This window comes from Pseudomonas sp. R1-18, from assembly GCF_051132095.1.
Classification (GTDB): domain Bacteria; phylum Pseudomonadota; class Gammaproteobacteria; order Pseudomonadales; family Pseudomonadaceae; genus Aquipseudomonas.
Window position 1 is genome coordinate 57672 of the sequence record NZ_CP071658.1, and the last position, 115343, is coordinate 173014.

93 protein-coding genes, 2 tRNA genes and 4 rRNA genes (2 of these 99 cut by a window edge) are annotated in these 115343 nt (G+C 60.0%); 48 read left to right on the forward strand and 51 right to left on the reverse strand.

What is annotated here, in order from left to right; all coding sequences use genetic code 11:
* Positions 1–750 carry the 5' portion of a LysR family transcriptional regulator gene (locus tag J3P77_RS00280; protein ID WP_434678851.1) on the reverse strand. 225 nt of this gene lie to the left of the window's left edge, so the window shows 750 of its 975 coding nt (coding positions 1–750); the start codon lies at positions 748–750; its stop codon lies off the left edge, out of view.
* Positions 751–964: 214 nt separating this feature from the next.
* On the opposite strand from J3P77_RS00280, the gene J3P77_RS00285 reads away from it, so the two are divergent.
* Both J3P77_RS00285 and oadA read left to right on the forward strand, forming a co-directional pair.
* Complete coding sequence (locus J3P77_RS00285; RefSeq protein ID WP_434678852.1) at positions 965–2380, forward strand: acetyl-CoA carboxylase biotin carboxylase subunit; 1416 nt, start codon at positions 965–967, stop codon at positions 2378–2380.
* Positions 2381–2391: 11 nt separating this feature from the next.
* Positions 2392–4215, forward strand: coding sequence for a sodium-extruding oxaloacetate decarboxylase subunit alpha (gene oadA / locus J3P77_RS00290; RefSeq protein WP_434678854.1), 1824 nt, complete (start codon positions 2392–2394; stop codon positions 4213–4215).
* A gap of 130 nt (positions 4216–4345) precedes the next feature.
* Here the strand turns inward: oadA and J3P77_RS00295 are convergent, their stop codons facing one another.
* The 3 genes from J3P77_RS00295 to J3P77_RS00305 are packed head-to-tail and all read right to left on the reverse strand — an operon-like array spanning position 4346 to position 6139.
* The gene (locus J3P77_RS00295) at positions 4346–5029 is read right to left on the reverse strand and encodes a GNAT family N-acetyltransferase (protein WP_434678855.1); all 684 of its coding nucleotides are present in this window, start codon (positions 5027–5029) and stop codon (positions 4346–4348) included.
* Between the two features lie 28 nt (positions 5030–5057).
* Positions 5058–5504: a GNAT family N-acetyltransferase gene (locus J3P77_RS00300; RefSeq protein ID WP_434678856.1), complete on the reverse strand. Its 447-nt coding sequence runs from the start codon at positions 5502–5504 to the stop codon at positions 5058–5060.
* Positions 5501–6139 carry an FMN-binding negative transcriptional regulator gene (locus tag J3P77_RS00305; RefSeq protein ID WP_434678858.1) on the reverse strand — a complete coding sequence of 213 codons (639 nt, stop codon included), beginning with the start codon at positions 6137–6139 and terminating at the stop codon, positions 5501–5503. Before J3P77_RS00305 ends, J3P77_RS00300 begins: the two co-directional genes overlap by 4 nt.
* An 88-nt stretch (positions 6140–6227) precedes the next feature.
* On the opposite strand from J3P77_RS00305, the gene J3P77_RS00310 reads away from it, so the two are divergent.
* The 3 genes from J3P77_RS00310 (at position 6228) to J3P77_RS00320 (ending at position 10087) form a co-directional block, all read left to right on the forward strand.
* A complete protein-coding gene (locus J3P77_RS00310; RefSeq protein ID WP_434678860.1) occupies positions 6228–7814 on the forward strand; it encodes a PLP-dependent aminotransferase family protein in 1587 nt (528 codons plus the stop codon).
* Positions 7815–7860: 46 nt separating this feature from the next.
* Entirely contained in the window at positions 7861–9072 is a 1212-nt protein-coding gene (locus J3P77_RS00315) for a YeeE/YedE family protein (protein WP_434678861.1), read from the forward strand.
* A 130-nt stretch (positions 9073–9202) separates the two neighbouring features.
* Complete coding sequence (locus J3P77_RS00320) at positions 9203–10087, forward strand: bestrophin family protein (protein WP_434678862.1); 885 nt, start codon at positions 9203–9205, stop codon at positions 10085–10087.
* 92 nt (positions 10088–10179) lie between these two features.
* On the opposite strand, the gene J3P77_RS00325 is transcribed toward J3P77_RS00320, so the two are convergent.
* From J3P77_RS00325 to aspA, 3 genes are all read right to left on the reverse strand, one after another.
* Complete coding sequence (locus tag J3P77_RS00325; protein WP_434678863.1) at positions 10180–11184, reverse strand: asparaginase; 1005 nt, start codon at positions 11182–11184, stop codon at positions 10180–10182.
* Positions 11185–11213: 29 nt separating this feature from the next.
* Positions 11214–12662 carry an alanine/glycine:cation symporter family protein gene (locus tag J3P77_RS00330; RefSeq protein ID WP_434678864.1) on the reverse strand — a complete coding sequence of 483 codons (1449 nt, stop codon included), beginning with the start codon at positions 12660–12662 and terminating at the stop codon, positions 11214–11216.
* A gap of 282 nt (positions 12663–12944) precedes the next feature.
* Positions 12945–14369 carry an aspartate ammonia-lyase gene (gene aspA / locus J3P77_RS00335; protein ID WP_434678865.1) on the reverse strand — a complete coding sequence of 475 codons (1425 nt, stop codon included), beginning with the start codon at positions 14367–14369 and terminating at the stop codon, positions 12945–12947.
* A 220-nt stretch (positions 14370–14589) separates the two neighbouring features.
* Between aspA and J3P77_RS00340 the strand changes: the two genes are divergently transcribed.
* From J3P77_RS00340 to J3P77_RS00360, 5 genes are all read left to right on the forward strand, one after another.
* Complete coding sequence (locus J3P77_RS00340) at positions 14590–15501, forward strand: LysR substrate-binding domain-containing protein (RefSeq protein ID WP_434678866.1); 912 nt, start codon at positions 14590–14592, stop codon at positions 15499–15501.
* Positions 15502–15686: 185 nt separating this feature from the next.
* The gene (purE, locus tag J3P77_RS00345; RefSeq protein WP_434678867.1) at positions 15687–16178 is read left to right on the forward strand and encodes a 5-(carboxyamino)imidazole ribonucleotide mutase; all 492 of its coding nucleotides are present in this window, start codon (positions 15687–15689) and stop codon (positions 16176–16178) included.
* Positions 16179–16185: 7 nt separating this feature from the next.
* Positions 16186–17268, forward strand: a complete 1083-nt coding sequence (locus J3P77_RS00350) for a 5-(carboxyamino)imidazole ribonucleotide synthase (protein ID WP_434678868.1) — start codon at positions 16186–16188, stop codon at positions 17266–17268.
* 149 nt (positions 17269–17417) lie between these two features.
* Positions 17418–17666 carry a GlsB/YeaQ/YmgE family stress response membrane protein gene (locus J3P77_RS00355; protein WP_434678869.1) on the forward strand — a complete coding sequence of 83 codons (249 nt, stop codon included), beginning with the start codon at positions 17418–17420 and terminating at the stop codon, positions 17664–17666.
* A gap of 105 nt (positions 17667–17771) precedes the next feature.
* On the forward strand, positions 17772–18305 hold the full coding sequence (locus J3P77_RS00360) for a DUF3299 domain-containing protein (protein ID WP_434678870.1): 534 nt from the start codon (positions 17772–17774) through the stop codon (positions 18303–18305).
* Between the two features lie 21 nt (positions 18306–18326).
* Here the strand turns inward: J3P77_RS00360 and J3P77_RS00365 are convergent, their stop codons facing one another.
* Both J3P77_RS00365 and J3P77_RS00370 read right to left on the reverse strand, forming a co-directional pair.
* Positions 18327–19238, reverse strand: a complete 912-nt coding sequence (locus J3P77_RS00365; RefSeq protein ID WP_434678872.1) for a D-hexose-6-phosphate mutarotase — start codon at positions 19236–19238, stop codon at positions 18327–18329.
* A 90-nt stretch (positions 19239–19328) separates the two neighbouring features.
* Positions 19329–19730 (reverse strand): acyl-CoA thioesterase, encoded by a 402-nt coding sequence (locus J3P77_RS00370; protein ID WP_125829486.1) that lies wholly within the window; start codon positions 19728–19730, stop codon positions 19329–19331.
* A 440-nt stretch (positions 19731–20170) separates the two neighbouring features.
* Here J3P77_RS00370 and J3P77_RS00375 point away from each other — a divergent pair, with 440 nt between their 5' ends.
* The 8 genes from J3P77_RS00375 (at position 20171) to J3P77_RS00410 (ending at position 30623) form a co-directional block, all read left to right on the forward strand.
* Positions 20171–21460, forward strand: a complete 1290-nt coding sequence (locus tag J3P77_RS00375; RefSeq protein WP_434678873.1) for an MFS transporter — start codon at positions 20171–20173, stop codon at positions 21458–21460.
* Positions 21461–21617: 157 nt separating this feature from the next.
* Positions 21618–22616: a phosphate ABC transporter substrate-binding protein PstS family protein gene (locus J3P77_RS00380; RefSeq protein ID WP_434678874.1), complete on the forward strand. Its 999-nt coding sequence runs from the start codon at positions 21618–21620 to the stop codon at positions 22614–22616.
* A 136-nt stretch (positions 22617–22752) separates the two neighbouring features.
* Complete coding sequence (locus J3P77_RS00385) at positions 22753–25038, forward strand: ABC transporter permease subunit (RefSeq protein WP_434678875.1); 2286 nt, start codon at positions 22753–22755, stop codon at positions 25036–25038.
* A 69-nt stretch (positions 25039–25107) separates the two neighbouring features.
* Complete coding sequence (gene pstA / locus J3P77_RS00390; protein ID WP_434682105.1) at positions 25108–26724, forward strand: phosphate ABC transporter permease PstA; 1617 nt, start codon at positions 25108–25110, stop codon at positions 26722–26724.
* A 70-nt stretch (positions 26725–26794) separates the two neighbouring features.
* Complete coding sequence (gene pstB, locus J3P77_RS00395) at positions 26795–27628, forward strand: phosphate ABC transporter ATP-binding protein PstB (RefSeq protein WP_434678877.1); 834 nt, start codon at positions 26795–26797, stop codon at positions 27626–27628.
* Between the two features lie 70 nt (positions 27629–27698).
* Positions 27699–28460 carry a phosphate signaling complex protein PhoU gene (gene phoU, locus J3P77_RS00400; RefSeq protein ID WP_434678878.1) on the forward strand — a complete coding sequence of 254 codons (762 nt, stop codon included), beginning with the start codon at positions 27699–27701 and terminating at the stop codon, positions 28458–28460.
* A 204-nt stretch (positions 28461–28664) separates the two neighbouring features.
* Positions 28665–29561 carry a response regulator gene (locus tag J3P77_RS00405; protein WP_434678879.1) on the forward strand — a complete coding sequence of 299 codons (897 nt, stop codon included), beginning with the start codon at positions 28665–28667 and terminating at the stop codon, positions 29559–29561.
* A 159-nt stretch (positions 29562–29720) separates the two neighbouring features.
* Positions 29721–30623, forward strand: a complete 903-nt coding sequence (locus tag J3P77_RS00410; protein WP_434678880.1) for a peptidoglycan DD-metalloendopeptidase family protein — start codon at positions 29721–29723, stop codon at positions 30621–30623.
* 73 nt (positions 30624–30696) lie between these two features.
* Here the strand turns inward: J3P77_RS00410 and J3P77_RS00415 are convergent, their stop codons facing one another.
* The 3 genes from J3P77_RS00415 to phoB all read right to left on the reverse strand — a co-directional run bounded on the left by J3P77_RS00415 (position 30697) and on the right by phoB (position 34207).
* Complete coding sequence (locus J3P77_RS00415) at positions 30697–32037, reverse strand: hemolysin family protein (RefSeq protein WP_434678882.1); 1341 nt, start codon at positions 32035–32037, stop codon at positions 30697–30699.
* A gap of 98 nt (positions 32038–32135) precedes the next feature.
* The gene (phoR, locus tag J3P77_RS00420; protein ID WP_434682106.1) at positions 32136–33422 is read right to left on the reverse strand and encodes a phosphate regulon sensor histidine kinase PhoR; all 1287 of its coding nucleotides are present in this window, start codon (positions 33420–33422) and stop codon (positions 32136–32138) included.
* A gap of 95 nt (positions 33423–33517) precedes the next feature.
* A complete protein-coding gene (phoB, locus tag J3P77_RS00425) occupies positions 33518–34207 on the reverse strand; it encodes a phosphate regulon transcriptional regulator PhoB (protein WP_002555882.1) in 690 nt (229 codons plus the stop codon).
* Between the two features lie 162 nt (positions 34208–34369).
* Here phoB and J3P77_RS00430 point away from each other — a divergent pair, with 162 nt between their 5' ends.
* Positions 34370–34747, forward strand: coding sequence for a COG4315 family predicted lipoprotein (locus J3P77_RS00430; protein WP_434678884.1), 378 nt, complete (start codon positions 34370–34372; stop codon positions 34745–34747).
* 21 nt (positions 34748–34768) lie between these two features.
* On the opposite strand, the gene ubiA is transcribed toward J3P77_RS00430, so the two are convergent.
* Entirely contained in the window at positions 34769–35659 is an 891-nt protein-coding gene (gene ubiA, locus J3P77_RS00435; protein WP_434678885.1) for a 4-hydroxybenzoate octaprenyltransferase, read from the reverse strand.
* Positions 35659–36219 carry a chorismate--pyruvate lyase family protein gene (locus tag J3P77_RS00440; protein ID WP_434678886.1) on the reverse strand — a complete coding sequence of 187 codons (561 nt, stop codon included), beginning with the start codon at positions 36217–36219 and terminating at the stop codon, positions 35659–35661. Before J3P77_RS00440 ends, ubiA begins: the two co-directional genes overlap by 1 nt.
* Before the next feature lie 193 nt (positions 36220–36412).
* Here J3P77_RS00440 and J3P77_RS00445 point away from each other — a divergent pair, with 193 nt between their 5' ends.
* The 5 genes from J3P77_RS00445 (at position 36413) to J3P77_RS00465 (ending at position 39456) form a co-directional block, all read left to right on the forward strand.
* The gene (locus J3P77_RS00445) at positions 36413–36580 is read left to right on the forward strand and encodes a rubredoxin (RefSeq protein ID WP_434678887.1); all 168 of its coding nucleotides are present in this window, start codon (positions 36413–36415) and stop codon (positions 36578–36580) included.
* Positions 36581–36604: 24 nt separating this feature from the next.
* The gene (locus tag J3P77_RS00450; protein WP_434678888.1) at positions 36605–37753 is read left to right on the forward strand and encodes an NAD(P)/FAD-dependent oxidoreductase; all 1149 of its coding nucleotides are present in this window, start codon (positions 36605–36607) and stop codon (positions 37751–37753) included.
* Positions 37754–37939: 186 nt separating this feature from the next.
* Positions 37940–38215, forward strand: coding sequence for an HU family DNA-binding protein (locus J3P77_RS00455; protein ID WP_434678890.1), 276 nt, complete (start codon positions 37940–37942; stop codon positions 38213–38215).
* Positions 38216–38475: 260 nt separating this feature from the next.
* Complete coding sequence (locus J3P77_RS00460) at positions 38476–38919, forward strand: hypothetical protein (protein ID WP_434678891.1); 444 nt, start codon at positions 38476–38478, stop codon at positions 38917–38919.
* A gap of 159 nt (positions 38920–39078) precedes the next feature.
* On the forward strand, positions 39079–39456 hold the full coding sequence (locus tag J3P77_RS00465; RefSeq protein ID WP_434678892.1) for a helicase: 378 nt from the start codon (positions 39079–39081) through the stop codon (positions 39454–39456).
* On the opposite strand, the gene J3P77_RS00470 is transcribed toward J3P77_RS00465, so the two are convergent.
* The 10 genes from J3P77_RS00470 to J3P77_RS00515 all read right to left on the reverse strand — a co-directional run bounded on the left by J3P77_RS00470 (position 39457) and on the right by J3P77_RS00515 (position 49272).
* Positions 39457–41418 (reverse strand): DUF4105 domain-containing protein, encoded by a 1962-nt coding sequence (locus J3P77_RS00470; protein ID WP_434678893.1) that lies wholly within the window; start codon positions 41416–41418, stop codon positions 39457–39459. It abuts the gene before it with no gap.
* Positions 41415–41735 (reverse strand): DUF2388 domain-containing protein, encoded by a 321-nt coding sequence (locus tag J3P77_RS00475; protein ID WP_434678895.1) that lies wholly within the window; start codon positions 41733–41735, stop codon positions 41415–41417. Before J3P77_RS00475 ends, J3P77_RS00470 begins: the two co-directional genes overlap by 4 nt.
* A gap of 39 nt (positions 41736–41774) precedes the next feature.
* Positions 41775–42080: a DUF2388 domain-containing protein gene (locus tag J3P77_RS00480; protein WP_434678896.1), complete on the reverse strand. Its 306-nt coding sequence runs from the start codon at positions 42078–42080 to the stop codon at positions 41775–41777.
* A gap of 90 nt (positions 42081–42170) precedes the next feature.
* Entirely contained in the window at positions 42171–42488 is a 318-nt protein-coding gene (locus tag J3P77_RS00485; RefSeq protein WP_434678897.1) for a DUF2388 domain-containing protein, read from the reverse strand.
* Between the two features lie 335 nt (positions 42489–42823).
* Complete coding sequence (locus J3P77_RS00490; RefSeq protein WP_434678898.1) at positions 42824–43039, reverse strand: DUF1127 domain-containing protein; 216 nt, start codon at positions 43037–43039, stop codon at positions 42824–42826.
* Between the two features lie 319 nt (positions 43040–43358).
* A complete protein-coding gene (locus J3P77_RS00495) occupies positions 43359–44852 on the reverse strand; it encodes an acetyl-CoA hydrolase/transferase family protein (RefSeq protein WP_434678899.1) in 1494 nt (497 codons plus the stop codon).
* A 181-nt stretch (positions 44853–45033) separates the two neighbouring features.
* Positions 45034–46488, reverse strand: coding sequence for an NAD(P)(+) transhydrogenase (Re/Si-specific) subunit beta (locus tag J3P77_RS00500; protein WP_434678901.1), 1455 nt, complete (start codon positions 46486–46488; stop codon positions 45034–45036).
* Positions 46488–46808 (reverse strand): NAD(P) transhydrogenase subunit alpha, encoded by a 321-nt coding sequence (locus tag J3P77_RS00505; RefSeq protein WP_125829460.1) that lies wholly within the window; start codon positions 46806–46808, stop codon positions 46488–46490. The genes J3P77_RS00500 and J3P77_RS00505 overlap by 1 nt, the downstream gene beginning before the upstream one ends.
* A 12-nt stretch (positions 46809–46820) precedes the next feature.
* Positions 46821–47942, reverse strand: a complete 1122-nt coding sequence (locus tag J3P77_RS00510) for a Re/Si-specific NAD(P)(+) transhydrogenase subunit alpha (RefSeq protein WP_434678903.1) — start codon at positions 47940–47942, stop codon at positions 46821–46823.
* A 424-nt stretch (positions 47943–48366) separates the two neighbouring features.
* On the reverse strand, positions 48367–49272 hold the full coding sequence (locus J3P77_RS00515) for a LysR family transcriptional regulator (RefSeq protein WP_434678905.1): 906 nt from the start codon (positions 49270–49272) through the stop codon (positions 48367–48369).
* Positions 49273–49428: 156 nt separating this feature from the next.
* Between J3P77_RS00515 and J3P77_RS00520 the strand changes: the two genes are divergently transcribed.
* The 8 genes from J3P77_RS00520 to rrf (J3P77_RS00555) all read left to right on the forward strand — a co-directional run bounded on the left by J3P77_RS00520 (position 49429) and on the right by rrf (J3P77_RS00555) (position 57824).
* Positions 49429–50607: an acyl-CoA dehydrogenase gene (locus J3P77_RS00520; RefSeq protein ID WP_434678906.1), complete on the forward strand. Its 1179-nt coding sequence runs from the start codon at positions 49429–49431 to the stop codon at positions 50605–50607.
* A gap of 12 nt (positions 50608–50619) precedes the next feature.
* Entirely contained in the window at positions 50620–51840 is a 1221-nt protein-coding gene (locus J3P77_RS00525) for a CaiB/BaiF CoA transferase family protein (RefSeq protein ID WP_434678908.1), read from the forward strand.
* 575 nt (positions 51841–52415) lie between these two features.
* Positions 52416–53952: ribosomal RNA gene (locus tag J3P77_RS00530) — 16S ribosomal RNA — on the forward strand.
* A gap of 64 nt (positions 53953–54016) precedes the next feature.
* A tRNA-Ile gene (locus J3P77_RS00535) sits at positions 54017–54093 on the forward strand.
* Between the two features lie 28 nt (positions 54094–54121).
* A tRNA-Ala gene (locus J3P77_RS00540) sits at positions 54122–54197 on the forward strand.
* A gap of 252 nt (positions 54198–54449) precedes the next feature.
* Positions 54450–57342, forward strand: a 23S ribosomal RNA gene (locus tag J3P77_RS00545).
* Positions 57343–57489: 147 nt separating this feature from the next.
* A 5S ribosomal RNA gene (gene rrf, locus J3P77_RS00550) occupies positions 57490–57605 on the forward strand.
* 103 nt (positions 57606–57708) lie between these two features.
* Positions 57709–57824, forward strand: a 5S ribosomal RNA gene (rrf, locus tag J3P77_RS00555).
* Together the 16S, 23S and 5S rRNA genes with 2 tRNA genes alongside form the textbook arrangement of a ribosomal RNA operon.
* Positions 57825–57950: 126 nt before the next feature.
* Here rrf (J3P77_RS00555) and J3P77_RS00560 read toward each other — a convergent pair.
* From J3P77_RS00560 to J3P77_RS00590, 7 genes are all read right to left on the reverse strand, one after another.
* Positions 57951–58430: an SRPBCC family protein gene (locus tag J3P77_RS00560; RefSeq protein ID WP_434678910.1), complete on the reverse strand. Its 480-nt coding sequence runs from the start codon at positions 58428–58430 to the stop codon at positions 57951–57953.
* 35 nt (positions 58431–58465) lie between these two features.
* Complete coding sequence (locus J3P77_RS00565) at positions 58466–61915, reverse strand: amino acid adenylation domain-containing protein (protein WP_434678911.1); 3450 nt, start codon at positions 61913–61915, stop codon at positions 58466–58468.
* Positions 61912–62859 carry a diiron oxygenase gene (locus J3P77_RS00570; protein WP_434678913.1) on the reverse strand — a complete coding sequence of 316 codons (948 nt, stop codon included), beginning with the start codon at positions 62857–62859 and terminating at the stop codon, positions 61912–61914. The genes J3P77_RS00565 and J3P77_RS00570 overlap by 4 nt, the downstream gene beginning before the upstream one ends.
* A 35-nt stretch (positions 62860–62894) precedes the next feature.
* Positions 62895–63665, reverse strand: a complete 771-nt coding sequence (locus J3P77_RS00575) for a DUF3050 domain-containing protein (RefSeq protein WP_434681817.1) — start codon at positions 63663–63665, stop codon at positions 62895–62897.
* A 795-nt stretch (positions 63666–64460) separates the two neighbouring features.
* Complete coding sequence (locus J3P77_RS00580) at positions 64461–65198, reverse strand: GntR family transcriptional regulator (RefSeq protein ID WP_434678915.1); 738 nt, start codon at positions 65196–65198, stop codon at positions 64461–64463.
* 309 nt (positions 65199–65507) lie between these two features.
* Positions 65508–66515, reverse strand: a complete 1008-nt coding sequence (locus tag J3P77_RS00585; protein WP_434678916.1) for an aldo/keto reductase — start codon at positions 66513–66515, stop codon at positions 65508–65510.
* Positions 66516–66690: 175 nt separating this feature from the next.
* On the reverse strand, positions 66691–67386 hold the full coding sequence (locus J3P77_RS00590) for an HAD-IA family hydrolase (protein WP_434678917.1): 696 nt from the start codon (positions 67384–67386) through the stop codon (positions 66691–66693).
* A gap of 296 nt (positions 67387–67682) precedes the next feature.
* On the opposite strand from J3P77_RS00590, the gene J3P77_RS00595 reads away from it, so the two are divergent.
* Positions 67683–69164: a YdgA family protein gene (locus tag J3P77_RS00595; protein WP_434678919.1), complete on the forward strand. Its 1482-nt coding sequence runs from the start codon at positions 67683–67685 to the stop codon at positions 69162–69164.
* Positions 69165–69442: 278 nt separating this feature from the next.
* Here J3P77_RS00595 and J3P77_RS00600 read toward each other — a convergent pair whose 3' ends face one another.
* The 14 genes from J3P77_RS00600 to tssA all read right to left on the reverse strand — a co-directional run bounded on the left by J3P77_RS00600 (position 69443) and on the right by tssA (position 88071).
* Positions 69443–70042, reverse strand: a complete 600-nt coding sequence (locus J3P77_RS00600; RefSeq protein WP_434678920.1) for a hypothetical protein — start codon at positions 70040–70042, stop codon at positions 69443–69445.
* Between the two features lie 13 nt (positions 70043–70055).
* Positions 70056–74543, reverse strand: coding sequence for an RHS repeat-associated core domain-containing protein (locus tag J3P77_RS00605; protein ID WP_434678921.1), 4488 nt, complete (start codon positions 74541–74543; stop codon positions 70056–70058).
* 12 nt (positions 74544–74555) lie between these two features.
* Positions 74556–74981: a DcrB-related protein gene (locus J3P77_RS00610; protein WP_434678923.1), complete on the reverse strand. Its 426-nt coding sequence runs from the start codon at positions 74979–74981 to the stop codon at positions 74556–74558.
* 14 nt (positions 74982–74995) lie between these two features.
* Positions 74996–76930: a type VI secretion system tip protein VgrG gene (locus J3P77_RS00615; RefSeq protein WP_434678924.1), complete on the reverse strand. Its 1935-nt coding sequence runs from the start codon at positions 76928–76930 to the stop codon at positions 74996–74998.
* Positions 76931–77202: 272 nt separating this feature from the next.
* On the reverse strand, positions 77203–79881 hold the full coding sequence (tssH, locus tag J3P77_RS00620; protein ID WP_434678926.1) for a type VI secretion system ATPase TssH: 2679 nt from the start codon (positions 79879–79881) through the stop codon (positions 77203–77205).
* Positions 79874–80926, reverse strand: coding sequence for a type VI secretion system baseplate subunit TssG (gene tssG / locus J3P77_RS00625; RefSeq protein WP_434678927.1), 1053 nt, complete (start codon positions 80924–80926; stop codon positions 79874–79876). The genes tssH and tssG overlap by 8 nt, the downstream gene beginning before the upstream one ends.
* Positions 80890–82749 (reverse strand): type VI secretion system baseplate subunit TssF, encoded by a 1860-nt coding sequence (gene tssF, locus J3P77_RS00630; RefSeq protein WP_434678929.1) that lies wholly within the window; start codon positions 82747–82749, stop codon positions 80890–80892. The genes tssG and tssF overlap by 37 nt, the downstream gene beginning before the upstream one ends.
* Positions 82746–83258 (reverse strand): type VI secretion system baseplate subunit TssE, encoded by a 513-nt coding sequence (tssE, locus tag J3P77_RS00635; protein WP_434678930.1) that lies wholly within the window; start codon positions 83256–83258, stop codon positions 82746–82748. The genes tssF and tssE overlap by 4 nt, the downstream gene beginning before the upstream one ends.
* Complete coding sequence (locus J3P77_RS00640) at positions 83255–83713, reverse strand: hypothetical protein (RefSeq protein ID WP_434678932.1); 459 nt, start codon at positions 83711–83713, stop codon at positions 83255–83257. Before J3P77_RS00640 ends, tssE begins: the two co-directional genes overlap by 4 nt.
* Positions 83710–84165, reverse strand: a complete 456-nt coding sequence (locus J3P77_RS00645; RefSeq protein ID WP_434678933.1) for a type VI secretion system amidase effector protein Tae4 — start codon at positions 84163–84165, stop codon at positions 83710–83712. The genes J3P77_RS00640 and J3P77_RS00645 overlap by 4 nt, the downstream gene beginning before the upstream one ends.
* A gap of 87 nt (positions 84166–84252) precedes the next feature.
* Positions 84253–84741, reverse strand: coding sequence for an Hcp family type VI secretion system effector (locus J3P77_RS00650; protein WP_434678935.1), 489 nt, complete (start codon positions 84739–84741; stop codon positions 84253–84255).
* A 188-nt stretch (positions 84742–84929) separates the two neighbouring features.
* Complete coding sequence (gene tssC / locus J3P77_RS00655; RefSeq protein WP_434678937.1) at positions 84930–86423, reverse strand: type VI secretion system contractile sheath large subunit; 1494 nt, start codon at positions 86421–86423, stop codon at positions 84930–84932.
* A 15-nt stretch (positions 86424–86438) separates the two neighbouring features.
* A complete protein-coding gene (tssB, locus tag J3P77_RS00660; protein WP_434678939.1) occupies positions 86439–86954 on the reverse strand; it encodes a type VI secretion system contractile sheath small subunit in 516 nt (171 codons plus the stop codon).
* A 94-nt stretch (positions 86955–87048) separates the two neighbouring features.
* Positions 87049–88071, reverse strand: coding sequence for a type VI secretion system protein TssA (gene tssA / locus J3P77_RS00665; protein WP_434681819.1), 1023 nt, complete (start codon positions 88069–88071; stop codon positions 87049–87051).
* A 390-nt stretch (positions 88072–88461) separates the two neighbouring features.
* On the opposite strand from tssA, the gene tagH reads away from it, so the two are divergent.
* The 13 genes from tagH (at position 88462) to J3P77_RS00730 (ending at position 107732) form a co-directional block, all read left to right on the forward strand.
* Positions 88462–89853 (forward strand): type VI secretion system-associated FHA domain protein TagH, encoded by a 1392-nt coding sequence (gene tagH / locus J3P77_RS00670; RefSeq protein WP_434678940.1) that lies wholly within the window; start codon positions 88462–88464, stop codon positions 89851–89853.
* 44 nt (positions 89854–89897) lie between these two features.
* Complete coding sequence (gene tssJ, locus J3P77_RS00675) at positions 89898–90404, forward strand: type VI secretion system lipoprotein TssJ (RefSeq protein WP_434678942.1); 507 nt, start codon at positions 89898–89900, stop codon at positions 90402–90404.
* 15 nt (positions 90405–90419) lie between these two features.
* A complete protein-coding gene (gene tssK / locus J3P77_RS00680) occupies positions 90420–91754 on the forward strand; it encodes a type VI secretion system baseplate subunit TssK (protein ID WP_434678943.1) in 1335 nt (444 codons plus the stop codon).
* A gap of 6 nt (positions 91755–91760) precedes the next feature.
* Complete coding sequence (locus tag J3P77_RS00685) at positions 91761–93080, forward strand: DotU family type VI secretion system protein (RefSeq protein WP_434678944.1); 1320 nt, start codon at positions 91761–91763, stop codon at positions 93078–93080.
* On the forward strand, positions 93077–96580 hold the full coding sequence (gene tssM / locus J3P77_RS00690; protein ID WP_434678945.1) for a type VI secretion system membrane subunit TssM: 3504 nt from the start codon (positions 93077–93079) through the stop codon (positions 96578–96580). Before J3P77_RS00685 ends, tssM begins: the two co-directional genes overlap by 4 nt.
* Positions 96577–97230, forward strand: a complete 654-nt coding sequence (tagF, locus tag J3P77_RS00695; RefSeq protein ID WP_434678946.1) for a type VI secretion system-associated protein TagF — start codon at positions 96577–96579, stop codon at positions 97228–97230. Before tssM ends, tagF begins: the two co-directional genes overlap by 4 nt.
* Positions 97230–97946, forward strand: a complete 717-nt coding sequence (locus tag J3P77_RS00700) for a PP2C family protein-serine/threonine phosphatase (RefSeq protein WP_434678947.1) — start codon at positions 97230–97232, stop codon at positions 97944–97946. Before tagF ends, J3P77_RS00700 begins: the two co-directional genes overlap by 1 nt.
* An 11-nt stretch (positions 97947–97957) precedes the next feature.
* Positions 97958–101002 (forward strand): protein kinase domain-containing protein, encoded by a 3045-nt coding sequence (locus J3P77_RS00705; protein ID WP_434678948.1) that lies wholly within the window; start codon positions 97958–97960, stop codon positions 101000–101002.
* A complete protein-coding gene (locus tag J3P77_RS00710) occupies positions 101002–101715 on the forward strand; it encodes an ABC transporter ATP-binding protein (protein ID WP_434678950.1) in 714 nt (237 codons plus the stop codon). Before J3P77_RS00705 ends, J3P77_RS00710 begins: the two co-directional genes overlap by 1 nt.
* Positions 101715–102911 carry an ABC transporter permease gene (locus tag J3P77_RS00715; RefSeq protein WP_434678951.1) on the forward strand — a complete coding sequence of 399 codons (1197 nt, stop codon included), beginning with the start codon at positions 101715–101717 and terminating at the stop codon, positions 102909–102911. The genes J3P77_RS00710 and J3P77_RS00715 overlap by 1 nt, the downstream gene beginning before the upstream one ends.
* A complete protein-coding gene (locus tag J3P77_RS00720; RefSeq protein WP_434678953.1) occupies positions 102904–104628 on the forward strand; it encodes a formylglycine-generating enzyme family protein in 1725 nt (574 codons plus the stop codon). The genes J3P77_RS00715 and J3P77_RS00720 overlap by 8 nt, the downstream gene beginning before the upstream one ends.
* Positions 104629–104715: 87 nt before the next feature.
* Entirely contained in the window at positions 104716–105657 is a 942-nt protein-coding gene (gene tagQ, locus J3P77_RS00725) for a type VI secretion system-associated lipoprotein TagQ (RefSeq protein WP_434678954.1), read from the forward strand.
* A gap of 425 nt (positions 105658–106082) precedes the next feature.
* Entirely contained in the window at positions 106083–107732 is a 1650-nt protein-coding gene (locus tag J3P77_RS00730; RefSeq protein ID WP_434678955.1) for an acyl-CoA synthetase, read from the forward strand.
* Here J3P77_RS00730 and J3P77_RS00735 read toward each other — a convergent pair.
* The 5 genes from J3P77_RS00735 to J3P77_RS00755 all read right to left on the reverse strand — a co-directional run bounded on the left by J3P77_RS00735 (position 107722) and on the right by J3P77_RS00755 (position 113670).
* Complete coding sequence (locus J3P77_RS00735) at positions 107722–108549, reverse strand: hypothetical protein (RefSeq protein ID WP_434678956.1); 828 nt, start codon at positions 108547–108549, stop codon at positions 107722–107724. The genes J3P77_RS00730 and J3P77_RS00735 overlap by 11 nt on opposite strands.
* Before the next feature lie 263 nt (positions 108550–108812).
* Positions 108813–109292, reverse strand: coding sequence for a glycine zipper domain-containing protein (locus tag J3P77_RS00740; protein WP_434678957.1), 480 nt, complete (start codon positions 109290–109292; stop codon positions 108813–108815).
* Between the two features lie 212 nt (positions 109293–109504).
* Positions 109505–111835, reverse strand: coding sequence for an FdhF/YdeP family oxidoreductase (locus J3P77_RS00745; protein WP_434681821.1), 2331 nt, complete (start codon positions 111833–111835; stop codon positions 109505–109507).
* A 2-nt stretch (positions 111836–111837) separates the two neighbouring features.
* Complete coding sequence (gene fdhD / locus J3P77_RS00750) at positions 111838–112686, reverse strand: formate dehydrogenase accessory sulfurtransferase FdhD (RefSeq protein ID WP_434678958.1); 849 nt, start codon at positions 112684–112686, stop codon at positions 111838–111840.
* Positions 112687–112788: 102 nt separating this feature from the next.
* The gene (locus J3P77_RS00755; RefSeq protein WP_434678959.1) at positions 112789–113670 is read right to left on the reverse strand and encodes a LysR family transcriptional regulator; all 882 of its coding nucleotides are present in this window, start codon (positions 113668–113670) and stop codon (positions 112789–112791) included.
* A 154-nt stretch (positions 113671–113824) separates the two neighbouring features.
* Between J3P77_RS00755 and lysM the strand changes: the two genes are divergently transcribed.
* Complete coding sequence (gene lysM / locus J3P77_RS00760) at positions 113825–114271, forward strand: peptidoglycan-binding protein LysM (RefSeq protein ID WP_434678960.1); 447 nt, start codon at positions 113825–113827, stop codon at positions 114269–114271.
* Positions 114272–114376: 105 nt separating this feature from the next.
* On the opposite strand, the gene yrfG is transcribed toward lysM, so the two are convergent.
* The gene (yrfG, locus tag J3P77_RS00765; RefSeq protein ID WP_434678961.1) at positions 114377–115039 is read right to left on the reverse strand and encodes a GMP/IMP nucleotidase; all 663 of its coding nucleotides are present in this window, start codon (positions 115037–115039) and stop codon (positions 114377–114379) included.
* 99 nt (positions 115040–115138) lie between these two features.
* Between yrfG and nudE the strand changes: the two genes are divergently transcribed.
* On the forward strand, positions 115139–115343 hold the 5' portion of the coding sequence (nudE, locus tag J3P77_RS00770; RefSeq protein WP_434678962.1) for an ADP compounds hydrolase NudE. 362 nt of this gene lie beyond the right edge of the window; 205 of the gene's 567 nt are visible here — the first part of the coding sequence; the start codon lies at positions 115139–115141; the stop codon falls past the right edge of the window.

The window sequence follows — 115343 nt, forward strand, 5'->3', positions numbered from 1 at the left end:
GGCATGCCGCGTCAACATGGCCAGCCCCAGGCCGGCGATCACGCATTCACGCTGCGCTTCGCTGGATGACACTTCCAGTGTCTGGGTGAAATGCACCCGTTTTTCCTTGAAGTATTCCTCGCACGCCCGTCGCGTTCCCGAGCCGGACTCGCGAATCAGCAGCGGCCAGGGCTCCAGGTCCTGAAGGCTCAGCTGTTCCGCTGTGCAAAGCGGATGATCCGGTGGCGCGACGGCCACGATCGGATTGTTGAGGAACGGCAGAAACTCCAGGCCCATGTCCTGCGGCACCATCGACATCACCACCAGATCGTCGCGATTGTCCGAAAGACGCCTGATGACCTGAGCACGATTGACTACGGTCAGGTTCAGACTCACTTCCGGATGCTGGCGCTTGAATGCCGCAAACAGGTGCGGGACGAAATATTTGCAGCTCGATTCGATAGCCAGCTTCAGCTGCCCTTGCAGTGAACCCTGCATGTCCGACAGCTGCATATCGAGATTTTCCAGACGCCCGAAAATGTCGCGACTAGCCTGCTGCAAGGCTTCGGCCGCTTCGGTCAGGTAGAGTTTTTTGCCGACGTATTCGAACAGCGGCTGGCCGATCAGCTCTTCAAGCTGACGGATCTGCAGGCTCACAGCTGGCTGAGTAAGCGCCATTTCCTCCGCAGCACGGCTATAGGAGCGCAGGTCGCAGACCTCATTGAAAATCCGCAACTGACGCAATGTCATTCGCATCAATGACTTACGCATAAGTGCCGCTCCGGCCAATAGCTGAAGTGCTGACTATAAGCTTTTACTTATGCTCCTCCCAATTTTTATTCATTTTTGTTAATCACCGTTCCGGCTTAGGGTGGTCCTGCGTCATTGAGCCACATGCGCGGTTACAAGAGCCGGGTGCGCGATGCCGCCCCTGTGCCGACCGGCCCTTGATGGGCCGTTTGTCCTTATGGTTGAGGAAAAGCCAGTGATAACAAAAATCTTGATTGCCAACCGTGGAGAGATTGCCGTTCGCATCGTGCGCGCCTGCGCCGAGATGGGCATTCGCTCGGTGGCTATCTTTTCGGACGCGGACCGTCATGCCTTGCATGTCAAACGCGCGGACGAAGCCTATAGCATTGGCGCCGAACCTCTCGCGGGCTACCTGAACCCACGCAAGCTGGTGAATCTGGCCGTGGAAACCGGTTGCGATGCCTTGCACCCGGGCTACGGTTTCCTGTCAGAGAACGCGGAACTGGCGGAAATCTGTGCCGAACGAGGGGTCAAGTTCATTGGTCCCTCCGCTGAAGTGATTCGCCGGATGGGCGACAAGACCGAAGCGCGACGCAGCATGATCAAAGCGGGCGTGCCGGTGACGCCCGGCACCGAGGGCAATGTTGCCGATATCCACGAAGCGCTGCTCGAAGGCGACCGGATCGGTTATCCCGTCATGCTCAAGGCCACGTCCGGTGGCGGCGGGCGTGGCATTCGGCGCTGCAACAGTCGCGATGAGCTGGAACAGGCTTTCCCGCGGGTGATATCCGAAGCCACCAAGGCTTTTGGCTCTGCGGAAGTCTTTCTGGAAAAGTGCATCGTCAACCCCAAGCACATCGAAGCCCAGATACTGGGTGACAGCTTCGGTAATGTGGTGCATCTGTTCGAGCGTGACTGCTCGATCCAGCGCCGCAACCAGAAACTGATCGAGATTGCCCCCAGCCCGCAGCTGACCCCCGAGCAGCGCGCCTACATCGGCGACCTGTCGGTGCGTGCGGCCAAGGCGGTGGGCTACGAGAACGCCGGTACCGTGGAGTTTCTGCTCGCCGAGGGCGAGGTGTACTTCATGGAGATGAACACTCGCGTGCAGGTGGAACACACTATTACCGAGGAAATCACCGGCATCGACATCGTTCGCGAGCAGATCCGTATTGCCTCCGGCCTGCCGCTGTCGGTCAAGCAGGAAGACATCATCCACCGCGGCTTTGCACTGCAATTCCGGATCAACGCAGAAGATCCGAAGAACAACTTCTTGCCCAGCTTCGGCAAGATCACCCGTTACTACGCGCCTGGCGGCCCCGGCGTGCGAACCGATACGGCGATTTATACCGGTTACACCATCCCGCCGTTCTATGACTCGATGTGCCTCAAGCTGATCGTCTGGGCGTTGACCTGGGAAGAAGCCATGGACCGCGGCCTGCGCGCCCTGGATGACATGCGCGTGCAGGGTGTGAAAACCACAGCCGCCTATTACCAGGAAATCCTGCGCAATCCGGAATTCCGTAGCGGCCGGTTCAATACCAGCTTCGTGGAAAGTCATCCTGAACTGACCAACTACTCGATCAAGCGCAAACCCGAAGAGCTGGCCCTGGCCATCGCCGCCGCTATCGCCGCCCATGCGGGCCTGTGAGGATTAGAACAATGAGCAACTCTCAGACCACTAAACGTATCACCGTCACCGACACTGTCTTGCGTGACGCCCACCAGTCGTTGCTGGCAACCCGCATGCGCACCGAAGACATGCTGCCCATCTGCGACAAGCTCGACAGGGTCGGCTATTGGTCACTGGAAGTATGGGGCGGCGCAACCTTCGATGCGTGTGTGCGCTTTCTCAAGGAAGACCCATGGGAGCGCCTGCGCCAACTGCGTGCCGCGTTGCCCAACACCCGTTTGCAGATGCTGCTGCGTGGCCAGAACCTGCTCGGCTATCGCCATTACAGTGATGACGTGGTCAGGGCATTCGTGGCCAAGGCTGCTGACAATGGTATCGACGTGTTCCGCATCTTTGACGCCATGAACGACGTCCGGAACCTGCGGGTCGCCATCGAGGCAGTCAAAGCGGCGGGCAAGCATGCCCAGGGTACGCTCGCTTACACCACCAGCCCCGTCCACACCATCGATGCATTCGTTGCCCAGGCTCGGCAGATGGAAGCGATGGGCTGTGACTCGGTGGCGATCAAGGACATGGCCGGTCTGCTCACGCCTTATGCCACCGGCCAGCTGGTGACAGCGCTGAAAGCCGAACAATCGCTGCCGGTGTTCGTGCATTCCCACGACACAGCGGGTCTGGCGGCGATGTGTCAGCTCAAGGCCATCGAATGTGGCGCAGACCATATCGATACGGCCATTTCCAGCTTCGCCTGGGGCACCAGCCATCCAGGGACCGAATCGATGGTCGCTGCACTCAAGGACACCCAGTTCGACACGGGCCTGGATCTGGAGCTGTTGCAGGAAATCGGGCTGTACTTCTACGCGGTACGCAAGAAATACCACCAGTTCGAAAGCGAATTCACAGCGGTCGATACCCGGGTGCAGGTCAATCAGGTACCGGGGGGGATGATTTCCAACCTGGCGAATCAGCTCAAGGAGCAGGGCGCGCTGAACCGCATGAACGAGGTGCTGGCCGAGATTCCGCGTGTGCGCAAGGACCTTGGCTACCCGCCGCTGGTAACGCCGACTTCGCAGATCGTCGGCACCCAGGCGTTCTTCAACGTGCTGGCGGGTGAGCGCTACAAGACCATCACCAACGAGGTGAAGTTGTACCTTCAAGGCCGGTATGGCAAGGCGCCGGGGCAGGTCGACGAAAAGCTGCGTCGCCAGGCGATCGGCAACGAAGAATTGATCGACGTGCGACCGGCCGACCTGATCAAGCCGGAAATGGACAAGCTGCGCACCGAAATCGGCGCGCTGGCGCAGTCGGAAGAAGACGTGCTGACCTACGCGATGTTCCCCGATATCGGGCGCAAGTTCCTCGAAGAGCGCGCGGCCGGAACGCTGACGCCTGAAGCGTTGCTGCCGATCCCGGAAGCAGGCGCGGTTGCGCGGGCTGGCGGCGAGGGCGTGCCGACCGAGTTCGTCATCGACGTGCATGGCGAAACCTACCGCGTCGATATCACGGGTGTGGGCGTCAAGGCCGAAGGCAAGCGGCATTTCTACCTGTCCATCGATGGCATGCCCGAAGAAGTGGTGTTCGAACCGCTGAACGAGTTCGTCGGAGGCGGGGCCAGCAAGCGCAAACAGGCGCATGCGCCAGGTCACGTCAGCACCACCATGCCCGGCAATATCGTCGACGTGCTGGTCAAGGAAGGCGATCTGGTCAAGGCGGGTCAGGCGGTGCTGATCACCGAGGCGATGAAGATGGAAACCGAGGTTCAGGCATCCGTCGCCGGCAAGGTCGTGGCCATTCACGTTGCCAAGGGCGATCGCGTCAATCCTGGCGAAATACTGGTCGAGATCGAAAGCTGATACGTTTTACCTCTGGGGAGCCTTCATGGCTCCCTTTTTTTGCATTTGAGGCTCCCACATTCCTCGGACTTGTAGGAGCGGACTTGTCCGCGAATGGCCAGTGCAGGCGCAGCAGATGTATCGCTTGCAACTAACCCTTCGAATACGAGCGCTGCGCCTCCAGCCCCTCAATCTGCTGGCCATCCCTGAAGTTATCCACAGCCAGCCACGCTTCGAACCCTTTCTGCAACTCGGGCCATTCGCTGTCCAGCATCGAATACCAGGCAGTATCGCGATTCACGCCCTTGACTACCATGTGTTGGCGAAACGTACCTTCGTAACTGAAACCAAAGCGTTCTGCCGCACGCTTGGAGCGGGCGTTGTTGGCGTTGCACTTCCATTCCAGGCGGCGGTTGCCCAGCGCGAAAGCCTCTTTGGCCAGCAGATAGACCGCTTCGGTTCCTTTCGGCGTGCGCTGCATGGCGGCACCGAAGGTGACGTGACCGATCTCGATTCGACCGTGAGCGGGGAAAATCGACAGAAAGCTGATGATGCCTTCCGCTACGCCACTGTGTTGGTCGACCACTGCATAGAACCACGGGTCGGTTTGGCCGGCGTTGGTTTGCAGCCAGCTGTCGAACGCCCCACGTGTATGGAACGGGCCGTAAGGCAGATAATCCCACAGCAGCGGGTCAGCATTCGGCCCTTGCAGGGCTTGCCACAAGTCATCGGCATGGCAGGCAGCTTCGATTTTTTCAAGACGAATGAAGCGGCCTTCCAGGGTTCTGGTTTCGGGAAGCTTTGCGGGTTGCCAGTGCAGTTCGGTCTCGGACATGTGCAGGTTCCAGATATGAAAGCGATCGTCACAGCGCTTTGCGAAATTGAATGAAGCCACCGCGCTCGGCGATGCGTTCGTAAAGCTGAATGGCCGTCGCGTTTGTCTCGTGGGTCAGCCAGTGCACCTTATCGCAGCCGTCGGCCTTCGCGCTGGCGTAGACATGTTCGATAAGCAGCCTGCCCAATCCGGTGCCGCGCAGCTCTGGAATAACGAACAGGTCCTGAAGATAACACGCGTTATTCGTGCTCCAGTTGGAGCGATGGTAGATGAAGTTGACCATGCCCACGGCTCGCCCGTTTTGCCAGGCCAACGAGGCATGGGTCGGCTCGTTCGGGTCCAGCATGCGTTGCCAGGTCATCTGGCTCACGCTCTGATCGAGTTCTGTCTTGTAGAACGCCAGATAAGCGTGCCATAGCGGCAGCCATGCGGCGTGGTCTTCGGCAGTGACAGGGCGGATCTGCACGTCGTTCATGGCAGGGCTCCTGAGTTCATCGATCGCGCGATATCGCGATCTTGCGGATCGGCACTTGCAGCCAGACGATCATGTACGCCTGCATAGTCCTGCGCGCTGCGGTTCTGGCCGAGTTTGCGCTTGCCCTCAAGCCGTTCCACAGGCAACGCAAAACCAACGATGGCGCCAAGCATTTTGGCGATGTAATCGGCGGGCGCGTCGTCTACCGACCACGGCGGGTTGCGACCCGATTCATGCTTGTCCGTCAGCTCGCCAACCAACTGGCGCAGACGCTCAGCATCGGTGAACACCTCGGCCCGCCCATACGCGTGCACTGCCAGATAATTCCAGGTCGGCACGACCTTCTCGTGCTCGGCCTTGCTGGGGTAGTACGACGGGCTGATGTAGGCGTCTGCGCCGGAGAAGACCACCAGCGCCTCGCCACCTGCCGCCAGATCCCGCCATTGCGGGTTGGCCCTGGCCAGGTGGCCGTAAAGCGTACCGCACGCATCTGGCCCACGCCGCAGCAGCAAAGGCAGGTGCGATGCCTGTAAACCCTGCTCGCCATTGGTAATCAGCACAGCAAGCCGGGTCTGATCGATTTGATGCTGCATCGTGGGAATATCGGTTTCTTCAAAGGCTTTCGGTATGTACATGGACGTCTCCCGGACCGTTGAACAAATCCTAGGATGGGAATTGGCTCGGTGTAAGATCCATTCTTCACCGTTTTCATAGAGCCATTACATGCCGACATTGTCCCAAGCGTTCCCTTCAAGTCTGGCCGGCATCGAACTGGATCGAGCTCGCGGGTTGGGCCAGCAGCTTTATCAGGCACTGCGTCAGCGAATTCTTGATGGGGAGTTGGCTGGCGGCACTCGTTTGCCCGCGAGCAGAGACCTGGCAGTTACCTTGGCCATCTCTCGCAACAGTGTTCTGCGTGCTTACGATCAGCTGCTCGCTGAAGGCTTCATTGAAGCGCGGGTAGGGGACGGTACCTATGTCGCGATATTGCGGCGCGGGTCTGTGCGTGCTTCAGGCAGGCGTTCGGAAAAACTATCCACCGAAGTATCCACAGACTTATCAACAAGGTTACCCACAGCTTTATCCACAAAAACCGCCAAAGATGCTGTATTTCCCGACAGTGAAGTTATCCACAGTGCTGCGCTCAACCGTCTTGATCAACACCACCTCAACGCTCCACCCAAAGGCGAACCTAGCGCCTTCAGAGTAGGCGTGCCGGCCTTCGATCTGTTTCCGTTTTCACTGTGGGGCAGGCTCCATACGGCTTTCTGGCGTAAACCGGGTCTGCATCAGCTGGGGTATGGCGAGGCCGCTGGTGAGTGGCAGCTGCGTGAACTGATTGCCACCTATCTGCGGGCATCCCGCGGACTGCAATGCAGCGCTGAACAAATTGTGATCACCAGCGGCGCGCAGCATGCCATCAGCCTTTGTGCACAGTTGCTGTTGGAGCCGGGCGACGCCGTGGCTGTGGAAAACCCCGGGTACCGAGCCGCCGGTCACGCATTTGCAGTCGCTGGCGCTCGGCTACATGGGATTGCCGTCGATGCTGACGGCATGCGATGCGCGGATCTGAATGCGACTGCATGCCGCCTGGCCTATGTGACGCCATCGCATCAATACCCCACGGGCGTCGTCATGAGTCTGGCGCGACGTCTTGAGCTGCTGGCCTGGGCTGAGAAGAACGCGGCCTGGATCGTCGAAGACGACTATGACGGGGAGTACCGATACAGCGGCGCGCCCTTGGCTCCGCTGGCGGCGCTGGATCAGAGTCGACGGGTCTTGTACGTTGGCACCTTTGGCAAAGTGGCGTTTCCGGCGCTGCGCCTTGGATACCTGGTTCTGCCGCCAGCCCTGGTCAAGCCGTTCAGCCAACGCAAAGCGCTGGATATGCGTCACTCCGAGGTGAGCACCCAGATGGTTATGGCGCAGTTCATTGCCCTGGGGCATTTCCAGCGGCATATCCGGCGCATGCGTCGCGCCGCGCTAAGCCGGCGCGATGCATTGCTGGCAGGCTGGCCGCAAGATCTGCCCGGTTGTCAGCCGATGCCCAAAGTCGTGGCTGGTCTGCACGTCATGGTTCGGGTGGACAGTCTGGCCCGTGAGCAGGAATTGATTTCCGAGGCAGCGAGTGTCGATGTGGAAATCAATGCTTTGAGCGACTACTGGCTGCCGGATTCCACCGAGCCTGTGGATAACCGGGCAGGGCTGGTGCTCGGCTTTGCCGCCGTTTCCGAACACGCCGCAAGTGACGCGCTGCGACGGCTACAGCGCGTGTGGTGCGTCAATCCTGACGGTTCGACGCAGCCGTGAGCGGGCGTATACTCGCCGCCATTGTCATTCCGTCACAGAGCGATTTATGAGCATTACTCAAATTTCAACGTCCGGGCGCAAGCTCGGCGCCCCTTTGGCCGCGCTGTTTCTGTTGCTACTGGGCGCGCAGTTTCTGCTGCTGAGTGTCGGCGCGCATCAAGTGCTGTTGTGGGTCGTCGGCGCCGCGCTCGGCATCACGCTTTACCACGCCGCTTTCGGTTTCACGTCGGCCTGGCGGGTGTTCATCCGTGAGCGCCGTGGCGCCGGCCTGCGAGCACAAATGGTGATGCTGGCAGTCGCCGTGGTGCTGTTTTTCCCGGCGCTTGGGGCCGGGACGCTGTTCGGTCAGCCGGTAACGGGTCTGGTTGCGCCCGCTGGTGTCTCGGTCATCGTCGGTGCATTCATCTTCGGCATCGGCATGCAACTGGGCGGCGGCTGTGCGTCCGGCACACTGTTCACCGCCGGTGGTGGTAATGCGCGAATGCTGGTAACGCTGCTGTTCTTCATCATCGGTTCGCTGATCGCCACGCACCATGTGCATTGGTGGTTCGCGCTGCCATCGTTTCCGGCCACCTCGGTGGTCAAAACCTTTGGCGTAATCCCGGCGCTGCTGGTCAATCTGGCGATCTTCGCCTTGATCGCGTTTGTCACCGTGAAACTGGAAACGCGTCGTCACGGTCAGCTCGAAGCTCCGGTAACCAGCGAGCACACTGGCCTGCGCCGCGTACTGCGTGGCCCGTGGATTCTGGTGTGGGGCGCGGTGGCGTTGGCGCTTCTCAACTACGCCACCCTGGCATTGGCTGGTCGGCCATGGGGGATTACCTCGGCGTTCGCGCTGTGGGGCGCGAAAGTAGCCGGCGGCCTGGGCGTCGACGTCGGCAGCTGGCCGTTCTGGCAAATGGCGAGCAACGCCAAGGCGCTGGCTGCACCGGTATGGGAAGACGTCACCAGCGTGATGGACGTGGCCATTATGCTCGGCGCCTTGCTGGCTGCCGGTCTGGCCGGACGTTTTGCACCCAGTCTCGATATCCCCACCCGTTCGCTGGTCGCGGCCGTGGTAGGCGGATTGCTGTTGGGCTATGGCTCGCGACTGGCCTACGGCTGCAACATCGGCGCTTATTTCAGCGGCATTGCTTCGGGCAGCCTGCACGGATGGCTGTGGCTGGTCGCGGCGTATGTAGGGAACGTGGTCGGCGTCCGGCTGCGCCCGATCTTCTTTACAGGCGAGCGCCCAAAAGTGGTGCTCACGGGCTGTTGAAACCTTTTTGCAATGGCCTGCCCTAAAAGCGGGTCGCTCGCGAACCAACTGCCGATAAGGCATTCAAACCCCTTGCAGTAGCGAGGCTGGTTCTCGAGCGACCTCGCTTATTCAACGACGGGGTAAGCCTTTGCAGAAGACGATCATTGGGAAAATCCGGTTTCTCGGCAAGACCATCGGATATGTAGGCTGGTCGCTGTTCTGGCTGCTGATCTGGGATGTGATCGTTACCGTGGACTTCATGCTCTTCCTGGATCGGAAGGTCACGTTGCCGTCGATGCCGTTGACACTGCTGGGCTCGGCGCTGGTCGTGCTGACCAGTTTTCGCAACTCCAGCGCTTACAACCGCTGGTGGGAAGCGCGCACCTTATGGGGTGCGCTGGTCAACAGCTCGCGCAGTTTCGCCCGCCAGGTGCTCACGCTGGTGGAAGACGACGATGGCATCAACCCGGTCAAGGCCGTGCTGCTGCGCCGCCACGTCGCCTACGTCAAATGCCTCTCCGCGCATTTGAAAGGCACCAATTGTGGTGAAGAAGTACGCTCGTTGATTCCTCGTGGCGAATACGAGCGTCGTCATGACACCAACAACTTTCCCAATGACCTTCTGAACGCCTCGGCCGCCCTGTTGGCCAAGGAGTACGCAGCGGGGCGTCTGGACAGTATCCGCTTCGCGCGCCTGGAATCCACGATGGTGGATATCTCCAACTGTCAGGGCGGCATGGAGCGCATCGCCAACACGCCGCTGCCTTATCCCTACGTCGCGTTCCCGCGGCTGTTCATCACCCTGTTCTGCGTGATTGTGCCCATCGGGCTAGTAGAAACCCTCGGCTGGTTCACGCCTCTGGCATCCACCGTGGTGGGCTTCATGCTGCTGGCGATCGAGAAAATCGGCACCGACCTGCAAAGCCCCTTCAGCGCCAGCGAACATGAGATCCAGATGGTTGCGCTGTGCAACAACATCGAGCGCAACCTGGATTCGATGCTGCGCGATGCGAAAGAGGAGTGTCTGGCTTAGAGCCTGAGACCGCTGGGCATAAAAAGCCCGGACGGTATCAGAGATACGGCCCGGGCTTTGAGGGTATGAAGTCAGCGCTGTTTGATAACGCGTCAGCGCAACTCGCCGCACAGATCCAGTTCGACCAGCCGGCGTACTTCAACAGGGCCAAGCCCCGACCCCAGCAGCGCATGAAGTTTGCCCAGCGCCGCTTCGCGGGTCATGCCGCCGCCGGACAGCACGCCGGCTTCACGCAGGCGGCTGCCGGCCTCGTAAATGTCCAGTTCCACGCCGCCTTCATGGCACTGCGTAATCGCGACCACACAGATACCGCGCTCACTGGCGCGTTTGAGGCTGGCGAGAAACTGCGGGTTGTCGCTTGGGCCGGTGCCGCTGCCGAAGCATTCCAGAACCAGAGCCTGGATGCCGCTGTCGACGATGGCGTCCAGTTGAGGTGCTCCGATGCCAGGAAACAGCGGCAGCGTCGCAACCTCGGCAAGCGTTCTGGGCCGTCGATAGCTCAAGGCCTCGGGCAGCGCGCCCAGTGTTTTACCGCCACGCGAGCGTTCAAGGGCAGCGAACGGATGCCGCCCGAAGCTGCGCACTTTGGCGCAGCGGGTCGGAGCCAGCAGCTGGCCGTGGAAATAGAGGTGGACGCCCGAAGCCAGCCCGCCGCCCAAGGCAAGCAAGGCACCGTTGACGTTTTCCCAGGCGTCGCTGTCCGGCACGCCGGCCGGCAGCATTGAGCCTGTGAATACGACCGGCGCCTTGAGGCTCAGCAACTGGAAACTCATCGCCGCCGCGCTGTAAGCCAGTGTGTCGGTGCCATGCAGCACCAGCACAGCATCGCAGCCTTCGTCCTCTACGGCCTCGACCACCGCCTCGCGCAATCGCAGCCAGTAAGCCGGTGTCATGTTGGCGCTGTCGATCAGAGGCGACATCTCACGAAAACGCCACTGCGGCACGATCAGATCCGGCAGTTCGGCCAGCTGGGCCGCCATCCGCGCCTCAAACCCGGAAGCAGGAGCAAGACCGCCCGCGCTGGCCTGCATGCCGATGGTGCCGCCGGTATAAAGAACCATCACTCGCTGTGCGGGTTGGGTTACGTCATGAGTCATGGCTTTTCTCCTGCGCGGCGCTTCGGTGGTTACTGTGCTTGTACGGGTTTGGCGTCGACCTCGGCCGCGTTTACCGGCTGCCCGGTCGGGTTGGCCGGCCATGCGGTGCGGTCCAGATCCAGGTCCGGGAACTTGCTGGAGTCAAAGACCGGTGTCTTAATTCCGGCTTTGCGCTGCGCATCGTAGTCCACCAGGATGCGGCGGGCGACCTTGAACAGCATGGCCAGCGCGATCAGGTTCACGAACGCCAACATGGTCATGGTGATGTCAGCGAAAGCGAACACCGTGTTGAGGTCCACGACTGCGCCCCACAGAATCAGCGCCAGTACCAGAATGCGATAGCCCACCAGCGCGCCGAGCTTGTCACCGACCAGAAAGCGCAGGCTGTTTTCGCCCAGATAGTAGTTGTAGAGAATCGAGGTGAATACGAACAATGCCAGGGCGACACTGATGAAGATCCGGCCCCAGTCGCCCACTACAGCAGCGAGCGAGTTCTGTGCCAGCACGATGCCATTGCCGCTGTAGCCTACATCGTAGATACCGGACAGCAGGATCAGCAGCGCGGTGCAGGTGCAGATCACGAAGGTATCGAGGAAAACACTGAATGCCTGGACCACGCCCTGTGCAATCGGGTGTTCCACCTGAGCTACAGCCGCCACGTTGGGTGCGCTGCCCAGGCCGGCTTCGTTGGCAAAGACGCCGCGTTTGACGCCCATTACGATCGCGCTGCCGATCAGACCGCCGAAAACGGGGTCGAGGCCGAACGCGCTTCTGACGATGGTCATCAGCATGCCGGGGACGTGTTCGAACTGGATGGCGATGACGTAAAGAGTAACGGCGATGTAGATCAGTGTCTTGACCGGAACCAGCAGGTCGGAAATCGCGGCGATGCGCTTGATGCCGCCGATGAACGCAAGGCCCAGCAGAACGACAAGGCACAGACCGGTGGTCCAGGTATCGACGCCGAATGCGCTTTTCAGAGAGTCGGTAACCGCGTGGGATTGCAGACCGTTGAACGAGAAGCCGAACGTCACCAGCAGCAATACCGCCATGACCATGCCCAGCCAGCGCTTGCCCAGGCCATGTTGAATGTAATACGACGGACCGCCGCGGAACTGACCTTCGGAATCCTTGCGCTTGTACAGCTGAGCGAGCGCACATTCGATGAAGCTGCTGGACATACCGACCAGCGCGGTCACCCACATCCAGAATACGGCGCCAGGACCGCCGAGCGTAACGGCGATGCCGACACCTGCGATATTGCCCGCGCCAACGCGGCCTGCAAGGCTGAGCATCAGGGCCTGGAATGAACTCAACTGGCCGGAGCTGCTGCGCAGGCTGTCACGAAAAACCGCGAACATATGAAAGAAATGGCGAAACTGAACGAAACGAGAACGGATCGTGAAATAACCGCCCAGGCCGACAATTAGTACGATCAGCACTTTACCCGAGAGGAAGTCGTTAATCATTTCCAGCATTTTTGTTATTCCTCGTTACATTTGAGGGGGCGCACTATACCGGTGCGAAGTTTTTACGTCTGTAGCCGTTTTCTTGTGTGACTGATTATTCATTTACGGCGCTAAATGAATGTTTTCCCCGGCGATGGCCGGAAAAAGGCTCGTCTGACGCAGGAAACCCACACGCTGGTTTCCAACGGTCAGGCAAAAAAAAGGGCCTGGAGAATCACTCCAGACCCTCGAAAAGCTGAGGGGTGTCTAGGCCCTCAACCTGGTGAGCGTGTTGCGTGCAGCAGGAACCGGTCAGGCCTTCAATGGCGCCAGACGCGGAGCGATCATGTTTTCCGGACGCAGAATGTCGTCGAGCATGGCGTCATCCAGCAGCCGCTCTTCGCGTACCAGTTCCAGTACGCCGCGGCCGGTTTCCAGCGCGGTGCGAGCGATGCGGGTGGAGTTTTCGTAACCGATATACGGGTTCAGCGCGGTGACCAGGCCAATCGAGTGCTCGACCAGCTCACGGCAGCGCTGCTCGTTTGCGGTGATGCCGACGATGCAGTGTTCGCGCAGCATGTCCATGGCGCGTTGCAGCAGGCGGATCGAATCGAAGATCTTGTAGGCGATCAGCGGCTCCATCACGTTGAGCTGCAGCTGACCGCCTTCGGCGGCCATGGTCAGTGCCAGATCGTTGCCGATGATCTCGAAGGCCACCTGGTTGACGGCCTCCGGAATGACCGGGTTGACCTTGCCGGGCATGATCGAGCTGCCCGGCTGACGCGCCGGCAGGTTGATTTCGTTGATGCCGGTGCGTGGGCCACTGGATAGCAGGCGCAGGTCGTTGCAGATTTTCGACAGCTTGACCGCGGTGCGCTTGAGCATGCCGGAGAACAGCACGAAAGCACCCATGTCGGAGGTCGCCTCGATCAGATCGGCAGCCGGTACGAGAGGCTGGCCGCTGATCGTCGCAAGGCGCTCGACGGCGAGCTGCTGATAACGAGGATCGGCGTTGATGCCTGTGCCGATAGCGGTGCCGCCCAGGTTCACTTCGGTCAACAGTTCAGGAGCCAGGCTGCGCAAGCGGTTCAGGTCTTCGGTCAGGGTGGTCGCGAACGCGCGGAATTCCTGACCCAGCGTCATCGGTACCGCGTCCTGCAGCTGGGTACGGCCCATTTTCAGGACATGGCTGAATTCTTCACCCTTGGCCGCGAATGCCTGGATCAGGCTGGCGAGGCTGGCCAGCAGGGCGTCATGGCCCAACAGCAGGCCTAGGCGAATCGCTGTCGGATAGGCGTCGTTGGTCGACTGCGCCATATTCACGTCGTTGTTGGGGTGCAGATGCTTGTACTCGCCTTTCTCGAAACCCATGGTTTCCAGCGCGATGTTGGCGATCACTTCGTTGGCATTCATGTTGGTTGAAGTGCCAGCGCCACCCTGAATCATGTCCACCACGAACTGGTCATGGAAGTCGCCGCGAATCAGCCGGGCACAGGCCTCGCTGATCGCCGCGTGCTTGGCATCGTTGAGGTGCCCCAATTGGTGGTTGGCGTCCGCCGCCGCCTGCTTGACCATTGCCAGCGCCACGACCAGTTTCGGGTAGTGGGAAAGTGGCACGCCAGAGAGGTGAAAGTTGTTCACTGCGCGGAGCGTCTGAATGCCGTAATAGGCTTGAGCAGGTACTTCGAGGACACCAAGCAGGTCTTTTTCGATGCGTGATGATGCAGACGAGGACATGATAGACAGAGTCTCAAGAAAGGCACGGATAGTGCCGGAACGCCCCGAATAGTGGGCTTTGCCGTTATGATTGACCAATGCTGTTACCAGCTGGGGTATGCAATAACGGCATAATGGGCATCTGTACTGTCATATTTTCGAGTCGGCGGCGCGTCAGCCGGACCCTGCAGCCGGCACCACAGCCGCGACTCAAACTGACCAATCGATCCGGGAGGACGTGATGAATCTGGAGAGCAAATGGCTGGAGGACTTCAGCGCCCTGGCCGCGACGCGCAGCTTTTCCCAGGCGGCCGAGCGGCGTTTCGTCACGCAGCCAGCCTTCAGCCGTCGTATTCGCAGCCTTGAAGCTGCGCTTGGATTGACGCTGGTCAATCGCTCGCGCACGCCGATCGAACTGACAGCGGCCGGGCAGCTTTTTCTGGTGACAGCGCGCACGGTTGTCGAGCAGCTTGGTGAGGTTGTGCGGCACCTGCATCATCTGGAAGGCGGCCAAGGCGAGGTCATGCAAGTCGCAGCCGCGCATTCGCTGGCGCTCGGCTTCTTTCCGCGCTGGATAGCGCAACTGCGCAACGAAGGCTTGAACATTGCAACGCGGCTGGTAGCGACCAACGTGGGTGATGCGGTCCACGCGCTGCGCGAAGGCGGCTGTGACTTGATGTTGGCTTTCTATGACCCTGATGCCGCGTTGCAGATGGACGCGGAGATCTTTCCGTCCCTGCACCTGGGGCAGACCGAAATGCTGCCGGTCTGCGCGGCTGACGCCGATGGAAATCCGTTGTTCGACATTGAGGGCGAGGGCAGCGTGCCGCTGTTGGCCTACAGTGCCGGCGCGTTTCTGGGCCGTTCGGTGAACCTGCTGCTGCGCCAGCGCAATTTGCGCTTCACGACGGTGTATGAAACCGCGATGGCCGACAGCCTCAAAAGCATGGCGCTCGAAGGCCTGGGCATCGCCTGGGTGCCGCAGCTGAGCGTGCGCGCCGAGCTGGCGCGGGGCGAACTGGTTGTCTGCGGCGGCCCGCAGTGGCATGTTCCGCTGGAGATCCGTCTTTACCGCTGCGCCCTGGTGCGCAAGGCCAACGTCCGCTTGTTGTGGCGCAAACTCGAAGGCGCGGCCGCTCAGGAGTCGTCCTGAAGCCGCGTTTGTAAAAAGCCTTGGCGGATAGTCGCGAAGGGGCTGTCATCCCGACGCTTTACGGTATACTGCGCGGCCTTTGGCCGGTTTGATCGGTCATTTTTCGTACAGCAAGCCACGCCGGTTCCCCGCGTGGCTTGTTTGTTTTTTGCAGCGCCCGAGGGCGCCTGATGAGAGGCACGACGATGAGCGCACTGGTTGGCGTGATCATGGGCTCCAAGTCCGATTGGTCCACCCTTAGCCACACCGCCGATATGCTGGACAAGCTCGGCATCCCTTATGAAGTCAAGGTGGTGTCAGCCCACCGGACGCCGGATCTGCTGTTCCAGTACGCCGAAGAAGCGGAAGGCCGAGGTATCGAAGTCATCGTCGCCGGTGCCGGCGGCGCTGCTCACTTGCCAGGCATGTGCGCCGCGAAGACGCACTTGCCCGTACTGGGTGTTCCGGTGCAATCGTCGATGCTGTCGGGCGTCGATTCACTGCTGTCGATCGTGCAGATGCCCGCTGGCATTCCGGTCGCGACGCTGGCCATCGGCAAAGCCGGGGCGATCAATGCCGCGCTTCTCAGCGCAAGCATCCTGGGCGCCAGGCACCCGCAATTCCATACAGTGCTGAAGAAATTCCGCGCTGATCAGACAGACAGCGTTCTGGAAAATCCGGACCCGCGCGACGCCTGAGGTTTTTATGAAGATCGGTGTAATCGGTGGTGGCCAGTTGGGCCGCATGTTGGCTCTGGCGGGTACGCCGCTGGGCATGAACTTCGCTTTTCTCGACCCCGCGCCAGATGCTTGCGCCGCTGCGCTGGGTGAACATCTGCGTGCCGATTACGGCGATCTGGACCATCTGCGCCAGCTGGCGGACGAAGTCGATCTGGTAACGTTCGAGTTTGAAAGCGTGCCTGCGGAAACAGTGGCCTTTCTGTCGCAGTTCGTCCCGGTCTATCCAAGCGCCGAGGCTCTTCGCATCGCCCGCGACCGCTGGTTTGAAAAAAGCATGTTCAAGGACCTCGGCATTCCGACGCCTGAGTTCGCTGACATTCAGTCCCAGGCGGATCTGGACGCGGCGGTCGCAAGTATCGGTTTGCCTGCCGTCCTCAAGACTCGCACTCTGGGCTATGACGGCAAGGGCCAGAAAGTGCTGCGCAGCGCGGCGGATGTGGTCGGGACCTTCGCCGAGCTGGGCAGCGTGCCTTGTCTGCTCGAAGGCTTCGTGCCGTTCACCGGCGAAGTATCGCTGATCGCGGTACGTGGCCGTGACGGCGAAACCTGCTTCTATCCGCTGGTGCATAACACCCATGACAGCGGCATTCTGCGCCTGTCGATTGCCAGCACCGATCACCCGTTGCAGGCGCTGGCGCAGGACTACGCCGGTCGTGTGCTCAAGCAGCTCGATTACGTAGGTGTTCTGGCTTTTGAGTTCTTCGAAGTCGATGGCGGCCTGAAAGCCAATGAGATTGCGCCGCGTGTGCACAACTCCGGCCACTGGACCACCGAAGGCGCTGAATGCAGCCAGTTCGAGAACCACCTGCGCGCGGTGGCCGGGCTGCCGCTGGGCTCGACCGCCAAGGTCGGCGAAAGCGCCATGCTCAACTTCATCGGCGAAGTGCCTGCGGTCGACAAGGTACTGGCCGTTGAAGATTGCCATCTGCATCACTACGGCAAAGCCTTCAAGGCAGGCCGCAAGGTCGGTCACGCCACCATCCGCAGCGCCGACCGCGACACGCTCGACCGTCAGGTCAGGCAGGTCGAAGCATTGATCAAAAACTGATCACCTCTGGTGGGGCGCACTGGCTGTATCGGTCCGCTCCACAGATCCGTGTTGCCTGCAAAGGAACCATTTCCCCTTCGCTGTTCTCAGATAGCGTAGCAACGCTGTAAACAGCGTTTGTGTTTCCAAATCATACAGAGGGAAATGGCATGGGTATCATCGGAACCATCTTCATTGGCTTGATCGTCGGTCTTCTGGCTCGCTTTCTCAAGCCGGGCGATGACAGCATGGGCTGGATCATGACCATTCTGTTGGGTATCGCCGGTTCGCTGGCCGCAACCTATGGTGGGCAGGCATTGGGCATCTACAAGGCAGATGAGGCTGCAGGTTTCCTTGGCGCTCTGGTTGGCGCGGTCATCCTTCTGGTCCTGTACAACCTGATCCGTAGAAAGGCCTGAGCAATCGGCGCTCGCCGACAGAGCTCTTGGACGAAAGAGCGAGGTATTTGCGAGGCAGGGCATTAGAATACGCAGCACTTTTCGATTCCCTGCCGAGCTTTATCCATGCGTCGTTTCGCTTTCATCACATTGCTGCTGATATCCGGGCTGGTTCATGCCGAGCTGCCGGAAACCGACTGGCTTGAGCTGATGCCTCCAGCTGACCAGCAAGCCTTGGAAGCGATGCCCGACATCGACCATAACTCGCCCGAGGCACTCGGCACCTTCGATAGCAAGGGCGGATTGAAGCAGAGCAAGGGCTTGCCTGCGGTGATGTACTCGACCAGAACGGTCGCTGCAATGGACGGCAAGAATATTCGCCTGGGTGGCTATCCGGTTCCGCTGGAAACCGACGCCAAAGGTCATGCTACGTTGTTCTTCCTCGTGCCGTATCCAGGCGCCTGCATCCATGTTCCGCCTCCGCCGCCCAATCAGTTGGTGCTGGTGCGTTACCCCAAAGGCGTAAAACTGGATGATATCTACACACCCCTGTGGGTTGTGGGCACCCTGAAGATCGAGAAGGTCAGCAACGATCTGGCTGACGCCGCCTACGCAATGGACGCCTCGAAGGTCCGAATCGTGGTCGAATCGGACCTCTGACACGCAAGGACGGCGTTTTCCTTAGAGCGGCTCGCTCCAGATACTCACGCTCATGACGTGCATGGCGTCCGGCGCGAGGGTAACCACATCGTCCAGCACGTTCGCGGTCTCGACGCAGACCATCCGCTGCCAGCCATCGGCCGCCATATCGGTGAATCTCCCGGTCTTCTCGATCCACGGATTCCACAGAATCGCCGAGTTCGAGCCAGTGGCGTGGATCTGGATTCGCCGTTGCCACTGCGGGTCGACAATGCTCAGCAGATTGGGCGTGTCCAGATAAATGCGGTCGGTTTCTCCAGCGAAGGCTAGATCTCCGGCCTGCTGGCGTTCTTCCCAGTTTTCCAGGGTTTCGATGTAACGCAGGCCGTCGAGCCCTTCGACACTGATCTGGCGTACGTCGCTTACCGCAAAGTAAGTGTGCAGCGCCTGGCTGAGGGTCACTGCTTCATCGCCGCCGTTGTAGCTGACCAGGCTCACATTCAGCGCCTGATCCAGGCGAATGCTCAACTTGAGTGCAACGTTATGTGGCCAGCCGGGAAGACGACCTTCGGCCTGCGGCAGAACGAGCTCTACCAGCAAAGCCTCGCCATCTTCGCCGACACCCAGCAGCTCCCAGTCCAGCGCACGGACCTCGCCGTGGGCCTTGGCAGGCTCGGCGCTCTGACGCATTGCCTGCACGCTTTCGGGGTTGCGCTCCAGATTACCGAACCACGGCCAGCACACAGGCATACCGGCGCGTACCGGTTTTCCTCGTTTGAACACCGCCTCTTCGTTCAGCCAGATCAACGGTTGCTGCCCATCGACCTGGTAGCTGAGGATCTGCGCGCCTTGCTGAGCGATCAGCAGTTCTGCGTTGCCATGCCGGATACGCCAGCAGTTAAGCTCGTCGTACTGGATGGATTCGATGGAAGGTTCGGCCGGTGATGTTGACATGCGTAGCTCTCGCTCATGGACTTTGACGGGGATAGACCCTTGTACCGTTGCCGAGTTTAACCGACTGCCCGCCGACTGCCCGAACAGCCGTCAGCGCCGGGCCGGAACCGAGCGGGTTCTGCCGCTGCCGTCGATCGCCACGAAGACAAACACGGCCTCGGTGACCTTGCGCCATTCGCTGGTCAACGGGTCGTCGCTCCATACCTCGACCATCATCTTGATCGAAGTACGACCAACTTCCAGCGTCCGGGTATAGAAGGACAGTTGTTCGCCTACCGCGACCGGAACCAGAAACGCCATACGATCGATGGCCACGGTGGCCACGCGTCCGGCTGCCACTTTACTGGCCATTGCCGTACCGGCCAGGTCCATCTGCGACACCAGCCAGCCCCCGAAAATATCGCCAAACCCATTGGTTTCGCGGGGGAGCGCAGTAATTTGCAAAGCAAGATCGCCTTGCGGAGTTGGATCTTCTTGTTCGAGCTCAATCATGCCTAGGGTGCCTCTGACCCATGACTCTCATTATTTTTTGTCGCGGTTGACAGGTGCCATTCAAAGCCCCGCGCATGAAGATTGTGCGTTCATGACGGATGGAGCCCACGAATGGTCCCTAAAGGGAAACTCTGCGAAAGCCGCTGACTCAGACGTTTTCGCACAAATTCCCATCGCTGTTGAGAGCCTGCGAGTATATCGGCCATAGCGTCACAGGACGACCGTTGGGTTTCCATTTTGTCCTTGTGCACTTCTCACTATGTGTTTTTTGGAGCAATTTGCTATCTTGCCTGACCCCTACAGGTAACAAGATTTCCTGTACAGGCAATTTTGGTGCCCACCCGCACGATTGCCGCCGGACAATCGCTTCTGCATGCCACCCCGCCGCAGCCAGCGTAGCTGTCGCTTGCCCATTAAAGAAAGTTAAGAGAAGCCTTGTCATGTCATCCGTACCCTCAAGTGCCGCGCAGCCATCGCGGCCACTGACTCGAAGCGATTACAAAACGTTGTCACTCTCTGCCCTGGGTGGGGCGCTGGAGTTCTACGACTTCATCATTTTCGTCTTTTTCGCCGCTGTGGTCGGGAAGCTGTTCTTCCCGGTGGACATGCCCGACTGGCTGCGCATGATGCAGACGTTCGGCATTTTTGCTGCCGGTTATCTGGCGCGGCCCCTGGGCGGCATCATCATGGCGCACTTCGGCGACCTGCTGGGGCGCAAGAAGATGTTCACCCTGAGCATCTTCATGATGGCCGTACCGACCCTGATCATGGGTCTGCTGCCTACTTATGCACAGATCGGCATGTGGGCTCCAATTCTGTTGCTGCTGATGCGCGTCATCCAGGGCGCTGCTATCGGTGGTGAGGTTCCGGGCGCATGGGTGTTCGTGTCTGAACACGTGCCGGCCCGTCATGTCGGCTATGCCTGCGGCACGCTGACCGCCGGACTGACGGCGGGCATTCTGCTGGGTTCTCTGGTCGCCACGGCAATCAACAGCATCTACACCCCGGTTGAAGTCTCGGATTACGCCTGGCGGATTCCTTTCCTGTTGGGTGGTGTGTTCGGTCTGATGTCGGTGTACCTGCGTCGCCTGCTGCACGAGACGCCGGTGTTCGCCGAGCTTCAGCTGCGCAAGGCGCTGGCCGAAGAAGTGCCGCTCAAGGCGGTGCTGCGCGATCATCGCGGTGCCGTGGCACTGTCGATGCTGATGACCTGGCTGCTCTCGGCCGGCATCATCGTCGTGATTCTGATGACACCGACCATTCTGCAAACCATCTACGGCTTCCCGGCGGCAACCGCGCTGAAGGCCAACAGCCTGGCCATCGTGTTTCTGAGCCTGGGCTGCATCGGCGCCGGTGCACTGGCCGACCGCTTCGGTGCGGGCTGGGTGTTCCTGCTGGGTAGCGCCGGCCTGCTGGCCAGTTCCTGGACCTTCTATCACATCCTCGGCGACAACCCGGACGTGCTGTTCCCGCTCTATGCGTTGACCGGTCTGTTCGTCGGCACCATCGGCGCGGTTCCCTACGTGATGGTCAAGGCGTTCCCGCCCGTGGTGCGTTTCTCCGGGCTATCGTTCTCGTACAATCTGGCGTACGCGATCTTCGGCGGTCTGACCCCGATGGTTGTGACGTTCATGCTCAAGTCCAGCCCGATGGGACCTGCGTGGTATGTCGCGATCCTGTGCGGCATGGGCATGGCGATAGGTATTTATCTGTTGTCGCAAAAACGCTGACGCTATCCGGTCGGAAGGCGTAGTTAGGCAAAAGGCCATCCTCTTAAAAAGTGGATGGCCTTTTTCATCTTACTGTCACAATCAATTCATAAAGTAGTCATGCGACAAGCAAATTATTGATCGCGGACCTTCCCATTCCCTGCAGGAGCCGCAAGGCATGACACTCAAGAATTGGATGACTGCACTGACTTTCGTTGCCGCAGGTGTTGCGGCGGCCAATTCGTTCGCTGCCGTGGACCCCGCGATCAAGTCCTACACCAAGACCAGCGGTGTATCCGGGAACCTGTCGAGTGTCGGTTCCGACACCCTGGCGAACCTGATGACCCTGTGGGCCGAGGCCTACAAGAAAGAATACCCAAGCGTGAACATTCAGATTCAGGCCGCCGGCTCTTCGACCGCGCCTCCGGCATTGACCGAAGGGACCGCCAATCTCGGGCCGATGAGCCGCAAGATGAAAGACGGTGAGCTGTCTGCATTCGAGCAAAAACACGGCTACAAACCGACCGCCATTCCAGTGGCCGTCGACGCTCTGGCGGTGTTCGTCCATAAGGACAATCCGATCAAGGGCCTGACCATGCAGCAGGTGGATGCGATTTTCTCTTCCACTCGACTGTGCGGTGCCAAGGCCGAGGCGAAAACCTGGGGTGATGTCGGTGTTACCGGCGACCTGGCGGGCAAGCCGATCCAGCTGTTCGGTCGCAACTCCGTATCGGGCACCTACGGTTACTTCAAGGAAGAAGCGCTCTGCAAGGGTGACTTCAAGGCCAACGTCAATGAGCAGCCGGGGTCGGCGTCGGTAGTCAGCTCCATCAGCAGCTCGCTCAACGGCATTGGATATTCAGGTATCGGCTACAAGACATCGAGCGTCAAAACCGTGCCGCTGGCCAAGAAAGAGGGCGGGGCATTCGTGGACGACAACGAAGCCAACACGCTCAACGGCAGTTATCCGCTGTCGCGCTTCCTGTACGTTTACGTCAACAAGGCACCGAACAAGCCTCTCGCGCCTCTGGAAGCGGAGTTTCTGAAGCTGGTGCTGTCGCGCCAGGGTCAGGAAGTGGTGATGAAAGACGGTTATATTCCGCTGCCATCGCGCGTCGTCGAGAAAGCCCTTGCGGACCTGGGCCTGCAAAACGCTGGTGGCGTGGCGGCGAAGTAAAGACACATCAACAAGGCCCAGGGACGTGTCTTGTCATTCATTGAACGGTCCGCTGCCAGTGTCCCAGGGCGGCGGGCCTTTTTGCGTCACTCTGTTGTAACTAAAGTGTAATACAGGGCGGCTACGGTATCTGCGCATGAATAAGCTGGCCAAATCCATTACCCACGAGCGTTCTCTGGCGAAGCGTATCGACTTCAACACGCCGCAGATGCAACGCAAGCGCCGAATCCGCGCGTTGAAGGATCGACTGACGCGTTGGTACGTGGCGGTGGGTGGCCTGGCTGTGCTCGCCGCTATCACACTGATTTTTTTCTATCTGGCTTACGTTGTCGCCCCCCTGTTTCAGGGCGCAAGCCTGACCGCGCAGACTCCACTCAGCGCAGCATGGATGAACGATGCGGGAAATCCGCTGATGATCACCATCGAAGAACAGAACCAGATCGCCATGCGCATTTCCGATAAAGGCGAAATGGTGTTCTTCGACCTCAAGGACGGCGCCGAGCTGCAACGCCTGAGCGTTCCGTTGCCGGCTGGCGCAAGCGTTGTCTCCATAGGCAAGGACCAGCCCGGCGCGCCGCTGATAGCTCTGGGCCTGTCGAACGGGCAGGTGCTGATCTTCCGCCACACTTATCAGACCACGTACCCCGACAATCGCAAAACCATCACCCCGAGCGTGGCCTGGCCTTACGGCGAAACGCCGCTGGTGCTGGATGAACAGGGGCGCCCGGTCGAGCATGTGACTCTGACCGCCGATGGCGAGCATCTGAAGCTGGCTGGCGCGACCGGAACCCAACTGCATGTTCTGGCGCTGGAGCAGACCGAGAACATGATGACCGGCGAAATGACCAGCGAGCAGACGCGCATCGATCTGCCGCAGACCTCCGCCACGGTCAAAGCCATCTACATCGATCCGCGTCAGCAGTGGCTGTACGTGATCAACGGCCGGGCGCAGGCGGACGTGTTCAGCCTGCGCGACAGCACGCTCAACGGTCGTTACAAGTTGCTCGAAGACGCCAGCGCCGAGATCACCGCCAGCGCGCAACTGGTCGGCGGCATCTCACTGGTGATCGGTAATTCCAAAGGTCGCATGGCGCAATGGTTCATGGCTCGCGATGTCGACGGCGAGCCACGCTTCATGCACATTCGCGATTTCAAGATGGGCGACGCGCCCATCGTGCAGATCAAGTCCGAACAGCGGCGCAAGGGCTTCATCGCGCTCGACGCATCGGGCAGGCTTGGCGTGTTCCACAGCACTGCACATCGAACGTTGCTGATAGACAAAGTGGCCGACGGCCCCGGCATTCTGGCGTTGTCGCCGCGAGCCAACCACATCCTGCTGGAAAGCGGCGGCAAGCTGCTGCCGCTGGTGCTGGATAACCCGCACCCGGAAGTTTCCTGGAGTTCGCTGTGGGGCAAGGTCTGGTACGAGAACTACGACCAGCCTCAGTACGTCTGGCAGTCCACGGCCTCCAACTCCGACTTCGAGCCCAAGCTGAGCCTTGCGCCGCTGACGTACGGCACACTGAAAGCGGCGTTCTATGCAATGGTGCTGGCGGCCCCGCTGGCCGTCGCGGCAGCGATCTACACCGCTTACTTCATGGCACCCGGCATGCGCCGCAAGGTCAAGCCGGTCATCGAATTGATGGAAGCGATGCCGACGGTGATTCTTGGTTTCTTCGCCGGATTGTTTCTTGCGCCGTATCTGGAGGCCCATCTGCCAGGCGTGTTCAGCCTGTTGATGCTGACGCCCATCGGGATCCTGCTGGCTGGTTTCTGCTGGGCGCGCCTGCCCGATTCGCTTCGCCTCAAGGTGCCGGAGGGCTGGGAAAGCGCGCTGCTGATCCCGGTCATCCTGTTAGTGGGCTGGTTTTCCCTGAGCATGAGTCCGCATCTGGAGAACTGGTTCTTCGCTGGCGACATGCGCACCTGGATCAGAGACGATCTGGGCATCACCTATGATCAGCGCAACGCCCTGGTGGTCGGCATTGCCATGGGCTTTGCAGTGATCCCGAATATCTACTCCATTGCCGAAGATGCCGTCTTCAGCGTTCCGCGCAGCCTGACGCTGGGCTCGCTGGCGCTTGGCGCCACGGCGTGGCAGACACTGACACGAGTCGTGATCCTGACCGCCAGCCCCGGCATCTTTTCTGCATTGATGATCGGCATGGGCCGCGCGGTCGGCGAAACCATGATCGTGCTCATGGCCACCGGCAACACGCCGATCATGGACATGAACCTGTTTGAAGGCATGCGTACGCTGGCGGCGAACGTCGCGGTGGAGATGCCGGAGTCGGAAGTAGGTGGCAGTCATTACCGCGTGCTGTTCCTCGCGGCGCTGGTACTGCTGGTGTTCACCTTTGTGATGAACACCTTCGCAGAGCTGATTCGTCAGCGTCTGCGCAAGAAATATTCGTCGCTTTAAGGAAGGCAGAAGTCAGTGAAACGGAACTCCCTCAAGGGTTGGTTCAAAAGCGGCGCACCAGGCGTCTGGATGAGTGCGGGCGCTGTTTCCATCGCAGTGATCATGACCATCGGTCTGCTGGCGGTCATTGCCGTGCGTGGCCTTGGGCACTTCTGGCCGGCTGACCTGATTACCGCGCAGTACAGTGTGCCGGGCCAGCCGCAACACGTGCTGGTGGGCGAACGGGTCGAGACTGAGCTGGTGCCGCGCGCGCGCCTGAAAGGTGCCGGTCTGCCGGTTCCGGACGAAGGCCCGGAGTTCATGACCCGTGAGCTGTTCAAGGTGGGCAATCGTGATCTCAATCCGACCGACTTCACCTGGGTAGTGGGCGAGTGGCTGACCGCACAAAGCCGGCCGGCCGAGCTGATGACCATCGAGCGCCGCGAGTGGGGCAACTTTTACGGGTATCTGGTCAACGTCAAGGAGGGCGGCAAGGTCGTCGCTGAGGGCGAAGCCGCCTGGCCAACACTCCAGGAGCGTATCAAACGCGTCGAGAAACTTGCCGACGAGCTTTACGCGCTGGAAAGAACGGACATTGGCGCGATCAACCACGGTATCGAGCGGCTACGGCTGCAGGCCCGCAAGCTGGAACTTGCGGGCACGCTGGACCCCGCAGCCCAGGCGGACCTGGCTGCTGAGCGTGCCGGGCTCGACGCCCGTTACAAGGAAATCGAGCAGCAACTGGGCGCTCTGCACCAGGCATTCGAGCGCGACAGCCTGACGGCCCGGGATGCCAACGGCAAAGAGATCGAGATCAGTCTGGGGCGCGTGGTGCACGCGTACCAGCCCAACAGCATGGGAACGTTTAACAAGCTGACCTTCTACTTCAAGAAACTCTGGGAATTCCTCAGCGAAGACCCGCGCGAAGCCAACACCGAGGGTGGGATTTTTCCGGCAATCTTCGGCACCGTGATCATGACCCTGATCATGGCAGTGATCGTGACCCCCTTCGGTGTCCTGGCTGCTGTCTACCTGCGTGAGTACGCACGACAGGGGCCGGTCACGCGCTTGATCCGCATTGCGGTGAACAACCTGGCCGGCGTACCCGCCATTGTCTACGGCGTTTTCGGTCTGGGCTTTTTCGTGTACGTGCTGGGCGGCTCGCTGGACCATCTGTTCTTCCCCGAGGCATTACCGGCACCAACCTTCGGCACGCCGGGTCTGCTGTGGGCATCGCTGACGCTGGCCCTGCTGGCCGTGCCGGTGGTGATCGTCGCCACGGAAGAAGGTCTGGCGCGGATTCCCCTGAGCTTGCGTGAAGGTTCGCTGGCGCTGGGTGCTACCAAAGCCGAGACCTTGTGGAAAATCGTTCTGCCCATGGCCAGCCCGGCGATGATGACCGGTCTGATTCTGGCCGTGGCCCGTGCCGCAGGCGAGGTGGCACCGCTGATGCTGGTGGGCGTGGTCAAGATGGCGCCGTCGCTGCCGCTGGACGGCAACTACCCGTATCTGCACCTGGACCAGAAGATCATGCACCTGGGTTTCCATATCTACGACGTCGGCTTCCAGAGCCCGAACGTCGAGGCTGCACGCCCACTGGTCTACGCCACGGCGCTGCTGCTGGTGCTGGTGATCGCGCTGTTGAACCTGTCCGCGGTCGCTATCCGCAACCGGTTGCGGGAAAAGTACAAGGCACTGGACACCTGATCCGAGAGCACCGCCCCCGAATGCGAGCAGGGCGGTCCGATGAAACGAATGGTTCGCACAGGAGCCGACCATGCAGCACGATAGCCCTACGCAAGGCGTGAACATGTCGCCGTTGAGGCGCAACAAGCAAGGCCTTCATCTGGCGGACGAAACCGTGGCGATCGAAGTGCCTGGGCTGAACCTGTTTTATGGCGACAAACAGGCACTGTTCGATATCAGCCTCAACATCCCGAAACAGCGGGTTACCGCGTTCATCGGACCGTCCGGCTGCGGCAAGTCGACACTGCTGCGTACGTTCAACCGCATGAACGATCTGGTGGACGGCTGCCGTGTCGAGGGCGCCATCAACCTGTACGGTCACAATATCTATACCAGGGGCGAAGAAGTTGCCGAGCTGCGACGTCGCGTCGGCATGGTTTTCCAGAAGCCCAATCCATTTCCCAAGACCATCTACGAAAACGTGGTTTACGGGCTGCGGATTCAAGGCATCAACAAAAAGCGCATGCTCGACGAAGCCGTCGAGTGGGCCCTGAAAGGCGCTGCGTTGTGGGATGAGGTCAAGGACCGGCTGCATGAGTCGGCACTGGGCCTGTCCGGTGGTCAGCAACAGCGTCTGGTCATTGCCCGGACCATCGCCGTGGAGCCGGAAGTTCTGCTGCTCGACGAACCTTGTTCGGCGCTCGACCCTATTTCCACGCTGAAAGTGGAAGAACTGATCTACGAACTGAAATCCAAATACACCATTGTGATCGTTACCCACAACATGCAGCAGGCGGCTCGGGTATCGGATTACACGGCGTTCATGTACATGGGCAAGCTCGTCGAATACGGGGATACGGACACTTTGTTCACCAACCCGGCAACAAAACAGACTGAAGACTACATCACCGGTCGTTACGGCTAGGACGTGCTTCGTCAGACCTGAACCACCGCTGCGTTTTCGCATTTAACCGGACGTTCCAAGGACACCCAGCATGATCCACAAAGATAGCCACACACATCACATCTCCCAGCAGTTCAACGCCGAACTTGAAGAAGTCCGCAGCCATTTGCTCGAAATGGGTGGGTTGGTCGAGAAGCAGGTCAACGATGCCGTGACCGCGTTGATCGAGGCCGACTCAGGCCTGGCGCAACGCGTCCGTGAAGTTGACGACCGTATCAACCAGATGGAACGCAACATCGACGAGGAATGCCTGCGTATCCTCGCCCGTCGCCAGCCGGCGGCTTCTGACCTGCGTCTGATCATCAGCATCTCCAAGTCGGTCATCGACCTGGAGCGCATCGGTGACGAAGCCACCAAAATCGCCCGTCGCGCCATCCAGCTGTGCGAAGAAGGCGAGGCGCCGCGCGGTTATGTGGAAGTGCGCCATATCGGCGATCAGGTGCGCAACATGGTTCGTGACGCCCTGGATTCCTTCGCGCGCTTTGACGCTGAACTGGCGTTGTCCGTGGCGCAGTACGACAAGGTCATCGACCGCGAGTACAAGACCGCACTGCGCGAGCTGGCGACTTACATGATGGAAGATCCACGCTCGATCTCCCGCGTGTTGAACGTGATCTGGGTTCTTCGCTCACTGGAACGCATCGGCGACCACGCGCGCAATATCTCCGAGTTGGTGATCTATCTGGTACGCGGCACCGACGTACGCCACATGGGTCTCAAGCGCATGAAGGAAGAAGTACAGGGAATCTCCAGCGAAACCGCTAATGTTCCTGGCAGCGCTGACGATAAGTAAGATTGCCTGCGAAAAATAACGCCCGGCCTGCGCTGGGCGTTTTTCGTTTCCGGGCGCGAATTCAAGCCGCCCGGGAACTGAAGGTTCCGGCGCAGTCAATCAATATGGCAGTTGGCTACAAGTCAACGCTATGCTTGCCGAAACAAAGGGCGTGTTGGCATACCGCAGTTCGCCTTCGTGGTGAACACGTCCGCAGGAGCGTCGATGAGTAAGGTCAGTGTGTTGGTGGTGGATGACGCGACGTTTATTCGCGATCTGGTTAAAAAAGGGCTGCGCAACTATTTTCCCGGGATTCACACCGAGGACGCAGTCAATGGCCGCAAGGCCCAGGTACTTCTGAGCAAAGAATCCTTCGATCTGATTCTGTGCGATTGGGAAATGCCTGAAATGTCGGGTCTTGAACTGCTGGCCTGGTGCCGGGAACAGGACAACTATCTGAAAACCGTTCCTTTCATCATGGTGACCAGCCGTGGCGACAAGGAGAATGTTGTGCAGGCCATCCAGGCCGGCGTGACCGATTTCGTCGGCAAGCCGTTCACCAATGAGCAGTTGCTGACCAAGGTGAAAAAAGCCCTGGCCCGGGTGGGCAAGCTGGACGCCGTCATGTCCACGGCTCCTGCACGGATGAATTCGCCGCTCAATGATTCCCTCAGCGCCCTGACCGGCGGCAAGGCGGAAGTCGTTCGCTCGTCGCCCGCCGCGGCACCTGCTTCGGCAGGTATCGCCAAGGCGCCGCCTGTCCCTGGCAAGTCGGCTGAGCCGGCAGGTCGCGGCCAGGGCCAATTGCGTCTGCCAAATGGCACCCAGACTTGCGTCATCAAGGCGTTGAGCCTCAAAGAAGCGCTGCTGGTGGTCAAGCGTACCGAAAACCTGCCGCAGATCCTCGACAGCGCTGTGCTCGATCTGGAGCAGGGCGAAAGCAGCGAGGTGGCACGCCTCAACGGTTACGTTCATGGCATCGTGGCCTTTGAGCAGAAGCCTGACAGCGACTGGCTGCAAGTGACCTTCCGCTTTGTCGATCAGGATGCGCAGAAGCTCGACTACCTGTCTCGGCTCATTGCCCGCGGCACCGCCCAGAAGCATTTCGTACCCGGCGCCTGATGCTGTTGTCGGGGCGCTCCAGCCGGAGCCGCCCCGTTATAGGCGCTTTGGCGCTGAGATCTTGACGGGCGGATCGTTGCCGATTGATACCTATGAGTCCTCATTTGCCTGCAACGCTGCTAGGCTGGGCTCCATTGCCAACGACTCCGAACTCCGCCGATGCTTGAGCGCTTATTGATCCTGTTTGCCCTGATGCTTGCCGCGAAGACGGCCGGAGCGGTCACGATCTATAAATTCACCGACGCAGACGGCGTCGTCTCGTTTACCGACCGGCCCACGCGCGGAGCCGCCGTGGTGGTATTCAAGGACCGCATGGTCGAGCGCTTTGACCGGCAGGTCCATCTCAGCATCAAACGAGGCAAGAACGCGCACAGCCTGTTCGTGCGCAACGATCTCTACGCGCCCGTCGAGGTCGAACTCAAGCTCTCCAATCTGAAAAACGTCCTCGGTGTCACCGGCTCGTCATCGACTATTCGACGCACGGTCCCCGCGCGCAGTACCGAACGGCTGGTAGTGTTGAGCCCCAAGGTCGCCAGCAAACCCTTGAACTACGCGTCCATGCTGACCTCGGCGTTGGGCGATCCCAAAGATACGGCTCATGCCTACAAATATCCGCTGCCCTGGGTCGGCGGGCCGTTCCGCCTGACGCAAGGCCCTGGCGGTCGTTACAGCCATTACGGCCCCAAGGGTCGCTATGCGATGGACATCGCCATGCCGGTGGGAACGCCGATCATCGCGGCGCGCGCCGGAACCGTGGTCAAGGTCGAGAACAGCCAGTCGGGTCGCGGATCGAATCCGTCCGGCAACTTTGTCAGGATCCTGCATGACGACGGCACCATGGGCGTCTATCTGCATTTGATGCAGGGGTCGGTAGTGGTTCAGGAGGGGCAGCGGGTGAGCGTGGGCAGTTCATTGGCGCGCTCCGGAAACACAGGCAACAGCACCGGGCCTCATCTGCACTTTGTGGTGCAGCGCAATACCGGCCTGGCACTGGAGTCCATTCCCTACGAATTCGCTCAGCCGGTGCAAAGCCTGCCCAACTTCGCAATAGGCGGCAACTGACCGCAATCGTCAGCAAGCTGCCTCCCACAGAATCGCGGCGCAACACGGGCCTACGGCCAGGGCCGAAGGCGCATCAATCGATCTTCAGCACCTTCGCCAGCACGATCTTCGGACCTTTCATCTTTTTGATGATGATCCGCAAACCTTCGACTTCCATCTGCTCTTCTTCTTCCGGCACCCGCTTCAGGGTTTCGTAGATCAGGCCGGCCAGGGTTTCGGCCTCGATGTGATCCAGATCGATATTCAGCAAACGCTCGACCTTGAACAGCGGAGTATCGCCGCGCACCAGCAGCTTGCCCGGCTGGTAGGCCAGGATGCCCCGTTCGACCTTGCGGTGTTCGTCCTGAATGTCGCCAACCAGCACCTCCAGCACGTCTTCCATCGTCAGGTAGCCGATCACCTTGCCGTCTGCCTCTTCAACCAATGCGAAGTGGGCGCCGCCCTTGCGGAACTGCTCAAGCAGCTGTGACAGCGGCATATGCCTCGATACACGCTCCAGCGGTCGGGTCAGCTCGGCGAGGTTGAACGACTCGGGGATATGATCCAGTGCCGCCAGCTCAAGCAGCAGATCCTTGATGTGCAGCAGCCCGACAAACTCGCCGCGCTCGGCATCGTAGACCGGATAGCGACTGAACTTGTGGCGGCGGAACAGGGCAAGGATTTCCTTGAGCGGTGCGTTGAAATCCAGCGTGACCAGGTCTTCGCGGGAATTGGCCCAGTCGACCACTTCCAGCTCGCCCATCTCGACTGCCGAAGCCAGTACGCGCATGCCCTGATCGCTCGGATCCTGGCCACGGCTGGAGTGCAGGATCAGTTTGAGCTCTTCGCGGCTGTAATGATGCTCGTGGTGAGGGCCGGGTTCGCCCTGGCCGGCGATGCGCAGAATGGCGTTGGCGCTGGCGTTGAGCAGATAGATCGCCGGGTACATCAGCCAGTAGAACAGATACAGCGGTGCAGCCGTCCACAGCGAAAGCAGTTCGGGTTTGCGGATTGCCCAGGACTTGGGCGCCAGCTCCCCGACCACAATGTGCAGATAGGAAATGATGAAGAACGCGGTAAAGAACGAGACCGCCCTGATGACTTCTGGAGTGTCCACGCCCATTGCAGCAAGCAGCGGCTCCAGCAAATGAGCGAATGCCGGCTCGCCGACCCAGCCCAGGCCGAGCGAGGCGAGGGTGATACCCAGTTGGCAGGCTGAAAGATAGGCATCCAGCTGGCCGTGAACCTTGCGCAGGATATGCCCGCGCCAGCCGTTCTTGTCGGCGATGGCCTCGACGCGGGTCGAGCGCAGTTTGACCATGGCGAACTCTGCCGCAACGAAGAAGCCGTTGAGCAGGACCAGGAGCAGAGCAAAAAGAATCATGCCGAAATCGGCGAACAGAGAAGCCAGGGTAAAACTAGGGGAAGGGTCCATGGTGGGGTATTACGGAGTCCGTATGGTCTGAAAGGAGCATGCTGCGCCAGAAAATCGCGCCATGAGCGAGGCAATGTAGCGGCTGGAGGCCAGCTTGCCTAGTAGCTCTGGTCCCCATCCTCGGGTCTGGCCAGCTGTATCGGAGCGAAATGGCAGATAAAAACGCTGCCTTTGCCTGGGACACTGTTGATCTCCAGCGTGCCCCGATGGCGCAACAGAACATGCTTGACGATCGCCAGCCCCAGCCCCGTCCCGCCGGTGTTGGAGGCACGGCTGGTGTCGACGCGGTAGAACCTTTCCGTCAGGCGCGGCAGGTGTTTGGTCTCGATACCGATGCCCGAATCCTGCACGCTCAGGTGCGCGCCGCGCCCGTCTGCCCACCAGCGGATGCGGATTTGTCCTTCAGCGGGCGTGTACTTCACTGCGTTGAAAATCAGATTTGAGAATGCGCTGCGCAGTTCTGTTTCACTGCCTTTGAGCTGCATGTCGCTTTCTATATCGAGGGTAATCGTTTGATTTTTGCTGCCTGACAAGGCCTGGGCATCGCCCTTGATAGTGCGCAGCAGCTCGCCCGCGTCCACCGGATGGTTATCCGACGGATAGTCAGTGGCCTCCAGCTTGGCAAGCAACAGCAGGTCGTTGAGCAGCGTCTGCATGCGCCCGCCTTGCTGATGCATCTGTTGCAGAGCCCGGACCCAGCGAGGATTCACTTCGTCGACATTGTCGAGCAGCGTCTCCAGATAGCCGAAGATGACCGTCAGCGGAGTGCGCAGCTCATGGGAAACGTTGGCAACGAAGTCTTTGCGCATCTGTTCCAGCTGATGGATGCGCGTGACATCGCGCACCAGCATCAAGTGTTCATTGTTGCCGTAGCGGGTGATAAGCAGCTGAACGCGCAAGTGATCGTTGCTCGGAGACGGGATTTCCAGAGGCTCGGAGTAATTGCCCAGCGCAAAGTACTCCTTGAAACGCGGGTGGCGGACCAGATTGGTCACCGGCTGGCCGCTGTCCTGAGGCGTCTTGAGGCCCAGAAGAGTTTCCGCGGCGCGGTTCCACCACTCCAGATTGCCGTCGCTGTCGAGCATGATCACCGCATCCTTGAGGGCGGCGGTAGACTCCTGAACGCGGTCGATAACGGCTTGCAGACGACCGCGTACACGCTGGTCGCGACGTTGCAGATGGTAAATGCTGTCGAACACTTCGCCCCACAGACCGTAGCCATCGGGCGGCGGTTCATCGGCCTTGTGGCTGCTCAGCCACTCATGCAGGCGCAATAGCTGTTTGAGGGTCCAGGCCAGATACAGGCCCAGACCGACGGCCAGACTCCAGCCGTATTCGCCGCTGATCAGCCCGACCAGCACGCAGAGGGTGGTCAGCAGCAGCATGTGGCGGATCAGGGTGCCGTGCCAGTTCTGGTTCAATTAAAGTACATCCTTGTCTGGTACACGCCGGCTGACGCCTTTGTGCGCAAAATGCGGCTTCAGCTCTTGGTGGAAAAGCGATAGCCGGTGCCGCGCACGGTTTGTACCAGATTTTCGTAAGCATCACCCAGCGCCTTGCGCAGACGCCGGATGTGGACGTCGACGGTACGCTCTTCGACATACACGTTGCCTCCCCATACCTGGTCCAGCAGCTGGCCGCGCGTGTAGGCACGCTCCTGGTGAGTCATGAAGAACTGCAGCAGGCGATATTCGGTCGGGCCCATCTCGGCGGGCTTGCCGTCGATGGTTACGCGATGGCTGATCGGGTCCAGCAGCAGGCCGCCGACTTCGATAGGGGCTTCGCCATCCGTCGGGCCGGCGCGGCGCAGCACGGCCTTGAGGCGGGCGACGAGTTCGCGGGGCGAGAAAGGCTTGGTGATGTAGTCGTCGGCGCCTACTTCCAGGCCCTGGATCTTGTTGTCCTCTTCGCCCTTGGCAGTCAGCATGATGATTGGGATATCACCAGTCAGCTCGTCGCGCTTGAGCCGACGGGCCAGCTCGATTCCAGAGGTGCCGGGCAACATCCAGTCGAGCAGAATCAGGTCGGGTTTGCGATCAACGATGATCGCGTGAGCCTGCTGCGAATTCTCGGCTTCAATACAGTCATAGCCGGCCATTTCCAATGCAACGGCGATCATTTCGCGAATAGGCGCTTCGTCGTCAACGATCAGGATGCTCCTGCCAGCCATGCTTGAACCTCTTGTCATTTAACTGTCTTGGGGCGCATTAGATAACGGAATTATTGCAGTCGTGTGACAGGTTGGAAGGAGGCTAGCACGGTACTCGTGAGCGGAGCTAAGCTTGGTCGGCTCGGCTCTACCCGTTTTCAACAACAAGAAGAGGATCGACCGATGGTCATTTCACCTGCTGCACCCAAGTATCTGCTGGCGATTGCCGCGCTGCTCGCGTCCGCCATCACGTTGGCCGTCGAACCCGCGATGGTCAACGGCGACAAGCTGGTCGACCACGAGGGCATGACGCTTTATACGTTCGACAAGGACTCGGCAGGCAAGTCGGCCTGCAATGACCAGTGCGCCGTCAACTGGCCACCGCTGGCTGCCGATGCCGACAGCTCGGCGGAGGGCAAATGGACAGTCGTGACCCGCGATGACAAAACACGCCAATGGGCGTACGACGGCAAGCCGCTGTACACCTTCAAGAGCGACAAGAAGGCAGGCGACGTCGAAGGTGATGGCAAGGGCGGCGTCTGGCATGTTGCCAAACCTTGACCTCAGCCCGAATCAGACCGCTCAACGCAGGGCGTAGTCGGCGACGATCCCCAGGAAAATCGCCAGCCCTGCCCAATGGTTGTGCAGAAACGCTTTGAAGCACGCATCGCGCTCACGCAGCCGGGTACTCCAGAATTCCCAGGCAAAGCATCCGGCGGCAGCGATCAGGCCCATATAGAAGAAGACACCCAGCTCGAAACGCGCCCCGGCCAGAACCAGGCAGCCCAACGCCAGACCCTGCAGAGTAAGGATGATGATGCGGTCTGCGTCGCCAAACAACACGGCGGTGGATTTCACGCCGATCTTCAGGTCGTCGTCCCGATCAACCATCGCGTAATAGGTGTCGTAACCGACCGTCCACAGCAGGTTGGCGATATACAGCAACCAAGCGGCTGCGGGCAGATCACCAGTCTCGGCGGTAAAGGCCATCGGCATGCCCCAGGAAAACGCCGCGCCCAGCACGACCTGCGGGTAGTAGGTGTAGCGCTTCATGAACGGATAACAGGCCGCCAGCGCCAGACCGCCGAACGACAGCCAGATGGTGGTCGCGTTGGTCATCAGCACCAGTAGAAAACTCAGGCCCACCAGCACCGCGAACAGCACCAGCGCCTCTCGACTGCTGACTTTGCCGCTGACCAGCGGGCGCTGCTCGGTGCGTTTGACGTGCCCGTCGACCTTACGGTCGGCGAAATCGTTGATCACGCAGCCGGCCGCACGCATCAGAAACACGCCGATGACGAAAATCAGCACGTTAGCGAGTGACGGCGCACCTTTGCCGGCGATCCAGACCGCCCATAACGTCGGCCACAGCAATAGATAGATGCCAATGGGCTTGTCCACCCGCGTTAGCTGGATGAAGTCCCAGGCGCGTGGGTTCAGGCGGTTGAGGGATTTGAGCAATGACAGGTACATCAGCGAGGTTCCTCGGTCTGAATCTTATTCCACAGCGCGGGCAGGAAGACCTCCGCCACCAACAGGCTGAGCGGCCCCCGGCTGAAGCGAGAGCGCCGGCCCCACAACCCCTCGATCGCATCAGGTTCCGGCATCCAGCGCGCAGGATAGCGGCAGACCTGAAGGGGGCCGCGTTCGAAGGCCGGATCGCTGAACAGCAGCTCGCCCAGCGACCTGGTGCCCAGGTCGTCCATGTTCAACCCGCCGGTTTGCAACGCGCTTCGCGCTGCCACGCTGCGAGCAAACACCCAATTGACGCTGTGCCCGCGCAGGTACACTTCGCGTACCCAGCCTTCGCTGCCCGGCGGCAACCCCAGCGCCGCGCATTCATCGTCGCGCAACAACTGCCAGCCCTGGAACAGCGGCGTAACATCGAATGCACCAGCAGACAGGCGGGTCAGGCGGCGGGTCAGGGAATCCTGATTGAACAGCCACTCAAGAACGCGGGGCGAGGGAGCATCGGTCATTTGCGCTCGCTCAAGCCAGGAAGCAGATGCAAATGCAGGGTTTTGCTGAGTCACGGTAAGCGATTATCGGCAGCCATCGAGGGCGCGAGCTTAGCATGATTGCCGCAGCTGACCGACGACCGGGCGCGCACTCTGACATACGATCAGGCTTGCATCCGCGCGCTTCGAACAGTAAAACCCCGTGCAGGTGGCAATCGACCACCGCGCCGGAATGGCCTGATAACCGACAGTACCGAGAGAACCAATCATGAAGAAGTGGCAATGCATCGTCTGTGGCCTGATATATAACGAAGCCGATGGCTGGCCGGATGACGGCATTGCGCCGGGTACCCGTTGGGAAGACGTGCCGCAAGACTGGCTCTGCCCGGATTGCGGCGTCGGCAAAACCGACTTCGAAATGATTGAAATCGCCTGATCACCCACTGTTCCAGGAAAGACAATGAGCGCACCTGTCGTCATCATCGGTACCGGCCTTGCGGGCTATAACCTCGCACGGGAGTTTCGCAAGCTGGACAGCGATACACCGCTGCTGCTGATCACCGCCGATGACGGCCGGTCCTACTCCAAACCCATGCTGTCCACCGGCTTCGGCAAGAACAAGGATGCCGACGGCCTGAGCATGGCCGAGCCGGGTGCGATGGCCGACCAGTTACGTGCGGAGGTGCGCACCCATACGCGGATCAGCGGCATCGACCCGGGCCATAAGCGTGTCTGGCTCGGCGAGGAAGCGGTGTACTACCGTGACCTGGTGCTGGCGTGGGGCGCGGAGACGATCCGGGTTCCGGTACAAGGCGACGCGGCGGATGCGATCTTCCCCATCAATGATCTCCAGGATTACGGCCGCTTTCGCGCGGCTGCGGCGGGGAAGCGGCGGGTTCTCATCCTTGGCGCAGGACTGATCGGATGTGAGTTCGCGAACGACCTCATTCTGGGTGGATACGAAGTCGACCTGGTGGCGCCTTGCGAACAAGTGATGCCGACCCTGCTACCGCCGCCGGCAGCCGCCGCGGTGCAGGCCGGCCTTGAGACACTGGGCGCGCGTTTTCATCTGGGGCCGGTGCTTACGCGCCTGCAACGCAACGGCGATGAACTCGAAGCGCACCTGTCGGACGGAGCAGTGATCAACTGCGATCTGGTGGTTTCAGCCATCGGGCTGCGGCCAAGAGTGGATCTGGCCGCCGCGGCAGGTCTGCAGATCAACCGAGGTATTCAGGTCGATCGCTTTCTGCAAACCTCGCACGCCAACATCCACGCCCTGGGTGACTGTGCGGAAGTCGATGGCCTGAACCTGCTCTATGTCATGCCGCTGATGTCCTGTGCCCGTGCGCTGGCTCAAACGCTGGCCGGAGCGCCAACCGAAGTGAAATACGGACCGATGCCGATCACCGTGAAAACGCCGGCTTGCCCATTGGTGGTATCGCCGCCGCCCCGAGGTTCCGACGGCACCTGGAGCGTCGAAGGGCAGGGCGCGGATATCACTGCGCTGTGTCATGGGCCGCAAGGCGAGCTGCTTGGCTATGCGCTGACCGGTGCAGCCGTTATGCAAAAACTTGCGCTAAACAAGTCATTACCCGCACTGCTGAGCTGATTTCGATTCATTTTGTCGGATAAGCCACTCTTTTCTTTCGATAATGGCGCCGCATGTACTGGCGCGGCCTTCGACGGCATGCCATCCTCGTGCTCGACTGCCGCAACGTAGAGCCGTTGCGGCGCCTTGTTGCCGTATCTCCAGCGGCGCGGGACATAAAAACAAAAAACCGTAAAGAGGCTTCATATGCGTAAACCAGATCTAGCAGCCGCCATTGCTGAAAAGGCGGACCTCACCAAAGAGCAATCCAACCGCGTCCTGAATGCCGTTCTCGAAGAAATCACCAGCGCGCTGCACCGAAAGGACAGTGTGACTCTGGTCGGCTTCGGCACATTCCTGCAACGCCACCGTGGTGCCCGCACTGGCAAGAACCCGCAGACGGGTGAGCCGGTCAAGATCAAGGCAAGCAACACCGTTGCGTTCAAGCCGGGTAAAGCGCTCAAAGACAGCGTAAATCCCTGATAGCTACTGCGCGCCTGCATCAGGCGAACAGTCCTCGGAACGGGCACACCAACATGGTTGGGTGCCCGTTTTTCGTCTCGGCGGATACCTGCTCAATCAGGCCCGGCTGGCAGAGCCATCAGCGAACACGAGATATTTCCTACTTTGTGGTGTTTATTTACCGCACTTCATCACAGATTTTCCTGACTTTTTCTTCTGACTGATTCCCTTAAAGTCCCGCCCCTGCTGCACCTCATAAAACTAAATTCGGGAAGTCAGAAATGAAAAAGCTATGGATGTCCGCTGCGGTTGCAACATTGATCGCCACTACCAGCGGCTGCGTGAGCTATAACGTCAGCCAGCCGACCGCTCCATTGGAAGGTGTAGTGAAGACCGACCTGAAGGCGGACGTCAAAGTCGGCGGCACCATCACCGGCGAATCCTCCACCAACGTTCTGTTCAACTTCCTCACCTTCGGTGGCGACAGCCAGTTCGCGGATGGCGTTGCCTACGGTGGCGCAAGCGGCAGTGGCGGTCTGGGCCTGCCAATCCCGGACCCGGTATCCAGCACCAAGGCGGCTGCGGCCTACAAGGCGGTCAAATCGTCGGGTGCCGACCTGATCGTCGCACCGCGTTACGAAGTCAATGTGCAGGATTACTTCATATTCAAGAAGGTAGACGTGAAAGTTACCGGCAACAAAGGCAGCATCAACAGCATCCGCTGAATGCTCGCCTGGATGCCGCTCTCTGTATAGAGCGGCATCCAGGTGTGTGAACGAACTTCGCTGAAACCCCTGATTGTCCTACAGGTTTCAGATCAATTTCTCGCTACACTGCCGCGCTGATCCTATCGAGCAGGCTCCAATCATGGCGAGGCAGTGCAAATGAAATTCCGTTTTCTACTTTGGGCGTTGGGTCTGCTCATGGCCCGTGCCAGTCGAACCAACCCCGCGTTTCAGCAGCAACTTGTCGGGAAAGATCTTACCTTTCAACTGCAGACTGCCGACGGCAAGATTGCCCGGCATTACATCGTCAGTGGTGAGCGAATCCGTAGCGCGGCTGGCAAGGTCAACGAGCCGGCGTTCGCCATTTCCTTCCGCGATGCCGCTTATGGCTTCGCCACCTTGCAGGCCAGCAACAAACAGCTGGCGTTCATGAAAGGAATCCAGGACAGGGATATCCAGATCAAGGGCAGCCCGGCGCTGGTGATCTGGTTCCAGGGCCTGACCAAATACCTCAAGCCCCGGAAGAAGAGCAAATGATCAGGGCAGCTGCAGGCCGCCGGCTGCCCTGTGCAGAGTCCGCAAATGTTCGCCGACCTGCTTGAGGTTAGCTTCGTTGGCGGCTATCTCTTTCGCGCGCTCGGGCTCCAGAAGGGCGCGCACTTCTTTGTCGAGATCGCCGGTCAGACGTTTCAGCTGTTTCTGACGCTGACTGCTTTCCGCCTCCAGTCGTGTCCATTCCCCGGCCTGGGGCAGACCGTAGCCATCGCTGCCCAGCAATTCGGCGGGACGGCTGAGAAAGCCGCTGCTGGCCAGTAATTCCTGCAACGTGCGCGTGGCATTGGAAACATTGTCTTGCTGCTGGTCCCGGGCGCCCAGATAGCGCTGTTTGACCTCGTCCTGGGCTACCAGCAATTGCCGCCGCAGGCTTGCCTGTTCCAATAGCAGGATCGCGGCGCTGGTACGCAGGTCGGCGCGAGCGAACCACTGTCTGCGCTGCTCGGCCGGCTGCGACAGCCAGTCTTCGACGGTGGTCTGGGTGATTGGCAGGTTCTTCTTCAGCACCTCGAACATGGCCTGATAACGGTCGCGATACGAATCGAAGCGATAACCCAGGCGCAGTGCTTCCTTGGGGTCGTCCAGCACACTGGTGTCCGCCAGCCCCCGGCCCTTGAGCACTTCCAGCAGACCATTGGGCAGGATGCTGTCCAGGCCGACGAGCTTGGGATTATGGGTCCCGCTGCGCAGCAGCTTGAGGTTCTCCACCGCGCAGTTGTTGGACAGGAAGTAGTAATTGCCGTCGTAGCTCCAGTGCATTTCCGCAGCGTGTTGCACGAGACCTTCTATTTCCGGACGGGAAAGTTTGATGGGCACCGAGGCCAGGCTACGCAGCTCGGTCTTGGTGTATTCGTCGATGACCTGCGCCAAAGGCAGGACGAATAACCGCGAAGGATAGGCACCCATGAGACCGTCCCAGCTGGAAAGCTGCACATCTCCAACGAAAGCCCGGTAGGACAGCACCAGATGCTGATCCAGATCCAGTCGACAGTCGGGTCCGCGAGGGCGTCCGGGTTTGCAGATAACCAGACGGAGCATGCTGTGGCCCCAGCGGCTGACCCAGTTCTGATTGGCTTCGGCCAACAGATAATCCACCGCATAGACCCGCTCGGGATCAAGCTTGCCCAGTGGCTCGCGACCGAAGTCGTTGCCGGCGTTCAGGTACGGGTAATACGAAGGGCACTGGTCCTTGGCAGGCGGCGCCCAGTTGAAATGGTCCTTGTACCAGGCATACAGCGCGGGACGGCGGCAGGCGTAGGCCGGGTCCAGAAGAAAGTACTCCATGTTTACCGCGACGAATTCCAGCGGGCTGCTGATTTCGTAGAGGTCGGGGCTGCGGACGATCTGGCCGTTGTGCTGTTCACGTTCTCCGCGTCGGCCAACGTACTGCGGCCACCCAGCCAGATCCAGAAGCCGCGGGTCGTCACTGAAGGTGAAGCGCCGATCTGTCTCGCCTCGACAGTGGTCTGGCAGGCCAACCTTGCCCAGCGTGCTGCTGCGGCGTGAACACTGAAAGATGATTGACCGTTCTGCGGGGGACCACAGACGTGCACGATCATAGATGTGGGTCAATTCGTGGAGCACAGTGGCGAGCAGTTCGCGACGCACAGTGCCGTGGGGTCGGCCGGTTGGTTCAGTAGCCGCGGAGCCGTCGGTCAATGGCGCGAGCAGGCGGCTGTTGAGATACAGCTGGTACGGTCCGGCAGCCTGGCCGTAAGCGTTGTCGGGCATGTCGCCGGACCAGCTGACGTCAACCTGCCGGTCCAGTTTCTCTACGAAGGTGGGCGGCAACGCACGCAAGGCTTCATCCAGCAGCGCCTGGCTTGCCTGTTGCTGAGCGGCGGTCAGCTCATCGCTGTGCAGCTCCAGCTTCAGGCCAGCCAACGCATGTGTTCCGACCAGCGACAGCGCGCCGGCCAGCAGCCAGACGCGGAGGCGCCTCACAATGCGAGGATTGCTTCGGCCAGAGTCTGATCGCTGGCACCGCGAGCTTCCGGCACACGGCTGCGCAGGGTGTCGAATGCAGCGTCGAGCTGTGCGCCATGGATGTCGCCACCGCTGGCAACATAACTGGCGGCATCATCCTTGGCCTCGACTACGACTTTGGAGTCCCGGATCGAGGTTGTGGTGTCGGACGTGAAATCGATGGAGCGACCGAACGCGCGAACGATGATATTGCTCGTGGCCACTACGGTCTGGGCTTGGGCAATATCTGCCATCAACAGGAAGCCAAGGGTGGCAACAATCAGCGGGGTGCGCATGTAGTAACGTCTCCAGTAACGCGAAGGTTGAAAAAGTGCCTATTGGACGAGGATTGCCTGCGCCAGTTCAAGGTCGCTGGCACGAAGTTTTGCATGACGATGGCGCAGCGTCTGCAGCGCTGCCTCCAGCCGGACACCCCGGAATCGGCCGTCGCTGGCGATGAACGCAGCGGCGTCATCCTGGGCGGCCAGTATCATTTTGTTATCAAAAGGTGCCGAGGTGACTTGGCTGGTGACATACCCGGTTTTAACCAGGCCTTGTGTCGTTGTATCAAACGCTTGGGCCGGACCGATAAGGCCCAGGCTGGCGATAGGTGCAATAAGCACGAGGTGCAGTAAACGCATGACTTTCAGTAGACCGGCAAAACGAGCGCCAAGGCTAGCGCAATGTTTTGGCTGGGGCTACCCCGGCAGCATGGCCGCCGGGGATTCCTGTCAGATCGCGAGGATGGCTTGGGCCAGCTCTGCATCAGTCGCCTGCATTTGAGGCAGCTGCTGGCGGATGTGCTGGAACGCGCCTTCGAGTTGAGCGCCACGAATCTCGCCTGCGCTGCCCACAAAACTGGCTGCCTCATCGCGGGCCGCGCGGACGATCTTGTCGTCCCTGAGGGAGGATGTAACGTCTGAAGTTGCGTCGGTCGATGCGTCGATCGCGCCGACCACCGCATCAGTGGTAACGATGAAGCTCGTGGCGTTCGCGCTGACCGCTGTGGTCAACAACAGAGCTGCGCCGAGGATACGTACCGAATTCATGATTAAGTTTCCGTGGAGTTATATAGCCGGGTATCGATACCCAGTCGCAGAACAGGTGTGCGGCCAGGGTTGGGTTTAAAGCCTAGCGTAGCATTGTCGCTATTGTCATCGGGGCGCATTGCCAGCGAAGCCAAGTAAATCCGGGCTTTCCAGCATCTGTACCTGTGCTATCTGAGAATTCTTAAACTGTATCGCTTGGGCTGCCTTCGCTTGGTCCAGAGCAATTGAGGCTCCATAAACGACAAAACCCGCGTCGGTAAGCCGAGGCGGGTTTTGTTTGAACAATTCGGGTTGCTGGCGGGAGGCTTATTCAGCCAGAGCCAGCGGGCGCTGCATTAGCGCCAGAACGGCTTGCTCAGCTCTTCGTAGCGTTGCGCTTCGCTGATACCAGCGTCGGCAAGCAGACGTGCATCCAGGCGGGCCAGTTGGTGGCGGCTGGAGAGGCGACGTTGCCACAGCATCAGGTTAGCGAACATGCGCAGAGGCAGAGCAGCTTTTGGAGCGTTGACGGTGTTTTCGTTGAACAGATCGGAACTGAGTGTACGTTCCATGGTGTGACTTCCTTCCGCTTGTGGCGGGTTTAGACATTGGCTTGACTGGTGCCCATTTTCCTCGCAGTCCGTCATTTTCCATAGGCACAGTTCATCTGTATTGTGAGGGTTCAGTTAACTGTTTAACCCTACTGTTTTGTTCGTAAATGGGGCAACTGTACCGGTTCGCACCCATGTGGTGCATTTAGGCTGCGCCACCTCTTGAAAGAGGTTAAAACCTGGCTCTTTTTACCAGTACAGTAGTACAGTTTCTGCCAGCTTTATGTGTGCCGCCGGGATAGCCGCAGAAACTGTTATTGCCTACTTCAAACTGTGCCTGTCAGCCGGCCAGCATTCGGCCCGTCGTTTCAAGATTGATGTGCCAGTTCAGGGCCTCTTGCAGGATGTGAGGCGTATGGCCACCGCGTGCGCAAGCTGCTTCGAAATAGGCATTGAGGGCATCCCGATACGAGGGATGCACACAGTTATCGATGATGACGCGAGCACGTTCGCGTGGCGCGAGACCGCGCAGGTCTGCCAGGCCCTGTTCGGTGACGAGAATGTCGACGTCATGCTCGGTATGGTCCACGTGGCTGACCATGGGTACAACGCTGGAAATCGCGCCGCCCTTGGCGATGGACTTTGTCACAAAGATGGCCAAGTGGGCGTTGCGGGAGAAGTCCCCGGAGCCACCGATGCCGTTCATCATCCGCGTGCCGCAGACATGCGTGGAATTCACGTTGCCATACAGATCGAACTCCAGCGCCGTGTTGATACCGATGATGCCCAGTCGGCGGATTACCTCGGGGTGGTTGGAGATTTCCTGCGGTCGAAGTACCAGCCGGGATTTATAGCGGCTGAAGTCGGCGAACACCTGCGCATGCTTGGCCGCCGACAGCGTCATCGAGCTGCCTGATGCGAAGCTCAGCTTGCCCGCGTCAAACAGATCGAAAGTAGAGTCCTGCAGCACTTCCGAATACATGGTCATGCCATGGAAGGGAGAGTCCAGCAAGCCATGCATGACTGCGTTGGCGATCGTGCCGATCCCTGCCTGCAACGGCATCAGCTGATTGGTCAGGCGATGTTCACGTACTTCATTCTTGAAGAACTCCACCAGGTGGTTGGCGATGGCTTGTGTATCTTCATCCGGCGGCAGGACCGTGGAGGGTGAGTCTGCCTGGTCGCTGATCACGATGCCGACAATCTTTGCCGGATCGATTTTTACCGCGTGGCTGCCAATGCGCGAATCCGCTTCCAGTACCGGAATCGGCAAGCGCGTCGGCCGGTAGCTCGGGATGTATACGTCGTGCAAGCCTTCCAGTTCGAGCGGCTGGGAAAGGTTGATCTCGACGATGACCTGTTTGGCGAGGATCGCAAAGCTGGCAGAGTTGCCCACCGACGTGCTCAGGACCAGATGGCCTTCTTCAGTAATGGCGACGCATTCGATCACCGCAACGTCGACCGCCTTGATCTGCCGGTTGCGCAATTGCTCGACCGTATCCGACAGATGCTGATCAATGAACATGACAGAGCCAGCGTTAATGGCTTTGCGTAGCGTACTGTCGACCTGGAACGGCATGCGACGCGAAAGAACTCCCGCTTCGGTCAGCTGCTTATCCAGATCGTTGCCCAGGCTTGCGCCGGTCATGAGGCTGATTTTCAGCGGGGTCAGCAGTGCGCGCGCGGCCAGGGCGTAGGGAACGGCCTTGGCTTCGCCAGCGCGGGTGAAGCCGCTCATGCCGACGGTCATGCCATCTTCGATCAAGGCGGCGGCATCGGCGGCGCTCATTACCTTGTTCATGAGAGAGGGCAGGCGGATACGGTCATGGTACATGGGATGTTGTCTCGGATGAGGATGCGAGCGCCAAGTCTAGTGAGTTGAGTACTTTTCGTCCCACTACCAAGGTCGAATTTGAGGGCTCTGATTGGCGGCTTTCAGCGCAAAACACTGTTACGTGAAATGCAAAAGGCCCCGGCCGCATCGCGAACCGGGGCCCTAAAACGCCAGTGTGAAATTAGGCGTTGTCCACAGCCTTGACCATGTCTTCAATCACTTTTTTGGCGTCACCGAAGACCATCATTGTCTTGTCCAGATAGAAGAGCTCGTTATCCAGGCCGGCATAACCGCTGGCCATCGAGCGCTTGTTGACAATGATTGTCTTGGCCTTGAACGCCTCCAGAATGGGCATCCCGGCGATGGGCGACTTCGGGTCGTTCTTCGCGGCGGGGTTGACCACGTCGTTCGCGCCCAGAACCAGCACCACGTCGGCCTGACCGAACTCGGAGTTGATGTCGTCCATCTCGAACACCTGATCGTAAGGCACTTCGGCCTCGGCCAGCAGCACGTTCATGTGCCCTGGCATACGGCCCGCGACAGGGTGAATGGCGTACTTCACAGTGACACCATGATGAACCAGCTTCTCGGTCAGCTCCTTGAGTGCATGCTGTGCACGAGCGACTGCCAGACCATAGCCAGGCACGATGATGACGGTGTCCGCATTGGTGAGAAGGAAGGTCGCATCGTCTGCCGACCCGGACTTGACCGGGCGCGCTTCTTTGCTGCCCGACGGACCGCCGACATCGACTGCTCCACCGAAGCCGCCACCGATCACATTGAAGAATGAGCGGTTCATCGCCTTGCACATGATGTAGGACAGGATCGCGCCCGAAGAGCCGACCAGCGACCCGGCAATGATCAGCATTGAGTTGTTCAGCGAGAAGCCGATTCCCGCAGCCGCCCAGCCTGAATAGCTGTTGAGCATCGACACTACTACCGGCATGTCTGCGCCGCCGATCGGGATGATCAGCAATACTCCGATCACGAATGCCAGAGCCAGCATGATCGCGAAGGCGGTCAGGCTGCCTGTGAACATGAAGACCAGACCGAAGAACAACGTGGCCAGGCCCAGGACCAGGTTGAGTTTGTGCTGCCCGGCAAACTGTACCGGTGCGCCTTGAAACAGGCGGAACTTGTATTTCCCCGAGAGCTTGCCAAAAGCGATAACAGAGCCGGAAAAGGTGATCGCACCAATGGCCGCGCCCAGGAACAGCTCAAGGCGGTTACCGGTCGGAATGGCGTCGCCCAGATGGCGGACGATGCCCAGCGACTGCGGCTCGACCACTGCGGCGATGGCAATGAATACCGCAGCCAGGCCGATCATGCTGTGCATGAACGCCACCAGCTCCGGCATCTTGGTCATCTCGACACGCTTGGCCATGATCGAGCCAGCGGTGCCGCCGACGAGCAGGCCGATGACGATGTAACCGATACCTGCGCTGGCGCCATCCGCAGCCGAAAGCGCTGCCAGCTTGTACACCAGTCCGATGGTGGTGATCACCGCCAGACCCATGCCGAGCATGCCGAACAGGTTGCCCCGACGTGAGGTGGTTGGATGTGACAGACCCTTGAGCGCCTGGATGAAACAGACCGAGGCGACCAGATACAACAGGGTTACCAGATTCATACTCATTACTTCTGCACCTCATCCTTGGCTTTCGGTGCTTTTTTCTTGAACATTTCCAGCATGCGCCGGGTAACAAGAAAACCGCCGAACACGTTTACCGCGGCCAGCGCTACAGCCAGCGTACCCATGGTTTTACCAAGCGGCGTAACCGTAAGCGCGGCGGCCAGCATCGCTCCAACGATCACGATGGCGGAGATGGCGTTGGTCACAGCCATCAAAGGCGTATGCAATGCAGGTGTAACGTTCCAGACCACGTGGTAACCGACATAGATCGCCAGTACAAAGATGATCAGGTTGTAGATACCGGGGGAGATCAACTCTTCCATTTGCGGGTGTCCTCAGGCGTTCTTGCGGATGACCTGGCCGTCGCGGCACATCAGGCACGCGGCGACGATGTCGTCTTCGAGGTTGATCGAAAGCATGCCTTCCTTGTCGAACAGCAGCTTCATGAAGTCCAGCAGGTTGCGGGCGTACAGCGCAGAGGCGTCCGCAGCGACCAGCGCGGGCAGGTTGGTGTGGCCGACGATGGTCACGCCGTGTTTGACGACCACCTGATCGGCAACCGTCAGCGGGCAATTACCACCTTGGGCGGCGGCCAGGTCGACGACCACCGAGCCGGGTTTCATCTGCGCAACGGTTTCGGCGCTGAGCAATACTGGCGCCTTGCGGCCAGGAATCAGTGCCGTGGTGATGACAATATCCGCCTGCCTGGCGCGCTCGTGGACAGCTACTGCCTGACGCTGCATCCAGCTCGCCGGCATGGGGCGCGCGTAGCCGCCTGTGCCTTCAGCGCATTCGCGCTCTTCATCCGTTTCATAGGGCACGTCGATGAACTTGGCGCCCAACGATTCAATCTGCTCTTTTACCGCTGGACGAACGTCAGATGCCTCGACCACGGCACCGAGGCGCTTGGCGGTCGCGATCGCCTGCAAGCCGGCCACGCCGGCACCCAGGATCAGCACGCGTGCTGCTTTGACGGTACCGGCGGCGGTCATCAGCATCGGCATGAAGCGTGGGTAGTGATGAGCACCCAGCAGCACCGCTTTGTAACCGGCAATGTTCGCCTGGGAGGACAGCACGTCGAGGCTTTGCGCGCGGGACGTACGCGGCGCTGCTTCCAGTGCGAAAGCCGTGATGCCTTGGGTGGCCATCCTGGCAATCGTTTCGTTGCTGAACGGGTTGAGCATGCCGATGACAACTGTGCCGCTTTTAAGCGTGGCCAGCTCGCTGTCATTGAGTGCGGCGACCTTCAGAATCAGCTCTGCTGCCAGAGTCTCATCATGACTCGCAACCGTTGCTCCGGCTGCAGTGTAAGCGTCGTCCGGAACGCCAGCGCGGAGGCCCGCACCGGTCTGAACAGTCACCTTGTGGCCTTGGCTGATCAGCTTTTTGATGGTTTCAGGGGTTGCAGCAACCCGTGTTTCACCCGGTTGGGTTTCTAGGGGAACACCAATGTGCACGTCAAATCTCCTGCGCGATCTTTTTTATCTTCATAAATAAGGCCAGGGCACTGCGGCTGGTGCGCCTGGGTATGTCGATCAGCACGCCCCATTCAGCACGGGGCGCCGCATTTTGCAGGCAGCACAAAGGGGGTTCAATACATTCTGTAACGAGACTATAGATTAACTACAAGTCACCCTGTGACCTATTGTCGCGGTTATTGGCTGAAGACCTCTAACTGCAAGGCCTGTAGCGAATTCCTTGAAAACTCTGTGGAAAATGAGATTTTTCAGTCGGTTTTACGGATTTTGCCAAAAAATGCCCGAACGCCGCGTTGTGCAAGCGTTTCAGGCACTTTTCCCGTTATGCAGCCGGATTGCGTCATGGCGACATAAACTTATATCTGTAGGGGTTTTTATGGATGGACTACTGACTTATTGGCCATCACTGATCCAACGGAAGACGGTAGCGCTCCGCCTGCTCGATTACCCAGTCCCGGAAGGCGCGCAGGGAGGCCGATTCGGTTTTCCGCTCGGGAATCATCAGGTGATAAGCCTTGGTGCTGGCCAGCGCTTGCGGGTGAGCAATCACCAGGCGCTGTTCCTGGAGCTCACGCTGGATCAGAAATGGCGGGATCAGGGCAATCCCCATCTCATGCATCGCTGCCTGCGCCAACATTGAAAACAGCTCGTAACGTGGGCCAGTCATATCACGCGACAGGCTGAGCTCCTGAACGTTGAACCACTGGCGCCACGCGTAAGGGCGGGTGGTTTGCTGCAGTAGCGGCAGCTCGGCAATGGTTTCGACGCTCAGAGTCTTTCGGCCATTCATGAGCGCGGGACTGCAAACGGGCATTGGGTTCTCACCCATGAGGCGGTGAGCCTGGGCGCCGGGCCACTCTCCATCGCCAAAGTAAATCGCGGCATCGAAATCGGTATCGGCAAACAGAAAGGGACGCGTACGGTTCGTCAGGTTGACCGTGACTTCAGGATGCCGCTGCTGGAAATCCTTCAGGCGTGGCAGCAGCCATTGAGTGCCAAACGTGGGAACGACAGCCAGCTCGATCATATTGGCACCTTGCTGGCCCATGACCGACAAGGTGTCCCGTTCGACGGCATCCAGTTGTGTGGCGACACGACGACTGTAGGAAAGACCGGCTTCGGTCAGCTTCACTCCGCGTCTGGAGCGTCGGAACAGCTCCACGCCGAGAAAGTCTTCCAGGCTGCCGATCTGCCGGCAAATTGCACTTTGGGTCAGCGAAAGCTCTTGAGCGGCTTTGGTAAAGCTTTCGTGCCGAGCGGCAGATTCAAAGCTTACTAGCGTGGCAGTGCTGGGGATTTTGCGACGCATGTACGGTGTGCTCACTGATCTGGAAGATAAAGCGCGGTGTTTACTCGTTACGAAGTGAGAAATTAGCACAGTAGAGTGAATAATCGTCGTTTGTGGCAGGCCAGATCCGCGACTAGGATTAGCGCACGACATTTGCGTGACAGGTAGAGGTGACTCATGAGCAAGGCGAGCTTTAACTGGATCGATCCGTTGTTGCTGGATCAACAGCTGACCGAGGAAGAGCGCATGGTCCGCGATAGCGCGGAGCAGTTCGCCCAAGGCAGGCTGGCCCCGCGTGTCCTGGAAGCCTTTCGTCATGAGCAAACCGATCCAGCCATCTTTCGCGAAATGGGCGACGTGGGCCTGCTGGGGGCGACCATTCCGGAAGAGTACGGCGGCAGCGGCTTGAATTACGTCTGTTACGGCTTGATCGCGCGTGAAGTCGAGCGAGTGGATTCAGGTTATCGGTCCATGATGAGCGTGCAGTCCTCGCTGGTCATGGTGCCCATCAATGAATTCGGCACGCAGGCCCAGAAGCAGAAATATCTGCCCAAACTGGCCTCCGGCGAATGGATTGGCTGTTTCGGGTTGACCGAGCCTAATCATGGCTCCGACCCAGGAGCGATGATTACGCGCGCCCGCAAGGTAGACGGCGGTTACCGGCTGACTGGAAGCAAGATGTGGATCACCAACAGTCCGATTGCGGATGTCTTCGTGGTGTGGGCCAAGGATGATGAGGGAGATATCCGCGGCTTCGTACTGGAGAAAGGCTGGGCAGGCCTGAGCGCGCCGGTCATTCATGGCAAGGTTGGTCTGCGCGCGTCGATTACCGGCGAGATTGTGATGGACAACGTATTCGTGCCCGAAGAGAACATCTTTCCCGAGGTGCGTGGTCTGAAGGGTCCATTTACCTGTCTGAACTCGGCTCGCTACGGCATCTCGTGGGGAGCGCTGGGGGCGGCGGAATTCTGCTGGCATACGGCGCGTCAGTACACCCTGGATCGTCAGCAGTTCGGCCGGCCTCTGGCGGCCAACCAATTGATCCAGAAAAAACTGGCAGACATGCAGACCGAGATCACGCTCGCGTTGCAAGGCTGCCTGCGCCTGGGTCGCATGAAGGATGAGGGTAGCGCTGCGGTCGAAATCACCTCGATCATGAAGCGTAACTCTTGCGGCAAAGCATTGGACGTTGCGCGTATGGCGCGGGACATGTTGGGTGGCAACGGTATTTCAGACGAATTCGGCATCGCCCGGCATCTGGTCAACCTGGAGGTGGTCAACACCTACGAAGGCACCCATGACGTGCACGCGCTGATTCTCGGGCGAGCGCAAACCGGTATCCAGGCTTTCTATTAAGGAGGCGTGGCCATGGGCGCGTTATCGCATATTCGGGTCCTGGATCTTTCTCGAGTGCTCGCAGGGCCCTGGGCCGGCCAGATTCTTGCCGACCTAGGTGCGGAGGTCATCAAGGTGGAGCGCCCGGGTTGCGGTGATGACACCCGCTTCTGGGGGCCTCCGTTTCTGAAAGACCCACAAGGTGAGAACACGTCTGAAGCGGCCTATTACCTGTCCGCCAATCGCAACAAGCAGTCGGTGACGATCGATTTCACCAAGGCTGAGGGGCAAAGGCTGGTGCGCGAGCTGGCTGCCAGGTCCGATGTCCTGATCGAGAACTTCAAAGTTGGTGGCCTGGCGGCATACGGGCTGGACTATGAGTCTCTGAAGGCCATAAACCCGCGCCTGATCTACTGCTCGATAACCGGCTTCGGCCAGAGCGGACCGTATGCGAAGCGCGCAGGTTATGACTTCATGATTCAGGGCCTGGGAGGGCTGATGAGCCTCACCGGGCGTGCCGAGGGAGAAGAGGGCGCCGGGCCGGTCAAGGTTGGCGTAGCCCTGACGGATATTTTGACGGGCTTATATTCGAGCACTGCGATACTTGCCGCTTTGGCGCATCGAGAGCGCAGCGGTGCCGGGCAGCACATCGACATGGCGCTGCTGGACGTTCAGGTGGCATGTCTGGCGAACCAGGCCATGAACTACCTCACGACGGGAGTTGCGCCGCGCCGGCTGGGAAATGCTCATCCCAATATCGTGCCCTATCAGGATTTCCCGACCGCCGATGGAGACTTCATTCTTACTGTGGGCAACGACAGCCAGTTCAGGAAGTTCGCCGAGGTGGCGGGGCAGTCGCACTGGGCCGATGATCCGCGATTCATCAGCAACAAGCTGCGCGTGGCGAATCGCAACGAGCTGATCCCGTTGATACGCCAGGTTACCGTCTTCAAGACTACCGCTCAGTGGGTAACTGAGCTTGAAGAAGCGGGCGTGCCTTGCGGGCCGATCAATGATCTGGCTCAGGTGTTCGCCGATCCGCATGTACAGGCTCGCGCGCTAGCCGTCGAGCTGCCTCACGCATTGGGAGGAAAGGTCGCGCAGGTCGCGAGTCCGATTCGACTGTCGGAGACACCAGTTGAATATCGTCATGCGGCGCCACTGCTGGGTGAGCACACTGAACAGATCCTCACTGGGTTGCTGGGGCTTGGGCAGAGCGAGGTCAGTGCGTTACGGGAAGCGGGCGTCCTTTAGCTATATATAGGTATTGAACGCCCCTTCTATATAGCAAAGCGGTCTGAATCAGATATTTCACACATTTTGAAATTAACGGTTGACGCGCTCCTGAATCTCTCTATAATTCGCCCCACTTCCGGCGCAGACGGAAACGAAAAAGCCTTGCGAATCAACGAGTTGCAAGGTTTTGGCAGTGAGGTCAGCGAAGAAGTGGCGTCGGTCAGGTTGATCGACAGCGGTGAGAAAAAAGAGTTTGACACGCGGTTGTAACGCTGTAGAATTCGCCTCCCGCTGACGAGCAACGCAGAGTTGATCGAGGCGCAAGTGGTTGAAGTGAATAAGGAAACTTTGAAACTTCTGAAAATAACCGCTTGACAGATACAGAGGACGCTGTAGAATGCGCGCCTCGGTTGAGACGAAAGAATCAACCCACCGCTCTTTAACAACTGAATCAAGCAATTCGTGTGGGTGCTTGTGGTGTCAGACTGAAGTCAACAGATTATCAGCAACCCTAGTTACTCCGCGAGAAATCAAAGATGTAACCAGATTGCTGAGCCAAGTTTAGGGTTTTCTCAAAACCCAGATAGATGTTTGAACTGAAGAGTTTGATCATGGCTCAGATTGAACGCTGGCGGCAGGCCTAACACATGCAAGTCGAGCGGCAGCGGGTCCTTCGGGATGCCGGCGAGCGGCGGACGGGTGAGTAATGCCTAGGAATCTGCCTGGTAGTGGGGGATAACGCTCGGAAACGGACGCTAATACCGCATACGTCCTACGGGAGAAAGCAGGGGACCTTCGGGCCTTGCGCTATCAGATGAGCCTAGGTCGGATTAGCTAGTTGGTGAGGTAATGGCTCACCAAGGCGACGATCCGTAACTGGTCTGAGAGGATGATCAGTCACACTGGAACTGAGACACGGTCCAGACTCCTACGGGAGGCAGCAGTGGGGAATATTGGACAATGGGCGAAAGCCTGATCCAGCCATGCCGCGTGTGTGAAGAAGGTCTTCGGATTGTAAAGCACTTTAAGTTGGGAGGAAGGGCAGTTACCTAATACGTATCTGTTTTGACGTTACCGACAGAATAAGCACCGGCTAACTCTGTGCCAGCAGCCGCGGTAATACAGAGGGTGCAAGCGTTAATCGGAATTACTGGGCGTAAAGCGCGCGTAGGTGGTTCGTTAAGTTGGATGTGAAATCCCCGGGCTCAACCTGGGAACTGCATCCAAAACTGGCGAGCTAGAGTATGGTAGAGGGTGGTGGAATTTCCTGTGTAGCGGTGAAATGCGTAGATATAGGAAGGAACACCAGTGGCGAAGGCGACCACCTGGACTGATACTGACACTGAGGTGCGAAAGCGTGGGGAGCAAACAGGATTAGATACCCTGGTAGTCCACGCCGTAAACGATGTCAACTAGCCGTTGGGAGCCTTGAGCTCTTAGTGGCGCAGCTAACGCATTAAGTTGACCGCCTGGGGAGTACGGCCGCAAGGTTAAAACTCAAATGAATTGACGGGGGCCCGCACAAGCGGTGGAGCATGTGGTTTAATTCGAAGCAACGCGAAGAACCTTACCAGGCCTTGACATCCAATGAACTTTCCAGAGATGGATTGGTGCCTTCGGGAGCATTGAGACAGGTGCTGCATGGCTGTCGTCAGCTCGTGTCGTGAGATGTTGGGTTAAGTCCCGTAACGAGCGCAACCCTTGTCCTTAGTTACCAGCACGTTATGGTGGGCACTCTAAGGAGACTGCCGGTGACAAACCGGAGGAAGGTGGGGATGACGTCAAGTCATCATGGCCCTTACGGCCTGGGCTACACACGTGCTACAATGGTCGGTACAGAGGGTTGCCAAGCCGCGAGGTGGAGCTAATCTCACAAAACCGATCGTAGTCCGGATCGCAGTCTGCAACTCGACTGCGTGAAGTCGGAATCGCTAGTAATCGCGAATCAGAATGTCGCGGTGAATACGTTCCCGGGCCTTGTACACACCGCCCGTCACACCATGGGAGTGGGTTGCACCAGAAGTAGCTAGTCTAACCTTCGGGAGGACGGTTACCACGGTGTGATTCATGACTGGGGTGAAGTCGTAACAAGGTAGCCGTAGGGGAACCTGCGGCTGGATCACCTCCTTAATCGACGACTCGGCTGCACCATAAGCTCCCACACGAATTGCTTGATTCATTGAAGAAGACGATTGGGTCTGTAGCTCAGTTGGTTAGAGCGCACCCCTGATAAGGGTGAGGTCGGCAGTTCGAATCTGCCCAGACCCACCAATTACACCGGTGCACCCTGTAGCGATACGGGGCCATAGCTCAGCTGGGAGAGCGCCTGCCTTGCACGCAGGAGGTCAGCGGTTCGATCCCGCTTGGCTCCACCATTACGCCGCCGTGGTTGGTACAGACAGTTGTCATGCTAAAGCTTAGAAATGAGCGTTCCATCCGCTGGATGATGAATGTTGATTTCTGATCTTTTTCAGAATCGTTCTTTAAAAATTTGGGTATGTGATAGAAAGATAGACTGAACGTTGCTTTCACTGGCAACGGATCAGGCTAAGGTAAAATTTGTGAGTAATTGCAAGTTTTCGGCGAATGTCGTCTTCACAGTATAACCAGATTGCTTGGGGTTATATGGTCAAGTGAAGAAGCGCATACGGTGGATGCCTTGGCAGTCAGAGGCGATGAAAGACGTGGTAGCCTGCGAAAAGCTTCGGGGAGTCGGCAAACAGACTGTGATCCGGAGATGTCTGAATGGGGGAACCCAGCCATCATAAGATGGTTACCTTGCACTGAATACATAGGTGCATGGAGCGAACCAGGGGAACTGAAACATCTAAGTACCCTGAGGAAAAGAAATCAACCGAGATTCCCTTAGTAGTGGCGAGCGAACGGGGACCAGCCCTTAAGTTGATTTGAGATTAGCGGAACGCTCTGGAAAGTGCGGCCATAGTGGGTGATAGCCCTGTACGCGAAAATCTCTTGTCAATGAAATCGAGTAGGACGGGGCACGAGAAACCTTGTCTGAATATGGGGGGACCATCCTCCAAGGCTAAATACTACTGACTGACCGATAGTGAACCAGTACCGTGAGGGAAAGGCGAAAAGAACCCCGGAGAGGGGAGTGAAATAGATCCTGAAACCGTATGCGTACAAGCAGTGGGAGCCCACTTTGTTGGGTGACTGCGTACCTTTTGTATAATGGGTCAGCGACTTATTTTCAGTGGCGAGCTTAACCGAATAGGGGAGGCGTAGCGAAAGCGAGTCTTAATAGGGCGTCTAGTCGCTGGGAATAGACCCGAAACCGGGCGATCTATCCATGGGCAGGTTGAAGGTTAGGTAACACTGACTGGAGGACCGAACCGACTACCGTTGAAAAGTTAGCGGATGACCTGTGGATCGGAGTGAAAGGCTAATCAAGCTCGGAGATAGCTGGTTCTCCTCGAAAGCTATTTAGGTAGCGCCTCATGTATCACTGTAGGGGGTAGAGCACTGTTTCGGCTAGGGGGTCATCCCGACTTACCAAACCGATGCAAACTCCGAATACCTACAAGTGCCGAGCATGGGAGACACACGGCGGGTGCTAACGTCCGTCGTGAAAAGGGAAACAACCCAGACCGTCAGCTAAGGTCCCAAAGTCATGGTTAAGTGGGAAACGATGTGGGAAGGCTTAGACAGCTAGGAGGTTGGCTTAGAAGCAGCCACCCTTTAAAGAAAGCGTAATAGCTCACTAGTCGAGTCGGCCTGCGCGGAAGATGTAACGGGGCTCAAACCATGCACCGAAGCTACGGGTATCATCTTTTGATGATGCGGTAGAGGAGCGTTCTGTAAGCCTGTGAAGGTGAGTTGAGAAGCTTGCTGGAGGTATCAGAAGTGCGAATGCTGACATGAGTAACGACAATGGGTGTGAAAAACACCCACGCCGAAAGACCAAGGTTTCCTGCGCAACGTTAATCGACGCAGGGTTAGTCGGTTCCTAAGGCGAGGCTGAAAAGCGTAGTCGATGGCAAACAGGTTAATATTCCTGTACTTCTGGTTACTGCGATGGAGGGACGGAGAAGGCTAGGCCAGCTTGGCGTTGGTTGTCCAAGTTTAAGGTGGTAGGCTGGGATCTTAGGTAAATCCGGGATCCTAAGGCCGAGAGCTGATGACGAGTGTCCTTTAGGACGCGAAGTGGTTGATGCCATGCTTCCAAGAAAAGCTTCTAAGCTTCAGGTAACCAGGAACCGTACCCCAAACCGACACAGGTGGTTGGGTAGAGAATACCAAGGCGCTTGAGAGAACTCGGGTGAAGGAACTAGGCAAAATGGCACCGTAACTTCGGGAGAAGGTGCGCCGGTGAAGGTGAAGCATTTACTGCGTAAGCCCTCGCCGGTCGAAGATACCAGGCCGCTGCGACTGTTTATTAAAAACACAGCACTCTGCAAACACGAAAGTGGACGTATAGGGTGTGACGCCTGCCCGGTGCCGGAAGGTTAATTGATGGGGTTAGCGCAAGCGAAGCTCTTGATCGAAGCCCCGGTAAACGGCGGCCGTAACTATAACGGTCCTAAGGTAGCGAAATTCCTTGTCGGGTAAGTTCCGACCTGCACGAATGGCGTAACGATGGCGGCGCTGTCTCCACCCGAGACTCAGTGAAATTGAAATCGCTGTGAAGATGCAGTGTATCCGCGGCTAGACGGAAAGACCCCGTGAACCTTTACTATAGCTTTGCACTGGACTTTGAATTTGCTTGTGTAGGATAGGTGGGAGGCTGTGAAGCGTGGACGCCAGTCTGCGTGGAGCCATCCTTGAAATACCACCCTGGCAACTTTGAGGTTCTAACTCAGGTCCGTTATCCGGATCGAGGACAGTGTATGGTGGGTAGTTTGACTGGGGCGGTCTCCTCCTAAAGAGTAACGGAGGAGTACGAAGGTGCGCTCAGACCGGTCGGAAATCGGTCGTAGAGTATAAAGGCAAAAGCGCGCTTGACTGCGAGACAGACACGTCGAGCAGGTACGAAAGTAGGTCTTAGTGATCCGGTGGTTCTGTATGGAAGGGCCATCGCTCAACGGATAAAAGGTACTCCGGGGATAACAGGCTGATACCGCCCAAGAGTTCATATCGACGGCGGTGTTTGGCACCTCGATGTCGGCTCATCACATCCTGGGGCTGAAGCCGGTCCCAAGGGTATGGCTGTTCGCCATTTAAAGTGGTACGCGAGCTGGGTTTAGAACGTCGTGAGACAGTTCGGTCCCTATCTGCCGTGGACGTTTGAGATTTGAGAGGGGCTGCTCCTAGTACGAGAGGACCGGAGTGGACGAACCTCTGGTGTTCCGGTTGTCACGCCAGTGGCATTGCCGGGTAGCTATGTTCGGAAAAGATAACCGCTGAAAGCATCTAAGCGGGAAACTTGCCTCAAGATGAGATCTCACTGGAACCTTGAGTTCCCTGAAGGGCCGTCGAAGACTACGACGTTGATAGGTGGGGTGTGTAAGCGCTGTGAGGCGTTGAGCTAACCCATACTAATTGCCCGTGAGGCTTGACCATATAACACCCAAGCAATCTGCACGCTTCGAAAGAAACGACCAGATTGCGGTGACTGTGAAGACGACACACACCGAAAACTGCAGCTCACAAACATCACATACCCGATTCGCTGGAGCGCCGGCAACGACGCCCCGGCACACCGAATTTCTTGACGACCATAGAGCATTGGAACCACCTGATCCCATCCCGAACTCAGCAGTGAAACGATGCATCGCCGATGGTAGTGTGGGGTTTCCCCATGTGAGAGTAGGTCATCGTCAAGATTCATTCCGAAACCCCATTTGCGAAAGCAGATGGGGTTTTGTCTTTAGTAGAAGTCACCGATTTTGCTGACACGTTGCGTACAACGGTTCAGCCACAGAATTTCTTGACGACCATAGAGCATTGGAACCACCTGATCCCATCCCGAACTCAGCAGTGAAACGATGCATCGCCGATGGTAGTGTGGGGTTTCCCCATGTGAGAGTAGGTCATCGTCAAGATTCATTCCGAAACCCCTGTCTGCTTACGCAGACAGGGGTTTTGTCTTTCTGGGTACTGCACAACCGCAGGGCGCGTAAGCATGCCGTATCTTGCGGCGGTGGACAGAGCCAAACGTACACAACACTTCAGGCGAACAGACTTCTAACGTTGCCCATAGCGCCGTCAGCAAAACCCTGCAAGAACGCCTCGAAGCCAGACAGCGGATCCGTACTGCCCTGAACCGGATCGGCGACTATGGTCCAGGTTGCGATACAGTGATTATCACCCGTCGCCGTAACCGTCATCGCGGCCCACAGATTGCCAACCGGCAAGCTGGTGTGGATCAGCGACCACGTCATGGACAATGTCTGGTCATCGCGACTGTTCAACTGCTCGATGGCGACGTTGCCATCCTTGAAGAGCTTTCTACGTACCGAGCCTGGGCCCTTACCGGTAACTTCCGTATTGTCGAGTGCCGGGATGAACGCCTCGAACCCACCAAAGTTACCGACGATAGCCCAGACGCTGTGCGCGTCGGCAGGCACCTCAACCGTCGACTGCACTCGGCACTGGGAAGGATTGCGGATCAGCGTGTCGGGTGTGAGTTTGTCGTGGACTGTATTCATGTATTTTCTCCTGGGTATGTAATAGGCGCTGTAGCTCAGATAAAACCGGTTTCCTTCAGGTAAGCGCAGCCTTTGCTGAGTAGCGCCGGGCTCTTTTGCGGGTAATGCGCGCCCATCAGCCGAACCACGGCTTGGGCGTTTTGGTGCTCGATCATCGAGATGTCGCCGATGTCTTCTTCAAAACCATCGAGATAGAAGCCCAGCACGCCGAACAGCGCGTTCTGGCTGTCAACCCGATCAAGTTCGGTCTGCCAACGCGCGATGCTCACCAGATCAAACTGCTGCCCGGCCGCGCGAAACGCGTCGACATAAGCTCGCCAGGTCAGCGGTTCAGGGTTATGGAGGTTGAACACGGCGCATTCAGGGCGGTGACGGCTAGCCTGGAAGCCTATGAAGCGGGCCAGAAAATCCACCGGCATCAGATCGAACTGAATAGCGAAATCCGGAACGACACCTAGCTGCATAGAGCCCTTGAGCATCAGCATCAGGCGGTTTTTGTCCGGCTGGCACACGCCGCTGAGACTGTTGAAGGCGATATTGCCGGGCCGATAGATATTGACCCAGGCACCTAGCTGAGCGGCCTGGCGCAAGACGCGCTCAGCGACCCATTTGCTCAGGTTGTAGCCGTTCTTGATGTAGATAGGGGGAGTCGCGGCCGCAGCCTGTTCAAGAACCTGTCCAGCGCTGTCGACTGCACTGCAGGCCGACAGGGTCGAGACATAATTGAACACCTTTTTGCGACGTCCCTCACACAGCTTCAGGCATTCATACACAGGCGCGACATTGTCACGGGCGAGGGTCTCGTAATCCTGCACATGGTTGACGTTGGCGGCGCTGTGTACCAAAGCGCCGAACTGCAGATCCAGCCGTTCCCAGACCTCCTCGCTCAGGCCAAACCGAGGCTGCGCGATGTCGGCGGCGTAGACCGTCACGCGACTCAGATCCAGATGCTCAAGGCGGTTTTCCCGCAGGGCGGCGCGGAAGCGCTCGCTCGCGCTTGCTCCATTGTTTTCGCGAACCAGACAGGCGACTTCCGTTGCTCCCCATGCCAGCAGCGCTTCGACGATATGTACGCCGAGAAATCCATTGGCACCGGTGACAATCACCTTGTGTACGTCGCCCAGTTCGCTCACCGGCAGTACCGACAAGTCCAGCTCGGCGCTTGCGTCTGCCAAAGCCTGCGGGCTGACGGTGCCGGCGCGTGAAGCATGGCTGTCGATCAGTCCTGCGAGAGTCCGTATAGTGGGAGCTTCAATGAACCGGTTGATCGGAATACTGCGTTCGAAACGCTCGCGAATGCCTAGAAGCAGGCGCGACAGCAGGATCGAATGTCCACCAAGATTGAAAAAGCTTTCATCGATGGATATATCCCCGGCAGGCAGCTCCAACAACTCGGCCCAAAGGTTTTGCAGGCATCGCTCACGCTCGGTTTCCGGCACCCGCAGTACATGCGCGGCGGGTATGTCCACCTGGGTGGCCAGCAGTGCCTTTCGGTCGACTTTGCCGTTGCTGGCGTGTGGCATGCCAGCCAGCTCTGTGTAGACGAGAGGCCGCATGTAATCGGGCAGCAGCCGTTCCGCCTGACTGCTAAGCGATCGCCGAGCCTCATCCGGGGGAAGTGACGGCTGCGCGACGAAGGCCAGAATGCGACGCTGCGCATCAATGACCACCGCCACCTGACGATAAGCCCCGCTACTGCGCAGGCAATGCTCGATTTCTTCCGGTTCGACCCGAAACCCGCGGATCTTGACCTGATTGTCCCGGCGACCCAACAGCTCGATCCCGCCTGCCGCCCATCTACCAATGTCCCCCGTTCGATAGGCGCGCAGCCGTCGGCCCTCAGGCAGCTCCAACCATACGTAGCGTTGCGCAGTCAGCTCCGGGTTGTCGATGTAGCCAAGGCCTACACCAGGGCCTGCGATATACAACTCGCCTTCCACGTTCTCGGCCACCGGCTGACGTTGCTCGTCGAGTATCCATACCTGGCTGTTAGCGATGGGGTTACCAAGGTTGCGGTTGCTGCAACCTGGCTGAAAGCGTCCGGCTGTAACCAGCACGGTGGTCTCGGTCGGGCCGTAGAGGTTATGAAAGTGGCACTGGCCGGCCAGACGCTCGATCACGTAGGGCTCGCAGACATCGCCGCCGGTAGTCACATGTTCGATCCCGAGCGGTTGATCCAGCGGCATGACGCTCAACAGCGCCGGCGGCAGGAATGCATGGCTTATGCCTCGCTGCAGCAGGCAGACCAGCTGGCTTGGATCGCGACGTTGATCCTCGTCCGGAACAACCAGTTCGGCACCGCTCAGCCAGGTCGGGAAGATATCGATCACTGAAGAGTCGAAACTCAGCGTCGAGAACTGTAAGACCCGGCTGCGTTCGGTCAGGCTGACATACTCGATATACCAAGCGGTGAAATGGCTGAGGTTGCGCTGGCTGAGCAAAACGCCTTTGGGCTGGCCCGTGGTGCCCGAGGTATAGAGCGCCATACACGCGGCGTCAGCACAGACGGGTTCAACGATGAGCGCCGAGTCCAGTCCGGCGGGTTGAATGTCACTGATGTCCAGCGCAGGAAACTCGGCTGCCGCCAGCGGGTGCATGCCGTCGTGCAGCAACAGCGTGGCGTCGGCGTTTTCCAGAATGTACTGTTGACGCTGTAGCGGCTGCCCGGGATCCAGTGGCAGATACACTGCGCCCATTCCGATAATCGCCAGAATGCCCGCGTACATCGCAGGCGTTCGAGGCAGGCAGATAGCGACCACCGGCGGACGCCGCGGACTCTGCGACGCTAGCGCAGACACCAGATGACGCTGAATCGCGGCAGCATAGGCGTGCAGCTCCCCATAGCTGAGGCATTGATCGCCGACTCGCAACGCAGGGCGAGCTGCATGAGTGTGCAAGCTCTGCCGCAGTCGCGCGGCCATCGAGGTTTCGGCCAGCTCCAGCAAATGCGGGCACTCGGTCAGGTTTCGGCGATGCATGAACAGAAGGTTGTCCAGCGCCCGCAGGTCATGCTGAACTTCGCTCTGCATGGGCTGCGCGATGGGCAGGTCGGCGAAGTAGTGGCTATCCCTGGCCAACCGGCTGACATGCAGGGCCGCCATTTCCGCCAGGACCGCCACCGCACTGTCGCGTAACTCGCGGCCATTGCCGGAGTCAGGCGCGGGCAGCCACTGTTGCTCGATCAGGCGTTGGGACCGTCCTGCGCCATGCCAGCACAGCAGTTCGATACGAGGCAGGTCGTTTTCGAGACCAAGCTGCCCGATGCGCAAGCCCAGGCACTGAAGGTCGACAGCCAGTCCGGACCGCCGCTCATTGATGTCCACGCAACCGTCATCGATGAGCAGAGCGGACCGGCGCACATCCAGACCGGAAAGCGCTTCCACGCAGGTCGCATGATTGACCACATGACCGTGTGCAATGAGCTCGTCGTTCAGCCTGTGCAGCGTCATGCTGTGGCCGAGCAAGATAATCTCCAGCCGCTTCATTGCAGTGTCTCCTGTGCTGGCAGATAGTCCGCGAGGGCGCGCTGAACGCAGGGGGATTGCAACATCGAGCTGGTGCTGAAGAAGCGCATGATGTTGCCAATCAACGGATGATGCCGGTTGATCGGGAAGCTCATGGCCTGAGTCTCATCCTTGAGCGCTTGCCTGACCGCGTCGCTGACTGGCAGGTGTTCGATCAGACGGAAGTCAAAGCCTTGCTGGATATCATTGGTCAGGTACTGGGCAATGAACACCGGCATGATCTGCGCAATACACTCACGATCCGCTTCCGGCGCCGCGTGCCAGTAGATCCGCACGAGCCGCGCCCAGAATCCCGAGTGACGCCCCTCGTCCAGGAGATGGTCGGCCATCAGCCCCTTGACCGACTGCTTGACCGAGTCGTCTCTGGCAAAGGCGGCGACATCATTGGTCACGGTGTTCTCGGCAATCGCGACGCAGATCAGCTCGACGGCGCTGCGCAGGTGCTCCGGTGCCTGGGCCAGTGCGGCAGGGATAGCCCGGCTCAGTTCGATCTCGTCCGGCAAGCCGATTGGCTCGATGCCAGTCAGCGCGATGGTCTGCTGCATGAAGTCCATCGCGACCAGCGCGTGGTAATCCTCATCGACCACGACGGTCATCGCGTCATAGCGGCAGGCAAAGGGAAAGGGAATGGCGAAATGCCCTTTCGCGATGCCGCGCGCTGTCTTGTCGACGATCTCGGTCTCGAAGATCACAACGTCGTTGATGAACTTGTAGAGGCTTTGGACCAGGGCGTAGTCCCGCAGCTCGGGGCATGCGCGGACAAACGTGTCGCTCAACACCAGCGGCTGTCGGCTGAGCGGGTAGATCAGCTTGTCATCGTTTTCCACCAACCTGCGTGGACGCGTACGAATCGTGGCGCGGCCTTCCCAGGCATCGATGAATGAGCGGTAGTCTTCTGCTTTCATGACGGCTTCCTTGTAGAGTCAGGTGGGCTGAGTCTTCAGGCGCTGGCGCGCAGGGTCCGCATGCTCAGGCGAAGCGTGTCCCAGAGCTGGATGCGGCTTTCAACGGCGGCCGTCGCGGCCTGATACATCTCGCGCTGACGCTGCTCATTGCCCTCGACCAGGCGCGCCAGCAATTGCTCGGCGGCCGGTCCGTGGTCTTCTGCGTCGACCTCAATGTGGCGCTGCAAGTAGTAACGGAAGATCGGCGCCTGATCGATGCCGATACCCCAGCGGTCCAGAATGCTCTGGAACATCTGTGGGATGATGCTTTCCCGTCCATGCAGGAACGCAGCCGCGACGCTGTGAGCGGGCGCATGCAGGGCGAGGTGCAAGGTGTGGGCAACGAACACCGAAGCTGCCTGGCCTGCACTGATCTGCTTCAGTGCAGCCGCGTGATGCACGCCCTCGTTTTGCAGGTCGATGAAGCGCTCAATCTGCGAAGTGTCGGCGCCGATCTCACGCATGGCATCCAGGTAGAGCTCGAAGTGGCTGTAATGCCCTTGCGTCAGCCGGTCGTCCGTTTCCTCCCCCAACACAATCTCGTTGATCAACCGTGCCGCAGCAGGATCTTTAGGCGGTAGCCATGGAAGCTGCGTGCACGTGAGCTCCTGCTGCAAGCGTTTGGTAAGCGACATGAAGTCCCAGACGGCGAATACATGGGTTTCCATGAAACGTCTTAATACAGGCAGTGAATCTATCTCGGCGAAGATAGGATGCTGGCTAAGTTCAAGTTTCTTCTGATCAAGTAGCGTTTTCTGACAAAGCATGACGATACCCTGATAGTTATTATCACAGTGAAAGGCGGTAACTTGTCGGTGCTCGACAAGTGAGATTGCTACAGCTGGAATTACAAGATGCTTGAAAAGGTATTGAACAAAAGCTGACTGGTACAAACGCTCAGCTACCCATCAAGCCGGTTTTCTTGCGTGCGAGCGCCGTACAGGCTGTACGCTGCGATCCTGAAGGCCTGAAGGCCTGAAGCAGGCCAGGTCTGTCCGCGGGGTACAGATTCGCAGTGCCGCCCAGAAAAGTTAGAACACTTTTAAATGCGTGCGCAATAAGTATTTAAAATTATTTAAGTTTGTAATTTTGCCGGCGTGATAGTGCTCATACAAAACTCTTAAAAAAGTTTTATATAGACGTAGGCAACCCTTTCAGCCGATAAGAGCCAAAATCATTAATAATGAACGAATGCCTCGTTCAGCGTTGCCGTAATGCCGAACAGTCAGTTTTTTAAAATGAATGAGGGCGATGCTGGAAACGACTTCCAATGTCTCTACGCCCGTAGCCGAACTCCTTTTTGCACGTCTATGGAGCGAATAGCTGCTCCGAATCCGGAGCAGCCCATCCTTGATCCGGGTTTATCCTCCGGTTGGATTCACCCGGGTCTTCAACGAGTTTGCCTTATTCCGCAAGTCGGCCAACCTGGCATGCAGAAAAGCGGACGTAAGAGCGGCTGGCGGGATGACCGCCTTGACGCCGGGGGATGGGATAGAAAGGATGGCCCGCACTTCGCCCGGCTCAGTGAAAAGCCAACGAGTGCATGCATGGGCGGGGAGGAGTCAGGCGCGCCTTTTGCTGCGCGCAGATGCGGGCTTTGCTTCAGCTTCGGCGAGGCAGTCGAGGTAACGGGTAATCGCTTTGACGCCCCGGTTGAGATGCAGATGAAGCACTTCGACGATAGGTTCGACGGCCCTGCGTTCAGCCAGGTGCAGCAGCTGCCAGTGGTCGTCCTGCGCAAGTTTGCCAAGGTTCATTTTTTCGAGGTTGAAACGCAGGAAACGCTCTTCCTCGTTCAGGCCTTGTTCCACAAGCTGCATCAGCCGCCGGTTAGTGGCTTTGGCATAAAGCGACAGGTGGAACATCTTGTTGAGCGCGCCCATGCGGGTGTAATCGGTTTCGACTTCCATCATTTCGATGCAACGGCGTGCTGTCGCAAAGTCGGCGGCGTCGAGCAACGGAACGGAGAGGCGTAATGCTTCGGATTCCAGCAGAATGCGCAGCCCATAAGCGTCTACCGCGTCTTCTGTGATCAGTGGCGCGACAACCGCCCCTTTGTTGACTTCGACACGCAGCAGCGACTGGGCTTCAAGCTGGCGCAACGCTTCACGTACCGGCATGCGGCTTACGCCAAATAGTGATGCCAGCTCCTGCTGACGCAGCGCTGTCCCACTGGGCAGGCTGCCATCGAGGATAGCGTTGCGCAGCTTTTCTTCGATGACCGCACGAGCAACGCTCGCGGGGACTTGTTCATTGCCGAGAACGGCGCACAGGAAGGTTTCTCTTTCAGTTTTGCGCATGGCCACACTTCTTCAAAACCTGGCTCGATTGGATCCAAAGCAATTCGGACTGGTACAGCGTAGCCAATAGCGGCGAGAAAGTCGCGTGGCTATGGCATTGCTGTTCCGGGTGCTTGGGACAGCCTTGGCATATTCCATATCGACAGGGAAACAAAACATATGAGGGGTATCTTAGCGGGTCATCAAGCGCCGGTAGCATGAGAAGCGCAGGCCTTATGGATTTTCAGACGAGCGCTATAACCAGGTGTGCTCACGCGAAAGCATTACTGCCAGTCACTTGAAGCAAGCACACCCGGCTGAGGAAGCGAATCAGCGGGCAAATCGACCCGAGACGAAATGCTGTACGTCATTGAAGCCCGGTGTCGAGGCGTGGCCCGGTGTCACCAGTGAATCAATGAACGCTTCATCCTCTGCGGTGATGGTCACATCCAGCGCCTTGATATAGCTGTCCCATTGCTGCTCGGTACGCGGGCCGACAATCGCCGAGCTGACGGCCTGGTTATTCAGCACCCAGGCAATGGCGAACTCGACACTACCAACGCCTTTGTCGCGAACGTAGTCCTGAATACGCTGGGCGATGCGCAGCGATTCCGAGCGCCACTCGGTTTCCAGAATGCGTTTGTCCTGACGCCCGGCACGGCTGTCGCTGTCCGGCGTCGCGTCCGGTGCGTACTTGCCACTGAGCACACCACGCGCCAGCGGGCTGTAGGGCACAACGCCGAGACCGTGAAAGGCTGCCGCCGTGATCTGCTCGGTTTCGGCCTGTCGGTTGACGATGTTGTACAACGGCTGACTGATTACCGGCTTATCAACACCCAGGCGTTGAGCCACATTGACGATCTCCGCAATGCGCCAGCCACGGAAGTTGGAAACGCCCCAGTAGCGAATCTTTCCAGCGCGGATCAGATCACCGATAGCGGAAACCGTCACCTCCAGCGGCGTGGCATGGTCTTCCTTGTGCAGGTAATAGATGTCCAGATAGTCCGTATCGAGCCGGCGCAGGCTGTCGTCGATGGCGTTGAAGATATGCTTGCGGTTCAGACCTGCGCGGTTGGGGACTCCGTCAGCAGGACCTATCGCCACCTTCGTCGCCAGAATCCAGTCGCTGCGCCGGGCTGCAATGGCCTTGCCGACTATTTCCTCCGAACGTCCTGCGTTGTAGACGTCGGCGGTGTCGATGAAGTTGACGCCTTGATCCCAAGCCTTGTCGATGATTCGCGCAGAGTCCTCTGCGTTCGTCTGCTCACCGAACATCATGGTGCCGAGTGTCAGTGTTGAGACTTTCAGGCCGGACTGGCCAAGGGTTCGGTAGGTCATCTCGATATCCTCCATGTCATTGACGGTCTGTGGACCGGCCATACTGGCCGGTTTGCGGCAAAGTGGGAAAGACGAAAAAGGAAGGTCTTTAGAAGGACAGAATCGGTAAGGGGGGTGGCATATGCATCCGTCGGATGCGTTCGAACCGGCCCGCAGAGCCGGTTCGGGCCGTTGATCAGGGCTTCTGCATGCCCGGCAAACCCCAGGCCTGGAGCGGGAAGTCAGCCAGAGAAGACAATATCAGGTCCGCGTGCTCGTATTGCTCGACCGGCATGTGCGAGTCGGGCACCGCAACAGCCGCCATGCCCGCAGCTTTGGCGGCGGTTACACCGAAGGGCGAGTCCTCGAAGACCAGGCAATCCCGTGGATCGACACCCAGTCTGCGCGCCGCGACCAGAAAGATATCCGGGGCAGGTTTAGCCGCGCCTACTTCGGGGTCATCAGCTGTCACGACCGTTTCGAACAACTCGAACCAGGCACGATGCAAGGTCGTCTTGGCCTTGAAGTAATGCACTGAAGAGCTGGTGCCTACGGCGATCGGGATTTCGTTTGCCGCCAGGTGACGCACCAGCGCCTCGGCACCCGGCATCGCCGCCGAGCGCGGGAAACGTTCATCCAGCATGGGCTCACGAACTTCCAGAAACTCATCGACCGAAATGGGCAACTCCAGCGCACCGATCACGTAGCCCGCGAAATCCCGCGCGCCCCGTCCAATGGTGTGCTGCTTGACGGACCAGTCGAAGGTCTTCCCGTACTGGCTTGCGATCAGGTGCGTGACCTCGGTATAGATGCCCTCCGTGTCCAGCAACAAGCCGTCCATATCGAAAATTACAGCCTTGATCGGGCGTCTTTCGGTTTGCTCTGCACTCATGTCGTCACATCCGTTAACCAAATTCGTTCTCAGCCTACCGGTTAGGCCAAGACCGTGGCTACCCCAGTCTGCGTGGCGCTTCAGGTAACGCACGCCAAGGCGCCGGGGCCGAAATATCTGCAAAAGGCGCAGTCGGCCACAGAAGCTGCCGACAACGCTGGGCCGCCGGCCGCAGCCAATGATAATCTCTCGCGACTTTTCGGCAGTGCAGCGGATCGTCATCCCGCCGTCAGCGCGCAGGTCGCGAGGCCAGGGAAGACCTCTTCAATCAACAGAACGGATATCGTCGAGTCATTATGAATAAAGCAGCAGGTATAGCGGTTGGGGTCGTTGTGGTGGCGGGTGCGGTGGCGACAGCTGGCGCCTGGTATACCGGGACTCAACTGGAAGGCGTTCTGAAGGACTCGATCCAGAAGGCCAATCAGGAACTAACGCAGTCCTTCAAGGGCACCAACACCAGCGTAACCCTGGAAATGCTTTCGCTGGATCGCCACCTCTTCAGCAGCACCGCGCATTATCGCGTGGATGTCCAGAACCTGGCCGATAGCAGCCAGAGTGCCCAACTGCAATTTGTCGACAATATTGAGCACGGCCCGCTGCCGCTGTCGCGTCTTAAAAAGCTGAACCTCGTGCCGGTCATGGCGCTCAGCAATTTCGAGATGGAAAAGAACGAAAGCACGGAAAAATGGTTCGCCCTCAGCAAGGACGTAGCACCGATCAAGGGGCAGGCCAGCGTCGGCTATGATCGTTCCACCAAAGGCTGGCTGCAGATGGCGCCGCTGGAGATGAACGATACCGACGGTACTTTCAAGTTTTCCGGTCTCAATCTGAACGTGGAGGCCTCGGCCGATGCGGAGAAGGTGAGCCTTGCGGGCAACATGGACAACCTGCAACTGAATGTCGATTCGCCGGACGGCCCGGTGAGCATCGAAGCCAAAGGCATGACTTTCGATACCGGTGGCACCAAAGGCAAGTCCGGCTTCTATCTGGGTCACACCACCATGAAGCTCCAAGACGCCGGCTTCCAGGTCGTGGGCAAGCCACCGGTGCGCATCAAGGATCTGACCAACACCAACCTTGCCCAGGAAGAGGGCGGCAAGTTCGCCGCGCAGGTCAACTACGACATCGGCATGATCGTCTATGCCGGGAAAGACGTGGGCTCGGCTCATCTGGGCTTCAAGATCAGCAACTTCGACGTGGCTGCGACCCAGTCGCTTTACGAGCTGTACGAAACCAAAATCCTGCCGCAGCAGCAGGCCGCCGCGCTGTCGGAAGAGCCGCAGCCGCTGCAACTTGAGCCCGCTGACCAGCAGCGTCTGGACACTGACCTGGCCACGCTCCTGGCTGGCAAGCCGCACATCGAAATGGAAAAACTGTCGCTCAAGACGGCCAACGGCGAAAGCCACATGCGCGTCGCGGTCGACCTGACCAACCCGGGTTCGCTGGATCAACCGGCTGACGTCATTGCCATGAAAACCTTGGGCGAGATCAACGCGAACATCGTGGTCTCCAAGCCAATGATCCGCGACCTGGCCACCCAGCAAGCCATTCGTGAAGGCCAGACCGACCTGAAACAGATCGCCGAACAGGCTACCGCAGCCAGCGACATGGCCAGCGCCATGGCAGAAATGATGCAACTGGCAAAGGTTGACGGCGACAACATCGTTTCCAACTTGCACTACGCGAACGATGTGGTCGATTTCAACGGGCAGAAAATGCCTTTGCAGCAGTTCATGGCCAATGTGCTGGGCAAAGTGGGCGCGTTGAGCGGCCAGTAAGCTCACTACTTGTCAGAACGGCTGCCGGCCGTTCTGACAAACCTCATTTCCGCATGGCCGCTATCGCCAGCAAGCTGCCTCCCACAGGTCCGCGGTTCGCAGGCCAATTAGGCGAGTCAGCTTGGTATGGACCGCGATTCGAATATGCTCGGTCATGTAAGGCAGGCGAACCGTTGGTTGACCAATTACAGTTTTGGAAGCGTTGAAAAGTCAGAGTTCTAAGCACCCTGTGACTTGGCAGCTGAAGAGGTCATGGGTACTGCCGCATAAGACATGAGTTAACCATAAAAATAGTCAAAAAATCGGACGAAATTTTCTTTCCCTAATATAGCTATAAGGTTTACCTCTAACGTCTTAGAAAACTCAGGAAGGATATTATCGTCCTCATCGGCTATATCAAAAACGTCATATTCTCCATACACCACGGCGATCAGTTCGGCCAATGCCAGGAAATAATCCGCAAGTGTATCCGCTATTTTAAACGGAACTACTACGTCATAGGCAGCATAAACCGGAGTCCCTGTCGTGCTCGTGTCGGCTATTATTGGTTTCCCGCCTCCGCTACCATCCATCAAAACCAGAAACTGACCAGGCCAAGTGGCGACACTTTTCGTATTTTCCGGACCTTGAGTCCATCGGTAGCCAAGCTGCGCCTTTTTGAGCTTTGCAACTTCAAAAAAGTTCATGGGAGTGAAGCCGGTTTCGAAACGGACGCCCCTGGGTTCATAATTGGTGAAAAAAAGATCGGTTTCTGATGAGCGCGGTAGATCGCTGGGCCAGCAGTCGTCCAGATCGCGATTTCGGTCAAAGACCCCCGGAAGGAGGAAATCTCCATGCGCTTTCTTTAATTTGAATAATGCTGTTTCCAGGTCCGCCATCGTATTTCCCCTGTTATTTTTTGCAACCGGTAATGCTGCCTGAAGTTTTTATGCGGTCAATGAGTCGCCCACGGCCCGCATTATTATACTTTCCACGATGGCCCTGTGAACTGTTCAGGTGCTCATCCACTCCGCTAGGGTGATTTTGGTTTTGCAGGAATACAATGTTCCGCGGGTCTCCCTGCCAGGCTCCTCCCGTAGAACCGTTTCCTTTGACGCTGTTGATGTGGTGACCTGTATAGCCAGCTTCAGACATGATCGAGCTCAATTTGCGATTGTTCCGAGTGTTCAGAATCGTTTCTCGCTCAGCCGCGCTCCAGTTCCTTGACCCGCCACCGCTGGCGACCAATGACCTTTCTTCACCCCACGCGCGCGCTATCGCGCTTTCTCTCGTCCCCGCTTGGGGCGTTACTGATGGACGGATTTTATATCTGACCAGATCACCCGGATTGAGTCCTAATGGATCCACCCACCCAATCGGATTCGGCGCGTATTGATACAGGTTAATCCCGCCCGCCAGCCCGATAGGATCCGGCGTGGTAAATCGGCCGATATCCGGGTCGTAGAACCTGAATGTATTGAAGTGCAGCCCCGTTTCGCGGTCCAGGTATTGACCTTGAAAACGCAGGTTCTGTTCTTCGATGTAGTACGGTTCGCGGATTTCTTCGGCGGTGTTGCCCCACACTCGGTAGCGCGCCTGCCAGACGGTATGGCCGTCGCTTTCGGTCAGTTGCTCCGGCAGGCCGTTGAGGTCGTTGTGGTAGTAGCGGACCTTTTGCAGGGCGCCGATGCCGTCGACGCGGGCGAGGGGGTCGTAGCCGTGGTCTGCGTATATGTACAGGCTGGTCTGGCTGTTCCTGTGTTCCTGCAACAGGCGCATGCCATCCCAGGTGAAACGGGTTTCGCCTAGCGGGAAGCCGTGGTTATCGTGCTCGTTTTTTTCGATCCGCCGCCCTAGCGGGTCGTACACCATCTTCACGATGGTTTCGCGCGGGCCATGCTGGTTGCGCACTTCGATCAGCCGGTGCTCGGCGTCATAAGCAAAGCGCTGGACGCGGTCGCTGCCGCTGCGCTTCTCGATCATCCGGCCGAAGGCGTCGTAGCGGTAGCGCTTGTCCTGATAGGTCAACAGCTTGTTGTGCACCACCAGGCCTGCACCCCGAGGCGGGCCGTCGAGCAGGTTGGCGGCGGCGTCATAGGCGAAGGTTTCGTGCTGGCCTTGCAGGTTGTCCTGGCTGGCGATGATGCGGCCTGTGGCGTCGTAGTGCAGCAGCTGGCGCTGCTCGCCGCGCGGCTGTTGATCAAGGCGGCCGATCAGGTTGTCGGCAGGGTCAAACTCGAAGTGCTTCTGCGCGGCCGCAGGCAGGATCGGCGACTGGCTGGCATGTCGTCGCTTGCGGGAACGCAGCCTTCCACTGCGATCGTATTCGCTGCGCGTGCTTATCTGGCCCTGGGTGCGCAGCACTTCGCGGTGCAGGCGATCACGCTCGAAGTCGCTGATCAGCTGGCCGTCGAGGTTGATCTGATGCAGATGGCCGCTGCCGTAATACAGATGATTGAGCCAGCGACCGTCGGGTAGCTGGGTCTGAAGCAGATTCCCCAGTTCGTCGTAACGATGCTTGAGGCTGCCCGCAGCGCTCTGGTCTTCTATCAGCCGGCCCAGCGCGTCATACGTGAACTTCAGGCTGGAGGCCTGGCCCGCAGGGTCGGTGAACGTCACGTCGGTCAGTTGATCGAGCGGGTTATAGCGGTACTCCGTGCGGCCGTCGTCGGTGACCTTGGCGATCAGGCGCCCAACCGGGTCGCGCTCCAGCAGATGGACGATGGGCGGCACCGCCTCGCTCGGGACCAGCGCCAGACCATTGCCAAAAGGCGCCGGTACGCACTCCACTCGAGTGGTGTTATCCAGCAGGTCATAGCCGTAACGTCGGGCGCTTCCGTCGAGCTCCGTTTGTCCAGTCAGCCGGTCGCCCGCATCCCAGGCGAACCGGTAGCTTTCGCCGTTTTCGTTGGTCAGCGCCTGCAAGCGGCCGTAGGCGTCGTAGCTGAACTGCACGGTTCTGCCGAGCGCATCAATCCGCTGACGTACCTGGCCGCGCCGGTCGTACTGATAGCCGGTGGCGTGCCCTGCGGGGTCGATATGTCCCGTGAGCTGTCCGCTGCCGTCGCGCAGGTATTGCTCAACGCGCCCGTCCGGTAGCTGGCTGCGCAGGAGTCGGCCCTGGGCGTCATGTTCATAAGTGGTGCGTTCGCCCAGCGCGTCGGTGACCACTTGCAGATAGCCATGCCGGTCGTAGCCGAAACGGGTTGGATAACCCGAACAGTCGACATGCTCGATCAGTTGCCCCAGCTCGCTCCATTGCAAAGTCTTGTGCTTGCCAGTGGCGTCGATGATTTCCACGGTCTGACCATGGCTGTCATAGCGATAGCGGGTGACCTGGCCCAGTGGGTCGATTTCTTCAGTGCAGTTGCCACGAGGGTCATAGCGGTAGTGCCAGCTGTTGCCGGCAGCGTCAGTTTCCACCAACGGCAGCGCCCAGTGCTCCAGCCACAGAATCGACTCGCGCCGGCCCAGCGGGTCCAGCGTTTCGGACAGGTTGCCCGCTTCATCGTAGCCGTAACGGTACTGTCCGCCCTGTGGATCGGTAGCGCTCAGCAGCTGGCGCTCGTCGTTCCATTCGAAGCGCCAGATGCTGCCCAGATTGTCGGTGTACTCGGTGATCTGATGCTGCGCGTTCCAGCGGCGCAAGCTGTTGCGTTGCAGGCCATCCACAACCCGGGTCACGCCATTTTTCAGGTCATAGCCAAACGCATAGCTGTCGCCCTCATCGGTCCAGTGCCGAACCACGCGCCACTCAACGCCATCGACCTGGGCCCACTCGTAAAAGCAGCGCAAGCCGGTAGGGAGCTGGTGCTCGAACATGCGTCGATCCAAATCGTAGGCGAAGCGGCGCTGGATCTGGCCCACGGCATTGCGCACTTCCGCCAGATCGCCCCGGCCGTCGTAGCCATAGCTGACCAGCACCTCGCGCTGCTGATCGGGATACAGCCGCTCGACCTGTTGCAGGCGCTCGGGCCATTGCTCGCTGTAGATCAGTTCTACCTGAACCCAATCGAGGGTATCGCGCAGGCGCACCAGCCTGCCGGCCTGGTCGTAGTCGAGGTAAATGCGGTTGTCGTTACGGTCGCCCAGCTGGCTTAAACGCAGGCGCGACGCGTCAGTAGGCGTCGGTTCGAACAGTCGATACAGCCCGTCGTCGCTCTCGATCAGCAGGCGACCGTCGTCGTTGCGCCTGACCGCCAGGCCTTCGCCGGCGCTATACACCGCGGCACCTCGCGCTATCGAGCCCATGTCGATGCGCCGCGCCTGCTCATCGATGTACAGCAGACGTTCACCACCGTCCGGATGCGCTTCGATCAGCACAGTGATCTCGTAAGACAGGCTCCAGCCGTTGCCCAACAGGCTGTTGCGACGCTCATCGCGACTGTTGTAGAAGCGTTGCCAGTCGATGGCGAGCACGCCCGGCAATACGAAATCCAGCTCATCCGCGCCGCCCAGCACCTTGGCGCCGGTTGCGGCGTGCACCGGGTTGGGCGATCCGGCGATGGCGTTCGACAGCGCGCCGGTGGCCTGACTGACGACGAAAGAGTTGACCCCGGCCATGAGCATGCACGGTAGGTTGGCCTTGAAGTTGCCCTTGGCGCCCTTGAGCATCATCAGTGCAGTTACCGCCAGGCCGACGCCGGGCGTCTTGCCGCTGCGGATCTCGCGTACCACCACCGAACCGCCGCCGATGGTGACGTTGGAAGAGATCATTCCGGACGACACGACTTTGGCATCACACGTGCTGCGGTCGCCGCTACGCACCGCGGGCTGGCCGTTGATGCTGACCTTCTCCGATCCTTCTGCAAGAAATTGCGGCGGCATGGGTGGATGTTTCATGCAGGCCACCAGATCCAGCGGTTTGGGCACTGCGCCCGGCGCGGGAGTGGCGACGGTAGGGCGCCACATCTGGGAGAAGAAACCTTTGGCGATGTCCAGAAAGCCGGGCTCATCGCCCTGTGCCGGATCGCCGGACTGCGCAGTGTCCGACCCGCCGCCGGATACCGCCGGGCTCATGTGCGCAGGAACGGAGCCCGCGGCCCGCGCGGCCGGAATGGAGTTGGTCAGCGTATCGGTGGAGCCGGTCAGGATCGTTGCCATCACCACCGGCGGGAACAGGCTGTTGCCGATGCCCTCGCACATTTCGGAGAGGCCTTTGTCGGCGCCGGTCTTGCTCATCGCCACACCGACCACGACGCCGACGACCGCTCCCAGAACGCAGGCGCCAAGCCCAGCGGTAGCCACTGTTATGCCGGTCGCCGCTACCACGGCGGCTGTCGCCAGGGCGCCGATGGCGACGTTGGCCGCCACCTCCAGCACGCCGCCCAGGACATCGGCCATCATGGAACTGTGTTCGAGCCCGTCGCCGAGGCGGGCAGCCCAGAGAGCATCAGACATGCAGGTCGCTCATCAACCGAACATCAGTGTTTGCTTGAGCGTCGCCCAATGGGCCGCTTCGGCTTCACTCAAGGGCTGGGCCTTCACGTAGCTGAGGGCGATCATCTTGCGGGTATCTGGCTGCACGAATGCGAGCTGATACTGATAGACGTCTTCCGCACCTTTGCTGAACTGACTGTGCAACTCGATGGCGTCGATCGTGGAACCCGCACCCACACGCACGTTCTGCACGGGCTGGAAACGCAGGTCCTGAACCTGTTTCTCCAGGCGTTTGAGCTGATCGTCGAAATTGCTGTGCAGAGTCTCGCCTTCGGCCAGCAAGCTGCGGCTGATGATCAACGAAGTACCCAGATCCGGAAACTTGAGAATATTGATCGAAGCGTCGTGCAGCGAGCTGTCCGGCAGCTGGAACTGAAGTTCATTGATGCGATACGTCATGGGGCGAAATCTCGTTATTTGGGCTTGGGAAAGACGGCTGCGATGTTGGCGTCGATGGACGCTTTGACGCCTTGGCCTTCAGGCGTCGCATCGGCTCCTTTCCCGTTGTTCAGGTGCAGTACGCCGCCAGTGTTGAACTGCGCGTCGCCACTTGCGTGGAAGCTGATCTGCACACCACAGAGGTTGATCTGGCCGCTGGCGTTGAGCTCCAGCACACTGGCACCGCAGACCAGCCGCAGGTTTTCGCCCACCTCGATCAGGTAGCTCTGGCTGATGCTATCGGTCTTGCTTTTTCCGACTGCCAGCACATCCTCTTGCCTGACGATGCGCACCCGGTTATTACCGATCAGCACCGTCTCGTCGTGGCCAATGCTTTTGACGCGGTCGTGGCCGACGGAGTGGCTTTCATCTGCCTCGACCACGATGTCCTGATTGCGCTCGGCATGGATGTACAGCTGCTCGGCACCCTTCTTGTCCTCCATACGGATTTCGTTGAAGTTGGCCGGCGTGCCGCCCTTGCTGGAGCGACTCTTCATGCCGCTCTGGGTGGCGTTGGCCGGCAAATCGTAGGGCACGGTCTGCTCGGCGTTATAGACACGGCCGGTGATGATCGGGCGGTCGGGATCACCTTCGAGAAAGCTGACGATCACTTCCTGGCCGATCCGCGGGATCTGCATCGACCCCCAATTCTTGCCTGCCCAGGCCTGCGAGACGCGAATCCAGCACGAGCTGTTCTCGTTGGATTGGTCGTGGCGGTCCCAATAGAAGTGCACCTTGACGCGGCCAAACTGGTCGGTCCAGATTTCCTCGCCAGCGGGCCCCACCACCAAGGCGGTCTGCGGACCTTTGACGACCGGGCGCGGTGTGTCGGCCAGTGGCCGAAAGCTCTGCTGGGCGTCGATGCAGGTCAGGCTGCTCTCAAACTGGACGCCAGCGCTTCCGGCTCCGGTTTCCAGACTTTCCTGGGCGATGTAGTAACGCGCGCCCACAATCAGGTATTCGCGGTTCTGATCCTGGCGGCCGAATCCGCTCATGCTGAACAAGTGACCGGCGCCCAGCCCTCGCGCATTGCCGCTCAGCTCTACGCGCTCGTGCAGACTCTGCAGCGCTTCCAGGCGGGTGCGGGCGTAATGTTCGCCGTCCTGGCTTTGCACATAGGTGCCGGGGTAGTCGTACAGCGGGTAATCGCCCGCAGTGTGCGGCCGGGGCATCGCCGAGCGTACTTCGATGCTCGCGCTGGGCCGCTGAAAGTCGTAATCGTTGAGCTCAAGCGATCCAGGCTGGACTTCCTGAGCCAGCCGCCAGTCGTTGATATGGTCGCGTTCCCGGTGCTGGCCGTCAGGCGGGAAGTAGGGCACCGATTCATAGCCAGGAACCGGCTGGTGCGCGCCGTATGCGTCAGCCAGAACCAGAACGTGCCTGTCCTTCTCGTGGCGGAAGAAATAATAGATGCCTTCCTGTTCCATCAGGCGGCTGACGAAATCGAAGCTGCTTTCGCGATACTGAACGCAGTATTCCCACTCGCGATAAGGGCGGCTGAGTGCGTCCTCGAAGTCAGAAAAACCCAGATCGCGGAACACCTGCTTGATGATTTGCGGGATGGTCTGGTTCTGAAAGATCCGGCAGTCGGAGGTGCGGGTGAGCAGCCACAGCCAGGGCCGCAACGTGACCTGATAACTGGCGAACTGGCCGCGCTCGACGTTCTGACTGCAGCGCGCCACGATGCCGTGGAAATACCGTTGGCCACTGCCGGCCAGTTGCAGTGCCAGGCTCATTGGCTTGCCCAGCAACTGGTTGAGGTCGATGCTGCCGTCCGAAGACGTCAGTTGCAGGTCGTAGCTGAACAGCCGGCCCAACTCATCGCCGCCACTCATGTCCTTGAGCAGCAGCACATCGGGCCCCAGCGGGCTGGTGACCTGCGCCAGGCGGGTGAGTTGCTGGAAGTTCATCGGTTATCTCGTTGCATTGATTTCATGGCATTTTCGAGAGCATTGTCTTTGTCGCTGAAGATGTGGCGGCGCAACCGGCCTTTCGCCAGCAAGACGGATCGCCGCCCGCTGGCTCCCACAGGACCGTGGCACACCAGATGCTTGCTTGTGGGAGCGGACTTGTCCGCGAAGGCGTACTTCCAGTCGGCACACCAGATGCAGCTGTACCGGCCTCTTCGCCAGCAAGCTGGCTCCCACAGAACCGTTGCCACGGGATTGGTACTGCACGGTCATCAGGTCTCGTCACTGAACTGGTAATGCAGATCGTTATCCCGCTGGCTGATGCGCACGCCGGCCAAGGCTTTGCCTTCGAGCATGCGGGTCAGGAACTCGCGGCTCATGTCCGGCAGCAGTGTGTTGGTCAGGATGGTATCGATCATGCGGCCGCCGCTTTCGGTCTCGGTACAGCGCGACACGATGAGGTCGATGACCTCGTCGTCGTAATCGAAAGCGACTTTGTGAGTGCTCTCGACGCGTTTCTTGATGCGGTCCAGCTGCAGGCGGGTGATGGCCTTGAGCATGGTGTCGCTGAGCGGGTAATACGGAATGGTCACCAGACGACCCAACAGCGCGGGCGGGAAAATTTCCAGCAGCGGCTGGCGCAGCGCCTTGGCGATGGCTTCAGGGTCCGGCACGTCCAGAGCGTCCCTGCACAAATGGGAAATCAGCTCGGTGCCGGCGTTGGTGGTCAGTAGAATCAACGTGTTCTTGAAATCGATGACCCGGCCTTCGCCATCCTCCATCACGCCCTTGTCGAACACCTGAAAGAAAATCTCGTGCACGTCCGGGTGGGCTTTTTCCACTTCGTCGAGAAGCACCACGCTATACGGCTTGCGACGCACGGCCTCGGTCAGTACGCCGCCCTCGCCGTAGCCGACGTACCCCGGTGGCGCGCCCTTGAGCGTCGAAACCGTATGGGCTTCCTGGAATTCGCTCATGTTGATGGTGATCACGTTCTGCTCGCCGCCGTACAAGGCTTCGGCCAGCGCCAGCGCGGTTTCGGTTTTGCCTACGCCGGAAGTGCCGGCCAGCATGAACACGCCGATGGGTTTGCCAGGATTGTCCAGCCCGGCGCGGGAAGTCTGGATACGCTTGGCGATCATCTGCAGCGCGTGATCCTGACCGATAATGCGTTTCTTGAGGTGGTGATCCAGGTTGAGGACGGTTTCCAGCTCATTGCGCGCCATGCGGCCCACCGGAATACCGGTCCAGTCAGCCACCACCGAGGCCACGGCCTGGTAGTCCACGGTCGGCAGGATCAATGGGGCCTCGCCTTGCAGTTCGCTCAAGCGTTGCTGCAACTGCATCAATTGCTCGCGCAGTGTCTTGCCCTGGTCAGTGTCGGGATCACTGTCGACCGCACCCGCGGTTTCGCGCAGTTGGGCGCGCAGAGCGAGCAGTTCGTCGACCAGTGCTTTCTCGTCGGCCCAGCGCGTTTCCAGTTCGGCCAGACGTTTCTGCTCGGTCAGCAGCAGTGCCTCGACACTGGTTTGCCGCGAGCCGATGTCGATGCCAATGGCCTGTTCACGGGCGATGATCTGCAGTTCGGTTTCCAGGGCTTCGATTCGCCGGCGGCTGTCATCGACCTGCGCCGGAACCGCGTGCAGGCTGATGGCGACGCGGGCGCAGGCAGTGTCCAGCAGGCTGACGGATTTGTCTGGCAACTGGCGCGCCGGGATGTAGCGATGAGAAAGCTTGACCGAGGCCTCCAGCGCTTCGTCGAGGATCTGCACCTGATGGTGCTGTTCCATGGTCGACGCGACGCCGCGCATCATCAGCAGAGCCTTGTCTTCGGATGGCTCGGCCACTTGCACGACCTGGAAGCGGCGAGTCAGGGCAGGGTCTTTTTCAATGTGCTTTTTGTACTCGGCCCAGGTGGTAGCCGCGACCGTGCGCAATGAGCCGCGCGCCAATGCAGGCTTCAACAGGTTGGCCGCGTCGCCAGTCCCCGCAGCGCCACCGGCGCCGACCAGCGTGTGAGCCTCGTCGATAAACAGGATGATCGGCTTGGGCGAGGCCTGCACGTCTTCGATGACCTGGCGCAGACGCTGTTCGAATTCGCCTTTCATGCTCGCGCCAGCCTGCAACAGGCCAACGTCCAGGCTGCGCAGCTCGACGTCCTTGAGCGCGGGCGGAACGTCACCGGCCACAATACGCAGTGCAAAGCCTTCAACCACCGCGGTTTTGCCGACGCCGGCTTCGCCAGTCAGAATCGGATTGTTCTGGCGGCGGCGCATGAGGATATCCACCAGCTGGCGAATTTCCTCGTCGCGGCCCACGATCGGGTCGAGCTTTCCGCTACGCGCCTGTTCGGTGAGGTCCACGGTGAATTTTTTCAGTGCTTCCTGTTTGCCCAGGGCGCTGGGTGACATCGCGCCGCTGGCTTCGCCCGGTACGGCACCGGCGTTGAAACCGTCGCTGGCGCTCAGGGCGTTTTCCGGCGAGTCGCCGACATACTCGTCAAAACGCTCGCTCAGGCTCTCGACCTTGACCTTGTCAAACTCCGAAGACAGGCCCAGCAGCGCATGACGCAGGCTTGGCGTCTTGAGAATTCCGACCACCAGATAGCCGGTGCGGACCTGGCTTTCACCGAACATCAGGCTGCCGTATACCCAGCCGCGCTCGACCGCTTCCTCGACATGGGACGACAGATCGGTGATCGACGTCGAGCCACGCGGCAGGCGGTCCAGAGCTTCGGTCAGGTCACGGGCCAGACGCGCGGGTTCGATATTGAACTGGCGCACGATGCGATGCAGGTCCGAGTCCTGAAGCTGCAGGAGCTGATGGAACCAGTGCGCCAGTTCGACATACGGATTACCCCGCAACTTGCAGAATACGGTCGCGGCTTCGATGGCTTTGTAGGCCACGCTGTTGAGTTTGCCGAACAGTGCCGCGCGGCTGATTTCACCCATGTTCATTGCTCCCTGAAAGTTGTGCGGACGTTGTCTGGTCGGCGTAATGCCGGGCCAGGATCAAGTCCCTGGCATCGTGAGCGGGCCTGCCCAGCCAGGTGTTGAACCCCAGCCGCTGCCGCCCGTTGAGTTGGAAGAGCGGCACTTCGTGCTGCTCCAGAATCAGGTTCAGGTCCCAGTCCAGTTCGTGGCCCAGGTACTCGGCAACCCAGGCAACCAGTTCCTTGAAAGGCTGGCCGTCCGGCAACATGCCCATGTAATCGGCAAGCTTCAAAGGCCCCAGGCGAACACGGAATTTGTGCTGACGGTCCCACACATAACGGCCCAGGCAGAAATCACTCCCCAACCGGTTGGAGCTGACGCCCAGACGACTGCGCTCGGGCAGTTCGAGCCACTGGCCGACGTACTCTTCAATCTCCACCGGCAGTCCGAAGTACTCCGCCAGAATGGCCCGCAGGCCGTCCGGGTAACGGGTCTGGGCCGCGAGGTGCCCGCTGAAATGCAGCTTGGCGGTGTCAGGAATGACGCTCTGATCACGCAGGCTCGACATGCCCCGGCCACTGAGCGCGGCGAGACGCGCGGACCAGTAATCGTCATCGGGGCGGTCGTGGCTGACGGTCGGGCGCGCCTCGGCCCAGGCCCGATAGAACAGACTGAGCAGACGATGATGAAACACATCCAGAAAACGCTTGCTGGCACTGTCGGCGTTGTTGCGCTGGCGCTCGCGCACGTACTCGGTAATGTGCAACGGCAGCGGGCCGTTGGGACCGCCGAGGCCGAAGAAGAATTGCTCCAGACGCGCCGGCTGGCCATCGCTTGCCGGTTTCACCGATGCCAGCGTGGATGGCGCGAATGAGCTTTCCGGCTGCTGGCCCAGGCGCAGCGGGTCATCGGCCAGGCGCACCGAGTGACCGAAGCGCGGCAGCTGGGGCGATTCGCACTCGATACGTCGCAGAGCCTGGAAGAAATCGTATTCCCAGGGCTGCTCGTGCATGTCGGTCAACGTATTCACAGGGTCGGACGGCGTCCGGGCTTGGCTTTCCATCGCATGATCTCGCCGCGTTCGGTGGTACGAATCACCGTCTCGGTAAAACTGTTGATCGACACATAACGTGCCAGGAAACGCTCGAACACCGCGCCAAGCAAAAACACGCCGGTGCCGCGGAAAGCGTTTTCGTCGAATTTCAGAGTAATTTCCAGGCCGCGACCGAACACGATTGGGCCGGGCATCGGCAGACGTCGGGTACAGGGCTTGCTGCTGACTTCCAGCAGGCCTTCGATCTGCAACTGCAGGGCCGCGTCATGGTCGTCGCCATACAGGCGCAACAGTTCGCGCAAGGCCGCAGCGCCCTGACCTTGTTCGCTCAACGACAGGTAGTTGAGCGAGAGCTGGCTGATCAAGCGCCACGCCTTGTTGTCGTGAGCATGGCTGGCGCGCGGTCGGCTCGGTCCGGCAAGACAGCGAATGGCCGACACCGGCGCGCTGTCGGCCAGGGTGAAGTCCGATTTACCGCTGCCCACGCTCATGAACAATGGCAGATCCCGGTTCGTACACAGCGCACTCAGGCCCAGCTGCCGCAGGTCGTGCCTGTAGGGCGCTTGCTCGCTGTCGACCAGGCTGATGAAGGTTTCACTGCCGACGTAGGTCGAGCGTGTGCCACTGCGGCGTTGCTCGCTGGAGAGCACGCGAGGCTCGCGGCGCAGGATGTACCAGGCCTTGTCACGGCCGTAACGTGACGGGTCACGCACCGCATAGAACGGCAGGAAAGGCTGATCCGGGCCAGTGCCGTGGCCGGTCACGGATTTGAGCGAGTGGATCTCGAAATCCATCGGCCGGGTTCGGTCGGCGATGGCATGGTGTTCGTGGACACGGTCGGACAGGTGAATCCGATCCAGACGGCGAGGGAACAGGTTGATCGCAGGCGTGCAGAACGGCACGAATTGTTCGGCACCGATACTGCTTTCCAGGCTCTGGTCGAAGCGATCGAACAATACGATCAGCTCCAGTTCCTGACCGTCGCAGCGCTGTACGGCGCGGGTCAGTTCAGCGAACTCAACGAACAGAAAACGCTGGGGCAGGGCGAAGTATTCCTGCAGCAGGCGATAACCCTGAAAGGCCTGGGGCACTACCGGCAGGGCGGCTTCACGGTCATCGAAACCACAGGGTCGCAGTGCGTCTGCCGGCAGGCGTTCCGCCCAATTTCCTCCCGGCTGGCGTGCGAAGACGGCGCAGGCGTTGCCCAGCAGTTGTTCATAAAGCCGGAACGGTTGCTCGTCCGAGCCGCTGAGATAAAGCGGAAGGCTGTGCAAGTTCAGCTTGTCGAACGTCAGCTCGGCACCGGCCCGCAAGGTGATGCGCAAGCCTGCCTTGGCCTTCGGCTCGCTCGCCGCCAGACGACCGAGCACCGCTGACGGGTTGCCGAAATATTCGGCGTCGCTGACCTTCAGCGGCCACAACGTCACCTCATGGGCGGTGCGATATTCGCATGATGTCTGGGAGTCGCGGCCCAGCGCGCCCCGCAGCACGCTGTCGCGCGGCAAGGTGAAACCCTGGCTCAGCGAGCCCTCATCCGGATCGGCCTGCATCTGCACCACGGTCATCGACGGCGTTGGTGCCAGATAATGCGGGTAAGCGATTTCCAGCAGGTTGTGGGTAAAAGTCGGGTACTCGGCGTCGAGCTTGAGCTGCACGCGCGCAGTGAGATAAGCGAAGCCTTCGAGCAGGCGCTCGACATAGGGGTCCGCACAGTCCAGCCCGGACAAGGTCAGGCGACCGGCGATCTTCGGGTACTCGCGGGCGAACTCGGCGGCACTCTCGCGTATGTGCTGCAGTTCCTGGTTGTACAGCCCGAGCAGGCGCGGGTTCATGAATGTCTCCGTGAGTCGGCCGGCAGTACCTTGACGTGACCGGTTTCCAGGTCCAGTTCGGTGCGCAGCAGCAAGGGCAAGGCCACTGGTTGTGCCCACAGATCGCCCTGAATTTCGAAGCTCAAGGCGTTGTGGTTCATCTGGTCACGGCCGATCCGCGCGCGAACGCTCAGGGTATGCGCGAGGATGCGCGGCTCGAAGGTGACGATTGCCCGATGGATCAGACTTTCCAGTACGCCGATGTCGACGCTCGAAGCACTGTTGCCCGCCAGCGGCGGCAGCCCGTAATTCACCACAGAGGTTCCGGCGTGGGTGTTCAGCGTCGCGTCGGCATCGAGCAGCGATGTGGTGTTCAACAGCCAGGCAAGATCACGCAGCACCGATGCTTTCAGCTGGTTCAGGGACAACACCCGCTTGTCCGCGCTTTCCTGCGGATTGGCCGGGTCGTCGTCAGTGAGGCGGTCGAGCAGGGAAGGTTGCAGGCGCTCGCGCGGAGTCAGGTCGTTCACCAGTCAAACATCGCCGTAAACGCTTTCTGGTCCCAGTGCGCGGGGCCGCATGTTGCGATCCGCCCTACCGGCGCAGCCTCCAGCTTGCCGTTGAGCAGGCGTACAGGTTGTCGGTCCGTCTTGCAGTTTCGGCTTGGCGGCGGCATCGGTTCACTGCGCTCGACCATCAGGATCGGAGTCTGTTTGAAGCTCTCGATCCGCAGCTGGTGCGCTTGATCTTCGCTGAACCGACATGGCCACTGCATATCCAGTTTCAGCGGCGGATGCCCTTCGTAGTTCAGAACGCAAACCCCCTGGGCGTCATCCAGGCTGACCGTTCTGGAGGCAAAAACGCCTCTGGTAACGCCTTCGGCCGCAGCAGTATGCGCAGTGTCGGAGTGAACCTCTGCCGCACAGGCGCTGAGGCTCACGGTGAGGCAAGCGAGCAAGGTGGCGACGGGGAATTTGCGCATCATTTCAGCTCCCAGAACCATACTGCTTTGGCCCGGTGAAAGTAATCGCCGGTCTGGGTCATGCCTCGATCCCACAGGTCTATGTGATCTCCGCTCGGATGGCCTTCGGCGTCATTGGGCTGCTGATAAAAATCCTTGAAGAAAATAATGCCTGTCTTGCTCAGCAGTTTGACGCGATCCGCGGCGCCGTTTTTGTAGATGACAGGCGCGCCCAGATGCTGTTTTTTCCACAACCAGTTGGCGAGTGATTCCGCACCACGGGCGTGCCCGTGTGCGCAACGCGGCTCGCTGTAGGTTGATGAATTGACCGGCAGCCCGCGCTCGTTGCATAGCGCGACGCTCAGACGGATGGCGCACTGGTTGAGCCACGGGCCGTCGCATGGCTTGTGGTCGGGGTGCGCGACTTTCAGATCATCATAGGCTTTCCAAAGATTCACGAATGAAGGTCTGGCCATGAATCTGTTTCCTTACAGAAATTGAAGGTGGATGACACGGTCGCCGATACCAGCGTCCCCGGCCTGTAACGCCGGGGACGCCAATACTCAGCGCTTGGTATTGGAACGGATGTTCCAGCCGTATTTGACCGGGCCGCCTTCCTTGGAACCGTCGGCTTTCTGTGGCTGGTAGTCGACAGTGACCTGAGCGAAGTTCAGGGTGATGTTCTCCACCATGCGGTCATCGCCGCCCGAACCGCCGGTGCTCAGAGAAGTGATGATCACTTCTTCGAGGTTGATGATCAGATACTCGACCTGGCTCTCGCCACCGGCCTTGCGCACGGTCAGCTTGACCTTGTCGATATGCTTGCCGCTGGAGCAATGCATCATCAGGTTCGGCGTGGCCTTGTCGATATGCTTGGTGATCGACAGGTCCTGAATGCTCACCTTACCCGCACCGCCGCCGGTGCCCTGATGCATGTTGCCGGTCTGGGACATACCCCAGCTCCAGTTCAATACGTCGATTTCGTCCTTGTGGGCCTTGTCCATCGACTCGCCCTTGATGTCACCGATCTTGATGAAAATATCGACAGCCATGTTTTCTCCTTGTGTGGCATGGGCCACTGAGTTGATTGATCGCACCCGGACATGAACTGTAGGAGCGGACTTGTCCGCGAAGAGGCCGGTACAGACGCAATGTTTGCGCGGGTAACAGCTTCGTCTTCGCAGACAAACGGAGCACTGCCCGCTCCGCTCCTACCTATGCCGTCTAGAGCATCTTTTCTTCAAGCACCCTTCGCCGAAGGCAGCTTCGAGACCAGACGCAGCGAGACGGTCAGCCCTTCGAGCTGGTAGTGCGGCCGCAGGTAGAAGCGCGAGTTGTAATAACCCGGATTGCCTTCGACGTCCTCGACCACGACTTCCGCGGCCGCCAGCGGGTGCTGCGCCTTGGTGGTTTCGGTGGAGTGCGCAGGATCGCCATCGACATAGTTGAGGATCCAGTCCTGCAGCCAGCGCTGCATTTCGTCCTTCTCTTTGAACGAGCCGATCTTGTCGCGCACGATGCACTTGAGGTAGTGCGCAAAGCGGCAAGTGGCGAACAGATAAGGCAGACGCGCGGCCAGGTTGGCGTTGGCGGTGGCATCCGGATCGTCGTACTCGGCAGGCTTCTGCAACGACTGAGCGCCGATGAACGCCGCGAAGTCGGTGTTCTTCTTGTGCAGCAGCGGCATGAAACCGTTCTTGGCCAGTTCAGCCTCGCGACGGTCGGAGATGGCGATTTCGGTCGGGCACTTCATGTCCACGCCGCCGTCGTCGGTCGGGAAGGTGTGCGCAGGCAGATTTTCCACCTCGCCACCGGACTCCACGCCGCGAATGCGCGAGCACCAGCCGTAGTGCTTGAACGAGCGGTTGATATTGACCGCCATGGCGTAGGCCGCGTTGGCCCAGGTGTATTTGGCGCTGTCGGCACCGTCGGTGTTTTCTTCGAAAGCGAAGGCTTCGACCGGATCAGTCTTGGCACCGTAGGGCACACGAGCCAGGAAACGCGGCATCGTCAGGCCGATGTAGCGGGAATCTTCCGACTCGCGCAGCGAACGCCAGCCCGCGTACTCAGGCGTGGTGAATATTTTGGTTAGATCGCGCGGGTTGGACAGTTCCTGCCACGAACCCATGCCCATGACGGTTGGCGAAGCGGCGGCAATGAACGGCGCATGCATCGCCGCGCAGATCTTGGACAGTTCGCCCAGCAGCTCCACATCCGGAGGGGACTGATCGAAGTAGTAATCGCCCACCAGGCAGCCATACGGCTCGCCGCCGAACTGGCCATATTCTTCTTCGTACATTTTTTTGAAGATCGGGCTCTGATCCCACGCCGTACCCTTGAACTTCTTCAGGGTCTTGTGCAGCTCCGGCTTGGAGATATTCAGGACGCGGATCTTTAGCTGCTCGTCGCTTTCGGTGTTGTTGACCAGATAGTGCAGACCACGCCAGGCGCTTTCCACTTGCTGGAAGTCGGGGTGATGGATGATCTGGTTCACCTGTGCCGTGAGCTTGGCGTCGATGGCGGCAATGATCGACTCGATCGATTTGATCGCATCGTTGGACACCAGATCGGTCTGTGCCAGCGCCTGCTCGGCCAGCGTGCGCACAGCGGTTTCCACCGCTTCACGAGCGCGCTCGGTCTTGGGTTTGAATTCCTGAAGCAGCAGCGAGGCGAATTCGCTGGTCTGTTCCGTGGCCCCTGGCTGGGCCTGATTTTCGCGACTCAATTCGGTCATGATCTGTGGTCCTGATTACGCGTTGGGCTCGGAGTCCTGAGGCTTTGGCGCACTCGCCAGGGCCTGGAGCAGCGCGGGGTCCTTGATGGCTTTCATGATGATTTCTTCCGCACCGGTCTTGCCGTCCATGTAGGTCAGCAGGTTGGCCAGCTGCGTCCGCGCTTCGAGCAGCTTGTTCAGCGAGTCGACCTTGCGGGCCACGGCGGCCGGGCTGAAGTCATCCATGCTTTCGAAAGTCATATCCAGGCTCAGATTGCCTTCGCCGGTCAGCTCGTTGGGCACGTTGAATGCAACGCGTGGCTGCATCGCCTTGAGGCGCGAGTCGAAGTTGTCGACGTCGATTTCCAGGAACTTGCGGTCCGCGACCGGAGCAAGCGGCTCGACAGGCTTGCCGGCCAGATCGGCCATGACGCCCATGACAAAAGGCAGCTGGACCTTTTTCTCGGCCCCATAAAGCTCGACGTCATATTCGATCTGGACGCGAGGCGCGCGGTTGCGCGCAATGAACTTCTGAGAACTGGTTTTCGCCACGTTGCTCCTCCTGGTCGCTGTTGCGACGATGTTGGCGTCATCGGTCGGTGCCGGTAACGGGATTGCGTGGCCCGGGCTGGGACACCATCAGGTGTCAGTCAGCTTCGGGCCCGCGCAAGTTTTCGAATTGGGACATGCCGTCCGGAATCAGATTGCGCACGATGGTCTCGAAGTCTGCGTGTGCCAGCTTCTTGGCCCGGTTCAGCAGCATCGGCAACGGGCTTGATGGCTCATGGCGGGCGTAATACGCCAGGATCTCATCGAGGCTGCGGACCACGTCGTCGCGGCTGCCGATTCCGGCTTTCGACCGAACAGCACTCGCAGGCTGCGCCGTGCCGACCGGATCATCGGCTGGCGATTCGCTGTCTGCAGACGGCTGCTCGTGCTCATCCTGCGTCGCTACCAGCTCGCCGAGCACCTGCAAGGCTTGCTTGAGCGGCTGTTTCAAGGCCGACAGATCGACGCCTTGCGCCGAGCCCACTTTGTCGGAGACCAGGCGCTCGATGGCTTCTGCCGCCGCACGGGCGTCGTTGAGCGCAGCCCGAGTGGCATCCAGCTGCTGCGGATCACTATCACGCAACGCGCCCGACAGCTCTTCAATACTCAGGTGCTCGTCGCTGAAAGACTGCAAACCGCTGGCACTGAGGGCCGCGCGCAATGTGATGTTGCCGAACGCACGGGAGCGGATCAGCACACTCTCGCGCAGCAGACGCACGTTGGTGTCACAGGCCAGCCCGGACAATGCATTGACCCGGACGGTCGGGTCGTTGTCGTCATCGGCATCGAGCTGCGGGTAAAGATCGGCCCAATACTGTTCGAGCAGTTGCTGGATCAGAGACAGACTTGTGCTCAGACCGGCAACGCCTTCCAGAGCCAGTGCGCTCTGCAAAAGGAAGTGGGTAATTCGCAAGTCTTTACTGCGCTGCAGCAAAGCCACACTCGTCTGCTCGATGGCGCGCCATTGAGGAGGTTCGGCTGGTTGAATTGCATCGCCCATGACGCGCTCCGGTTTGCCTTGGGCGTCGCGCTCCAATTGCAAAAAGTCCGGGTCGTATTCCAGATCGTCGCCACAAGGAAAGTTGGCGGAAATGGCGGCAAGCAACAACGGGACATCCACCAACATCGATCTCCTTATCAAATCAGATGATGTATTGCTGTGCTTTAGGAAAAATTCTTGAACAAGTTCTCAAAACGGTTGCCAGTTATGATTGAGTGATATCAGAATGAGATCACAGCGATGCTGGCGTTGTGCATTTTTGGTGTAGTACAGATGCGTTGTCAAGGTTAAGCTATACGCCCCTTGTTGCGCTTAGCGCGCTAACGACGGGGAGTGTGAGGGCTTTCACAATACTGTGTCATTCTCGTGAACATACGCTTGAAAGCCCTGGAACAGACAGCTGCAAAATAGAAAATAATGATGGAATCGTTTCGTCCGCAGCGCATGTCCATGCGCCGGGCACACTTTCTATATTGAATTGTTCATGCGCGATATATGCAGGGAGGCGCAATGTCGCTGTGCTTGACTATCACTAGTTACCACAAGATCACCCCCGGACAATGTCCTGAGAAATCAATGGACATGGGAGTGATGGCAATTGGCCGCGGTCAAGAAAATGACTGGATACTTCCTGACCCGGAACGCCTTGTTTCGCAAAAACATTGCGTCATCCAATACAAAGACGGTCGTTATTATTTAACCGACCTCAGTACCAACGGCGTCGAACTGGTAAACGCCGGTATCCGTTTGCGGCGCGGTAACAGTGAGCCGTTGCAGGACGGCGAAGTCATTCGCATTGGTGAGTATGAAATTCGGGCGCGTATCGACTTCGACATGCAGTTGAGCAACGTTGACCAGCCAGGTGGCGATACATCCAACAGTTTCGAGGCGCTGATGGCGCGGCAAGGCAGCCCGGCGCCCGTGAGCGCACCGTCAGTTGCAGCGCCTCCCGCGGCAGCGCATTTTCTGGGTGGATCTTCTCAGGATACGTTCCCCGACCTGTTCGATTTCCTCACGCCGTCGAGCGTTGCTCCGCCCACTCAGTCTGACCATGTGCCTGCCGAACAACATGATTTTCGCCCGCCTGCGCCTATCGTTGCACCTGCAGCGCAGAAACCTGCGCCGAGCGTGGGCGTCATTCCCGAGGACTGGGACCCGTTGGCCGACATTGCCCGGCCGGCTCCTCCTGTTGTCGAACCAAGGCCTGAACCGATTATTCCGGCGCCTGTACTCGCCAAGTCCGAGCCCGAGCCCGAGCCCGTAGCCGCCGTTGCCGAGCCGGCCATCGCGTCAGCGCCAACTGGCGCCAGACCGGATCTGCTCATGGCGTTCCTGCGGGGTGCCGGGCTCGATCAGTTGCGTATCGACACCGAGCAGGCTGAAGAGCAGATGGAAGCCATCGGGCGTAGCTACCGGCTGGTGGTCGAAGGGCTTATCGATGTATTGCGCGCGCGGACCAGCCTCAAGGCTGAATTTCGCATGCAGCAGACGATGATCCAGCCGGTCGAAAACAACCCGTTGAAATTCGCCCCCAACGCCGACGAAGCGCTGTTGCTTCTGCTGCGTCGCGGCAGCCAGGCATTCATGGCGCCTGAACAGGCCGTCCGTGACAGTTTCGATGACTTGCGAGCTCATCAGCTGGCGGTGATGGCAGGCGTCGAGGCCGCCATCAAGCACTTGCTCAAACGCTTCGAGCCCGCAGAGCTGGAGGCCCGAATGGGCGACAAGGCCGCGGGTCTGTCGAGCCTGTTTGGAGGCTCGCGGCAGGCGCAGTACTGGCAGCAATTCACCACGCTCTACAGCAAGATTTCCCGCGAAGCCGAAGACGATTTTCAGGATCTGTTCGGCCGCGAATTCAGTCGCGCCTACGAAGAACACAGTGCGCGGCTGCGTCGTTCCTGAAACGGCATGACCGAACCCGATAGCCAAGGCCCCGAGGAAAAAGGATGTATCGCAGCGTTGTATTGGCAGCTTTGACTGTGTGGCTGCTCAGTGCCTGTGCCAAGGACGTGCAACCCGCGCAAGAAATGCCGGTGGCCGGGCCCAGCCATGCCGCCACTCTCGATTTTCAAGCGGTCGTCGGGCTCAATCCCGGCGCCACCGGCCAGCCCGCGCCAGTGCGCGTGCGGATTTACGAACTCAAGAACACCGCCGCCTTTCTGCGCGCCGATTATTTCGCGCTTGCCGACCGCGCAGCCTCGACCCTGGGCGTCGACCTGATCGATCAGGATGAAGTGCTGGTGCAACCCGGTGCTCGACAAGTCGTGGTCCGCGACCTTGATCCCTCGACGCGTCATATCGGCCTGGTCGTGGGCTATCGCGAGATCGACCGCGCACAGTGGCGCACCGTGCTGGATGCCTCGGCACCTGGCGCGCGAGCGCATCAGATCAGCCTCGACGTGCGTGCCCTGCAAGCCGACGTCATTACGCCCGCAACCCGCCCGGCTCAATAGGTAATCGGAGAAACCATGTCCTGGAACAATCGAGTGGTCTGGTCGGAAGGCATGTTCATTGGAACGCAGCACTTTCAGCAGCACGACCGCTATCTGGAGAACCTGATCGACGCGCGCAGCCGTCCCTTGTCGGCGGGTGCATGGGGGTTCTCCGAATTGCTCATTGACCAAGGCCTGCTGGCCCAGGGCAAACTGGCAATCGTTTCCGCGCGGGGGCTGCTGCCGGACGGCACACCGTTCAGCATTCCTCAGGACGACCTGGCACCCAGCCCGCTGTCGGTTGACGCCAACGTGCGCGACGGCGTCGTGTATCTGGCCCTGCCGCTCAAGCGGGCCGGCGCGCGGGACACGGTCGATGAAGGCGAAGCACTGGGCGCGGCGCGCTACGTCAGCCAGGTGCGCGAAGTGCGCGACGACAATGCGCCGTTCGAGAACCGCGCGCCGGTGGCCATCGGTGCGCGAGCGTTGCGTCTGCTGACCACCCAGGATGGCCTGAGCGATTACGCCACTCTGGGCGTGGTACGGATCAAGGAAAAACGTGCCGACCAGGCACTGGTGCTGGACGACAGCTATATTCCGCCGCTGCTGGATGTGGCCGCCAGCAGGCCGCTGACAGCGTTTCGCAGCGAGCTGCTCGGCTTGCTGCGCCAGCGCGGTCAGGCGCTGGCTGGTCGGGTGGTGGCGTCCGGCGCGGGTGGCGCTTCGGAAATCGCCGATTTCATGCTGCTGCAGCTGGTCAATCGCGCCGAACCGCTGATCAATCACCTCAGCCAGCTGAGCCCGCTGCATCCGGAACGGTTTTACAGCGAGCTGGTCAGCCTGGCCGGTGAATTCGCGACTTTTTCCAGCGCCGAGCGGCGTCCGCAGGATTTTCCGCGCTACCAACATGACGACCTCTGCGTAACGTTCACGCCGGTCATGCATGCGTTGCGCGAAGCATTATCGATGCTGATCGACAGCAAAGCGGTGCCGATCCCGATTGTCGAAAAAGCCTACGGCGTCCATGTCGCCATGCTCGCCGACAAAACGCTGATCGACAGCGCGAGCTTCATTCTGGTGGTACGCGCCGACATTCCGAGCGAAACCCTGCGTGGTCGCTTCAGCCAGCAGAGCAAGATCGGCTCCGTTGAGCACATCCGCGATCTGGTCAACCTCCAGCTGCCAGGCATCGGCCTGCTGCCCCTGCCGGTCGCGCCACGGCAGATTCCGTTTCATGTCGGTTCGACGTACTACGAACTGGACCGCGGCAGCGAGCACTGGAAGCAGCTGATGCATTCCGGCGGATTTGCGTTCCATGTAGCGGGTGAGTTTCCGGGCTTGAACCTGGCTTTCTGGGCCATTCGAGGGTAAGTCGCGATGCAGTCCAACGACGATTCTTCAGGTCCGGGCGTACATTCGGCCGACCGTACGCAATTCATGCCCAGACCGGGCGGACGCGCCGCGCCGGCTGGCAATCCGCCGCCGCAGCCGGCCCTGAATGTGCCGCCTGCGCCACTGCCCGGTGGTCAGGCGGATGGTCTCAACCCGTTGGAAAGCGCGGCGGGCCCGTTGCTCGCATTGCTGACGCGTCTGCGCAACACCATTGCTCATCCGGCGCCCGCCAGTCTGCGCGCGCAGTTGCTGGGCTATCTGCGCCAGTTCGAAGAACGCGCCGAGGCTGCGGGCGTGGCCCGCAATGACGTGTTGCTGGCGCGCTACGTGCTGTGCACGGCGCTCGATGAAGCGGTGATGAGTACGCCTTGGGGCAGCACCAGCGAATGGGGCAAACAGAGCCTCCTGATCACCGTGCATAACGAGGCCTGGGGCGGCGAGAAAGTCTTTCAGCTGCTGGAGCACTGCCTGCAGAGCCCGCGCGAGCGCCTGTATCTGCTGGAGTTGCTGTACCTGTGCATGTGCCTAGGTTTCGAGGGACGTTATCGGGTGATGAACAATGGCCGTAGCGAGCTCGAAGCGCTTCGCGAACGCACCAGTGCTGCCATCCGCAGCGCTCGCGGTGAACACGAGCGTGAGCTGTCGCCACACTGGCGCGGCCTGACACTGGCTCGTGACCGCCTGACCCAGTTCATGCCGCCGTGGGTGGCGGTCGCCATCGGTCTGGCCCTGTTGCTGTTGCTGTTGTTCGCGCTGCGCCTCAAGCTCGCTGCCGACGCAGAGCCGGTGTTCAAGAATATCCATGCGCTGGGCGAGATTCCCGTGCAGTCCATCGACCGGCCGGTTGTGCAACCCAGGCTGATCGAGCGGCCACGTCTGGCCGGGTTCCTGGCCGATGAAATCAAGGCGGGCAAGGTCGCCGTGGAAGACGCGGTGGACCGCTCGGTGGTGACCATTCGGGGTGACCAGCTGTTTGCCTCGGGCAGCGCCACTATTGTCGACGACTTCCAGCCCTTGATGCTGCGCATCGCCGACGCCATTCGCAAAGTCAAAGGCGATGTCCGCGTCAGTGGTCACAGCGACAACCGACCCATCGCGACACTGCGCTTCCCGTCCAATTGGGCGCTGTCCCAGGCGCGTGCCGAACAGGTGCTGCAAATCCTCGCCGCCAAGACCGGTCAGCCGCAACGCTTCACCGCTGAAGGCCGCAGCGACACCGAGCCTCTGGCATCCAACGCGAGCGCCGAAGGCAGGGCGAAGAATCGTCGGGTGGAAATCACAGTGCTGGCGGAGGGGGTTGAGTGAAGGCGTTTTTCGGTTTTGTCATTCGCTGGGTGATGCCGGTGCTGGGGCTGATCGCTCTTAGCCTGATCGTCTGGTTCGTCGGGCCGCTGCTTGAGTGGCTGGTCCCCGAAGGCCGGCGCTGGGCGTTGATCGTCCTGCTGTTTGCGGTCTGGATCTGCTATCGCGTCTGGCGCATCGTTCAGGCACGCCGTCAGGCTGCGCATGTCATGCAAGGCCTGGCTGCGGAAACCGCGCCGGATCCCGCCAGCGTCGCCACCGCCGAAGAGCTGGCGACCTTGCGCCAGCGCATGGACGAAGCGCTGGCGCTGCTCAAGAAAGCCCGGTTGGGCGGCGAACAGCGTCGTAACCTGTACGAGCTGCCGTGGTACGTGATCATCGGCCCGCCGGGCTCGGGCAAGACCACCGCGCTGGTCAATTCCGGACTGCACTTTCCGCTGGCCGCGCAACTGGGCGCGGGGGCTATTCGTGGAGTGGGCGGCACGCGTAACTGCGATTGGTGGTTCACCGACCAGGCGGTGCTGCTGGATACCGCCGGCCGTTACACCACTCAGGACAGCCATGCTCAAGTGGACAAAGCCGCCTGGCTGGGCTTTCTCGATCTGCTGAAAACCCAGCGCTCGCGTCGGCCCATCGACGGCGCGTTCATCGCGATCAGCCTGTCGGATCTGCTGCTTGGCAGTGAGGCCGAACGCGCGGCCCACGCCACTGCCATCCGCTCGCGGATCCAGGAGCTGCACACGCAACTGGGCGTGCGCTTCCCGATCTACCTGATGTTGACCAAGCTCGATCTGGTGCCTGGTTTCATGGAGTTCTTCGACGCTCTGAGCAAGGACGAACGGGCCCAGGTGTGGGGCATGACGTTTGCGCTGGACGATGGCAAAAGCGCGGCGGGCCCACTGCAGGATTTTACCGGCGAGTTTGCCGCGCTGGAGCAACGCCTCAATGCCCGGCTGGTAGAACGCCTGCAGCAGGAGCGTGATCCTGCGCGTCGCGACCTGATCTATGGCTTCCCGCAACAGTTCGCAGCGATCAGACAGTCTCTGCAAATGTTCCTCGACGGCGTCTTCAAACCCAATGCCTTTGAAGAGCGCGCATTGCTGCGTGGCGTGTATTTCACCAGTGGCACTCAGGAAGGCAGCCCTATCGACCGACTGATCGGGGCGATGGCGCAGAGCATGAACCTGGACCGCCAGCAGCTGGCACGCCAGAGCGGTACCGGTCGCAGTTACTTCATCGAGAAGCTGTTCACCGCCGTGGCTTTTGCCGAGCAGGGGCTGATGGGCGTCGATCCCAAGGTCGAGCGCCGTCGCAAGTGGATCGGCCGAGGTGTACTGGCTGCGACGGTGGCCGTGGTGGTACTGGTCGGCGCTGCCTGGCTGATCAGTTACAAGGCCAACCAGGCCTATATCGCTCAGGTTGACCACAAAGTGGCACCGCTGGCCCAGACCGTGCAGAACCTGAGCCCGGCGCAACGCGACGTGCTGGCAGTCTTGCCGCTGCTCAATGCGGTTCGCCAGCTGGCCGGCGATCCGCCAGCCTGGGCCGAAGGTCTGGGTCTGTATCAGGGCGACATGCTCGAAGCGGAGTCGGGAAGCGTCTATCGCAAGTTGTTGATCGCCGTATTCGCGCCCCGACTAGTCACCCGCATCGAAGAGCAACTGCACAACGGTGGCTCATCGGACTACCTGTATGAGGGTCTGAAGGCCTACCTGATGCTCGCCGACAACGAGCATTACGATCCCGATTTCATCAAAGCCTGGATTGCCCTGGATTGGGACCGCAGCCTGCCGCGTGATCTGCCGCCCGAGCAGCGTCTGGCGCTGGGCGAACATCTTCAGGCGTTATTCGAGCGGCACCCGCCGAATGCGCGACTGGATCAGCGCCTGATCGACGATCTGCGTCGCCAGTTGCAGCAGCTGCCTGTGGCTCAGCGAGTCTACGACCGGGTCAAACGCCAGAAACTGCCGGAGGGCGTGCCTGATTTTCGTCTCAGTGAAGCGGGCGGTCGCGATGCGGCATTGGTGTTCAGCCGCAAAAGCGGCAAGCCATTGGCCGAGCCGCTCAACGGGCTGTTTACGGCCAGGGGCTACCGTGAAGGGTTTCTGCTCAGCAGCCTGAATCAGGCCGGCACCCTGGCCGAGGAGCAATGGGTGCTGGGTCGCGACCGGGCAGAGCAGCTGGACGTTGCCAGCCTGGCAGCGGAAGTACGTCGTCTGTACTTCCAGGACTACATGCGTCAATGGGATGCCCTGCTGGCCGACATCGACTTCGTTCCCATCACCAGCGTGGCCCAGGCCGCGGACGTATTGCGGGTGATTTCCGGGCCTGCGTCACCCTTGAAGAAACTGCTGGCAGCCGTTGCCCGGGAGACTGATCTTCAGGCGGAAGAACGCCTGCTGGCGGCGCAGGGCAAAAAGGCCGACGACAACGTCGACCAGCTCAAGCAGCGCCTGGGCTCGTTACTCGGCCAGCAACAGGCTGCGGCCAGCAGCGCGCCGGTTGCCGTGGACGATCCGGTCAGCGCACATTTCGCCGAACTCAGAGCGATGATCAGCAAGGGCGAGGGTGAGCCAGCGGCCATCGACGCATTGCTCGCGGACATGAACGCGCTTTACGTGCAGGTCAGCGCCATGGTCGGTGCCAGTGGTGACGCGTTGCTCGGCGAGGCCAAAAATCAGGCGACCGCCGCGGCCGCCAGGGTCAGCCTGACCGCCGAGCGCCAGCCGCCGCTGGTGCAGGGTCTGGTCAAATCGGTGGTCAACTCCACGACCAGCACGATGATGGGCGGCGTGCGCAACCAGCTCAACGCCGCCTGGGTCAGCGAAGTGGTGAACGTCTATCGCCAGTCGCTCGGCGGGCGTTATCCGATGTCGCCCGGCAGTGCGCGTGATGCCACGCTGGACGATTTCGGGCAGTTCTTCGGCGTCGGCGGGGTGATGGATAATTACTTCCGAAAATACCTGCAACCTTACGTCGACACGTCCGCCAGCACCTGGCGCTGGCAGCCAGGCGCGGCGCAGAAACTGGGCATCAACGCCGGTGTGCTGCAGACCTTTCAGCGCGCAAGCGCCATCCGCGATGCATTCTTCCGTTCCGGTGGTACTCAGCCGACCGTCCGCTTCGAGCTGAAACCGGTGACGATGGACCCTTCGATAACGCAGTTTCTGCTCGACCTCGATGGACAGCAGATCAGCTACGACCACGGACCGAGCCGCCCCGTTGCCATGCAGTGGCCCAATCCCGGCAGCATCGGCGTGGTCCGGCTGTCGATTTCCCCGCCTTCGGCCAGCGGTCGCTCCGGCGTGACACTGGATGGTCCTTGGGCTTGGTTTCGTCTGCTCGATCAGTCGGACCTGACGGCAGGCAGTTCGCCGGATCGCTTCAATCTGCGGCTGCGGGTCGATGGGGCAAGCATTGCCTACGAGCTGCGCGCCAACAGCGCGTTCAACCCGTTCAAGAGCCGCGTGCTGAGCGGTTTCAGTCTGCCGGAGCGGCTATGACGGTGCCCGGTTTCTACGGAAAGCTGGCCAGCCGTGGCGACTTTGTCAGCCGCGGCCTACCGCAGACGTTCATCCAGCCATGGGACGCCTGGCTGGCGGCCGGCATGCTGGCTAGCCAGCAACAACTGGGCGCCGCCTGGCTGGACGCCTATCTGGTCAGCCCGCTGTGGCGTTTTGTGCTGGCCCCGGATGTGTGTGGTCCGCATGCGGTTTCCGGGGTGCTGATGCCGAGCATCGACCGGGTCGGGCGTTATTTTCCGCTGACCCTGGCCTTTGCCCTGGATGACCAGCAAGCGCTCGGCGGCGTCGTGGGCGGCACGGACAGCTGGTTCGAAAAGGCTGAAGAACTGCTGCTCGGAACGCTTGAGCCCGATGCGACGTTCGAGGCCTTCGAAGCCGGTCTCCAGACGCTGGCGACGCCGATATCGAACATTCGCGAGGCCGTTGGCGAATTCGCGGGTCTGCAACGCTTCACCGCGACGTCGCCGGAAGCGCGCCTCAGTGCTTTGGCCGAACAGGCTTGCGTCGGCGCAAGCCTGTGGTGGGGCAGAGGCTCGCAAAGTATCGCGCCCGGCCTGCTGCGTTGCACCGGTCTGCCGGCGCCGACCGAGTTCGGATGGTTTCTGTTGGGCAGGGAGGCGCAGCTCTGATGCCCGTAACTTATTCATCGGCCAGCTACAGCCACGTCGGCATGGTTCGCCAGATCAACGAAGACGCGTTTCTGGAAAAGCCGCAGCACGGACTCTGGGTGGTGGCGGACGGCATGGGTGGCCACGCAGCCGGTGATTACGTCAGCAGCCTGATCGTCGACGGCCTGCGCCAGGCTCCGACCGAGTCCGAGTTGACGGCCTACAGCGGAAATCTGTGCCAGCGTCTGGATGAAATCAACAGCACTGTGCGTGAAGAAACCCTCAGTCGCGGCGTGAGCATGATGGGCAGCACGGTGGTCGTGCTGGCAGTGCGCGACGATCAGGCGGTCTGCCTGTGGGCGGGCGACAGCCGTCTGTACCGGCTGCGTGACGGAATGCTCGAAGCCGTCTCCCGCGACCACAGTTATGTGCAGGATCTGATGGACAGCGGTTTGCTCAGCGAGGCTCAGGCGCGGGTCCACCCGCGAGGCAATATCGTAACGCGCGCAATCGGCGTTCAGGATCGGCTGGAGCTGTCGCAGGCCTGGCTTCAGGTCTTGCCTGGCGACAGCTATCTGCTGTGCAGCGACGGGTTGAACAAGACCGTCGAAGATCACGAAATCCGCGACGTTCTCGGCCATCGGGACCCCTATGAAATCGTCCGCAGTCTGGTGCATCTGGGCCTGACCCGGGGCGCTCCGGACAACATCACCGCCATCGTCGTCAAAGCCGGTTGAAGAAAGAGCACATGGACATACTGATTCCTGGATTCGACATAGAAGGCGAGATTGGCGAAGGAGCCATGGCCACCGTATACCTTGCGACCCAGCGTTCACTGGAGCGCAAGGTGGCGCTTAAGGTCATGGCCGCCGCACTGGCTGCCGATCCTGCGTTCTGCGAACGCTTTCTGCGTGAAGGTCGCACCCTTGCGCGCCTGTCTCATCCGCATACCGTCACCATCCATGACATCGGCAACGTCGATCAGCTGTATTACATGGCCATGGAATACCTGCCCAACGGCACGCTCAAGGAGCGGATCGCCGCTGGCCTGAGCGCCGAGCAGGGCCTGGTTTACATCCGCCAGATAGCTTCGGCGTTGGGCTACGCCCATGAGCAGGGTCTGGTCCATCGGGACGTGAAGCCTGCCAACATCCTGTTTCGGGCCGACGGTAATGCGGTGCTTTCAGACTTCGGCATCGCCAAGTCGCTGGATGACCGCACCCAGTTCACTCAAGCCGGGTTCGCCGTCGGTACGCCCAGCTACATGAGCCCCGAGCAGGCGCGCGGCCAGGACATCGACGGTCGCGCCGACCTGTACGCGCTTGGCGTAGTGTTCTACGAAATTCTGGTTGGCAAGCTGCCCTACACCGGCACCGACGCGCTTTCCACCGCACTGGCGCACCTGACCGAACCGCTACCGGAACTGCCGATACATCATGGACGCTATCAGGGCATCCTGAGCCGACTGCTCGCCAAAGACCCTGCCGAACGTTTTCCGGATGCCAAGGCTCTGTTGGTCGCGCTGGATCAACTGACGTCCAGCGATGACGAACGCACCGTGTTCCAGCCTGCCATAAAGTCGCCCCCGACAGACGCGAGCCTCGCAGGATTGACGCCTGTCTCCATCCAGATCCCGGACAGCCCGTCGCCTGCGGCACCCGAGCCGGTCCCTCGCAAAGTGGACGCAGGCAAACCCCGGCGCGGATCACCGCTGGCCTTGCTGGCGGTGGCCGTGGCAGCGGCGCTGGGGCTTGGCGCGGCGGGGTACTGGTTCATCGGGTCCGACGCTCCGGCGCAACAAACCGCCAGTGCCGTGGCCGGTCCGGCTGAAACGCCGAGAGAAAAAGAAGCGCCCTCCGCGCCGATGGCCGCTTCAACTTCGCCTTCGGCAACGCAAGCTGTGTCAGTAGCGGCATCGACCGACAACGCCGATGGCGGCCAGCGCCCGCTGCTGATGCCCGGCAAGAAGACGCTCTTTCAACGGGTGCTGAGCAAGCCGGGCGCCGCCTATGCCGCCGAACCCGGCGCGCCCGCCGACAAAGCGCTGCCAGCGTTTTCCGTGCTCTACGTTTACCAGCGCAAGACGCTCGATGGCCGTCAGTGGCTGCGCGTCGGTGCCGCCAGTGATGGACGCAGCGAGGGCTGGTTGCCTGCCGAACAGACCAGCGACTGGAAACAGAGCCTGGTGCTCAAGTTTACCGAGCGCTCTGGCCGTGCTCCGGTCATGTTCGTTCGTCAGCCTGGCGAGCTGGACAAGCTGATCGCTGACCCGGCTGCCGCCAGAAACCTGTTGCTCAAGGCTCAGGCGGACCGCTCGGATGACAGCCAGGTCGTCGCCCTGGAGCCCGCCGCCAGCGCGGTGCCGCAAGACCAGTTCTACCTGCTGCCGATCTTCGAGTCGCGGGAGAGTTTTGATGAGAACGGTCAGCCGGTCCAGTTCCTCAACGTGGCGTCCATTGATCCTGGCAACCTGCCGCAGAAGACTGCCGGGGACCAGATTCGCAAGTCCGCCAGCGTGGATGCGTTTCGCACAGCCGTGGTGCTGGTGGTCGACACATCGGTGTCGATGCAGCCATACATTGATCGTGTTCGCGACGTGGTCCACGAGCTACAAAACAAGATTGCTCAGCGAGGTGAGCTGGACAGCGTCAGCTTCGGGTTGGTGGGGTTTCGCAATAACCCGGAAAAAACGCCTGGGCTTGAATACCTGACCAGAACGCTGGTCACGCTTGATCAAGGCCGCGACCCGCAACGGTTCATGGAGCTGGCGCGGCAGGTCAAGGCCACCTCGGTGTCCAGCCACTCGTTCAACGAAGATTCGTTCGCGGGCGTGATGCAGGCCGTGAACGGCATGGACTGGTCCGGTTATGGCGGGCGCCTGATTCTGCTGGTCAGCGATGCGGGTTCTTTGCGCAAGAGTGATCCACTGAGCAGCACCCAGATGAACGAGGCTGAAGTTCGCCAGGCTGCGCTAGGCAAACAGATCAAGATCTACGCGCTGCATTTGCGCACCGACGCGGGCAAGAAGAATCGTGCGTTTGCCGAGCAGCAATACCGCACGCTGACCGCTGATGCGAACCCGAAGATCGGCGATCTGTACATACCGGTCGACGGCGGTGATGTGCGCAGGTTCGGCGAGCGCGTGGACGAGATCGGCTCGGTGTTCGCCGACCTCGTGCACCAGGTACGCAGCGGGCAGCCACAGGCCGTCCCTCTGTTGGCCGCCGCGCCAAGCGTGGCGCAGAAATCCGCCGCCGTGGGTTACGCGATGCACATGGATTTTCTGGGCCGCAAGGCCGCCAGCCAGGCGCCGCAACTGGTCAGTGCCTGGACGGCGGATCGCGATCTGACCAACCTGTCGCTCCCTGCTTTTCAGGTGTGCGTGATGCTGACCAAGCTGCAGCTCAACGATCTGCAGCAGTCGCTGAAACTGATCGTCGACGCCGCCCGCAAGACACAGACATCGCCTAAGGACTTTTTCCAGGAGATCGCCAGCGCCAGCGCCTACATGAGCCGCGATCCGTCGGCACTGCGCAAGGGCGGCAACCTCGCCGAGGGCGGCGTCTTGGGCGAGTACCTTGAAGGCCTGCCCTATCGCAGCAAATCGCTGAACATGACCCAGGATCTGTGGTTGTCGCTCAGTGTGGCGGAGCAGGAAGACTTCATTGACGAGCTGGACTCGAAAATCCGGCTGTATGAAACCTTCCACAACGACCTCGCCAACTGGGTCCGTTTCGGCGACGCCGAGCCGGGCGACGCGCTGTACCGTGTTCCATTGTCGACGCTGCCGTAATGCTGAGTCTGCGAGAGGTGTCCAAGACCCGAGGCACGGGCGGCCAGCGCTATAGTCTGGTGATTCCGCGTCTGGAGCTGTGTGCAGGGCAGCAGTATGCGCTGGTCGGGCCAAGCGGCTGCGGCAAGAGCACTTTGCTGGACCTGCTGGCGCTCGTGTCTTCGCCGGACATGGCGCAGCGCTTCGACTTTTCCACCAGTGACGGTGAGTTCGACATCGGCGGCCTCTGGCGCGCAGGTCGGCAGGACCAGTTGGCCAGCCTGCGCAGTCGGCATCTGGGCTACGTTCTGCAAACCGGCGGCCTGCTGAGCTACCTGGACGTGCGGGAAAATATCTCGCTGACCCGCAAGCTGCTGGGCATGAGCGACGATGGCAGCGTCGAGCGCCTTGCCGAGCGGCTGGAAATCGGCGACCAACTGCGCAAGAAACCCAGCGGGTTGTCGGTCGGCCAGCGTCAGCGAGTCAGCTGCGCGCGGGCGCTGGCTCACTCGCCGCGATTGTTGCTGGCCGACGAACCTACCGCCGCGCTCGATCCGCTTAACGCTGGCCGGGTCGTGCAGCTGTTGCTGGAGCAGGCGAGGCGCCAGGGCGCGTGTTGCGTCATCGCCACCCATGACGAAGAACTGATCCGCCACGCCGGTTTGCAAGTGCTGCGTATTGCCTGTCGGCAAGACTCCGGCGGTGGCGTGACTGCCACACTGGAGGCGTCGTGATGCGCGCGTCTCTGGTGGTGAGCATGGCGTGGCGGGACTATTGCTCGGAAACACGGCTGTCAGCCTGCAACATACTGGCGCTGGTCGCGGTGATCGCGCCGCTGCTGGTGTTGTTCGGCCTCAAATTCGGCCTGATCGGTAGCCTGACCGAGCGGCTGGAGCGTGACCCGTCGGTTCGCGAGATCATTCCACTGGGCGGCGGGCGATTCACGGCGCAATCGATTGAAGCGCTTGGCAGCCGTGCGGATGTCGGTTTCATTCTGCCTCGAACCCGGCAGATTGCCGCGACGGTCGAGCTGAGCCTGCGTGGCGAGCCATTGACCGTGGAGATGGTCCCGACCGCGGCCGGCGATCCGCTGCTGGGCGCGCTCCCGGTTCCCGAGCGTTTGAACGCCGTGGTGCTGAGCAAGACGGCTGCTGAAAAGCTCGCTGCCAGCGCCGGCGATTGGGTCGATGCCGCGTTTGGCCGGCAACTGGCGGGTCGGGTCGAGATGCGGCGGACCCGGCTGCAGATTCTCGCTGTACTTCCGGTAGAGGCGTTCAGCCGGGACGCGGTGTTTGCGCCCCTTGGCCTGCTGGAAGCGGCTGAAGACTATCGAGATGGCCGCGCGGTGACCTCGCTGGGTTGGGACGGTGAAATCGGCGACCCTAACGTGCAGCGCATTTACCCGGCTTTTCGCCTCTACGCAAGGCACCTCGATGACGTCGAACGTCTGCGCCAGCACTTCGCTGATCAGGGATTACCGGTTGCGACCCAAGCGGCGGCCATTGCTCAGGTGCAGTCGTTGAGCCGCAACCTGTCCATCGTGTTCTGGCTGATCGCCGGTCTTGCGGTCGCGGGTGCGTGTGCCGCGATTTTCGCCGGCGCGCTGGCGGCGGTGGAGCGCAAGCGTCGGGACCTGTCAGTCCTGCGTCTGCTGGGTTTCAGCACTGGCGCTCTGCTGCTGTTCGTGGTGCTGCAGGCCGTGTACAGCGGTGCCATGGCGGCGCTGCTGGCTGCCGCGTTATATGGCCTGGCCGAACTGGGTCTGAATCATTTATTCGCACAGACGGCGGGTGAATACGCCAGCCACCTGTTGCCTCGTCATTATTTGTTCGCCCTGTTGGCGGTCCTGGGTGCCAGTTGCTTTGCGGCGGCGCTGGGCGGCTGGCGCGTTGCGCGAATCGAAGCTTCGGAAGGAATCAGAGATGTTTGAGCTGCGCGGCGCGGCATTGGCGCTGGCCATCGTTACCTTGAGCCTGACTTCGTTGGGCGTCTATGCCGAGGACGACAACAAGCTGGACAACCCCAAGCCGCTGGCCGATGACGTCAGCCTGCCATTGCCGTGCGGCGGTGAAATGGTGTTTCGCTACGTCTACATCCTGGCTCAGGGCAGCCTGGATGACCGTGAGATCAGCCTCGGCTACCCGTTCAGTGAAGACGAGGCGGGCTACAAGCAATCGTTCATTTCCGGCTATCGTCGCGACTTCATCAGTGGCCAGTTTACTCTCAAGGACCTGTCCGCCGATTGGCGCAAGACCATCAGCCCGCTGTTGCCCAAAACCGAAGCCGGAACGCCACTCAAGCCGATGATGTATTTCATCGGCAAGTACGAAGTCACCGCGCGGCAGTACGCGCAGGTGATGGCCCAGGCGCAGTCGCTGGCCAGCGGCGAACCGGCTCCGGCTTGCGAAGCACCGGGCGGCATGGAAGGGCGCTTGCCCAAGGTCAGGCTGTCGCGTTTCGAGGCAGAGCGCTTCGCGGCGGTGTATAGCGCCTGGCTGATGAAAAATCATCGCGAGCTATTGCCTGTGAGCGGGCGCGGTACCGACCTTGAAGACGGCGGCATTGGCTTTGTGCGGTTGCCGACCGAAGTCGAGTGGGAGTTCGCAGCCCGCGGCGCTCAAGCCGTGAGCCGTCAGGACCTGGAAGGCCGGCTGTTCCCGCGCCGCGTCGAAGGCAGCGAAAGCGACGGGCCGCTGTCCGACTGGGCAGTGTTCAACCAGGTCGCCGGCGGAACCGGCCAGGCGGCGCGCCTGATGCCGATCGGCACCAGATTACCGAACCCCATCGGTATGTTCGACGTGATCGGCAACGCTGCGGAAATGGTTCAGGAGTCGTTCCAGCTGGTTCACGCTGGCCGTCTTCATGGCACCTACGGCGGCTTCGTCGCCAAAGGCGGCAACTATCTGGAAGGCGAGGGCACGCTGTTCACCGGCATGCGCCGGGAATATCCGCTGTTCGCCGCCGACGGCACCGAGCAGCGTAACGACACCACCGGTTTCCGGGTGGCCATCGGCGCACTGTCGGCACCGCGCTCGCGCTACAAGGAACTGTTCGATCAATGGCAGAAAGAAGGCCGACTTGCCGCGCTGACTGATGACATCGCCGAGACCGAAGACCCCACCAAACGCCTGGACAGCATCATTGCCGCCAGTGCCGACCCGCGCCTGCAAGCCGAGCTGGGTCTGGTCAACGAAGAGCTCAAGCGTAACGTCTCGCTGATCGCACGCCAGCGTGAAGAGGCAGCAGGCAACTTGATTCAGTCCGCCGCGCTCGTGGCTGAAACCATCAACAACTACAACATCCGCCTCACCAACCTGAAGAAGAGCCAGCAACAGGCCGAAGCCGCCAAGGATGCCGCCAGCGCCCAGCTGTTCGGCACGGCTATCGCCAATGGACGCAGTGCGCTGGACGGTGCGGTCGCGATCTACATCGACAACCTGGCGACGGGAACCCGTTACACCGACGCGGTGATTCAGGCGCAATTCCAGCGAGTGAAGGAAGAACTGAGTCGCAAGCCGATCATCGGTAAAAGTCTGGTGACCCGCGCCACCCTGTTCGTGCGCCATGTAGGCGAATACCGCCAACAGAAACGCGCGGACCCGGAAACGATAGTGAAACAACTGCTTGCGTCGGCCAGTCAGCAATGACCGGCCGGTGTATGGCAGCCAAAAAGGGGACTCGGGTGGCATCAGCCTGCGCCGAGCCAGTTAAAACCTAAGGAAGAGAACGCAACTATGCTTTTGTCCCGTAAACCGCTCGTTTCTGCATCTCGCGGCCGTGCCATGCTGCTGGCCACTGCCGGTTTCAGCGCCGTTCTGCTGACCGGTTGCGCCGGTTCTCCGGTGTCCAAGGTGGGCGCGTCCACCAAGGTCGAGTATTACCCGTCTTGCTACGAGCCGGTGCAGCATCTGCGCCAGACCGATTCGGACATGACCAAGTCGGTCGCGACCGGTGCGGCGCTGGGCGCTGTTGGCGGCGCTCTCGCAGGCGCTCTGACCGGCGACTCCGACAAGCGCGCGCGTAACGTCGCTATCGGTGCTGCCGGTGGCGCACTGGTTGGCGGTGCGGCGGGTTACTACACCGAGCGTCAGAAGCAGATTTCGGATGACAACCAGCGTATCGCTTCCTATGCCAGCGACATCAGCAAAAGCGCGGGCGACATCGATCGCAGCACCGCCTACGCCAAGGCTTCCCAATCGTGCTATCAGCGCGAGTTCACCAGCCTGATTTCGGGCCGCAAGGCCAACACCATCAACGAAACCGAAGGCCGCAAGCGTCTGGCGGAAATCGTTGCGGGCCTCAAGGAATCCAACGACTTGATCGCCGCCGTCAACGGCCGCGCCAGCGAAGACCTGAGCAGCTACACCCAGGCTTACGAGAAGGATCTGCAACAGGTCGGCGTGAAGCGTAACGACGTTGTGATTGTCGCCAACGCGGACACTGCACCGGTTGCCACCACGTCGACCAAGAAGGTTTCCAAGACCAAGCAGCCGCCTAAGGCAAAACTGCCGGACGTACCGAAGGAAGCCGTAGGCACCGAAAAGACTCTGCAACAAGCCAAGGCCAAACAGGCTGAAAGCCAGCAGGTTGCCAACGCCGGTCAGAGCCAGGTCAACAGCATGTGCAAAAACCCTGACGTGGGTGACTGGGCTCCGGTGCCTTGCCCCAACGTCTGATGCGTAGCCTGTAACAACGATCGCCGATTCGCCGATCTCTCTCGGGAGGTCGGTGACTCGACTCACTCTCGTTGCCGCCCGTCCTGCCAGCCCGCCACTTTCCTGCGGGCAATAAAAAACCCGCCGAGGCGGGTTTGTACAAAGACCATCCAACTCCCTGTCGGTAGCCATCCGGGCTTGGTCGATCATCCTTGATCCTGGTGAACTCCTTGTTCACCAGTTGTTGGATCCAATCTTACGGATATATCCGTTAGGCACAAAGAGCCAACTACGCAATCCTGTGTAAGCCTTTCGCTATCGTCGAGTGAGACTTAGCCGAAGGTCTGGTCTCGAACCTGGCACCCGCAGGCTATAACTGACTACAGCAACACATTGAATTCACCGGCCCGCAGGGCTTAGAGCTAACAATTCGCCAAGGTGTTCATATGTCGATCTTCAATCAGGGCCTGGCCAGGGGTCCGGCCAATCACATGGCACTGACGCCGCTGAGCTTTCTTGAGCGCACCGCCGCCATCTACCCCGATTATCCGGCGGTCATCCACGGTTCCATCCGCCGCGATTGGGCGCAGACGTATCGGCGTTGCCGCCAGCTGGCATCCGCGTTGAGCCAGCGCGGCGTTCAGGCCGGGGACACGGTCGCGGTGATGCTGCCCAATATTCCCGCCATGCTGGAGGTGCACTTTGGCGTGCCGATGCTTGGCGCGGTGCTCAACACCCTGAATGTCAGGCTGGACGCACCGGCCATTGCCTACATGCTCAAGCATGGCGAGGCGAAGGTACTGATTGCCGACCGTGAGTTCCAGGTGACAATCCATGCCGCGCTGGCGTTGCTCGACAACCCGCCGCTGCTGATCGACGTCGATGACCCCGAGCACGGCGAAGGCCAGCCGCTCAGCGAACTCGACTACGACACCTTGCTTGCGGCGGCGGATCCGGACTTCGAGTGGCAATGGCCGCAGGATGAGTGGGCGCCGATTTCCCTCAACTACACCTCCGGCACCACTGGCGACCCCAAAGGCGTTGTCTATCACCACCGCGGCGCCTTTCTCAACGCCATCGGCAACCAGATGGCATGGAACATGGGCTTGCACCCGGTGTATCTCTGGACCTTGCCAATGTTCCACTGCAACGGCTGGTGCTACCCATGGACCATCACCGCCCAGGCAGGGACCCACGTGTTTCTGCGTCGGGTCGATCCGCAAAAGATCATTCACCTCATCGAAGCGCACAAGGTCAGCCATCTATGTGGCGCGCCGATTGTGCTAAACGCCCTGGCCAATCTGCCGGACGCCGCACAGATTGCTTTCGATCATCCGGTCAACGCCATGACCGCTGGTGCCGCGCCTCCGGCGCGGGTCATTTCATCCGTCGAAGCCATGGGCATCTGCATCACCCACGCTTATGGCCTGACCGAAACCTATGGTCCGGTAACCGTCTGTGCATGGAAGGCGGAGTGGGACGAGCTGGCGCCGGACGATCGCGCTTCGATCAAGGCCCGTCAGGGCGTTCGTTACCCGACGCTGGAAGATGTGATGGTGGCTGACCCGTCCACTTATCAACCGGTGCCGAAGGACGGCCAGACGATCGGCGAGATCTATATGCGCGGCAACACGGTGATGAAAGGTTATCTGGGCAATTCAGAAGCCACCGACAAGGCGTTCGACGGCGGCTGGTTTCACTCGGGCGATCTGGCGGTGTGGCACGCCGATGGATATCTGGAAATCCGCGACCGCAGCAAGGACATCATCATCTCGGGCGGTGAGAACATTTCCACCATCGAGGTTGAAGGCATGCTTTATCGCCATCCGGCGGTGATGGAAGCTGCCGTGGTCGCCAGGCCTGACGAAAAGTGGGGCGAAACGCCTTGCGCATTCGTGACGCTCAAGCCGGGGCATGAAGCGGTCAGCAGCGAAGAACTCATCAAGTTCTGCCGTGAACGGCTGGCGGGCTTCAAGGTGCCCAAAACTGTGATCTTCACACTGCTGCCCAAGACCTCGACCGGCAAGATCCAGAAATTCCTGCTCAGGGAATGGGCACGGTCTGAAACGCCTGCGCAGGGTCAGGTCAAGGGCTGAAGCTGCTCGCAACTTCGCAATAACGCTGCTCGGCGCTGGTGCTTTTGTCGTCGCGATCCCGGGCAGCTCGCTTGCCCCATTCGCGGCACAGCTCTTTGAAATGGACCTGCGCTGACTTGCGGCACTCTCGCCGCTCCACGGAGCCGCTGAGGAAGTTGGCGCAGACGCTGTCCTGGTCGATCCGGTTGTCGTAAATGCGCCATTGCGCTCGATACCGGTCCGAGCCATCCCATTCGCGGATGGACATCGTGGCCAATGTATAAGCCTTCGACGCACGCGGCTCTTCCTTGCGGCCGGCACCGGACTTGAAATCAGCCATATAGCGGTTGGAAACCATGCCTTTGGCCGGCTCGGTCAGGGCAGGCCGCGAGACCTGTCCAAATCGGCAGTTCAGCACGCTTTCGTCAATGACATTGCCGTCCTTGATACAGGTATCCAGCGGCTGAACGCTGGCCGTTGGCGCTTGCGCTTGAGGCTGCGCCGCAGGTGCGGGCGCAACATAAGATGCCAGCTGCAGCGCCGAGCGAGCAGGCTCGTCAGTGACAGCTTCTGTTGCCGGAGCGAGGGCCACGCTCGGCGTCGGCAAGCTGGCTGTAACCATTGCAGGCGCGGGTTTCACCAGCGGCGACGAGCCGAGCCAGTACGCCAGACCGGCAAAGGCCAGGCAGACGACGATCAATCCATAAGGCCGCGACGGCTTTTGTCCTGCGGGTTTTCTACGCGGATGTGAGCCCAGCACCACATCAACCTGGCCCGGATTGAGCCGCTGGATGTGGATGACGCCGTCGTCATCAGGTTTCTTTCTTGTGGAATCCATTCCTGTTCCTCGGAGCGCGGCTGCGGACAAGGTTCCCGCTAGTGCTGGCGCGAAGGTAAAGTTGTCACCGATGTATCGGCGAGCGCGTGGGTTTCTTGAGTCCGGCGCCGACAATCCACCAGGCTTGCGCCGTCCCCGTGGGAGCGAGCTTGCTCGCGAGAGCGTCAGTTGCCTGCGAACGCGTTGGTGCGGCAGAAGATGGCGGGGAGGTTAAACGAACACTGGCCGCTTCAAGGGCGGCCAGTGGGGTGATGCTGGGTTGATCAGTGGCGCCAGTGGCGCTTGTGCTTGCGATGACCGTAGTGTTTGCCGCGGTTACCGTGGCCATGACGATAGTCACGGCGATCGCCGCGCCCGTCGCGATAGCGGCGATCATCATCGCGGCTTTCGTTACCCATGTAGTTACCCAGTGCGGCACCTGCGCCGCCGCCTGCGGCCGAGCCGACCAGGCTGCCGGTGTTACCGCCTACGCTGCGGCCCAGGACGTTACCGCCCGCTGCGCCCAGGCCGCCACCGATAGCGGCTTCAGTCCGGTTGCGACGGTCAGCACCGACCGCACCGCCGGCTGCGCCGCCGAGGCCCGCGCCGATGGCCGAACCTGTGCTACCGCCGATCTGCTGGCCGACGACTGAACCGAGTACCCCACCCAATGCTCCGCCCACGCCAGACTCAAGAGTGCCGCCAGCCGAGGCGAAACCGCTTGCGAGCGTGAGAGACAACAACAGAATCGAGGAATACTTCATGTGTGAAATCTCATAGGGATGACGGCGCGATCCTGAGGTCGAGGGACCCTGCGTGGCAATGCAAATCCGACGAGTAACACGATTGGTACACAAATACCTAAGTTACTGTTTTGGCTAAGGAACTTAAGTCGGTTTTCGCAGTCTCAGGTTACTTGATCAAGGCCCATTTCTCACGAAACGGGCCTTTTTTTGTGGTCGCGATTTGCTCGCGATCAGAGGATGCGACCGTTGTCGCTGGCTTGCTCAAGACGAATCGCCACGAACTTCGATGTCGGCGTATGGCTGCCTTCACCGTAGCTTTCCAGCGGCACCAGAGGGTTGACCTCCGGATAGTACGCCGCGGCCTGGCCTGCCGGCACGTCGAAAGGCAGCAGCGTGAAGCCTTTGACGCGACGCTCCACGTTGTCGCTCCAGATCGACACGATGTCCGCCTTCTGACCCGGCGTGAAACCCAGACGGATGATGTCGGCTTCGTTGACGAACAGCACGTCCCGCTGGCCTTTGACGCCGCGATAACGGTCGTCCAGGCCATAAATGGTGGTGTTGTACTGATCGTGGGAACGCATCGACTGCATGATCAGGTCCGGAACCTGGCCGGTTGCGCTGATGCCTTCATGAATCAGCGTCTGCGGCAGGGCGTTGGGCTTGAAGTTGGCGCGAGTCGACGGCGTGTTCCAGCGCCGCGAACCGGCCGAGCTGCCCAGATAGAAACCGCCCGGGTTCTGCACACGCTGGTTGAAGTCCTTGAAGCCTGGAATGGTGTCGGCGATCAAGTCGCGGATACGCGCGTAGTCTTCGATCAGCCACATCCAGTCGACCGGCTTCTTGCCAAGCGTTGCGTTGGCAATACCAGCGATGATCGCAGGCTCCGAACGCATCAGCGGGCTCAACGGCTGAAGCTGACCGTTGGAGGCGTGGACCATGCTGAACGAGTCTTCCACGGTCACCGCTTGCGGACCATTGGCCTGCATGTCGATGTCGGTGCGACCGAAGCACGGCAGGATCAACGCGTCCTTGCCATGGAACAGGTGGCTGCGGTTGAGCTTGGTGCTGATCTGCACGGTCAGGTCGCAGTTGCTCAGGGCAGCGGCGGTGCGGTGGCTGTCCGGCGTGGCCTGGGCAAAGTTGCCGCCCAGCGCGATGAAGACTTTGGAGCGACCTTCGGCCATGGCCCGAATCGCCTCGACCACGTTGTGGCCGTTTTCACGCGGCACCTTGAACTGGAAGCGTTTTTCCAGCGAGTCGAGCAGTGCAACCGGCGGGCGCTCGTTGATGCCCATGGTGCGGTCGCCTTGCACGTTGCTATGGCCGCGCACCGGGCACAGGCCTGCGCCTGGCTTGCCAATGTTCCCGCGCAGCAGCATCAGGTTGGAAATTTCCTGAATGGTCGCCACCGAATGGCGATGCTGGGTGATGCCCATCGCCCAGCACATGATGACGTTCTTGCCCTTGGCATACATGCGCGCCGACTGCTCGATTTCTTCAAGCGTCAGGCCCGACTGCTCGACGATCTCGTCCCACGAGGTTTCGTCCAGTGTCGCCAGGTAGTCCAGCACGCCCTGAGTGTGTTCGTTGAGGAACGCGTGGTCGAACACCGACGGAGCCTCGGCCGCTTGAGCTTCGCGCTCCCATTGCAGCAGGAACTTGGCCATGCCGCGCAACAGCGCCATGTCGCCGCCCAGCGCTGGACGGAAATACGCCGTGTTGGTCGGACGGTCGCCGTTGGTCAGCATCTCGAAGGGTTGCTGCGGATGCTGGAAACGCTCCAGACCCCGTTCCTTCAGCGGGTTGACACAGATGACCTGCGCGCCACGCTTGACCGCTTCACGCAAAGGTTCAAGCATGCGCGGGTGGTTGGTGCCGGGGTTCTGGCCGAGGACGAAGATCGCGTCCGCGTGCTCGAAGTCGTCGAAGGTGACAGTGCCTTTACCCACGCCGACGCTTTGCGACAAGGCAACGCCGCTGGCTTCGTGGCACATGTTCGAACAGTCGGGGAAGTTATTGGTGCCGTAAGCGCGTACGAACAATTGATACAGGTACGCCGCTTCGTTGCTCGCACGGCCCGAGGTGTAGAACTCGGCCATGTCAGGGCTTGGCAGATTGCTCAGGTGCTTGGCGATCAGCGAGAACGCCGCGTCCCAGCTGATCGGCTTGTAGCGATCAGTCTGCTGGTCGTAAACCATAGGCTCGGTCAGACGGCCCTGATATTCCAGCCAGTAATCGCTTTGCTCCAACAGCGCGCTTACGCTGTAGCGCGCAAAGAACGATGCATCGACCCGGCGCTTGGTGGCTTCCCAGTTGACAGCCTTGGCACCGTTCTCGCAGAACTTGACCATGCCGCTTTCCGGCGAGTCGCCCCAGGCGCAACCGGGGCAGTCAAAACCGCCGTTCTGGTTGGTCTTGAGCATCATGCGCAGGTTCTTCAACGCGTTGTCGCTGCCCAGCCAGTGCTGGGTCACGCTGATGAGTGCACCCCAGCCACCTGCCGCGCCTTTGTACGGCTTGAAGCGGGGCGTCGGGGTTTTATCGGCTTGGTGGTGCATGCTCACGGTTGACTCTCCATCGCAGGGCTATAGACCCGCGGCACGCTGTGCTGCGGCAGGTGAATTAAGTTCAGGTTATGACGGCGTGCCCATTGCAGGGCCAGGCCGGTAGGCGACGACAGGCTGACCAGAGTCTGGATGCCCGCGCGCAAGACTTTCTGGATAAGTTCAAGGCTGCAACGGCTGGTGACGACCGCGATGCCGCCCGCCAGCGCGATGTCTTGACGGATCAGCGCGCCGATCAGCTTGTCGAGTGCGTTGTGCCGCCCGATATCTTCACGGCCGAGCAGTAGCTGGCCGGTGCTGTCCATGAACAGCGCAGCGTGCACGGCCCCGCAGTGACGCCCCAGTGGCTGGAACTCACCGATCCGCTGTCGCAGGCCGTCGAGCCATTCGACGGGCGGCAACGGAGCGCCGGGTAGCACAGCCAGATCGGGCAAGGCCTGCTCGACCGCTTCCACGCCACACAGCCCGCAGCCGCTGGTTCCGGCCAGCTGACGACGTTGTTGCTTGAGGTTCCAGAACGCGCGACTGGCAATCTCGACTTCCGCCTGCATGGCCGAACCGCAGCCGCTGAGCTTGAAGTCATAGATCTCGTCACGCGACTCAATGATGCCGCTACCCAGGCTGAAGCCGACGATAAAGTCTTCCAGATCGGTCGGGCTGACCAGCATCACCGCCTGGCTGATGCCGTTGTAGGCGATAGCCAGCGCGACCTCTTCGGCAAGCGCGGTCTGTGCCGAGTCGTCGCCCTGAAGGTTCGAGTAACTGTAAGTGCGGCTTGCTTCGGGCGCGGGCTCGGCCCCGTTGGTGGGCGCGGGCTGCGTAACGTCCGTGCGCTTGACGTGCATGGCTCAGATACCGGCAGATTGATGGCTCTAAGCCTAGGCCTCTTGTCGGATACCGTCTAATCGCTAGTTCTGATGCGCCGATAGATGACGTCGATCAATGTTTCAGCGCGGGATTTCTGCCATGAGCGCAAAGCAGGCTTCAGCCAGAGCCGAGCGCGGGGCGCTGCGGCGCATGATCAAGCCGAGCGGCGCCAGCGTGCGGGCGTCGGCAATCGGATGCAGGCTCAAATGCTCGGTGAGCGTTTCCAGCCCGCCGTCCAGCGGCATGATCGCGCAGCAAAAGCCACCATGGACCGCTTGAAGCATCTGATGAACGGCGTCGGTTTGCAGAACCGGTTGCGGTTGCAGGCCGCGGCTGTGGAAGTTGTGGTCAATGGACTGTCTGAAATGCATCCCGCTGGTCAGCATGCCCAGTGGCAGCTCGATCAGCTCGGCCCAGGTCAGTGGCTGTTCGCCAAAACTGAAATAACGCCGGTCATACAGCAGGCCCATATCGGTTGCGCTCAGGGTCATGGAGTCGAAGCGCTCGCTGTCCAGCCGCTCCAGAAATGACACGCCGAGATCGATACGGTTGCTGGCCAACTGTTCCAGCACTTGCTCGGAACTGAGCGACGACAGCTCGAAGCGCAGATTGGGATGCAAACGGTGCAATGGCTGCAGCAGCAACAAAGGATCGAAGCTCGACAACGGCACCACGCCCATGCGCAACGTACCGACCAGATGCCCTCGGCACGCTGCGGCCTCGGCCTGCAATCCGTCGTACGCTGCCAGCACAGTGCGCGCCCACGCCAGCACGCGTTCACCCGGCGCGGTGAAGCCTTCGAAACGCTGACCGCGATTGACCAGCGGCAAGCCGAGTTCTTCTTCCAGGTTGCGCAGGCGCATGGAGAGTGTGGGCTGGGTGATGTTGCAGCGGGCGGCCGCTTGGCCGAAGTGTCGGGTCTCGTCCAGAGCAATCAGAAACTTGAGTTGTTTGATATCCATCTTCACTCCGAGGGTGCGATGCGAGCCGCCGATTTTACGCCCTCGGCAATCAGGATGAACGGACCGCGTTGGTCGGAAGTCTAAATCCCGGCTGCCGCAAAGACTAAGGTTGTTGCGGCAGCCACGGAAAATACCACCAATTGGAGGACGAGTAATGAGTGTGTTCAGTTTCCTGAAAGAAGCCGGGGAAAAGATCCTCGACGCGATAACGCCGGGCAATGCCAACGCCGATGAAGTCCTGAAGAAACACATTTTCGAGATTGGACTGGGCAATCCCAACATTCAAACCACAGTCGACGGTGACACTGTCACTGTGACCGGTGAAGTCGCCAGTCAGGAAGAGAAGGAAAAGATCCTGCTCGCTCTGGGCAACATCGAAGGCGTCGAGAAGGTGGACGACCAGCTGACCGTCGCCGCTGGTGCGCCAGCCGCTGCAGAAGCGAAATTCGTTGTTGTGGAAAAGGGCGACACCCTGAGCGCCATCTCCAAACGCGTCTACGGTGATCCGAACAAGTACCAGAAGATCTTCGACGCCAACAAACCCATGCTCAAAGACGTGAACAAGATCTACCCGGGCCAGACGCTGCGCATTCCCGAGTAAATGTGATCGTTGTAGGAGCGCGCTTGCCCGCGACAGGGCCGTTCCAGGCATGCTTTTCTATAGCCTGACAGATAGCGATCGCGGGCAAGCGCGCTCCTACGTACCTCACAACCCTTTGATCAACTCCCGATAATCCTCAACCGCCGCAAACTCCTCGGTGTCCTTCGGGCCTTTCTGGCTGTTGGGCTGGCGTACGGCGAGCAGGTGCGCCACGCCAAAGGTGCGGGCGCTGCGCAGCACCGGCAATGTATCGTCGATGAACAGACTGCGGGCCGGATCGAAATCGGTGTCCGCATGCAAGGCATCCCAGAACTGCTGGTTCTCCTTCGGAAACCCGTAATCATGTGAACTGATCAGCCGCTCGAAATACGGCGACAGCTCAATCCGTTCCATCTTCAGACTCAGCGAATCGCGGTGCGCATTGGTGATCATGATCACCCGCTTGCCGGCCTGCTTGATCGCCGCCAGAAACGTCTCCGCATCTGGCCGCAACGCAATGAGGTGGGCGATTTCCTGTTTGAGCTCGCGGATCGACAGCTTCAACTCCGAGCTCCAGAAATCCAGGCAGTACCAGTTGAGCGTGCCCGCGTTGTTCTCGAACAGCGGTTTGATCTCCAGCCATGCCATGGCGAAGCTGATGCCGTGCAGCTCGGCATAACGCTGCGGCAGATGCTGCATCCAGAAATGTTCATCGAAATGCAGATCGAGCAGCGTGCCGTCCATGTCCAGCAAGACGGTATCGATGTCGCTCCAGGGCGTAGGAAGCATTCTGGCCTCATGACGGTTGATAGCTGGGGTAAGCATATCCGAGAAAGACAATCGGAAAAGCCACGGTATAGTAACCCCGTCCATGCAAAGGAGCCCGTCATGCGCCAGAAACCTACCGTACTCGCCAGCGCGATTGTCGCCAGCAGCCGCCTGTTCCGTGTCGAGGAAATGCAGCTGCGCTTCGCCAATGGAGTCGAGCGTACTTACGAGCGGCTGGTCGGACGGGGTTCGGGCTATGGCGCGGTGATGATTGTCGCCATGCTCGACGCCGAGAACGCGATATTGATCGAAGAGTATTGCGGCG

Bases quoted from the DNA above. Each gene is read 5' to 3' on its own strand.
- oadA (WP_434678854.1), top strand. From the start codon at position 2,392: ATGAGCAACTCTCAGACCACTAAACGTATCACCGTCACCGACACTGTC.
- J3P77_RS00295 (WP_434678855.1), bottom strand. From the start codon at position 5,029: ATGTCCGAGACCGAACTGCACTGGCAACCCGCAAAGCTTCCCGAAACC.
- J3P77_RS00300 (WP_434678856.1), bottom strand. From the start codon at position 5,504: ATGAACGACGTGCAGATCCGCCCTGTCACTGCCGAAGACCACGCCGCA.
- J3P77_RS00305 (WP_434678858.1), bottom strand. From the start codon at position 6,139: ATGTACATACCGAAAGCCTTTGAAGAAACCGATATTCCCACGATGCAG.
- J3P77_RS00310 (WP_434678860.1), top strand. From the start codon at position 6,228: ATGCCGACATTGTCCCAAGCGTTCCCTTCAAGTCTGGCCGGCATCGAA.
- J3P77_RS00315 (WP_434678861.1), top strand. From the start codon at position 7,861: ATGAGCATTACTCAAATTTCAACGTCCGGGCGCAAGCTCGGCGCCCCT.
- J3P77_RS00325 (WP_434678863.1), bottom strand. From the start codon at position 11,184: ATGACTCATGACGTAACCCAACCCGCACAGCGAGTGATGGTTCTTTAT.
- J3P77_RS00330 (WP_434678864.1), bottom strand. From the start codon at position 12,662: ATGCTGGAAATGATTAACGACTTCCTCTCGGGTAAAGTGCTGATCGTA.
- aspA (WP_434678865.1), bottom strand. From the start codon at position 14,369: ATGTCCTCGTCTGCATCATCACGCATCGAAAAAGACCTGCTTGGTGTC.
- J3P77_RS00340 (WP_434678866.1), top strand. From the start codon at position 14,590: ATGAATCTGGAGAGCAAATGGCTGGAGGACTTCAGCGCCCTGGCCGCG.
- purE (WP_434678867.1), top strand. From the start codon at position 15,687: ATGAGCGCACTGGTTGGCGTGATCATGGGCTCCAAGTCCGATTGGTCC.
- J3P77_RS00350 (WP_434678868.1), top strand. From the start codon at position 16,186: ATGAAGATCGGTGTAATCGGTGGTGGCCAGTTGGGCCGCATGTTGGCT.
- J3P77_RS00355 (WP_434678869.1), top strand. From the start codon at position 17,418: ATGGGTATCATCGGAACCATCTTCATTGGCTTGATCGTCGGTCTTCTG.
- J3P77_RS00360 (WP_434678870.1), top strand. From the start codon at position 17,772: ATGCGTCGTTTCGCTTTCATCACATTGCTGCTGATATCCGGGCTGGTT.
- J3P77_RS00365 (WP_434678872.1), bottom strand. From the start codon at position 19,238: ATGTCAACATCACCGGCCGAACCTTCCATCGAATCCATCCAGTACGAC.
- J3P77_RS00370 (WP_125829486.1), bottom strand. From the start codon at position 19,730: ATGATTGAGCTCGAACAAGAAGATCCAACTCCGCAAGGCGATCTTGCT.
- J3P77_RS00375 (WP_434678873.1), top strand. From the start codon at position 20,171: ATGTCATCCGTACCCTCAAGTGCCGCGCAGCCATCGCGGCCACTGACT.
- J3P77_RS00380 (WP_434678874.1), top strand. From the start codon at position 21,618: ATGACACTCAAGAATTGGATGACTGCACTGACTTTCGTTGCCGCAGGT.
- J3P77_RS00385 (WP_434678875.1), top strand. From the start codon at position 22,753: ATGAATAAGCTGGCCAAATCCATTACCCACGAGCGTTCTCTGGCGAAG.
- pstA (WP_434682105.1), top strand. From the start codon at position 25,108: ATGAGTGCGGGCGCTGTTTCCATCGCAGTGATCATGACCATCGGTCTG.
- pstB (WP_434678877.1), top strand. From the start codon at position 26,795: ATGCAGCACGATAGCCCTACGCAAGGCGTGAACATGTCGCCGTTGAGG.
- phoU (WP_434678878.1), top strand. From the start codon at position 27,699: ATGATCCACAAAGATAGCCACACACATCACATCTCCCAGCAGTTCAAC.
- J3P77_RS00405 (WP_434678879.1), top strand. From the start codon at position 28,665: ATGAGTAAGGTCAGTGTGTTGGTGGTGGATGACGCGACGTTTATTCGC.
- J3P77_RS00410 (WP_434678880.1), top strand. From the start codon at position 29,721: ATGCTTGAGCGCTTATTGATCCTGTTTGCCCTGATGCTTGCCGCGAAG.
- J3P77_RS00415 (WP_434678882.1), bottom strand. From the start codon at position 32,037: ATGGACCCTTCCCCTAGTTTTACCCTGGCTTCTCTGTTCGCCGATTTC.
- phoR (WP_434682106.1), bottom strand. From the start codon at position 33,422: ATGCTGCTGCTGACCACCCTCTGCGTGCTGGTCGGGCTGATCAGCGGC.
- phoB (WP_002555882.1), bottom strand. From the start codon at position 34,207: ATGGCTGGCAGGAGCATCCTGATCGTTGACGACGAAGCGCCTATTCGC.
- J3P77_RS00430 (WP_434678884.1), top strand. From the start codon at position 34,370: ATGGTCATTTCACCTGCTGCACCCAAGTATCTGCTGGCGATTGCCGCG.
- ubiA (WP_434678885.1), bottom strand. From the start codon at position 35,659: ATGTACCTGTCATTGCTCAAATCCCTCAACCGCCTGAACCCACGCGCC.
- J3P77_RS00445 (WP_434678887.1), top strand. From the start codon at position 36,413: ATGAAGAAGTGGCAATGCATCGTCTGTGGCCTGATATATAACGAAGCC.
- J3P77_RS00450 (WP_434678888.1), top strand. From the start codon at position 36,605: ATGAGCGCACCTGTCGTCATCATCGGTACCGGCCTTGCGGGCTATAAC.
- J3P77_RS00455 (WP_434678890.1), top strand. From the start codon at position 37,940: ATGCGTAAACCAGATCTAGCAGCCGCCATTGCTGAAAAGGCGGACCTC.
- J3P77_RS00460 (WP_434678891.1), top strand. From the start codon at position 38,476: ATGAAAAAGCTATGGATGTCCGCTGCGGTTGCAACATTGATCGCCACT.
- J3P77_RS00465 (WP_434678892.1), top strand. From the start codon at position 39,079: ATGAAATTCCGTTTTCTACTTTGGGCGTTGGGTCTGCTCATGGCCCGT.
- J3P77_RS00475 (WP_434678895.1), bottom strand. From the start codon at position 41,735: ATGCGCACCCCGCTGATTGTTGCCACCCTTGGCTTCCTGTTGATGGCA.
- J3P77_RS00480 (WP_434678896.1), bottom strand. From the start codon at position 42,080: ATGCGTTTACTGCACCTCGTGCTTATTGCACCTATCGCCAGCCTGGGC.
- J3P77_RS00485 (WP_434678897.1), bottom strand. From the start codon at position 42,488: ATGAATTCGGTACGTATCCTCGGCGCAGCTCTGTTGTTGACCACAGCG.
- J3P77_RS00490 (WP_434678898.1), bottom strand. From the start codon at position 43,039: ATGGAACGTACACTCAGTTCCGATCTGTTCAACGAAAACACCGTCAAC.
- J3P77_RS00495 (WP_434678899.1), bottom strand. From the start codon at position 44,852: ATGTACCATGACCGTATCCGCCTGCCCTCTCTCATGAACAAGGTAATG.
- J3P77_RS00500 (WP_434678901.1), bottom strand. From the start codon at position 46,488: ATGAGTATGAATCTGGTAACCCTGTTGTATCTGGTCGCCTCGGTCTGT.
- J3P77_RS00505 (WP_125829460.1), bottom strand. From the start codon at position 46,808: ATGGAAGAGTTGATCTCCCCCGGTATCTACAACCTGATCATCTTTGTA.
- J3P77_RS00515 (WP_434678905.1), bottom strand. From the start codon at position 49,272: ATGCGTCGCAAAATCCCCAGCACTGCCACGCTAGTAAGCTTTGAATCT.
- J3P77_RS00520 (WP_434678906.1), top strand. From the start codon at position 49,429: ATGAGCAAGGCGAGCTTTAACTGGATCGATCCGTTGTTGCTGGATCAA.
- J3P77_RS00525 (WP_434678908.1), top strand. From the start codon at position 50,620: ATGGGCGCGTTATCGCATATTCGGGTCCTGGATCTTTCTCGAGTGCTC.
- J3P77_RS00560 (WP_434678910.1), bottom strand. From the start codon at position 58,430: ATGAATACAGTCCACGACAAACTCACACCCGACACGCTGATCCGCAAT.
- J3P77_RS00565 (WP_434678911.1), bottom strand. From the start codon at position 61,915: ATGAAGCGGCTGGAGATTATCTTGCTCGGCCACAGCATGACGCTGCAC.
- J3P77_RS00570 (WP_434678913.1), bottom strand. From the start codon at position 62,859: ATGAAAGCAGAAGACTACCGCTCATTCATCGATGCCTGGGAAGGCCGC.
- J3P77_RS00575 (WP_434681817.1), bottom strand. From the start codon at position 63,665: ATGCTTTGTCAGAAAACGCTACTTGATCAGAAGAAACTTGAACTTAGC.
- J3P77_RS00580 (WP_434678915.1), bottom strand. From the start codon at position 65,198: ATGCGCAAAACTGAAAGAGAAACCTTCCTGTGCGCCGTTCTCGGCAAT.
- J3P77_RS00585 (WP_434678916.1), bottom strand. From the start codon at position 66,515: ATGACCTACCGAACCCTTGGCCAGTCCGGCCTGAAAGTCTCAACACTG.
- J3P77_RS00590 (WP_434678917.1), bottom strand. From the start codon at position 67,386: ATGAGTGCAGAGCAAACCGAAAGACGCCCGATCAAGGCTGTAATTTTC.
- J3P77_RS00595 (WP_434678919.1), top strand. From the start codon at position 67,683: ATGAATAAAGCAGCAGGTATAGCGGTTGGGGTCGTTGTGGTGGCGGGT.
- J3P77_RS00600 (WP_434678920.1), bottom strand. From the start codon at position 70,042: ATGGCGGACCTGGAAACAGCATTATTCAAATTAAAGAAAGCGCATGGA.
- J3P77_RS00605 (WP_434678921.1), bottom strand. From the start codon at position 74,543: ATGTCTGATGCTCTCTGGGCTGCCCGCCTCGGCGACGGGCTCGAACAC.
- J3P77_RS00610 (WP_434678923.1), bottom strand. From the start codon at position 74,981: ATGACGTATCGCATCAATGAACTTCAGTTCCAGCTGCCGGACAGCTCG.
- J3P77_RS00615 (WP_434678924.1), bottom strand. From the start codon at position 76,930: ATGAACTTCCAGCAACTCACCCGCCTGGCGCAGGTCACCAGCCCGCTG.
- tssH (WP_434678926.1), bottom strand. From the start codon at position 79,881: ATGGGTGAAATCAGCCGCGCGGCACTGTTCGGCAAACTCAACAGCGTG.
- tssG (WP_434678927.1), bottom strand. From the start codon at position 80,926: ATGGAAAGCCAAGCCCGGACGCCGTCCGACCCTGTGAATACGTTGACC.
- tssF (WP_434678929.1), bottom strand. From the start codon at position 82,749: ATGAACCCGCGCCTGCTCGGGCTGTACAACCAGGAACTGCAGCACATA.
- J3P77_RS00640 (WP_434678932.1), bottom strand. From the start codon at position 83,713: ATGATGCGCAAATTCCCCGTCGCCACCTTGCTCGCTTGCCTCACCGTG.
- J3P77_RS00645 (WP_434678933.1), bottom strand. From the start codon at position 84,165: ATGGCCAGACCTTCATTCGTGAATCTTTGGAAAGCCTATGATGATCTG.
- J3P77_RS00650 (WP_434678935.1), bottom strand. From the start codon at position 84,741: ATGGCTGTCGATATTTTCATCAAGATCGGTGACATCAAGGGCGAGTCG.
- tssC (WP_434678937.1), bottom strand. From the start codon at position 86,423: ATGACCGAATTGAGTCGCGAAAATCAGGCCCAGCCAGGGGCCACGGAA.
- tagH (WP_434678940.1), top strand. From the start codon at position 88,462: ATGTCGCTGTGCTTGACTATCACTAGTTACCACAAGATCACCCCCGGA.
- tssJ (WP_434678942.1), top strand. From the start codon at position 89,898: ATGTATCGCAGCGTTGTATTGGCAGCTTTGACTGTGTGGCTGCTCAGT.
- tssK (WP_434678943.1), top strand. From the start codon at position 90,420: ATGTCCTGGAACAATCGAGTGGTCTGGTCGGAAGGCATGTTCATTGGA.
- J3P77_RS00685 (WP_434678944.1), top strand. From the start codon at position 91,761: ATGCAGTCCAACGACGATTCTTCAGGTCCGGGCGTACATTCGGCCGAC.
- tagF (WP_434678946.1), top strand. From the start codon at position 96,577: ATGACGGTGCCCGGTTTCTACGGAAAGCTGGCCAGCCGTGGCGACTTT.
- J3P77_RS00700 (WP_434678947.1), top strand. From the start codon at position 97,230: ATGCCCGTAACTTATTCATCGGCCAGCTACAGCCACGTCGGCATGGTT.
- J3P77_RS00705 (WP_434678948.1), top strand. From the start codon at position 97,958: ATGGACATACTGATTCCTGGATTCGACATAGAAGGCGAGATTGGCGAA.
- J3P77_RS00710 (WP_434678950.1), top strand. From the start codon at position 101,002: ATGCTGAGTCTGCGAGAGGTGTCCAAGACCCGAGGCACGGGCGGCCAG.
- J3P77_RS00715 (WP_434678951.1), top strand. From the start codon at position 101,715: ATGCGCGCGTCTCTGGTGGTGAGCATGGCGTGGCGGGACTATTGCTCG.
- J3P77_RS00720 (WP_434678953.1), top strand. From the start codon at position 102,904: ATGTTTGAGCTGCGCGGCGCGGCATTGGCGCTGGCCATCGTTACCTTG.
- tagQ (WP_434678954.1), top strand. From the start codon at position 104,716: ATGCTTTTGTCCCGTAAACCGCTCGTTTCTGCATCTCGCGGCCGTGCC.
- J3P77_RS00730 (WP_434678955.1), top strand. From the start codon at position 106,083: ATGTCGATCTTCAATCAGGGCCTGGCCAGGGGTCCGGCCAATCACATG.
- J3P77_RS00735 (WP_434678956.1), bottom strand. From the start codon at position 108,549: ATGGATTCCACAAGAAAGAAACCTGATGACGACGGCGTCATCCACATC.
- J3P77_RS00740 (WP_434678957.1), bottom strand. From the start codon at position 109,292: ATGAAGTATTCCTCGATTCTGTTGTTGTCTCTCACGCTCGCAAGCGGT.
- J3P77_RS00745 (WP_434681821.1), bottom strand. From the start codon at position 111,835: ATGCACCACCAAGCCGATAAAACCCCGACGCCCCGCTTCAAGCCGTAC.
- fdhD (WP_434678958.1), bottom strand. From the start codon at position 112,686: ATGCACGTCAAGCGCACGGACGTTACGCAGCCCGCGCCCACCAACGGG.
- J3P77_RS00755 (WP_434678959.1), bottom strand. From the start codon at position 113,670: ATGGATATCAAACAACTCAAGTTTCTGATTGCTCTGGACGAGACCCGA.
- lysM (WP_434678960.1), top strand. From the start codon at position 113,825: ATGAGTGTGTTCAGTTTCCTGAAAGAAGCCGGGGAAAAGATCCTCGAC.
- yrfG (WP_434678961.1), bottom strand. From the start codon at position 115,039: ATGCTTCCTACGCCCTGGAGCGACATCGATACCGTCTTGCTGGACATG.